The organism is Pseudoalteromonas sp. S408 (assembly GCF_005886645.1).
In the GTDB taxonomy this organism is placed as follows: Bacteria; Pseudomonadota; Gammaproteobacteria; order Enterobacterales; family Alteromonadaceae; genus Pseudoalteromonas.
Map to the genome: position 1 here is coordinate 173,015 of NZ_PNDY01000001.1, position 115,343 is coordinate 288,357.

Genomic DNA, 115,343 nt, shown 5'->3' on the forward strand with positions numbered 1-115,343 from the left:
TTTGATTATCACGGCCACTATCATTCGTAGGGTCGCCATCTGTCATTAATATCAAATTTATTGAGTTGTCACACCTTAAAGGATCGCCTGAATTTTTTTTAAAGGGCGACTTATAGTTCCCGCTTGCATCTGCGCTTTTATCCCGATTATTTATACCATTTGCAAAATCGAGACTTGCACCTGTTATATAACGGTATGCCTCCCAGAGAGTCTCTGTTATTGGCGTTGAACCGCTTGCTGGCAAGTCATCAATTTCTTTTAATATATTTGATTTGCTAGCACCAGACCTTGCAAGTACATAACCTCCAGAGTTTCCGTTAAAACGCATTAAACCAAAATCAATATCATCGTTATCATTAACTAGTTGTGTGATCGCATTTTTAGCGACTAAAAGTCGGCTATCTTCACAAATAGCTTGAGCAAATCCGTTAACCGATTTGTAGCACTGCTGTGTGTAATTAAAATAAGGCTGACTTTTAAAACAATCTGATTGATAAAATTGTCCATTTTGGTAGCGACGATAACACTGCCCACCATCAGTCACATCCCAAGCCATACTGCCTGACGTATCAAATATCATTAATACTCTTGGGTTTTCATCAGTTTCTACATTGTGGTTTACATATAACTCAATGTCTTCTGCACTTGCTGTTGCACTGACCGCCAAGCCAAGTAATGCCGCTAGCACTTTATTTAATTTAAAACTCATCTTAAATTCCCTTACTCATACTAGCCATTTCTTGTGCTACACCCGTCACAATTGTGAGTGAGTGCTTCGCTTTAGAACCATATTCAACAGTTGTAGCAACCTGTAACATGTTGCACGATATACCCGCGGTAAAGTTAAAACGCCTTGGGCACTCTAAATCAAGCGCTCCTTTGTTTAGGTTAATCATTTTACTTTGCATATCGCCATGTGTTGCAATCGTCATACCTTCGCCATTATCACCTGAGTGATGTGATACTTCATCCGGCGTTAAAAAAAACTGGTTTGCAGCTCCTTTATTAGCCTCATCAGAAATCATTCTTTGCACTTCACCAATCAGTTCATTTTCAGCGACTTCTCGCTCTTGCGCTGCATTTGTAATTTTAACGTCAATACTACTGCTGCTCATAAGTGTTACAGCAATACCGGTAACGGCTATAACCATGATCAATGCTGTAATAAGCACAACACCCTGCTGCTTGTTAGGTGAGTTTTTTAAATACGCCATAAGTTTGATCCAACGTTGTTTAATCGAATAGTGGTAGTAAATACGGTGCGTCTGTAACTGTCGTTAAATGTTAATTGACGCTTATTATCGTCTTCGCCCAAGGTATACGTTTGGTTTTTTATTTTAAGCCCCGGATCTTCTTGTAAAGCTCTTATCAATAAGAATACTTGAACAGTTAAAATACCCTTTCGGTCTTCCCAGTCTGAATGTTCCATATCGCTGATACTTTTATAGGTATCAATGCGGCTGTCACTATTTGTGTCGAGACCAAAAACAAAACGCATATTTTCTACGCCTTCCATGATTGTCTCTGTAGAAATATTGCCGCCCACCAAGCGTTTTCTCATCAATGCGGGAACGGTAATATTTTTATTATTAACTTTATAGGTTTGCTCAGAAACATAATAAACATGGTGGCTATAGGGCCAAACAGTTGCATTAATATTTAGCGCACCAGCATTAACCACGCCGCGCACAAATTGCGCTCTTTCTTGCTCAGCAACAAAGTAATTTTGACCCGCTTGGGTTTCGTTTCCTGCAGCTCCTACTGTTAAACGATTTCCCTGTAAAAACTTAAGCTGTAAAATATCTGTACTTTTTACAGGGTTACTCACACAGTTAAGTTCTTTAGACTCTTCAGCAACCTTTGCATAAATAGTTCTAAAGTTAGTGGTAGACGCTAAATCAGGAAAACTCCCATTATTAGCCCCTTCAAAACAATCTGGTGCAGGGGTTGTTGCTGAAGCCCTTGTGGTGTTACCTGCGACAAATGAGTCATCGTAGTATGTGCCCCAAAACCCAATTTGTTCTATATCTCGCTGCATAATATTAATAGCAAGACGCGCAGACTCTTGGATCTCACCGATGGTCATGGTGTCTTTTGTGGTTACTTTCATACCAATGTAGGTAAACATAACGCCACCAAGAACTAAACCACCTATAAAAAGCGAGATCATCATTTCTACAAGGGTAAACCCTTTTTGCTTCATGCTTAGCTCCTTAAGTAAATGTAACTAGTTAAAACAACTAAACGACGCTTTTTGTCTGATTCGCCACACTCAATCGCAGCTGTTGTATCATTAGCTGTAAACTCTTGCCTACCTTGCCATGAAATAATCACTTCTAAGTTAAACGCTTTACCACCTGACCCACCAACTGCCGTTGGCGTAATACACACAGTTGCATCATCTAAGGCACCTGTGTTCTCTCGCGCTCTGATTGCTCTTTTCCATTGTTCTAAATCTAAAGCCGCCACTTGCGCTGCACTACAGCTTGCACTGAAACAAGTTTGAGACGTTGATGTGGAGGTTTCACTGTTAAATGTTTTAGCATAAAGCCCAGCTAATTGCGGTGTATCATTTGCACGAATGCGCTGAATAATGTCGTTTCCAAGCGCAACAGCTGCAGCTCGCTGCATAGAATCAAAGCTTGCTTGCTTAGCCTTAGCTTGCAAAGCGACGGCCCCCAATAAGCCAAAGCTTAAAATAATAAATGCAATGAGTACTTCAATTAGTGTGAAGCCTTTTTGAAATTTTGTTTGAGACGATTGCATACCAAAACCAAATAAAAATTATCTGATTATAAGTTTATGACATTAAAATTTAGATTCAATACTTACTAGGATGAGCGGTAGGATTTGTTGATAAACGGTTAACAACTAGACTTTTAATATATTTTTAACTGCTTTTAGTTCCCGTCGACTTACGGCCAACGGCTCTGTGCAACCAGCAAGTTCAATAGTATGTAAACCAGCACGTTGTGTTTTTAAACACAGCAGTTTATTTTTATTTACTAGGGTGTTTCTATGAATTCTTAACAATTGAGCGGGATAAAGTAGCTCTAACTGTTTTAAACTTTGTTCAACAAAGGCTTCTCCACCTTCAAAAACCATATTCGTGTATTTTTCCTGCGCATTAAAATAGAAAATATTTTCAAGATCTACACTTTTTATCACCCCTGCTACCTGATAACTAATTTTAGGTGATTGCTGCTTTTGTACATGCGCTTTATTTATACGCCCTAGTTGTTCTAGTACTTTAGCTAAAGACTGCTCGGTAACCGGTTTAACTAAATACCCTGCAGCACTTAACTGCAGTGCATCCAATGCATGTTCAGGGTGAGCTGTTATAAATACTATTGCTGGCGGCAAAGCCAAGCTGTTAAGCTCATACGCAACTTGCAGGCCATTAATACCGGGCATATCAACGTCTAAGAAAATTAAATCGGGATTATACTTGTTAGCAAGCTTCAACGCTTCATTACCATTTGCCGCTTCTGCTTTTATCGTTATGCTGTTTTCATTTGCTAAGAGCCGTTTTAAGCGCATTCTAGCTAATGGTTCGTCATCAACAATTAGTACATTCATAAGCTATTCTCCATGTGCTTAGGGATAACGACTTTTACTCTGTATACGTTGTCCCTATTGGTAATAGTAAGCTGCGCTTTATTTTTATAGTAAATATTTAAACGCTGACGAATATTTTCAAGCGCCATGCCGTTATTAGGCCTAGTCTGCACTTTTGATGCTGTGATTGGGTTTGAAACAATCATAGTAATATAACCCGTGGTTATGTGCAGCTCTACATTAATGGTTGCGCCGTCTTCACTTGTTTCAACACCATGGCATACTGCGTTTTCAAGCAATGGCTGGAGTGATAGACACGGTATATTCAATGCTGGTAATTCTTCTGGAATGAGCCAATTAACTTTTAATCGCTCACCAAAGCGCCATGTTTCTAAAGCAATATATTGCTTACTCAGTGTTACCTCATCGTTTAGTAGCACGCTTTTACCAGAACGCATTGCTGCTTGAGATAATGCAGCTAATGCTAAGATAGCTTGCTCTGCGGCCGCGGCATCGTGATGCGTTAATTCTGCTGCGGTATTTAAGCTGTTATATAAAAAATGTGGACGAATTCGTGCCTGTAAAGCATCTAATTCTGCACGTGAAAGTGCCTTAGTTTGCTTCTCTTTTTCAGCATGAATAAGTAAAAACTGCACAAACAACGCAACCAAAAAAGCGACAATAATAATATTCTGCATTACAAAATAAATAAGGTGTTTAGTTGTATTTATGTCAAACGCAAAGTGCGAAAATAAAACACTAAATAAGCTGGTAAATAATAAAAAAGAAACAAAAAAAAGTGAAAGTTGCAAAACATGAGAACGATTTTGCAATAAAGGTCTGGCTATATATAACGAGGACGTACTTGATAAAACGATTAAGTGTAGAAATAAGCTAATTATCCCAAGCCTAAGCCATATATCCCCCTGAGCGTGCGGAGCAAATGCTAAAACGACCGCTATAACTTGAGTGACAACAAGCGAGGCAAGTACACCTCGCTCATTAAAAAGAGCCGAAAAAAGCAGTGCATCCGATTGAAGCGACTTGCTCATGACAGCTCTCCTTGTAATCTAAATAGTTAATTTATATAGATTAACGCAGCTCCACAGGAACAGCAAATACGATATTTTCTTCTTCGCCTGGATTTTCGACAACTTGCTTACCGCCAAGTTCTTTCAAACGACTGATTACTTGTTGAACAAGCACTTCAGGCGCAGATGCACCGGCAGTCACTCCCACTGAATTAGCACTTGAAACCCATTGCTCTTGTACGTCAGTCGCATCATCAATTAAATAAGCGGTTGTGCCCATTTTATCCGCAAGTTCGCGCAATCGATTTGAGTTTGAGCTGTTTTTTGCACCGACAACTAAAAGCACATCAACTTTATCAGCTAAATCACGCACAGCATCTTGGCGATTTTGTGTTGCATAACAAATATCATCCTTGCGCGGGCCGTCAATTGCTGGAAACTTTTCTCGTAATGCGTCAATGACATCTGCGGTGTCATCAACAGAGAGTGTTGTTTGACTACAATAAAATAAATTTTCTGCATCTTTAACATTAAGCGCAATAACATCGTCAACGGTTTCAACTAAATATATACCGCCAGCATTGTTGTCGTATTGCCCCATGGTGCCTTCAACTTCAGGGTGACCGTGATGACCAATAAGAATACATTCAGTCCCCTTGCGGCTTGCGCGGGTTACTTCCATATGTACTTTGGTAACAAGTGGACATGTTGCATCAAACACTTTTAGTTCTCTGCGCTTGGCTTCAGAACGAACGGCTTGCGAAACGCCATGAGCACTAAATATAACAATGCTATCGTCTGGTACTTGGTGCAATTCTTCGACAAACACAGCACCACGATTTTTTAAGCCATCTACAACATATTTGTTATGAACAACTTCATGACGCACGTAAATTGGCTTTTCAAAAATATCTAAAGCGCGCTCTACTATACTAATTGCTCTGTCAACGCCAGCACAAAAACCACGTGGGTTAGCTAATAAAATATCCATTAGCCCTCTACCTCAATAATATCCACTTCAAATGTTAAGCGCTGCCCAGATAACGGGTGATTAAAATCAATCGTAACCGACTCACCTTGCACTTCACGCACTAACCCAGGAAGTTCTGTTCCATCAGGTTGTGTAAACGCAATAATGGCACCTACTTTAGCAGGTGTCTCTGCGCCAAATTTACTACGATCAACGTAATAAATATTATCTGGATTTGGCTGACCAAATGCATCTTCAGGCTCTAGTTCAAACGTTTTACTTTCGCCTGCACTTAAACCCAATAGGCACTTCTCAAAATTTGCTGTTAAGCTACCATCGCCCATTGTTAATTTTGCAGGTTTGTTATGCACTTTAGTTGAATCAGCGGCAGAGCCATCTTCAAGTTTTATAGAAAAATGAAAAATAACTTGCGAGTTCTCACCAATTACAGCTTGGCTCATGCTTTGTGCTCCTTCGGACTCTCGCCTGTAAAGGCGTCAAATAATAACAATGCCGCGCCAACGCAAATAGCACAATCAGCAAAGTTAAATACAGGAAAATGTGAGTCTTCATAAAATACGTGAATAAAGTCAATTACATAACCGTAAGCAATACGGTCGTATAAATTACCAATAGCGCCAGCAAGCACTAACGAGTAAGCACCACATAACACTTTATTAGTAGCAGGTAATCTTTTTAGCCACCACACTAATAAGGCACTTATCGCAATTGCAATTGCGCTTAAAAACCAACGTTGCCAACCACCGGCATCACTTAAAAAACTATAAGCAGCACCGTAATTATGCACATAGGTAATACTAAAAACAGGTAGTAAATTGATAGACTCGCTATAAGCCATCGTATTTACAACAAGTGTTTTGCTGGCAAAGTCTATTGCTAAAAGCAATAGACTCAACCACAACCACACTAAACCACTTTTTTGGGCTAGTTTGCTCACTAACAATATCCCCTAAGCGAATTGACGCTTTTCGCCTTCGCCATCAACATTACTGACACAACGACCACAGATTTCAGGGTGAGTAGGTTCAACACCTACATCGTCGCTGTAATGCCAGCAACGCTCACATTTAGCGGCATCTGTTGCTGCAACACTAATGTACAAACCTTCAATTTCTGTTTCTTGCGTATCTGCAGGTTGGCTATCAACGCGAGTAACGTTAACAGCTGATGTTAACAGTACAAAACGCAGCTCATCACCCAATGCTGTTAATTTATTTGCCAGCTCTTCTCCCGCAAATAAATTAACCGTTGCTTGAAGTGCAGCACCAATAACTTCTTCTTTACGTGCCGCTTCTAATAAACGGTTCACTTCGTCACGTACATTTAAAATTGCTTGCCAGTCATCATTACTAAACTGGGTATTTGTTGGTGCTTGTAAACCTTCATACCACACTGATGTGAATACGTAATCACTGCGTTCACCTGGCAATGCTTCCCAAATTTCTTGCGCTGTAAAGCTCATAATTGGTGCCATCCAACGCGTCATTGCTTCAGCAATATGATAGAGCGCTGTTTGACAAGAACGTCGTGCATGGCTGTCGCTCTTTGCAGTGTACTGACGGTCTTTAATCACATCTAAATAGAACGAACCAAGCTCACCCGTACAGAAGTTCATCAGCTTTTGTGTAACTAATAGCATTTGGTAGCTATCGTAAGCTGCTAAAATTTCGTCCTGCAGCTGAGCTGCACGTCCAACAATCCACTTATCAAGCTCAACCATATCATCAACAGCCACTTGATCTGTTTTAGGATCAAAACCATTTAAGTTAGCTAATAAGTAACGGCTCGTATTACGAATACGGCGGTAGCGATCTGCTGAGCGTTTAAATATTTCGTCCGATACAGTCATTTCTGCCGTGTAATCAGTAGAGGCAACCCATAAACGTAAAATATCTGCACCTAGCTTATTCATAACGTTTTGTGGAGAGATAACGTTACCTAACGATTTAGACATTTTTCTGCCGTTTTCATCAACGGTAAAACCATGCGTAAGCACTTGTTTATAAGGAGCATGACCATTAATTGCGACCGATGTCATCATCGACGACATAAACCAACCACGGTGTTGATCAGACCCTTCAAGGTATAAGTCGGCTGGGCCGACTAATTCTTCACGCGCATCAACAACACACGCATGCGACACGCCTGAGTCAAACCATACATCGAGTGTATCTTGCACTTTCATGTATTGTTTAGCGTCTTCTTCGCCTAATAGTGTTTCTGGCTCTAAGTCATACCATGCTTGTATGCCTGATTTTTCTACTAGTTCTGCGGCTTGCTCAATAAGCGCTTGGGTATTTGGATGTAATGCACCGGTGTCTTTATCAACAAATAAAGCAATCGGCACACCCCATGTACGCTGGCGAGAAATACACCAATCTGGACGGCCTTCAACCATGTTTGCAATACGGCTTTCGCCCCACTCAGGGAGCCACTGTGTATTTTTGATTTCAGCAAGTGAATCATTACGTAAATTAGCTTGATCCATACTAACAAACCATTGCGGCGTAGCACGGAAAATAATAGGGGTTTTATGGCGCCAGCAATGCGGATAACTGTGAGTAAGCGCATGGTGATGCACTAAAGCGCCACGCTCTTTTAATACTTCAATTACGCTCGCGTTAGCTTTAAATACATGCTGACCTGCGAATAATTCTGTATCAGGCAAGTACACACCGTTTGCGCCAACTGGGTTAGCAACTTCAAGGTTGTAGTTTAAGCCTGCCACGAAATCTTCTTGACCATGACCCGGTGCTGTATGCACCACGCCAGTACCTGAGTCCGTAGTTACGTGTTCTGCAACAATCACCGGTACACTAAAATCATAAAAAGGATGTGCTACTTGCAAGTTTTCAAGTGCAGCACCTTTTACATAGCCTAAAACGTGGTAATGGTTAAAACCAAAACGATCCATAGCATCTTTTACAAGCTCTGAGCCTAAAATCAAACGTTGCTCAGCACCTTCATCTTCAACTTGAACCAATGCATATTCTAGGTCAGCATGGACAGCGACTGCACGGTTGGCCGGAAGCGTCCATGGTGTTGTAGTCCATATTACAGTGCCAACATCACCTTTACCTTTATGCCCTTGTGCCATATCAAATGCATTAACTACAGCGTCTTGATCATCAAAAATAAAACGCACATCAATTGCTGGCGATTGTTTATCTTGATACTCAACTTCAGCTTCAGCTAATGCAGAACCACAATCTGTACACCAGTGCACAGGTTTTGCGCCTTTGTGTAGGTGACCATTTTTAATAATACGACCAAGCACACGAATTGCATTCGCCTCAAAGTCAAAGTTCATTGTTAAATAAGGCTTGTCCCAATCGGCAAACACACCTAAACGTTTAAAATCAACTTTTTGACCTTCAACTTGCTTTTTAGCATATGCGCGGCATTTTTCACGAAACTCGCTCGCAGTTACTTTAACGCCAGGCTTACCTACTTTTTTCTCAACCATTAACTCAATTGGTAAACCGTGACAGTCCCAACCTGGAATATACGGCGAGTCGAAATCTGATAAGGTTTTAGACTTAACAATAATGTCTTTTAAAATTTTATTGACTGAGTGACCTAAGTGGATGTCGCCATTTGCATACGGAGGGCCGTCGTGCAAAATAAAGGTTTTTTTACCTTTTTTAGCGCTGCGGATTTGACCGTAAAGGTCGTCTTCATACCATGCTTTTAGCATTTTTGGTTCACGTTGTGCCAAATTGCCACGCATTGGAAACGGTGTTTCCGGTAAGTTCAAAGTATGTTTATAGTCGCTCATTTATCCTACATTCCGTCTCTATCGGCTACCTGATTTAAACCAAAACACTGTTTAGCGGCGGCAACATCTGTTGCTATTTGCGCCGTTAATTGTGTTAATGTCTCGAATTTTTTTTCATCGCGGAGTTTTTGTATCAACTCAACGTGCATAAATTGTCCGTAAATGTCTTGTGCAAAGTCAAAAAGATGAACTTCTAGAAGTGCACGTGTCCCATTAAATGTGGGTTTATTGCCTATATTAGCAACTCCAAAAACCCGTTTCCCTGCAATGGTCGCTTGCACAGCAAACACTCCATTTACGGGGCAAACTTGGCGTTTGAGCGCTATATTTGCGGTTCTAAAGCCAAGTTCACGGCCTCGTTTCCAACCATGTATAACACGCCCAGAAATCGCATAATTATGACCAAGCATTACTTTGGCATCAGCTAAGTTGCCACATGCCAATGCTTCACGTATTAACGTGCTGCTTACTCTAGCATTTAACTGGTGAAAACTCGCAGTGCTTTGTACATCCATGCCCGCTTGTTTACCCATATTAACAAGTAAATTAAAATTACCTTTACGTTGTTGGCCAAACCTAAAGTCGTCACCCACCGTTAGCGCTTTAACACCGAGTTTTTTTATTAGTATCTCGTTTACAAACTGTTCTGCGTGCATATTTGCAAACTGCTGGTTAAAGCTAATGCAAATAACTCGCTCAATGCCTAAATCGCTCAATAAACGCAGCTTATCACGTAACCGAGTAAGCCTTGCTGGGGCATTGTTTTTTGCAAAAAACTCTTGAGGCTGAGGCTCAAACAACAACACCGTACTAGGTAAGTTATGTGCTTTAGCGTCGGCTAACAAGCCTTTTAACACTTGCGCATGACCTAAGTGAACGCCGTCAAAATTACCAATAGTTAACACACACCCAAAATGCTGTGGGCGAATATTGTGTATACCTCTAATTAACTCCATGCCACCTAAAGCCTTTTTTCAGCAAGTATTATCACGACTTATACCAAGGAAAAGCCACAAGGCTGCCGATTATAATCTTTTTTTTAGTTTGATTCAGTAATTGCTACACTTTTTATCGTATTTAGTCTTACGCCCATTAAAAAGAGCATTGTAAAGTAGCTAACTCCTGCTAGTGCAACAAGGGCAATTAATAATATAACTTGCTGTACGAACGCCCACGAGGCCCAGTAATAGTAACTACTTACATACCATGTAACACACCCCATAACTATACTTGCAACAATACACTTTATAGTGAAACGCAAACTCATAGAAGAAAACTGATAAACGTTTTCTTTTTTAAGCTGCCTGTAAAGTAAAAATGCATTACAACTGGCTGACATTGATGTCGCGAGTGCTAACCCTAAGTAACCAATAAAGGGTGCCAACATAATGTTAAATACCATATTTAACACTAGGGTTATAATCCCAATTCGTACCGGGGTTTTAGTATCTTGACGGGAATAAAAACCAGGCGCGAGCACTTTAATCAACATAAAGCTAACTAACCCTACAGAGTAAGCAACAACACCTAAACTTACCGCTTTTACATGATCAACACTGTCCTCTTTAAAAGCACCATGATCGAATAACACCGTAATTATAAGTGGGCTAATTATCATTAAGCCAACCATTGCTGGTATACCTAAAAATATTACAAAGCGAACCCCCCAATCTAACGTATGCTGAAAATCACTGAGTTTTTTACTGCTGTGCAATTTAGAGAGTGCGGGTAAAATGACCGTTGCTATACCAATTCCAAATAAGCCAAGCGGAAACTCTATTAGCCTATCTGAGTAATAAAGCCATGCTATAGAGCCTGTCATCAGTAATGAGGCTATAATGGTATCTAGTAATAAATTAATTTGGCTTATCGATACGCCAAACAATGCAGGCAACATCAGCTTACGCACTTTTTTTACGTTCTCGTCTTGCCAAGCCCAACGCGGACGAGCCAACATTTTAGCGCGGTATAAAAAAGGTAATTGAAACAACAACTGAACAATACCACCGACAAATACACCAACGGCCAACGCATAGGCGCCTACACTAAATTTATCATGTAAAAAGATTGCACAGGTAATAATTGATATATTCAGCAACACGGGGGTAAATGCTGCAACGGCAAAACGATTGTAAACGTTCATTACCGCACCGCTCAGCGCGACTAAACTTACAAAAAACAAATATGGAAAAGTAAACTTTAATAACGAACTGGCCAGTTCAAACTTTTCTGCATTAGGGCCGCCCTGCCACCAATCAATAAACCACCCTGTACCAAATAAAGCGGCGATAACTGGCGAAGCCACCACACCAAAAATAGTGACTAACAGTAAAATAGTACCCAGCGTACCTGCTGCTTGGGCAACAAAGAGCCTTACTTTATCATCACCTTCCTGCTCCTTTATTTCACTTAAAACGGGTACAAATGCCTGTGCAAAAGCGCCTTCTGCAAATAAGCGACGTAAAAAATTAGGAATTCGGTTAGCAAATAAAAAAACATCAGCTGCAGCACTTGCTCCTAATAAATTAGCAACAACAGCATCTCTTACGAGTCCTAAAATGCGCGATATCATAGTCATACAACTAACAATCATACCGGAGCGAAATAAACCTTTTGACACCTTAAACCTACTTAAAAATCCCTAAGACACACGATTATGCCACAGTCTTTTTTATAAATCGCTTTAAAGCACTAGGCTGAGGGTCTGTGCTTTGTTACAATAGCGTCATTAACTGCTAAAGCGGCAAATTGATGCTCGTTATAAGGAGCAGTTTTTCTTGGATTGTTAAATTTAAATTGACATTCATGATAGAAACAGGCATATTCCACGGCCTTTAATTTAAGCTTTATTTTAAGATTGTTAGGAGCAAACCTTGGCTAACATCAAGTCTGCAAAAAAACGCGCTATCACAAGCGAAAAGAACCGTCAGCACAACGCAAGCCGTCGCTCAATGATGCGCACTTACTTCAAAAAAGTAGTTGTTGCTATTGAAGCTGGCGATAAAGAAGCTGCACAGCAAGCTTTCTCTGTTGCTACACCTATCCTAGACCGTTACGCAACTAAGGGTCTAATTCACAAAAACAAAGCAGCTCGTCATAAGAGCCGTTTAGCAGCTAAGATTAAAGCGCTATAATTTGTTTTTGCTTGAATATAAAAAACCGGCTTTTGCCGGTTTTTTTTTACTTTAAATATTGTGATTTACATTATTTCTAAATCAGGATAAAACTTTTTAAGCATGGCGGCTATTTTCTTTGGCGTAAATGGTTTTACAATAAACCCTTTAGCCCCTTTATCTATAGCATCCTTCACGTTATCAACACCTGAATGAGCAGAGACCATCACCACATTTGTTTCGGGGCTCATTTCGTTAATTTGTGCGATTAATTCTTTACCATCTCCATCTGGCAATTCAATATCTAAAAAAATCATACTGTATTTTGCAGCTTGGCATTCACTAATACACTGTGAGGCGGTAGATGCTTCCTTTACATTGTCTATCCCTAGATGCATGAGCGTTTGACTCAAAAAACTACGCACCGTGCTAACGTCATCCACAATTAAAATTGATAGCTGCGTGTCCATCTTCATTCCTCATAGGCTATAAGCTAACTTTACGTTATTATAATAATTAGCTTAGTATATAAATTTACTATTTGAATTATAAAGACCTATGTAAAAAAGGCCAGATCTGCTTTATGTCAAAAACACCAAAAAAACAATCCTTGCTAGGTAAAACACCAGCAAGAAAAAAAACAACACAAAAAAACAAAACTCAGGCAACTTCTCAAAGGCAGGCTCAAACAAATCAACACAATATTGATGCTGCGTTAAATAGCCAAGAACCTAAAGCCAAAAAAGGACTGTTAATAACGCTCGCTATTATTGCAGTAATAATTGTCGCTTTTCCAAAACCAACTTTACTCACCTATAAAAAATTAGGGATGGTTAGCGAAAGTATTTATTGGCCTGGTGTATTTGGATACGGTGCAACCCTTATAGACTCTAATTTACACCCTAAGTTTGACGATAAGCGCAAATCTCTTTATTTATGCAGTGATTTACAGAACCCGCAGAGCTGTCAAAAGTATCAAGTTATTGCTGACGACGGTCTAATTTCAGCGATTAAAAGTTACTTTTAGCATAAATAAAACTAATCTGAAAATATAAAATTACTTGGTTGAAAGGTGCGCAAAAGATCACCATAATGGCGCTCCTTTTTTCAACAACTGAACTATTGAAACGACCATGCTATACGAGCTAGATTGGCTTTTAAACACGATACTACTTGCACTAGGTTTAGGTGCATTCTTTATTAACCACATAACATTACTGCGCGTAGCTGCGATAAGTGCATGTGGCCTGCTATTTTTATCATTTAGCTTAGATCTTATGTCGTCGAGTGTTATTTCAAATATGAGTTTGGTATTGATCAATACATTTTACCTGTTTAAGGTTTATACATTTGGGCAACTAAATGTAACTCAGAGCTAACAACTTCTCTTAGAATTTTTTATAGCCCAGCATTGCTGGGCTTTTTTTATTGTATAAATCAAAATGGTTGGGAAATTGGGTGAACTGAGATAATATTTACCTCGTATTACATTATTTTGAGATTTCGGTATGACTTTATCTGATTTTGATTTATTTTTATCTTCTATGGAAGATGTGACCCCTATTAGCAGTGATACCATTAAGCCATTATCAAATACCCCTCACTCTTCACTTGCGCAGCAACAAAAGCGACAAGCGGCTGAAAACACTTTATCGGTAGATGAAAACTACTTAAGTTCAGAGTCTGTAGAGTTTGTTGAGCCATTTGCTATATTAAGCTTTAAAAAAGACGGTGTGCAAAGCCCTGTATTTAAAAACTTACGTTTAGCAAAGTATCAAGTTGACGCGACCTTAGACCTTCATGGCCAGCTACTTAACAATGCACGCAATACGCTCTTTAATTTTATTAATGACTGTCAGCAGCAAAATGTACGTGTGGTGCTTATTAGGCATGGTGTAGGAATCAAAAATAAAACTAAACCGGGAATACTCAAAAGTTTTGTAAATAAATGGTTACCTGAGATGCCCGCAGTATTAGCATATCACACTGCACAGAGACATCATGGTGGGAGTGGCGCAACGTATGTTTTGCTTAAAAAAAGTGCCGATAAAAAACACGAAAATAGAGAAATTCACAGCAAGCGGTAAACCTGCTGTGTCAATTTTTTATAAAACAGTTGGCTGATTAAACCATGCAGATACGCCTAATATTATTATTGAAATTATAATTAAGCTTAACCTAGCACCGCCCTGATTTGTTTTCATTTCACCCTCTTTATATTTTTATTGTTGAGAACACATACAACATTAATAAAAATTACATATGTTAACAAGCTGTTTCTTTAAATATTTATCAATATCCTTTCGTTCTATCTATTCGATTATTTAAAGTAATACCTTGCTGCAAGCGTTCAACGTTTTCTGCTATTTGTGCTGTAACACTGTTTATATCTGATAATGCAGCACAATGCGGTGTAAGGGTTATTTTATCATGCTGCCAATAAGGGTGTTCTTTACCAAGAGGTTCGTGTTCAAAAACGTCAATAACTGCAGCTCGAAGTGAATTTTCCTCTAAGGCATTAAGTAAATCAGCTTCTATAACATGCTCACCTCGCGCAACATTTATAATAACAGCATGATTAGGAAGCATACTAATTGTACTTTTATTAATAATACCTTTCGTTTTTTTGGTTAATGGCAACAAACATATTAGATAATCAATATTGCTAAGCATTTTTTGAAGCCCTTGTTCGCCATAAAATAAATTAACTGTATTACTCGTTTTATGTGTATGAGCCCAAGCATTTACACTAAAGTTATTGGCAATAAGTTGTTTCGCACATGCTTTGCCTAGCTCCCCAAAACCCAAAATCCCTACCTTATTTTGTTCATAAGCGCGTTTAGGTTTCCATTGCTGCTGTGTTTGCTTAATAAAGTATTCTTTTAATCGTAATTTTTGCGCTAAAACGTGAGTTAAGACATATTCGGCCATGTCTTGCGCTAACTTTTCGTCAACTATACGTACTACATCTATATTGTCGCCAAGCAAACTTAAATCAATGCTGTCTACACCGGCACCGAATGACGATACCGCTTTAAGGTTTGGTAACTTTGCCCACATATCTTGTGGTGCTTTCCATGCTAATACAAAATCAATACTTTCTAGATTATTACAATCTGGCCATTGCTGTATTTGTGTAGAGGGTAATCGGGCTTGTAATTGCTCTATTAACTTTGTGTTATCTCGCCCTGTAATTGCTACTAATACCGACATAGTTACTTCCAAAATAAGTTTATATAAAAATCAATGCTGACCAATCACTAAGCAGCCTTCTTTACACTTTAAAAGGTCACACAACTGCAAAATAACTGTCACACCCTTTTTTTACTCTATATACATGGCAACCAAGCTAAATTGCAAAGAGGTTTGTATGATCAGTGTCGATAAAGTAATTGCAGCAAATTTACCACAATTAGAAAGCTCACCAAAAGTAAAAAGCCTAGTAAAAAAGGGGTTAGGCTATTTATTGCATGAACAAGAGTTTGTTGCCTTTGCCGACACCTACCCTCATTTACAAGGGCTAGAATTTGTTGAACAAGTACTCGATGAGCTAAATTTTGATACACGTTATAAGCCAAAGCAAATAGAGCATATTCCTAGCGAAGGTAAATTAATTATTGTTGCAAACCATCCTATAGGCTCTTTAGATGCGCTTGCATTAATTAAAGTGATCTCAAGCGTAAGAAAAGATTTAAAAGTTGTCGCAAACCGTATGCTTATGTCGGTAACCCCTATGCATGATTTGCTTTTACCTGTAAATAATTTATCAGGCACAAGTAAAAAACAAGAGCTTTATAATATTCACCAGCATTTAAAGAATGAGGGGGTATTATTGATATTTCCCGCCGGCGAAGTTTCACGATTAAGCCCAACAGGTATCAAAGATTGTAAATGGAACAGCGGATTTTTACGTATGGCAAAAAAAGCGAATTGTCCTATATTACCCATTTATATTAAAGCTAAGAACAGCCCGTTATTTTATGGTACTTCAATAATTTATAAACCATTAGCTAGCTTATTATTAGTAAAAGAAATGTTTAAACAACGCCAAAAATCGTTAGAATTTGAAATTGGTGCGTCTATCCCTCCTGCGTCATACCTAATAGAAAACTTGAAAGACAAAGAGGTTGTTAACTTAATTAGAAAACAACTGTACCGCCTCACAAGCAAAAAGCCGTTACCACTAAAAACACAAACACCGATTGCTGTTCCAGAATGCAGAAAAGAGCTGAAAAAAGCGTTAGAGGCGTGCCAGCTTCTGGGGAAAACACAAGATGGAATGCATATTCATCTATATCAATATACAGGTAGCTCACCTATTTTTAGAGAACTGGGTAGGTTGAGAGAAATAGCATTTAGAGCCGTCGGTGAAGGCAGCGGTAAACGCCGCGATATAGATAAATACGATATGGATTATCAACACCTCGTGCTTTGGGATCCAACACAGTTAGAGTTAGCTGGTGCCTATAGATTAGCATGTGCTAAAGAAATAATTGATAAGCATGGTCGTAAAGGGCTATATACCGATAGCCTGTTTACATACACCGATGCCATGGAACCCTATTTGGAGCAAGGAATCGAGCTTGGCCGTAGTTTTATTCAGCCAAAGTATTGGGGCCGTAAAAGTCTAGATTATTTGTGGTACGGTATTGGTGCTTTTATTAAAAGCTACCCTCAATATCGCTATTTATTTGGTGCTGTTAGCGTACCTAACACTCTAGCTGATCCAGCAAAAGCCATGCTAGTGCATTACTACCAACATTATTATAAAGCAGATGAGATACTTGCCACTCCTAATAACGAATTTAAACCCAATGAACAACAGCTCGCACAATGTGACATCATTTTTTGCAAAAACGATGTAAAAGAGGACTTTGTAGAACTCAAACATGTACTTGCTAATATGGGCGCGCAAGTACCTACGCTTTTTAAACAATACACTGAGCTATGCAAACCTGGCGGAGTGAAATTTTTAAGTTTTAGCATAGATCCCGACTTTAACAATTGTATTGACGGTTTAGTCTTAGTTGACTTACACAGTGTAAAAGAAAATAAAGCCAAACGATATTTAAGCTAATCAAGGCGAGGTGCCCCTCGGTGCTACCTACCTGCTGTTAAAAAGCGAGCTCATTTAAAATTAGTGTCATTTATAAAAATACGTGAAAGTAAATCATAATAAATAGCCTCAACTTTAATTAAGTCATCAATAGATACATGCTCATTAATTTGATGAATTGTTTTGTTTTTTAACCCAAACTCAATCACTTGAGTATGACTGTTAGCAAAAAAACGACCATCAGATGTCCCTCCGCTGGTGCTTAGAAGAGGGTAGTTTCCGGTTTGACTATGTATGGCTTGTTCCACACAAGAAATTAAACTCCAAGTACTCTCAGTGCGGGTATAATATGGCTCACATGGACGTTCCCAGTTAATCGTTATGTAACGTGAAAATTCATCCAACGAATTAATCAATATCGATTTGATTTCGTTACTGTTGTACCGATGGCTATAACGAATATTAAATGTGATTTCGCAGTGACTGGGGACTAAATTATCGACCACATTATTAGTATTTATGCCTGTGACTTGCAGTGTGGTTTTTGAGCCTGCATCATCTAAATGCCACACTTGCTCACTCAATTTGCTGACTATTTTTGCACTGATATGTGCGGCATTAATGGTATTTTGAGGATAAGCTACATGCCCTGCTTTGCCCTTTACCAAAATACGAGCCGAAAGCGCACCACGACGGCCATTTTTAATTGTATCACCAACATATGTGGAACTTGTAGGCTCGCCTACAATACACCCATCTAAAACAATCCCATTTGAAGAAAGCTTATTAGCTATTTGCGCAGAACCAAACTCAGCTTCTCCCTCTTCATCAGAGGTAATGAGCCAATAAAAAGTCCCCGCTTTTGATGATGTGTTATTTATTATTTTTTTTGTGGCACTTAGCATCGCTGCCACGCCTCCTTTCATATCAGCAGCACCTCTTCCGTAAATTACGCCATTAATTATTTTTCCGTCAAACGGAGGGCTTAGCCAATCATCATTGTCTGCGGGCACCACATCAATGTGCCCTGAAAAAGCGATACAAGGTCCTTCTTTAAATTTAACACGCGCAATTAAGTTAGTGACACCATTACTCGTAAACTTCTCACAAAAAAAACCTAGCTCGCATAACTGCTCAACTAACCAATCTATTGCGCCGGCTTGATTTGGCGTCACTGATTTAAACTGGATAAGCGTTTGTAGTTGTTTTATTAATTCGGCGTTTAACCTATGAGATATGATTGCTTGTTGTGAAGCCACTAAAGACATTTTTAACACCTTTATTACTAAGTAAGGCATTATTAAATAGTGAGAGTATGACTAAGAGATGTCAGCATTTATACATTCTGATGATTATTAATTACAAAAATTGTCAATCATTGCAGTTACAAAACAGCGTTAAAATTAATCTAAATCAATAAAACACTTTTCAATGTTCAATCATTTCTGAAACTTTGATCTAGCACAGGTTTTTCATATTTGTTAAACGCAATAATAGCGCCAATCAAAAAGTAGTTCTTGGAGAACAACATGAAAACTAAAATTAGCATTGCAATATTCACCTCTTTATTAGCACTTTCTCCGGCTGCAAACGCAGACTTCAGCGTTAATGTAGGTGCTATTAATGTAAACCCAGACAATAGCGGATCAGCAATTAACGAAGCTCCTTCATTGGGCCTAAAAGGTGACTCAAATACCCAATTGGGTATTACCTTAGATTATGCTTTTAATGATACATGGGTATTAGAATTGATTGCTGCAACACCGTTTTCTCACGATGTGAATGGAACAGGTGGCTTAGCTGGTAATAAAATTGCCAATATTAAACACCTTCCACCTTCACTGGTAGCACAATACCACTTTTTAGATACAAGCTATCAGCTTAGACCATTCATAGGTGTTGGCGTAAACTATACAACCTTTTTCGACGAACAACCTTCACAAGCACTTAAAGCAACACTTGGTACGGACGATGTAGAAGTTGAGCTTGATGATTCTTTTGGCTTGTTAGTACAAGTAGGCGCTAATTACAAAATTGATGATAATTGGGGACTACACGCTATGGTTTCTATGATGGATATCGATACAGATGCAACAGTATATGCTAATGGTTCAAAGGCATTAACATCAACTGTAGAACTTGATCCTGTGGTTGCTATGTTTGGTGTAAAGTATAGCTTTTAATATTAAAGTGTTGTGTTATGTGTGCAAAAAAGGCGCTAAGCGCCTTTTTTTTTGTGTAATGAAAACAGTAATTCAGCTTCCGCTCTGGGTAACTCGCACTCGCGTATCACCTCGTCTAAGTCAGCTCCCAATTCAACCATTTTTACAGCACGAGAATAAATTTTAGCATCAGGATCATCGTACTTTTGAGCTGACTGCTGCTGTATCAAATCTTGGTTTTGTTGTTCAACTTCAAGAACTCGCTTACCTATACTAAGTAAACCTGTTCTTAGCTCTGCAGCTTCGCTTCTGAGAATATGAATCTGCTCTGCACACTCTTTAAGCTTTTGATGCAAATCACCTGCATCACTGGTGTGTTTATTTTTAAGTGCCATAATAAGCGTTAACGATATTAATCCTATCGCTAACGCGCTTATAGCAATACTAAGTAACAGCATAGTTTATCTGGTAAAGCTTATAAATCGCTTAACTCATCCCATTCATCATCACTAAGTAATTTATTTAGATCAACCAATATAAGAAGCTCGTTATCTCGATTACACACACCTTGTATAAATTTAGCACTTTCTTCAGTACCTACATTTGGTGCACTGTCAATCTCAGAGCTACGCAGATAAACAACTTCAGATACGCTATCGGCTAAAATACCAATAACCTGCTCTTCTGCTTCAATAATTAAAATACGCGAGTTATCAGTAGCATCGGCTGCCGACAAACCAAATCGAGCGCGTGTATCAATAACGGTTACCACGTTACCACGCAAGTTAATAATGCCTATTACATAAGAAGGTGCACCGGGTACAGGAGCAATTTCAGTGTAACGCAGTATTTCTTGCACCTGCATTACGTTTACACCGTAGGTTTCCTCTTCTAACTTGAATGTAACCCATTGTAATATTTCATCATTATTATCCGCATTTTTATTTGCTGACAGTAATTTCTCTTGGTTCATGCTGTTACCCCATAATGGTCATTACTACTGACGGCTATCTAAGCCTTCTTCTAATAATGTATTTAAATTATCTACATCAATTAAAGCACACATTTTTTCTTTAATAACCCCAGCAAGCCATGGGCGCTTACTTTGATCGGTACGCCATTTTACATCTTCTTTTGTCAATGTAATGTTATTTATTAACTTTTCTGCTAATAATCCCCACTGGCTATCACCCAAGGTGATTAAATATTGATAGTCTAATGAAGCTTCAAGTTTTTCGTCGTATTTTTCTGGCATTACCCATCGCGCAGTATCGACAACATTTAATTTTTCATCTCGGTTTAGCATAACGCCTTTAAACCATTTTGGCTTACCAAATAGGTGATTTACTTCACCTAATTGGTGTATACCGCCTAAAGCTTTGAGTGGCACAGCCAACGTAAGCCCTGCAACTTCGAAAAATAATGCTTGAAATTCGCCATCAAAGTAATCTGATTCACTGTTATTTGAGAGCTTTGGCTTTGCCTCTTCGGCTAAATCAACACTTGTACTTGTTACCTCTTTTGGCGAATCTATATTTTCTTCACCAACCGTTTTTGTCTCTGTAACGTCTTGCTTATTTTTTACTACTGGTAATTGAGTGCTTAATTCTGTTTTTACTTCAACATCCGGTTTTTTAAGTCTAGGGTCCGCAGTTACATTATGTGAATCATCCGGTATATTTTCTAAAAGCTTTGCAACGGGCTCTAGATCACTCGCAAGCTCCTCTTCACAAAGCAAGGCACCTAAATACTGAGTCATTACTTTTTCATTAGCAAATAGTTGCTTACTCATTCATTAACCTTGTTCAATTAAATATTCTAATAATGCTTTATAAGCAAATACACCACGAGAACGAGGGCAAAACTCTATTGGTACCTTTTGAGCCAAACTTGCGTCTCTTAATTTTGTATCAACGGGAATAACACCAGGCCAAACTTTATCACCGTACGTTTCTTGTAAAGTTTTATAAGCCTCAAGCGATGCCTTTGTACGTTTATCGTACATTGTAGGTATTATAGTATATTCATAACTTTTCGCCTGTGAGCTCTGCATCAATTCCATTGTGCGCATCATCCTATCAAGGCCTTTAAGTGCAAGAAACTCTGTTTGTACAGGCACTAAAATTCGCTCACTGGCAGCTAATGCATTAACCATCAATACACCTAAAACAGGTGGACAATCTAAAATAGCATAGTCGTAATGTTCGCTTATTTTTGCAAGCGACTTTTTCAATATTAACCCCATGCCTGTTTTATTGCCCATACTTCTATCAAGCGTAGCAATAGCCATGGTAGCCGGCAAAATATCCAAGTTTTCAAGTGTAGAAGGGCACAGTGCTTGAAGTATTTCCTCGCTCTGCATACTGGTTCCGCGAGCAAAAATATCGTAAACACTGACTTCTAAATCTTCTGAATCAATACCAAAGTAATAGGTCAAAGAAGCATGCGGGTCAGTATCAATAAGTAAAACTCGCTTACCTTGTAATGCTAAAATTCCAGCAAGACTGACCGCAGTAGTTGTTTTACCAACCCCCCCTTTTTGGTTTGCTACAGTCCAAATCTTCACATTACATCCCAGTTACTTTTCATTACGTGTAGTAATACGTATGCCACCATGTGGTAAACGAATAATTTTTATTGTGTCATCGTCTGACGGCAACTCTACTTCTGGCTCTGGCTCTTTAATCTCAGCTGCTTGTTCTTCAGCCAGTGTATTTACTTCATTAGGCAATCCATATTTAGATAAAGCTATAACCACTTTGCGATTTTCAGCGCGCCCCTCTTCTGTATTATTTTCAGCAAAAGGTGAATATTGTCCATACCCTTCAATGGCCATTCTGGCTGAATTTATTCCTAATGATTCAAGCTCAACTAAAACAGAAGTCGCCCGAGCTACAGATAATTCCCAATTAGAGCGAAATATTTCATTTCGAATAGTTTCATCATCTGTATAACCGCGAACCCGTATATAGTTATCTACCGGTTCAATAATATCTTTAACTATTTTAACGACTTGTTTTGCTCGAGAATGTGCAACAGCACTACCGCTAGAAAACAACATACCTGAACTTAGCTCGATAATCAGCCAATCTTGATGTAATTCTAGGTTAGCCTCACCATCACGAATCTCGTCAATAAGCGCAGATTGAAGCTTTGTTAATAAACTATCGAGCGGTTTTCCTAAATATTTTTGCTGGATATTGCTCGTATCACTTTGGCCATCGAGTAACTCGGGGCCTTGCTCTTCTTTGTTTATACTTTCACCATAGAGTAATTCTTTCTCAGGCGTGACTCTATCGGTGAGTATTCCGGTACCCTCTACCCCCGTCCCTTGCTGAGAATAAACACGTGCTGATTTATCAAACACTTGCTCTAAAGAATCCGATAGAATTTGAAAGTTTTCCTCTTTGTTTATTGCAATAGCGTACATTACAACAAAAAAAGCAAACATGATGGTCATGTAGTCAGCATACGACACCAACCAGCGTTCTGTGTGCTGACTTTTTTGGGCCGAGCGACCCAAACGTCGACGCATCATTTTATGCGTCCACTAGGTTTGGCCGCTCAACACGGTAAGCTTCAAGCTTTAACTCTATATTCATAGGGCTTTGGCCATCGCTAATTGCAATGATACCTTCAGCAAGCATTTCGTGGTAAAGCATCTTTTCTTCTACACGTTGCTTAAGCTTATTTGCCATGGGTAAAAATAATAAATTAGCCAACCCCACGCCGTATATCGTCGCAATAAAAGCAGTAGCAACTCCAGCACCTAGTAATTGGGGGTCAGTAATAAAAGACATTGCTTGAATAAGTCCAAGCACGGCCCCTAAAATACCTATGGTAGGACTATAGCCGCCCATTGCTTCGTAAACCCGAGCCGCTTCAAGTAAGCGTTCGCGTTCTAATAATAAGTCTATCTCAAGTGTATCTCTGAGTTTTTGTTCTGAACCACCATCAACTAATAGGCTGAGCCCCTTTGCGGCATAAACATCTGAATGCGTTAATGCCTCATCTTCTAGTGCTAAATAGCCCTCTTGTCTCGCTTTATGCGACCAACGTTTAACCTGTTCAATCGCATCATCAATATCATAGCTTGGCGTAACAAATACCCAGTGACTCATTCTAAGCATTTTTTTAAAAGTACTGGCAGATGTTTGAAGCATGACAGCACCTAAAGTACCACCTAGTACAATAATGAGTGCCGGACCATTAAAAAGCGCTGCAATCACACCACCTTCTAGATGATAGCCTATTGCTATAGCACTTAGTGCAACTATTAACCCAAGTACGGAGAGCTTATCCACAACCGGTTTCACTTTTTATCCGCGTTGCAATATCATCCAGCGCTAAACTCTCACTTGAAAGTCCCGCATTAGCAACAGCTTGTGGCATACCATAAACAACACAGCTTTTTTCGTCTTGTGCCCAAATAGTAGCCCCAGTTTGTTTTAACATTCTCGCACCATCTCGACCATCGGCGCCCATGCCAGTTAAAATAATTGCTAATACATCGCCTTGAAAAGCTTTAGCTACACTTGCAAACGTTACATCGACGCTAGGCTTATAAGTAATTCGCTCGCTATTATCTTCAAAAACACGCAATATTTTTGAACCACCTCGTCCTTCAACCATCATTTGTTGACCGCCCGGCGCTAAATAAGCAGTTCCTGGGTCTAACCGATCACCTTGTTGTGCCTCTTTTACTTTTATTTTGCACAAACCATTTAAGCGAGCTGCAAATGCCGGTGTAAAAGCAGCGGGCATATGCTGAATGAGTAAAATAGGATGCGGGAAATTAGCTGGTAATTGCGTTAGCACATTTTGTAAAGCAACTGGGCCACCCGTAGACGTACCAATTGCGACTAATCTATATTGCTTTCCACTGGCACGAGAAGGAAGTGAGCTCTGTGTTTTGGTTAATGATGGTTCAGGGGTTGAACGCTGAAAACTTCTATCCGGTTGCCTGATGGAAGATGTGCTACTTCTTTGAGGTACCGCACGTGTTGCGGGTTTAGAATACGACACTGGCTTAAAAGTTCTGGGAATGCGTCTATTGCCAATTTCTTTAACTTTAGCTTGGAGAAGCTTTATGGCATCTTCATTATTACGTGCTATGTCTTCAAACTTTTTAGGCAGAAAGTCCATCGCCCCCGCATCAAGAGCATCGAGTGTGGCTGTTGCGCCAGCACGGGTCAAAGAAGAAAACATTAAAATTGGTGTAGGATTGCTGGCCATTATTTCTTTAACCGCGCTAATACCATCAAGCACTGGCATTTCTACATCCATTGTGATCATATCAGGACGCAGTTGGGCCGTTTTTTCAACAGCTTCTCTGCCATTTATGGCAAATCCAATTACTTGTATGTCGCTGTCTTGCTCAAGAATTTCGCTTACTCTGCGACGAAAAAAGCTTGAATCGTCAACAACTAAAACTTTTACGGCCATTTAACTCTCTTATTAAATTTCTATGCAGGCACACTTAATTGTGTGCCTGCTTTATGATTTAGCCTGCGTAGTGTTTTAACATATTGGGAACATCTAAAATAAGTGCAATTCCACCATCTGACGTAATAGTTGCACCTGCCATACCAGGAGTGCCTTGAAGAAGTGCATCAAGGGGCTTTATTACAACTTCTTCTTGCCCTATTAAGGAGTCAACGACAAAACCAACCTGCTGAGTACCTATTTGAACAATAACAACATGGCCTTGAGCTTTGCGCTGAGTACGATCTGCTCCTTTAACTAACCAATGCTCAAGATAAAACAGCGGTATTGCTTTTTTACGTACAATGATCGTTAGTTGACCATCAACTACATTTGTTTTGGTTAAATCTAAGTGAAATATTTCACTAACACCAGCCAATGGTAGTGCAAATGTTTGTTCACCAACTACAACCATTAAGGTAGGTAATATGGCAAGTGTTAGCGGTACTTTAATTTCTAAAATTGTACCAACACCTAGCTCTGACTGAATACTCACTGAGCCATTAAGTTGAGTGATTTTAGTTTTTACAACATCCATACCCACACCACGCCCTGAAATATCAGAGATCTCTTCCTTAGTAGAAAATCCTGGTGCAAATATTAAATTGTACGCTTCGGTATCTGATAAACGGCTCGCTTGATCGTGATCTAAAACGCCTTTACTGATTGCAATTTTTTTGAGCTTCTCAGCATCCATACCCGCACCATCATCTTTGATAGTTAACAAGATATGGTCGCCTTCTTGCGAAGCTGAAAGCGTGACATTACCCGTTCTAGGTTTGCCAGCTGCTTCACGAGCTGCTGGCATCTCTATTCCGTGGTCAACTGAGTTTCTAACTAAGTGAACAAGTGGATCTGCAAGTGCCTCAACCAAGTTTTTATCTAAATCAGTTTCTTCACCAACAAGCTGTAAACTAATATCTTTATTTAAGCTTCGTGCTAAGTCACGAACAACGCGAGGGAAGCGGCCAAATACCTTTTTAATTGGCTGCATTCGCGTTTGCATTACTGCGCCTTGGATATCAGCCGTCACAACATCTAAGTTAGAAATGGCTTTACCCATTGCTTCACTTTCTGAGTTTGTTGCTAAACTTACCAACCTGTTACGAACAAGTACAAGCTCACCCACCATATTCATTATTTGGTCTAGGCGTTTTGTGTCAACTCGGACTGTTGTTTCTGCTTGAGGAGGAGCTGGTTTTTTCACAGCTGCAGGCGCTGGAGCAGGCGCTGCTTTTGCTGCTGGTTTTTCTGCAGGCTTTTGCACTGGTTTTGGCGCAGCAGCTTTTACAGGTTCAGGCTTTTTAACAGGCTCACTTACCTTAGCCGCGGGTTTTGGCGCTGGCTTAGACTCTGAAGCTGCAGGACTCTCTATTGATTTAGGGGCGCCGCTGCCATGAAGTTCATCTAGTAAAGCCTCAAATTCATCATCACTAATTTCATCATCGCTAGTATTACTTGCCGATGTATTTGTTGATGCCGTTGCAGTATTTTCTACTGGATTATTACTTGCTGGTTGCTCTTTTGCAGGCTCACTAGCGGCAACAGCGCCAAAGCTTCCAACGCCATGGAGTTCATCAAGTAGATTATCAAACTCATCATCTGTAATGTCTCCACTGACATCACTGCTACTTGGCGAACTTTCAGCTATTGGGCTTTGACCTTTCCCGTGTAGCTCGTCAAGTAGGTTTTCGAATTCATCTTCTGTTATTTCATCTATCTGAGTTTCTTCATCGCTTTGCGCAGCTGAACCGCCGCTAAATAACTCATCAAAGGCAAATGGGTCTTCTTCATCTGCTGATGAAGTTTCTTCTGCCGCAGGCGTTTCTAAAGCTTCATGTTGAGGCTCATCTGCCGTGTCAAATGGAGATTCACCAGCAAGCTCTTCCTCTGTTGGAGGCAAGCCCAGTTTGTGAAGAACTTCAAGTAGTTCGGGATCGGCAGGCTCAGGTTTATCGCGGTTTTGAATGGTAGCAAACATCTCGTTAATAGTGTCGAGTGCCTGCAAAATCACATCCATTAACTCAGAGTTAACTGTTCGTACACCCTGTCTGAGTAAATCGAATACATTTTCTGCACCATGACATGCGTCAACTAACTCCGTCATGGCTAAAAACCCAGCACCACCTTTTACAGTGTGAAACCCTCTAAATATGGCATTGAGTAATTCGGTGTCTTCTGGATTGTTTTCCAGCTCAACTAACTGTTCAGATAAAAGCTCTAGGATTTCTCCTGCCTCTACAAGAAAGTCTTGTAAAATATCTTCATCGACTTCAAACATGCAGTTACTCTCCTCTTAGAAGCCCAAACTTGATAAAAGATCATCGACTTCATCTTGATCAGATACAACATCATTACGTGATTCTTTATCAATAATAGGGCCTTCTGGACCTGCTAAAGTTTGTTCGTCTAATGGTTCATTTGTTTTTTGTTGTTCTATTTTTTCGACTTTACCGTCGTTTTGATCAGCAAAGGCAGTCAAAAGATGGATCAAGCTTTCTTCAACTTCTCTAACAAGCTCAATAACCCGGCGAATAACTTGCCCGGTTAAATCTTGATAGTCTTGCGCCATAAGTACATTTGTCATCAAACTTTGCAGCTCATCGGTTTTATGATGAGAATTGTTCATAAACTTATCAATGCTGTGGCATAACGATTTAAACTCTCCTAACTCAATCTCTCGATTCATTAGGCGATCCCATGTCGGTTTGATATGAGATATCTCATCCGCCAACTGCTGAGCAATTGGTAGGCTAGCCTCAACAGCATCCATTGTTTTATTTGCGGCATTTTCTGTCATTTCTATAACGTAATTAAGCCGTTTTTTTGCATCTGGAATCGCATCGGTAGTTAAGTCAGTTAAGCGAGTGTCTAGCTCGAAGCTTTTTAAAGCTTCATGCAATTGACGGGTTAACTTTCCAACTTCAGCAAATATTTCAGATTGCTCCTTAGAAGCAGTATCTAAAATTAACTGATTGGCTTTGTCTTGCTCACCGTTTTCTAGATAAACAACGAGCTGACGAGCTTGTTCTAAAGTTATTTGAGGCGCAGCAAGTGCTGACATAAGCCTCTCCCCCTATCATTAGCCTAAACGTTCAAATACTTTTTCTAATTTAGTTTTGAGTGTTCCAGCAGTAAATGGCTTAACAATATAACCATTAACACCTGCCTGTGCTGCCGCTATAATTTGTTCTTTTTTAGCTTCAGCCGTTACCATCAATACCGGAATGTGTTTAAGCTTATCATCCGCACGTATTGCTCTTAGCAGGTCTATACCCTGCATTCCTGGCATATTCCAATCGGTAACAACAAAATCAAATACTTGATTTTGTAGCATTGGCAAAGCGGTTGACCCATCGTCTGCTTCTTGAACATTAGTGAAACCTAAGTCACGCAACAGATTTTTAATAATACGTCTCATTGTTGAAAAATCGTCAACAACCAGAATTTTCATGTTTTTATCCAAAACATCCCCCAGTGAGGTCTTAACCTTGTTTACTTACTACTAATTTATCCAGTCATTGATTTTAGCTTTGAGCTTAATCATCGCCTGACCATGTATTTGACTTACACGCGATTCGCTTACATCGAGTATATGCCCTATTTCTTTTAAATTCATTTCATCGTTATAGTACAAAGACAGCACCATTGCATCTCGCTCTGGCAAAGATTTTATCGCACCTAATAAAGACTCATTAAACCGCTCATTTTTAACGTTATTAAACGGTTTGTCTAGCGCTAAATCTTGATCAACTGGACTGATGACATCCTCGTCGACACCAAGGTCTTCTATACCTAGTACTTTACTTGCATTTACATCGTTTAAGATATGATGGTACTCATTTAACGAAATTTCAAGTTTTTCAGCAACTTCTATATATGTAGGCTCACGGCTTAAGCTTTTTTCTAAAAAAGCAATTGTTTCAGCCACCAAACGGCTTTTGCGATGCACCGAACGGGGTGCCCAATCGCCGCGTCGCATTTCGTCAAGCATTGCGCCACGAATACGAATCCCTGCAAACGTTTCAAAGCTGGCGCCTTTGGTTGCATCAAAGCTCTTAGATGCTTCAATCAGGCCAATCATGCCTGATTGTATTAAATCGTCCAGCTGAACGCTGGCAGGTAAACGCGCTATAAGGTGACATGCCACTTTTTTGACGAGTGATGCATGTTTTTCAACAATCACATTTAAATTTTGTGCTGATTGATATCCCATAACTTTATTCACCAATGTTGTCATAATTAGCCGTTTACTAGTTTCTCTATGAAAAACTCCAGATGACCCGATGGTTGGTTAGGTATTGGCCATTTAACTGCTTTTGTTGCTAGCGCTTGAAACGCCAGTGCCGCAGGCGAATTTGGAAAAAGTTCTACAATAACTTTTTGACGGCGTGTTGCCTTACGCATATTTTCGTCGTAGGGAACCGTTGCAACCAAGTCCATTGATACATCTAAAAAACGATCGGTTACTTTGGAAAGTTTAGCAAATAACTCTTGCCCTTCACGCATGCTGCGGACCATATTTGCAACAATTTTAAATTTATATACACCATGCTCACGGCTCAATACTTTTATCAGCGCGTAGGCATCTGTTATTGATGTGGGCTCGTCGCATACAACAACCATTACATCTTGTGCTGCGCGGGAAAAACTCAGCACCATGTCAGAAATACCTGCTGCAGTATCTACAATTAAAATATCAAATTCTGTATTTAATTCGCTAAAAGCTCTGATGAGTCCCGCATGCTCTGAAGGCGACAATTCAACCATGCTTTGAGAACCCGACGTCGCGGGTACAATTTTAATACCTGCGGGGCCTTCAACTAGAATTTCATCAAGTTCGCATTCACCAGATAAAACATGTGATAAGTTACGTTCAACACGCAGCCCTAGCATAACGTCACAGTTTGCTAAGCCTAAATCGGCATCAAGAACCAATACTCTGTTACCTTGCTGGCCTAATGCAATTGCAGTATTAAGAGAAACATTTGTTTTTCCTACTCCACCTTTACCGCCAGTGACAGCGATAACTTTTACGCCGTTGTTATTGTTTTGACTCATTTTGCGCAGGCCACTTGCTTGATCTAATACTGTGTTAATCATACATCCCTACTGTGCTTGGCGCCACTGCTTGGTGCCTTGAATGTTGTGCTTTTGCTCTTTTTAAATAGAGTTGCTCAGCCTTTTTAACTAGTTTTTCAGCATTTGCAACTCGAATATCTTCTGGTACTCGTTGACCGTTAGTAAGATACCCTATTGGAAGGCGATTTTGAATCGCAATACTAATAATCTCACCTAAACTTAAAGATTCGTCTAATTTGGTGAATATACAACCACTTAACTGCACTTTCTTAAAGTGTCTAACGGTTTCTTGCAACACGTGTATTTGCGATGTTGCACTGAGCACTAAATAACTACGAATATCAACGCGCTGGTTGCGCATAAGAGTATTAAGCTGCTCAGTTAAACGTAAGTCGCGTTGGCTCATACCCGCAGTATCAATTAATACTAGTCGTTTATTTCGTAAATGATATAAAACTTCAGCTAATTCATTAGCATCTTTAACTTGCTTAACGCCACAACCTATAATTCGACCATACGTAGCAAGTTGCTCATAAGCACCAATTCTGTATGTGTCGGTTGTGATTAAAGCGACTTTGTCTGCACCGTACTTTTGTGCACCAAGTGCAGCTAATTTAGCAACTGTGGTTGTTTTACCAACCCCAGTTGGGCCAACCAAAGCGTATACGCCGCCTTGACGTAAAATTTCGTTATTGGTTGTCTGCATCTGATCTTCAACCATTGTTAAAAGTGCTTTCCAACCTTGCTGACGAGACACATCGTCAGGTACAAAGCACGCCATTTGCTCTGCAACATCTTTATCTATACCCATACCAACTAAACGATCAATCATGCATGCACGAGTAGGGTCGCGTCTTGCCATGTCTTGTTGCATGAGCCCTGATACTTGATGCTCTAACAACTGACGAATGGCATTCATTTCGTCACGCATTGACGAAATTTGCTCACTTTCATTATGTTTAGTTTCTTGACGGTTTGTCACTGGGGTATCAAGGTCATCAAAATCACTTTCTAGGTCATCAAACCCTAGGCTGTCTGCTTGTGTTTGCGGACGAGCTGAAGCTTGACGTTCATTGGTAAATATAGGTCGAGGACGCTGTTCTTGCACTGGCTCTTGGTAGTTGTCTGTAGTATCAATACCTGATTGCGAAAACATAGAAGCCAGTTCTGCAGAGCGAGGACGTGGAGCTTGACGCTCTAATAATGCTTGAAGACTATCAGCTACTTTCGCTTGTGGCTCTGGCTTAGCGCGAAGTGGCTCTGGTTTTACAAAATTATGCACTTGCTGTGACTTTGCAAAACTTTTTGCTGGCGCACTTTGCGGTTGCTCTTTTTTAGGGGCTGCTTTGTCATAATCAACTGCTGCTACAATTTCGACACCGTTAGCTAGCTTTTTATTCGACATAATAACCGCATCAACACCTAATTCGTCTTTAACTTCTTTAAGTACTGTGCGCATATCTTTAGCAAAAAAACGTTTTATTTTCATGATTCAACCCCTTTAAAATCTTATTGTTGGCCTACAGAGCTGACTATCTTGATCTGTCTTTCATCTGGTACCTCTTGATAAGACATCACCCTTAAACCCGGGATGGTGTACTTAACAAAACGAGATAACACAGTGCGTAACATTCCCGACGTTAGCAATATTGAAGGTTCACCGGACATTTCTTGGTTTTGATGCGCTTCGTTTAGTGACACTTGAAGCCGCTCTGCAAGTCCTGGTTCTATACCGGCACCTTCGTCGCCTGCATTTTGTAGTGACTGATGCAACATCTGTTCCAACTCAGGCGCCAAGGTTATGACAGGGATTTCTGACGACATACCTACAGCATCTTGAACTATTAATCGGCGTAATGAAATACGCACTGCAGCCGTTAATACATCGGGGTCTTGACTACGCGGGCCATACTCAACAAGCGTTTGTACAATTGAACGCATGTCGCGAATTGCAACCCCTTCATTAAGTAAGTTTTGTAGTACTTTTACAATCACAGTTAACGGTAATACGTCAGGAACTAAACCTTCAACTAAGCGAGGGTGACTTTTACCTAACATGTCTAATAAGTTTTGTACTTCCTCGTGGCCTAACAGTAGTGCTGCGCTGTTTGTGAGTAACTGGCTAATATGTGTAGCCACAACCGTGGCTGAATCTACCACGGTATAACCTAGCGATTGTGCCTCGTCTTTTTGATCTGGTTTTATCCATACCGCATCAAGTCCAAAAGCAGGGTCTTTAGTTTCAATCCCTTTAATTGGCCCAAATACTTGACCAGGGTTTATTGCCAGTTCATCACCATGCTTAAGTTCACCTTCACCTGTAGATACCCCCATAAGCGTAATTCTGTATGCATTAGGGTCAAGCTCTAAGTTATCGCGAATATGTACGGGTGGAACTAAAAAACCCAGCTCTTGAGAAAGCTTTTTACGTACTCCCTTAATACGATTTAGTAGTTCTCCGCCTTGAGATTGGTCAACCAAAGGAATTAACCTGTAGCCTACCTCTAATCCAATTACATCTACTTGCTGAACATCATCCCAACCCAGTTCTTTTTGTTCTTGTTTATTAGCAACGCCCGTACCAGCAGCTCCATTTGCAGCAGCTTCAGCCTCTGCTGCAGCCACTTTTAGTTTACTTTGTTGAGTGTAGTAAGCTAAATAACCTAATAATGCGCCTAGGCTTAAAAATGCTAAATGAGGCATGCCCGGTACTAAGCCCATGGTAATTAAGATACCAGAAGCTATAAATAATGACTTCTCGTTGCCAAGTTGTTTCTTAAACTGGTCGCCCATATTGAGTGACTCGTTTTGACGTGTTACTACAATCGCTGTACCAATCGATAGTAACAGTGAGGGAAGCTGAGCCACTAGGCCATCACCAATCGTAAGCAGTGTGTAAACTTCCATCGCTTGGCCAAAACTTAAATCGTGCTGGATCATGCCAACAAATAAACCACCAACAATGTTGATAATTAAAATGACAATACCAGCAATAGCATCACCTTTTACAAACTTACTTGCACCATCCATTGAACCATAGAAGTCAGCTTCGCGAGTAACCTCTTCGCGGCGATCACGCGCTTGCTCTGCACTAATGAATCCTGCGTTTAAATCGGCGTCAATTGCCATTTGTTTACCTGGCATTGCATCAAGTGTAAAACGTGCTGATACTTCAGAAATACGCCCTGCACCTTTGGTAATTACAACAAAGTTAATAATGATAAGAATTAAAAATACCACTAGGCCAACAGCATAGTTACCGCCAATAACAACAGACCCAAAGGCTTCTATCACTTTCCCCGCGGCATCTCCACCATTATGTCCTTCAAGTAGTACAACACGCGTACTTGCTACGTTAAGTGCTAAACGCATAATTGTGGCGATAAGTAACACGGCCGGAAACATACCAAACTCAACCGGTTTCATGGTGTAAACCGTTACGAGTAGTACCACCAACGCCAAAGCAATATTGAATGAAAAAAGGATATCAAGTAAAAATGGCGGTAACGGTAAAATGACCATTCCCAAAGCTGCAAGCACAAGCAAAGGTGTACCTACGCCTTTTGCATATTCTTTTTTGTCTGCGTTAAGTTGTTGTAATACCGCTTTAAAACTCATAATTCTACAATTTCAAAAAATTGACACTACGTAGAATTAGCAATAACTATTCCAAGTTAATAAAGGAGTAATATTAATACCTGTAAGCATCTGGGATGGGGAGCTTTTTATTAAGCTTTGTCGGGCGTTTTCCGCGACCTTTATTGAAGCGTTTCAGCTGAAAAACATAAGCTAACACCTGTGCAACGGCAGTGAAGAGTTGATCAGGAATTTGTTCACCCACTTCTGCGGTATGATAAAGCGCTCTCGTAAGCATGGGCGACTCAACAATTGGTACATCGTTACCATTTGCCACCTTTCGTATTTGCATAGCAAGTTCATCTACGCCTTTTGCAAGCACTATAGGAGCACCTGCTCGCTCTGTATCGTATTTTAACGCTACAGAATAATGCGTTGGGTTAGTAACCACAACATCGGCATCAGGCACGTCTTGCATCATTCTTTTTTGAGACATTTGCCTTTGAGTTTGCCTAATACGCGCTTTTATTTGAGGATCACCTTCAGAGTTTTTGTACTCGTCTTTTACCTCTTGCAGTGTCATTTTTAACTGCTTATGGTGAGTATGACTTTGATACGGCGCATCAATTGCCGCAATAATTACCAATGTGCATGATAATGCCAAAAACATCCACGAAAGTATTTCGAGCGCATGAATAATATTGTTAGGCGCAGACTCAATGCTTAAGTGTAAAATTTCGTCGAAAAAAGTATTAATTAGAAAAAAAGCAAAGCTTGCAACGACTAAGAATTTTAAAATAGCTTTAGTGAGCTCTACCGCTGCTTGCGGACCAAACATACGTTTAAAGCCTTTAAACGGAGACATTTTGCTTGCTTTGGGAGCGGCTGCTTGCCAACTAAAATTAAAGCCACCCAATAAAGTGTTGCCTATAATGCCTGCAAACAAAATAATGAATACAAACATAGCCATAGGAAAAATAAGCGCATCAGCCACACTAGACCAAACCGCAAACATTTTAGTAGTGTCGTAGGTTTCATTTCGATTAAGGCTAAGCATTCTGCCCATAATATTGTATAAACCCTTACCAATTTCAGGGCCGTACATTAACAGTGAAATAGCTGAAAAAATAAGTACAAACATAGTACCTAGTTCTTTAGAACGAGCAACCTGCCCTTTCTTTTTAGACTCTTCTATTTTTTTCCCTGTGGGTTCTTCTGTTTTTTCTTGACCTGAATCTTCAGCCATAACGCACTCCTAAGGCGAGCAACCAACTAAGGTACACATTAGTTCGATCATTTTAAGCCACTGAAATTCAAACTGCAGAATAAAGTTGCCTAATGTTGCCCAAATAATGACAAGCCCTGCTACAAGCGTGAATGGAAAACCAATCGCAAAAATATTTAGCTGCGGCGCCGCACGTGTCATAATGCCAAATGAAATATTAATAACCAGCATTGCTGTCAATGGGGCAAGTGAGAGCACTAAAGCTGTTGTAAACATCCAGCCGCCCCAAGTTACAATATCCCAATAGTGGTCTACCGACCACCAATTACCATCAATTGGCAGCACTTCAAAACTATGCACAACCATTTGTATCATCATTAAATGGCCATTAAATACAAAAAATAATAGTGTTGCTAAAATAAGAAAAAACTGGCCAACCGCCGGAACGCTAGCACCATTAGAGGGATCAATAACAGAAGCAAAACCCAAACCGGTTTGCATAGCAAGTATTTGACCTGCCAATACAAAGGTATTGAGGAGTAAGGTAGATGCAAAGCCAATCGCGATTCCAATAAGCATTTGCTGTATCACTACTAAAATCATTTCGAACGAAAACAGGTTAGTAAATGTAGCAGGAGGAAGCACTGGAACAACCAACAGAGTCACGACGACTGATAAACCCAGCTTTATACGTGTTGGCACATTTTTAGCGCCAAGACCCGCCATTATCATAATCATGGAGCTAATTCTTACCAAAGGGAGTAAAAAATCGCTCAACCATTGAATGACAACTGAAAACGGGTACTCCACTTGTTAACCTGCAATTTCGGGGATAAGCAGCACTAACCGAGTAAAAAAATCCATTAGCTCCTGAGTGAACCAGTGGCCACCAACAATTAACGCGCTAATAGTGATCAATAAGCGAGGCAAAAAACTCAACGTTTGCTCATTGATAGACGTAGCCGCTTGAAACACCGCAACCACTAGGCCAATAATTAAACCTGGAACAACAATAGCTGATACTAATTTAATAACTAAGAACAGTGCATCGCTAAGAATATCAACAAAAATTTCCGGTTCCATGCTGTAATCCTATCTTTTAGTTACATTCAAACAATACATACTATGTGCCTAAACCAAAGCTTTTTGCTAGGGTTCCCATCACTAAGCTCCAACCGTCTACAAGTACAAACAGCATTATTTTAAAGGGTAAGGAGACAATCATGGGGGAGAGCATCATCATACCCATAGCCATGAGTACGGATGCAACAACCAGATCAACAATTAAAAAAGGTATAAAAAACATAAACCCGATAATAAATGCAGTTTGTAATTCGCTTGTTACAAATGCGGGTATAAGTACAATTAACGGGGTCTCTTCTGGTGATTCTAGCTTGTCGTAACCAGCTATCTTAGCAAATGTTTCTAAGTCTTTTAAACGAACCTGCGAGAGCATAAATGCTTTCATTGGCTCTTTTGCGAGCTCCAATGCTTGAACTGAAGTCACTTGCTCACTCAAATAAGGTTCTATGGCTACGTCATTTACCTTTTGGTAAATAGGCGCCATGATAAAAATACTTAAGAATAAAGACATGCCCAACAGTACCTGATTTGATGGCGTTTGCTGCAAACCAATTGCCTGGCGTAGTATAGCCAACACAACAATAATACGTGTAAAAGACGTCATCATTATAATGGCGGCTGGTATAAAGCTCAGCGCCGTCATAATGGCTAAAACTTGCAACGTCACTGAGTAATCTTGTGTGCCATCTGCGTTTGTAGTAATGGTAAGCGCATCGATACCTTCAGCGCTTGCGCTTGGAACAAACATAATGGCGAAAATAATTAGCAGCCACTTAATCATAGGTTCAGTTCTTTTTATTTTGTTTTGATTTGGGATTTAACAATTTGCTAAATTGTTTAGCAAGTTCTGGAATTTCTTTTTCACTCAGTGGTGATTCTAATTTATGAAGGTAGTTAATGCTGTGCGGCGTGACGCCTAATAAATGCTGCGCATTATCAATCTCTACCACCATTAAGCGTTCGCGGGAGCCTAAGGGAAGACTTCGAACCACTTTAAATTCATCACTGTTTGCCAAATTAGGATTAAGCTTTTTTACAAAAACAGCCAGAACAACAATGAGCACTAGCACTGCAATAAGCGAAAGCACCATGGAGATTAAATCGCCCGTAGGTGTAACCGACTCTGTTTTTGTAAATACAGAAGCTGTTAGCGCAAAAAAGGCACTCATCGTAGCTTTTTGATCCGCTCTACTTGGCTGATAACATCCGTTAAACGAATACCAAACTTGTCATTTACCACAACCACTTCACCATGGGCAATCAAGGTACCATTAACCAATACATCTAATGGCTCACCAGCAACACGATCTAGCTCTACTACTGAACCTTGGTTAAGTTGTAGTAAATTACGAATATTAATTTTTGAGCGCCCAACTTCCATCGATATTGTCACTGGGATGTCTAAAATTGTATCGAGCTTGCGCTTTTCTTCGCCCGTTATTTCGCTTTTTTCATCACTTAATTCATCAAGTTCGGCAACTTGCGCTTCGCCAGCATCATCGCCGCCTTCAGCCTCAGCAAGTGCGGCTGCCCATTCGTCCATTGTATCTTGATCATCGCTCATACGTTTAACCTTTTAATCAATTACCAGTCTAAGTCTACACCGTCTGAAAGGTGTAAATCTTCTTCTAATTCTGCTAACTCTGCATCTGAGTCAATTTTCTTGCCGCCTTTAGTAAATACATGCAGCTCAGATTTAACTGAATCAGGTCGTTTAATTTTTTCACTAATTTGTAGGGCGACATTATCACGAGAACGACCCATTTTAGCTCTGAATGTGGGCAGCTCTTCTACAAATACAGTAATATGCTCTGGCATTTCAACAGGAATAATATCACCTGCTTTAAGCTCCATTATTTGTTGAAGTGTTAAGTCGACCTCTAGAAGCTGAGTCGACATATCAACTTCAACATCCATTATTTCATCTCGTAATGCTTTACTCCAACGTAAGTCGGTATCCTCGGTGTCTGATTGAACACCTGCATCCAAAAGTTCTCTTATTGGTTCGAGCATTGAGTACGGCAAAGCAATGTGAAAATCACCGCCACCGCCATCAAGTTCAATATGAAAAGAGCTAATAACCACAACTTCAGTCGGGCTTACAATATTAGCCATAGCAGGATTTACTTCTGAATCGAGGTACTCAAACGACACATCCATGACCGGTGCCCATGCCTCTTTATAATCTTCAAAGATTATTTTTAGTAGCATTTGCACAATTCGGCGCTCTGTCGGGGTAAATTCACGGCCTTCAATTTTTGCGTGGTAGCGACCATCACCGCCAAAAAAGTTATCCACCAAAATAAACACTAAACGTGCTTCCATGGTGATCAAACCGGTTCCTTTTAACGGTCTAAAACGCACCATATTTAAGCTGGTTGGTACAAACAAGGTATGTACGTACTCACCAAATTTTATCATTTGAACGCCATTAATGGATACTTCCGCTGTACGGCGCATCATATTAAATAGGCTAATTCGCATATGGCGAGCAAAGCGCTCATTAACAATTTCCAGCGTCGGCATGCGACCACGTACGATTCGATCTTGCGAAGAAAAATCGTACTGTAGCGTACTTCCCCCGCCATCTTCGCCATCGTTTATATCTTCCTCTTCAACGTCATCAACACCGTGTAATAGCGCATCAATTTCGTCTTGGGATAATAAGTCGCTCACGCTAACCCCTTATTGCATTACAAAGCCGGTAAACAATACCCGCTCAATTACTTTACTGCCTTCAACGTCATTTAAGGCGGTTTGCACTGTCTCTAGTGCAGAAAAACGCAGTGTTTCTTTGCCTGCACTGGTACTTAACTCATCTGCAGTAGTCGTTGAAAATACGCTGAGTAACTTACCTTCGATAAGCGGGATATGCTTTTTAGCGGTTTCTTCATTAACTTCGCCACGAACCAAAAGCTGCACTTTAATTTGTACAATTCTATCTCTGCTAGAGCCCGGTACGTTAAATACAAATGGTCTAGGCATCGCAACGTAAAGAGCACTGCCTATCTCTGCAGATGAACCAGAAGCCTCTGGCGCTTCTTCTGAAAGAGTTGTTTCTTCATCTAACGTCTCAACTGGCTCATCCGAGCCCGACATTAAAAAGAAACCCGCAGCACCACCTACAACTAGCAATGCTGCTGCAATAATAATTATCAGCTTTTTTTTACTTTTAGGCGCTTCTTCTATTTCTAAACTTGTTTCTTCAGCCATCATCATTCCTTATATCGCAAAGGTATTTGCTTGTTTTAGTTATTATAATAGCAGTAGTTAGGCATAGTAATCTATTGATGATGATGTTTGTAGCGCAGAAGTTTGTTCTGGGCTATTTGCTGGCTCATCACTTTCACTATTTACTACTCCATTTTGGGCCAATTGTTCCCCCGAACCCGATTCATTTTGCTCAGCATTTTCGCCACCTGACTGGCCATATGAAATAGTGCTCTCACCCAGCTCCAAACCTTGCTGTGCTAGCATTTCGCGTAAACGAGGCATAGATTGTTCAAGTGCCTCTTTGGCCTGCTGGTTCTGTACCACAAAGTTAATTTGTGCTTGTTCTGCATCGCTACGAACGCGTATTTGCATGCTGCCCATTTCAGGTGGGTCAAGACGAATTTCAGCCTCTTTGTTATTAATGCTTAACATTGAACTAACGCGCTCTTGTAACAACTTGGCCGCGTCACTTTTAACTATGTTAATCGCCTGCATCATACCAGGGTCAATACTCACCTGCTTTGTCTGTGCTGTACTTTGTAACTGCTGATTTTGCGTAACCTGTTGATCCAATATCCCCATTTCATAATCAATCGAATCATAATAGCTTTGGGTACTGGTTTGGGTTGTATTTAATGCATTAGTTATAGTGTTAAACAACTGCGTAACTTTAGCCGGTGACTGCTCAGCCGTGGTATTTTTTAGCCCCTCTTTTTGCAGTTGGTCAAGCGCTTTTGTTAGATCTTCATCACTAGTAGGCTGTGCAGCTAATTTAGTTGGATCTGCGCTACTTTCAGAACCTGATTTCACACTCACTTTTTGTGGCTTATTCACCGTATTTGGTGTTTGTGAAGCTATAAAAGTAACTGGCTTTGTTGTCTCTTCACCTTTTACCGCTAAAGTAACTGCTTTGTCTATTTGCGATTCATTTGCTTGCGGCAGTTTCTGTGAATCGTTTACAGCTTTTTGAGATATTGTAAATTTAGTATCTGCCGCAATCGAGACTTTTAGCTCACCTATCGCTTGCTTAATAACCGCTAACTGTTCACCTTTTGGTTGCTCGGTTTTAATAAAAGTATTTAATTGAGTCAGTAGTCCCTGCTTTTCAGTCCCAGAAAGTGTATTAAACTGCCCGCTAGGCGACGACTTAACTTCAGTGCTTTGTGTCTGCTCGTTATCCGTTATAAATTGAGTGAGCATTTGCTTTAAAGCCGTCAACTTTTCAACGCTATTTGATGAAGAAAGCGAATCTGCTTTAATCTGATCATTTAATTTTGAAAGTTGTTCAGGCGTTAAACTTGCTAATACCTTATCTGTTTTTATTGCATTCGCATCTTTAACCGTTAGCGCATCTATCGCGTCTGCTTTTTCGGTTTCAGTGATACTTGAGTTAGCTGAAATTGCTCTTGACGTATTTTCTGCTGGTTCCGTAACTGTATTTTGAGCTACAGCATTTTGAGCTACGGTATTGGCATTAATTTTATTACTGTTCTCTGGTGTGCTTTGGGTAGTCGCAATTTTATCAACATCCGTTTTTAAAACAGTGTTATCAGAATTTATACTCGCTTCAGAAAGTACTGAGCTTTGTGAAGCGGCTCGTTTATCTGCAAAAGTGCCTTTGTTAGCCTCTGCCCCGCCGTCTTTTGCATCAGTTCCCTGAGTTATACTTTGCGTTTCTGCAGTGTGTTTAACTGTATCCGATTTTATATTTAGCTGTGTTTCAACAGCCTGTGCGATAGACGTTTTATTTTGTTTTTCTGAATTTAACGAGCTACTAATATCAGCATCATCGACTAATTTTGCCACACCACTTTTACTGCTGTCAGCAATTGGCGAATGAGGTCTAATTATTTTACCTACCTCATCTTTAACAGGTAAATCTTTTGCTGGCACAGCAACATAACCTTTAACAGGCAGCTTCTCGTTTAAATCAGCAATACCGAGCGGAGTTTTTATTGTAGATGTATCTGTTAGGTGTGTATCTTCCGCATTTTCGCTTGGTTTTGTGACTTCAGTATTTATTGATTGGGATGAATTAATTTGTTCGAAAATGTCATTGCCAGACTCTGCATCGAATTTGGCAGCATTTTTGTCATCAATGTGGCTCACTGAGCTTTTTTCAACATCTGAAGCTGATGAAGCAGCAAACTGCCCGTCAGCCTGAGTCTGTTCAAACTCTTTTTTTATAGGCTCAAATGCATTGTGCGCATCTTGTAGCTGAGTAAAAAACTCCGCACCTGATTCATCACCGGAAGTAGCTAAGCCGCTGTCTTTAAATGCTAAAAAAGACTCTTTATCAGCCGCAATTGAAACAGACATATCATTCATCGCCATAAATCACCTAATACGGTTACGGCAACATGTCACCGCACATTGCCCAAAATTAAATACCACCCATTAATAAAGCAATAAACGTGCCTAACTTAAGAGAGTTTTCGACGCTGAAAAAATTGATTAGATGTAAACTCGTCTAACATTTTCTGTTCGTTTTTAGCAACTATAGCTGCAGCTTTCACTTTTTGATTTTCAATCAACTTAGCAACCGCTTTCGCTTTTATTTGTTGTTTTAGCCACAGCGTTTTTCGCTGTGAAACAACTTGCTTTGCTGTATTAACCGTACTTGCTTGTTGGCGAATAGCTTCTTCAATTTTTGCAATAAACGCATGATACTGCCCAAAACCTGCACTTGATAAACCCGACTGCCCTTTTAAATGTAATTGCTGGGAGTACTCAAGTCGAAAATCGTTTAAGCCTTGAAGTTTTTGCTGATTTGCGAGCAAGTTTTGATTTGCTTGCAGGTAACTCATACGCAAGTTTTCTTCTTTTTCGCTTTCAAGCTTTAGTAATAATTCGAATTTACTTTTAGCCATTATCCTTGGCCTAATAATTGAGCAAGACCTTGTAGCCCATCGTCATAACTTATTACATCACGCATACCTTGCTGTAAAAAACCGTTAACCCTAGGCATCATGTTTATTGCTTGATCGAGCATAGGATCGGTTCCCTTTTGATACGCACCTAACGTGATCATGTCTTTATTTTGTTGGTACATCGAATACACCTGCTTGAGCACTCGCGCTTGCTGCATATGAGGTTCAGAAACTACTTGAGGCATAACTCGAGATATTGATTTTTCGATATCTATTGCGGGGTAATGTCCGCTATCGGCCAACTCACGAGAAAGTACAATATGACCGTCGAGTATGGCGCGAGCGGCATCAGCTATTGGGTCTTGCATATCGTCACCTTCACTCAATACAGTAAAAAAGGCCGTAATTGCACCTTGCCCTTCTCCCCCATTACCCGCTCGCTCAACCAAGGCGGGTAACTTTGCAAAAACCGACGGTGGATAACCTTTTGTAGCGGGTGGCTCTCCAACTGCTAAAGCTATTTCTCGCTGAGCCATGGCATAACGAGTTACTGAATCGAGTAGCAGTAATACATTTAAGCCTTGGTCTCTAAAATACTCAGCAATAGTAACTGCGCTTTCACAGCCTTTTAGTCGCATTAGCGGTGATGAATCAGCCGGTGCAGCAACAACAACCGAACGTTTACGCCCTTCTACACCAAGTATTTCTTCAATGAACTCTTTTACCTCACGGCCACGCTCACCTACCAAACCCACTACAATGACATCGGCTTCACTGCCCCGTGTCATCATGCCTAATAATACAGATTTACCTACACCAGAGCCTGCGAACAATCCCATTCGTTGACCTTGCCCTACGGTGATCACTGAGTTTATAGCACGTACACCTACATCCATGGGTTGGCTGATGGGTCGTCTTGCTAATGGGTTTATTGTATTTTGGGCAAACTTTAAGTAATGCTCAGCATTAATTTTGCCCAAACCGTCGAGTGGTCTGCCTAACCCATCAACAACACGCCCTAATAAGCTCATGCCTACAGGTAAACCCAAATTATTTATTTGAGGAATTACACGCGCACCAGGTAGCACACCAGAAATATGATCGTTGGGCATTAAATATAAGGTTTGATCGTTAAAGCCAACGATTTCGGCGTCAACAAAACCATTCATGGTTTCTATTTTACATTGACTACCAACTGGTGCTCGTAATCCCTTAGCCTCTAGAGTAAGGCCAACTACACGCGTTAATATCCCCGCTACAGCAGGTGTATGGGGCTTAATATTTTGTTGATATTGCGATAAGCGTTCGCTTAAAGAGGCACTTTGAGCAGACATAGTACGCCTAAAAAATACTTAGATATTGCTATTATGCAAAAAGCTATCCAACGTTTCTTTGACACGTGTTTTTAGAGTCATATCAAGAGAGGATTGCGCGGTTTTCACCTCACATCCACCTCTATCAAGCGTGGGTTCGGGAACCAATTGCCAGTTGTTTTGTGCAATAGTTTGTTCGCCATAGCTTTCTTTGATTATATCGAGGTCGGTCGGGTTTAGGTGAATTTTCACTGTTTCTTGCTGCGCATTTAACGAATCAATACTGTGTTTTAATGTATGTAAAATAACCTCTGACGATGTTTGTACCTCTTGGTAAATCACAGCCTCAGCAAGCATGCTAGCCAATTGAACAAGCTGCAATTCGGCTTGTTCGTCCACCTTTTTTAGCGGTGAATTAAGCGCCTCTAAAATGCTTTTTAAGCTAATTAGCTGCTCTTCAACAATCGGTTTAATATCTTCTTGCCCTTGAGTTTTTCCAAGCTCTAACCCTTCTTTGTAACCGGCCTCTTTTCCCTCACTAACGCCTTTTTCAAAGCCGTCAATGTAGCCTTGTTCATGGCCTTGCTTTAGACCTTCTTCGTAAGCATCTTGCCTAATGCGTTCAAGCTCAACCATAGTAAGCTTAGGCATCTCGGGTTCTTGTGGTTCATCAGCGGGCATTTCTTCGGCAAGCTCTTTTTTATAAAGCTCACTAAGGGGCGTACCATAGGCTGTTGAGCGGTTACCAAAGCTTTTTTCGTTAGGTGCTACATCTGGGATAGCCCAGTTTTTTAATAATTCATCGGCTTCTTCAGCTCGAAGTGGACGCCCTTTGAGTTTGCTCATGGCTTACAAGAACTCCTCACCACCACCACCACCTAACTGAATTTCACCCGAATCAGATAAACGTCGTGCTGTTGATAAAATCTCTTTTTGTGCTGCTTCTACTTCACTAATACGCACAGGCGCCATAGCTTCTAGATCATCGGCAAGCATATCCGCGGCACGTTTAGACATATTACCAAGTATCTTATCTTTTAGACCGTCGTCAGCACCTTTGATTGCTTTCATTAGCACGTCCTGTTGTACTTCTCGTAATATAGCTTGAATACCACGGTCATCCACATCCATTAAGTTTTCAAATACAAACATTAGATCTTGAATTTGCTGAGACATCTCTTCGTCATGCTCACGAATAGAATCCATTAACTGACCTTCAACATTTGTATCTAGGTAGTTCATTATGTCTGCCGCTGCTTTTAAGCCACCCATTTTCGCAGCTTGTGCACCCGCTTGACCGGCAAATTGTTTTTCCATTATTTCATTAAGTTCTTGTAGTGCAGCTGGTTGAACTTCTTCAAGGTTGGCTATACGCATGGTCAAATCAAGGCGAACTTTTTCAGGGAACTGCGCGATAATCTCTGCAGACTGCTCAGGCTCTAAATAAGACAACACAATAGTTTGTATTTGCGGGTGCTCATTACGAATAATGTTTGCCACTTGCTTAGAGTCCATCCACTTAAGCGAATCAAGGCCTTTAGCACCCGATCCCATAACAATTTGATCAATAAGGCTAGCGGCTTTATCTTCACCCAATGCAGCGGTAAGCGCCTTTTTAATAAAGTCTTCTGACTGAAATCCGATAGTGCTGAAGCTTTGAATCTGTTCAATAAACAAATTATGAACTGCACTAATCTTAGCCTGCGAAAGGTCATCTAACGCCGCCATTGCCATACCCACTTTTTGCACCTGCTTAGGCTCTAAGTGTTTTAGTATTTGCGCTGCATCTTCTTCTGATAGGCTCAACAGTAATATTGCGGCTTTATCTACGCCATCGAGCTTATCAACATCAAACGCTGGCGGTAATTGTTTTTGTTCTTGATCAGTCATCTTCTGTTAACCACGCTTTCACTACTTGTGATGAGAGTTCTGGTTCATTGGCTACAAGGGCACGAATTGCTTTTAGTAAGTCTTCGTCGCCATGTAGGTCTGGTAACTGAAGTGTACCATCGCTTGAGAAACCAATTGAAGCAGAATCAAAGTCTTTGTTTAGCATATCTAACGTGCTATCGCCAATATCTACACCAGCACTTAAGGCATCTTCGTCATACTCTTCAAGTGTATCGTCTGGGTAAATTAAGCGTTTAAGCATCGGTTTAACTACCGCCATTATCAGTACAATAATAACGAGGGCACCCAGTACTAAGCGGATTATTTTCATAAACCAGTCTTGTTCCCAAAGCGGCACACTAATGTCAAAATCAGTTGCTTCACGCACAAACGGAACCGTTACCACTTCAAGTGCATCACCACGTTGCATATCAAAACCAACACCACCTTGTAATAAACGGCGAATATTTGACAGTTCTTCCACTGAGCGCGGTGTCATGGTTGTTTCACCGTTTTCACCTACTTTTGGAGTGTAATCAACAGCCACCGACACGCTTATTCTACGTATTACACCTGTTTGCTGGCGCTTATGTGAAATAGTTGTATCTAGCTCATAATTACGCGTAGCTTCTTTATGTGTTCTTGATGGTGAAGTTGCACTACCTGCTCCACCTTGGCCAGCTACTTCAGGAATGTTTGAGTTTACTGGCGGCTGATTCGTCAACGCACCAGGTATACCTACCGCTAAACCGCCTATATTATTTTCTTCAAACGTTGTTTCGCTTCTTACTGCAGGCAGATCTGGGTTGTAGCGCTTTTGCGTTTCTTCAATGGCACTAAAATCCATGCTTAAATCAACTTGTGCAGTGTAGTTTGCAAGCCCTACGACGGGAATTAGAATGCTATCAATTTTTTCAAGATACTCTTGTTCACGCTTGCGCTCTATGTCGTACTCTTTGCGCGAACGTGCCGCAAGAGACGTTTGTGAGCCAGAATTTAATAAGCGACCATTTTGATCCGTTACCGTTACACGAGCTGGCTCTAAACCTTGTACAGCCGATGCAACCATATCAACAACAGAGTCTACTTCTTCGCTGTCAAGTGAACGCCCTCGCTTAAGAGTCAATACAACGGTAGCTGAAGGTTTTTTCTCTCTGCGCGCAAATACATTTTCTTTTGGGATGGCAAGTAATACACGTGCGCGAGTAATGTTGTTAAGCTCTTCAATTGTACGTGCGAGTTGTTGCTCACGACCATGCTTTAAGCGTTCGCGCTCTAAGCGTTGACTTACACCAAAGCCCATGTCTTGCATGATGATATCTGAACCCGATGTAGGCCCTTGCTCTAACCCTTCACGAGTCATTAACAGCTTAATGTTTTGATATTCGGTTTCAGGGACAAGTACCACATTACCATCAACTTGATATTCGATTTTTTGTGCATCTAAAAAGTCGAGCGTTTGTATTAGCTCTTCTGTTTGCATTTTACCAAGCGGGCGCATATCTGGCTGGCGAGCCCAAATAATGATGAATATAGCAATTGCTAAACAAATGCCTAAAGCAATAACAAGCGTTACTTGGCGCAATAAATCAACACCGTTTAACGAACTTAAATAGCCAGATTTTTGTTCTTGTTGATCGTCGCTATCGCTTTGGTCAATATCACCAGTAGCAAGTGCAAGATCGGTTGATTGATTGGATTGCGCCACAATAATTCTCCACTACCTAGTTAAACAGGCATGTTCATGATTTCTTTGTAAGCTTCAACAAGTTTATTACGAACTTGTACTGTCGCTTCAAATGCCACTGACGATTTTTGAGATGCAATCATCGCTTCAGCCAAAGAGACGCTTCTGTCGCCGGTCTCTACTGCAACCACTTTTTGCTTAGCATCTTGCTGTAAACCGTGCACAGTATTAATTGCATCTGACAGCATGTCGCCAAATTGAGCCGTTGATGAGGCTTGTGTTTTTACTGGCAGTCGTTCAACTTGATTACTAAGACCAGCCTCTAAAGCCATTGATTGCATTTCTTGAAATACAGCGCTATTTTGAATTTTCATAATTTTTCTCTGACAGTGCAGTTAACTCTTAATATAGATAAAGCACAAACCATGCCAAATAATAATTGTTAACTTTCAATAACTTAAAGTTTGATTTTGTGAGTCAGAGTTTTGACAGCCCTTAAATTCAATAACTGAATCAAGGGCTAAATGTGAGGCTACGCAGGAAGTGAAATACCTAAGTCGCGCATTTGCGCTAGTTTATAACGCAGAGTCCGAGGGCTAATACCGAGGGTTTCAGCAACATCTTTTCGTTTACCTTGGCATCTTGCTAACGTTTCTAAAATGATACGGTGTTCTTTATCTTTGAGCTCATCTTTATAACTGCCCGTATCAACAGCTAATAAGTCTTGTTTTGGCAGCTCTACTAATGATGACTTTTCATCATAATAAGCCGAGCTAGTAGGGCCATGCTCAATACTTTTATCAGAAGTGTTCGCCTGAGACTGATTAGCACTTTGTGTGCTAATCGATGTAGGCGTCATTACAAAATCTGTTGCGGCTATGTTTTCAATGAAAATAGCATGCTCATTAATAGTATTACCAGTCCTAAGTATAAGCGCACGTTGTATAACGTTATCAAGCTCACGCACATTACCTGGCCAAGAGTGAGCAAGTAATTTTTTCTCTGCGCCACTATCGAGGTAAGCCATAGGCTCTTTGCTTTTGCTTAAATGGCGTTCAATTAAATGTTTAGCCAATACAATAATATCCCCTGGGCGCTGATTGAGCGGTCGCCACATTAATGGAAACACGTTAAGTCTGTAATATAAATCTTCTCTAAATTGATTCTCGCTTACCGCTTCTTTTAGGTCACGGTTACTTGTTGCAAGTATGCGTACATCTAACTGAATTGTCTTGCGTCCACCCAAGCGCTCCACTTCGCGCTCTTGCAAAACGCGTAATAATTTAGCTTGTAATCCAAGATCCATCTCAGTTATTTCGTCGAGCAAGATAGTTCCGCCTTGCGCTTGCTCAAACTTACCAGGGCATGCTTGAATTGCACCTGTAAACGCGCCTTTCTCATACCCAAATAAAGTTGCTTCTAACATGTTTTCAGGAATTGCTGCACAGTTAATTGCAACAAACGGCTCATCGCATCGATTCGATTTATCATGTATGTAGCGAGCTAACACTTCTTTACCAGAACCACTAGGACCAAGCACCATCACACTTGCATCGGAACGTGCCACTCTACTTGCCAATTCTAATAACTGAATACTACTTGGATCGGCAACAATAGGACCGTCTGTCTCTTTTGCTTTTTCAGGTAAGTAGCGGCTTACCATATTGAGCAAAACTTCAGGTGCAAACGGCTTTGCCATGTAATCAATCGCACCTAAGCGCATAGCTTCAACGGCATCATCTATGGTGGCGTACGCCGTCATCATTAAAACAGGTAGCTCAGGGTGGTTAAGCTTAATACTTCGTAGTAAATCTAAACCACTCATAGTCCCCATTTGTACATCACTCACCACCAGCGAAAATTGCTCTTTTTTAAGCAAAAGCATGGCTTGCTCTGCACAATTAGCCGCAATGCATTCAATCCCCGACATTTCGAGTGTATCAATTAAGGCTTCACGAAGCCCTGCATCATCTTCTACAACTAAAATAGTGTTACTCATAATGATTCCTCTAATTTAGATGCGGTGCGAATAGGTAAAAGCAAACTAAAACATGCTCCACCGCCTTTATTATTGGTCACTTCAACACGTCCTTGATGTGCGTTTGCAACTGAACTCACAACAGCAAGCCCTAATCCCGTACCTTGACTTTTAGTGGTATAAAACGGTTCAAATATTTTTTCTGCTAAGCTTAAATCAACACCGGGCCCATTATCAGCAACGCTAATGCGCACATAGTCTGAATCTAGCTCATCGGTAACTGCACTTAAATGCACTTCTGCGCCAGCACCAGTGATCTGGATACTGTTATGAATCAAGTTTTGAATTGCACTGGCTATGGCGGATTTATTACCTATTATTTGAATATCTGGTTCTGGGAGACCGACAGCTAAGTGGCTATCGTTTAGTGTCACCATCGCATCGGCGCCCGCCTTTACTTCGCTGAGTAATTGCTGCATAGACACTTGCTCAACAACCTGCTGATCGCCGCTTTTGGCAAAAAGTAGCATGTCGTTTACTTGAGTTTCTAAATCTTTTAAGCGAGACATTAACTTGGTTTGAAAATTATCGCGAGATGCCTCAGGTAAGCGCTTAGAGCCTAAATTAGCAGCATAAAGCATAGCCGCTGAAAGCGGCGTTCGAACCTGATGCGCAAGAGACGCCACCATTTTACCCAACGCACTAAGGCGCTGCATATGGGCAACACGCTTTTGCAAACGGCGTGTTTCACTTAAATCGGTCATTAAAATAAGTTGCCCCGGCTCGGGAGCTAACGCTGTTATATCAAGCTTTATTAACCGTCCATCTTTTAGTGACACTTCGTGGCCATCGTCCTGGTGGGGTCTAAAAGAGCGCTGAATTACATTAAACCACTTCTCGCCCTCTAAAGGCTCACCCAACATATCAATCGCTATTTGATTGGCCTTTGCAATCATTCCTTTACCATCAAGCACAACTACACCTGCTGGCATAGTATCAACTAAATGAGAAAGCCAACTTGCTTGCTGACGCAGATCGCTTAATTCACCTATGTACTCCTCTTGAAGTAAACATGGGTTATACTGATTTGCAGAAATAAACTGTGGTTTTAGCACGCTAGCAAGGGCCATAATCAAATCTCGAATTTGTATAGATACAAAGCTTAATGCACAATACGTACCAAAATTAAATTGCTATATTTTCATAATCTTACAATAATAATAACGCGACATAAAAATGACGCGAATAAAAAGGAATACAGATGAGTGAGCAAAATAAGTACCGCTGCCCGTGGCTCGATACCACTAAGCCCGATTATGTTTTGTACCATGATTTAGAATGGGGTGTGCCTGTTTACGATGACCAAACCCTGTTTGAATTTATCACACTTGAGTCAGCTCAGGCGGGATTGAGTTGGTATACCATTTTAAAAAAACGACAAGGCTATAAAAACGCATTTGCTAACTTTAATGTAAACAAAGTGGCCTTGTTTACAGCTGATGATGTTGAGCGACTCATGCTTGATAAAACAATCGTTCGCAACCGTTTAAAAATTACAGCAACAATAAATAACGCGCAGCGATTTTTAAACATTCAAAAAGAGTTTGGCAGTTTTAGCGCGTATCAATGGCAGTTTGTAAATAACACCCCCATAGTCAGCAATTTTAATAATACCGAGGACTACCCCGCAATCACTGAGGCATCAACAGCTTTTGCAAAAGATTTAAAAAAGCGAGGTTTTAAATTTTTAGGCCCTACAACAGTATATGCCTACATGCAGGCTTGCGGTATGGTTAACGACCATAGTAATGATTGTTTTAGAAAAGAAGAAATTATTAAGGCTTTTGCTGAATAAGGACTTATAACCATAAAAGTGATCTGTTCACAAAGAGGCTAAAAGACGCTTCGCTTTAAAGAAGTAACGTGTAAGTTAACTATGGTTTCTCACTTGCCTTCGTTTTTAAGATGCGTGTTTAAGTAATTAAAAGCTACGCTTTTCACGCGAGCAAGCTAAGCGTCTACCGCCAAGGTCAAGTTTGCGTTTATCTTTTAGACGCGAAGATTGCTTGCGTAACGGGCAAAGCCCGTAAAGTGATAGCTTACAATGAGTATAAAAAGTAGTTTATCTTTTAGGCATTATTAGTCTCGCGACAGGTTATACTTTTTCATTTTTTCGACGAGCGTTGTTCGCCTTACACCTAATATTTCCGCGGCGCGTGCCACAACATAATCAAAGCGTTCAAGTGCTTGGGTAATTAAGCTAATTTCAAGCTCAGCTAAATACTCTTTAAGCTCAATGCCATCATCTGGAAGTAAGCCACCGGCGTTACTATTAAACTCTGCCTCGGGTTCGTTTTCATAGTCACTAAACCCAGTACTGAATATATCGTTAAACGCATCTTTCTCCATTAGTTCTTCAGGATACTCAGGCTCATAGGCATCAACTTCAATATAACGGTATTTATTAGGTAGGTCAGGTATGTCTACTACCTTTTCGGGGAACATTATAACCATGCGCTCAACCAAATTCGCAAGTTCACGAATATTACCCGGCCACGCATGCTCTTTTAAGCTTTCAATTGCACGCTCAGTAAACTTAGCGGTAGTACCCGTTTGCTCATTTACACGACGCATTAACTCTTTGAGTAATAAAGGAATGTCATCAGCACGCTCACTTAGCGACGGGTTCTCTATAGGGAATACATTTAGCCGATAATACAAATCTTCACGAAAGCTACCGGCTTCTATCATGGTTTCAAGGTTACGGTGAGTCGCAGCAATAACACGTACATCGGCTTGAATTGCTTTAGTGCCACCTACACGCTCATAGCTTCGTTCTTGTAATACGCGTAAAAGTTTAACCTGCATTTGTAGCGGCATATCACCAATTTCATCTAAAAACAGCGTACCGCCTTGCGCTAACTCAAAACGACCTTTACGAGCAGAGATAGCCCCTGTAAACGCCCCTTTTTCATGACCAAAAAGCTCACTTTCTAGTAACTCTGCCGGAATGGCCCCACAGTTTACTGGTACAAAGGGCCCTGTACTTCGCTTAGATAGCAAATGAACGTTACGCGCAACCACTTCTTTACCTGTACCTGACTCACCTAAAATTAAAACGTTTGCATCTGTTTTTGCAACTTGCTCAATTAAAAAGCGGACCTCTTTAACTGCTTGTGTTTCACCAACAAGGCCATCAAAAGACTTATGCGGCTGACTATTTTTGTGCTCCCCCGGCAACATACGATGATACTGCTGGCAATCATGAAGTAACTGTGTGGTAACTTCGTGATTAAATGGCTCGCAAATAAGCCCAACTACGTTAGCAATGCTAAGTAACGGTCTTAACGTTTCACCAATTAATAAAAATGGAAGTGTTGGGTAGCGCTTGATTAAGCTTTCATGATCGAGTGACTGTAAAGCCCCCAAAATAACCATGCACTCGTGCTGCTTATATTTTGCACACTCTTGTTCAAAGTTATCTTCATCTAAGCGATGAGTAACCTCACCGATAAAACCAAGTGATGCGTTTAACCCAATAGAGCGATTGTTATTATTATCTAAAATCAGGATCATAGTTAGCGAGCCGTGCTTCACTCTTTGATATAATTAGCTAAATTGTAAGCCAGTTAAGCACGGATGCAAGTGATAGCGGCAGTTTTTTGACATAAACGCCAAAAAACAGACGCACTAGTAAGATCAATAATACTTAAGAATTAACTATTAAGTATTAAAATTTAAAGTAAACCTAAAATAGACTCAGCAGATTGGTTAGCCTGACCACGAAGTGCAACTGATGATTGCGCTAAAATGTCATTAGACACTTGTTGCGAAATTGCCTGCGCATAATCAGTATCTTGAATTCGGCTTTGACTAGCTGCAATATTTTCTTGCTGCACCCCTAATCCTTTAATTGTACTTGCCAACGTATTTTGAAATGCACCTAACTCAGCGCGTTGCGCATTTATTTCATCATTTGCTTGCTTGGTTATATCGATAGCTGCTTGTGCTCCAGCCTGAGTCGAAATATCAATAGTAGATAGCGTCGGGGCAAGACTTCCATCAGATTGGTTTAGTGTTGCATCAGAGCCTACCTGAAATGATACAGGCTCACCATTAAACAACGGTTTCCCTGCAAAATTAGCGTTTTCAAACGTGTCGTTAATTTGACCTTGCAGCTGCACGACTTCTTCTTGTAGCGAAGCACGATCATTATCAGTCAGTGCACCATTACCCGCTTGAACAGATAACTCTTGAATGCGCGTGACAGCATCATTTACACCACTCAAGCTAGCTTCGCTTACTTGGGTATATGAAATTCCGTTATACGCATTACTTACAGCTTGGCTAAAACCATTTTGCTGTGAAGTAAGCCTATCAATAATTTGTAACGCTGCGGCATCATCTGCTGCACTATTTACTTTTTTACCGGTTGCTAGTTGCTCTACAAGTTTGTTATTTGTTTGCTGATTTTGGTTTAAAAAGTTAGCTGATGGTGATTGAATTTTCATAACGGCCTCCGTGGTGCTGACTGATTAAATTATAGCTTAATTTGCGAAATTTTGTGCTTTGTACCATGGTTAGACTAAATTAACTTGGCACTTTGCTTGCTTAGTGGTTAAAGTATTGAGATGCGTATTAAAAAATCACGTTTGCGTGTCATATAACGCCAATAATAAATAATTTGGGTAGCACTATGTTCGATAACAAAACAATTTTAATCACCGGTGGTACCGGTTCATTCGGGAAAAAATACGTCAAAACGCTACTTGAGCGTTACAATCCAAAAAAGATCATTATTTTTTCACGCGATGAACTTAAGCAATTTGAAATGCAACAAGAGTTTGACCAACCTTGTATGCGTTATTTTATTGGCGATGTGAGAGATAAAGACAGATTAATACGTGCCATGCGCGGTGTAAACTATGTTATTCACGCAGCTGCTTTGAAGCAGGTTCCGGCCGCTGAATACAACCCGATGGAATGTATTAAAACAAATATTAATGGCGCTGAAAACGTGATTGATGCAGCTCTTGATAACGATGTCGAAAAAGTAATTGCGCTGTCTACTGATAAGGCTGCAAACCCAATTAACTTGTATGGTGCCACTAAATTGGCATCAGATAAACTTTTTGTAGCCGCTAATAATATTGCAGGTGGCAACCGCACTACCTTTTCTGTTGTACGCTACGGTAATGTGGTTTGCTCTCGCGGCTCTGTTGTGCCTGTTTTTCAAAAGTTTATTGATGAGGGGCGCGACCATATTCCAATCACACACGATGAAATGACTCGTTTTTGGATAAACCTTCAACAAGGCGTCGATTTTGTACTGACTAACTTTGAACGTATGTTAGGCGGTGAAATTTTCGTTCCTAAAATTCCTTCAATCCGTATTACCGATCTTGCCAAAGCGATGGCTCCTGACTTACCACTAAAAATAATTGGCATTCGCCCTGGTGAGAAACTTCATGAAGTAATGTGCCCAGCAGACTTGTGTTTTGAAACCTACGAGTACAACGACCACTTTGTTATTGCGCCTGGTATTAAGTTCAGTAGTCGCAGTAATGACTTTACCGTTAACGCGATTGGTGAGAAGGGTAAAAAGGTAGATCAAGGATTTGAATATAACTCTCTGCATAACTCGCATTACATGACGATTGATGAGATTAAAGAATTTAACACTCAGGCATTAAGTTAAAGCTGAATAAAATAAATGATTCCATATGGTAAACAACTAATAAGCCAAGCAGATATTGATAGCGTTGTAGCTGTTTTAGAGTCTGATTGGCTAACTCAAGGACCAAAAGTACCCGCTTTTGAGGCTGCTATTGCAAAATACTGTAACGCTCAATATGGTATTGCTGTTAATAGCGCGACTTCTGCTCTACATATTGCATGTTTAGCATTAAATGTAAGCGAAGGTGATACTGTTTGGACGTCGCCAATTTCATTCGTAGCCTCAGCCAATTGTGCGCTTTACTGTGGGGCTGCTGTGGACTTTGTAGATATTGATTTGGCGACTGGCAATATGTCAGTGCCAGCCCTTGCTGATAAGCTTATTAGCGCAAAAAAAAATAATTGCTTACCTAAAGTCGTTATCCCTGTTCACTTTGCAGGTCAATCGTGTGATATGGAAGCTATTTACGATTTATCAAAGCAGTATGGTTTTAAAATCATTGAAGATGCATCACATGCTATTGGCGCACAATATAATGGCAATAAAGTAGGTTGCTGTGAATTTTCAGATATCACTGTATTTAGTTTTCACCCGGTAAAGATAATTACCTCTGCCGAAGGCGGTATGGCAGTTAGTAATAATCAACAGCTTGCAAAAAAATTACAGCGCTTAAGAAGTCATGGGATCACTAATGATCCAAATGAAATGACTGAGCAAAGCCATGGCCCTTGGTATTACCAGCAAGTAGAGCTTGGCTTTAATTACCGAATGACAGAACTACAAGCAGCACTTGGTCTCAGCCAACTTGATAAACTTGATGAATTTGTTACAACCAGAAACGCACTCGCTATTTCATATTCTAATGCGTTTGAAACTATGCCACTCTCGCATTTAACACAACTTACAAAATGCTATTCGAGCTACCATTTATACGTAGTTAAACTTGCTGATGGCCACTGCCACCTTCATAGGCATATTATTGAGCAATTGAGGAGTAAAGGCATTATTAGTCATCTTCACTATATTCCAATACACACTCAACCTTTTTATAAAGAAATGGGCTTTAAAGATAGCGACTTCCCCAACGCAATGAAATACTATAAAACAGCATTCACTATCCCTTTGCATCCTCAACTTACAGAGCAAGAGCAGAACTATATTATTGATGAAATTGGTAAATTACTGTGAAGCTCGCACTAGGTACTGTTCAGTTTGGTGTTGACTACGGAATAAGTAATACACGTGGCAAAACACATCAGAAAGAAATAAAAAAAATACTGAACCTTGCCAAAAGCGAAAATATAACGACCATTGATACTGCATCAGCTTATGGTAATGCTGAAAAAGAATTAGGCCAGTGCCTAGTAAATTCATTCAATATAGTAAGTAAAGTTCCTCCTATATCTAATTTAATCAATGTTGATGATTTTATAACAAAAACGGTTAAACAGTCTCTTTGCGACTTAAATTGTGACGCTTTATATGGATTACTACTTCATCGCTTTGAAGATTTTAGTCAATTCCCTGTTGCACTTGATTGCTTAAAGCAAATTAAAGCAGATAATAAAGTAAAAAAAGTGGGAGTATCTTTATATTCCCCCGAGCAGCTTAATAATGATGTATTAGCATTTGCAGATCTAATTCAGTTACCTCTTAATATTCTTGATCAACGCTTCGTTCAATCAAATTCATTAAAACAACTAAAAGCTGCAGATATAGAAATTCATACTCGTTCAGCCTTTCTTCAGGGGTTATTGCTAATGGAAAGTGACACTTTCCCAGATTATTTTAAACCTATTGCTCCTTTACTAGAAAAGCTTACCACGCTGAGTAATTACTTAAATGTCTCAACGTTATCACTAGCATTAAATTATGTGGTTAGTATTGATGAAGTAGACAAAGTGGTTGTAGGCGTAAACAACGAACAACAGCTTAATGAAATTTTAAGCTGCTTAACTTCAAGCTTATCCAATATTGATTTATCTGAGTTTAGCCTACCTGATGAGCGTTTTATTAACCCAGCACTTTGGCAATTAAACTGATAGAGATTGATAGTGAGTATGTGCTCTCGTGCATGTATTAATTAATTTAGCTGTTTCAACAGGCCCAACGTTAAATAAGCAGTCAATCACACTTAAATGAGAGATAAACTCACCCTTAATTTGTGGGTATTTAGGATGAATAAAGTTTTGATAAAAAACATCAATACCATTTTTAACTAATGCCCCGCCTGGGGTCTCTTGTTCAATGTAAGCCTGCGCGCCTACTGGTGATAAATAAGTATTACATTCTAACTCATGACAAATAGATACTAGCCGAGCATCTTTAACACCAGACACGCCTTTAAGCTGAGAAGCAGTAAATGTTGGTGTGGTTATATTCATATACCCCATCAATACTCTAATGATTTTAATATTCATTTGAGCCAGGCAAGTAATGCTCTCGTCTTTATAAATGGGAGCTAATAGTGGAAACAAGGAACTAAAAAACGGTGCTTTTGCGTAGCTTTCAGCAATGCTTTTAAGATGCTTTCTTCGCCAAGGATTTGCACTGACAAATTGAGTGTTTTCAATTGTTGCTGTCATTCTTCCTTTAGGGGTACTTACCGGACAAGTCAGCATAAGCTCTTGCTTACCCGATTTAATTTTATTTCTAACATGCCAATCACTTTTTTCAAGCTTTACGTTGTCTAAAAATACGAATTTATCGGCGCTGTTAATTAACCCAAAATAACCTAACCAGGGTAAGTAAGTAGGCTGCATTATACTCAGTAACATGTTATTTCGCTTTTACTTAATTGCATTGTAAATTCATAAGGGTAACCACCTGGCTTAGTAACGTAGTCATGCTTTAAGGAAACAAAAGGTGTCATTGTTGTTTTGCATAATTCAAATAATTCTAAGGGTGAGACATAAAAAAGAGCCTCATTTTTAAATTCCACAAATGTCGATAACGCATTAAAAATAACCGACTGCTCACACTGCTGAATACTTTTTTGTAAGGTAAGTGTTAAAAAGCCCATGTTATCAGTCATTTTATTATTGAACACACCGCTAATAAGCACATGGTCATAGCCTTGTGCTATCTCATCCTCATAGATATCAAACACTTTGAATTGAGCTTTTGTATCTGAGGTAAACTTGGCATTTGCGGCGTCTATAAACTCTGGTACAAAGTCATAACCTAAATACTCACCGGTAAAACCGTTTTTTCTTAGATATGAAAGCATATCACCCAGCCCACAGCCTAAATCAATAACTCGGCTACTTGATGAAATCATATTCAGAAATATCGCAAATCTTATATTTTGTGATTCTTTTGATACATGCTGTACTGATTTGTGGCTGTCACCATACTCTTTATACAGAGACTGATAATACGACTTTAAAGTATTACTTGTCTTGGTAGTCATTTATAAACATTACCATATTGGTTAATTGCTCTTGAGGTGTTTCGGGACGGACAAATAAATTTATAATTTGATCATCAATCAGTGACGCATTTGGATAATGTCCATTGGTTTGTAATTCACCTAACGATTTATAATGCTTAGTAAAAATAATGCCACTCTCTTTTGCCTTAGCTAAAAAGTGACTTCTATTTTTTATAAGTAAAGGGTAGCGCCAATACGTTACTTCAGCATCAAAACTTGCTTTTACAAAAAGCGAATTAGTAATATTATTTTGCAGATAATCTACATTCTCTTTTCGCACTTGCATTTGCTTATTTAAATTTAAAAAGCGGCCATTTAATACTTCTAACGGTTTTACGTCACTAAATTGAGCCATTTTATTCTCGTTTAAAAACTCCTTAGCGCATTCAAATAGCCGCTCAGAGTTAGTTAAAATAGCTCCGCCATATTGATTATCAATAGGTTTATCATACCCAAAACTTAAAATAGAGAAGTCGCCAAAGCTACCTAACGGTTTGCCTTTGTATTTACTGCCATACACCAAACATGCATCTTCTATTAGTGTAATGTTATTGTGTTTTGCAAACTTTTCTATTTCATCAATTTTACAATAGTGTCCGTAACCATGAACGGCCACTATTACTGATACAGAATCATTAAAAACAGCTTCTATATTAGTGACCTCCATAGACAAAGAGCACAACGAAACATCAGCCAAAATAACGTTGTAACCTGCCATTTGAATAGCAAACAAAACAATCGGGCAACAGCTTGCTGGCATTATTACTGAGCTACCCTTTGGAGCCTGTGAGGCATTGAGTGCAGTTATAAGCGCAAAGCTTCCAGAGCTAGTCAATAATGCATGCTGGCGGTCAAATGCAGTAGCAATAAGGCTCTGTAATCGAGTTAAACCCATAACCTCAAATCCTTGCGATAACGAGATAAAGGAAAACCTTCTGGTTGAGTCAGTATTTCTACTTTCTTAACACAATGCTGTAAATCAGTTTTCAATTGCTCAAAAGAAAAAAAGCGCCACTGAGAATAACGATGTATCAACGGAATCGTTTTTTCATATTCCAGATCACTTGCACTTTTTATATCGTGCTCAAAGTGTTTATCGAGTATATCGCCAATCAAAATTATACCTCCGGGCTTGCATACTCGTATCATTTCTTTAATCGCATCAAGTGCATATTGATAGCTTGGGAAGTAATGAAAGATACTGTAACTGAGTACTCTCTCAAACTCATTGTTTTCAAATTGAAGAACACTCGCTTGTGATTGATAAAAAACGCCTTGAGGGAGTAATTTTTTTGCTTCATCTATCATTGCTTGAGAGTAGTCAACACCTGCATACTGTGAGCACTTGTGTAATTTTGATAATAGTAAGCCGTTACCACACCCTACATCTAAAATACTATTACCTTGCGCTGAGAACATGAGTTTTTGCTCAACATCATCGATGAGCGCCTGCCAAAGTGTATCGTCAAAGGGTCGCCCAACCTGTGCTTTAAAATCACTGTTTATACGCGCAATTTCATCCCACTCTGCTTGTTTAGAATTAAACTCACTCATTTGATACCTTTAAAATTTCTTTTGCGAATTGCTCGGTCGAATCGAGATAATATGATGATAACATTGCGTCTCTTTGCGCCAGAACACCGGTGTGTAAAAACCCCTCAATGTTTAATGTTAAGCTTTCTATCGTTGCATCTTCAGCAAGACCCAAATCAAAGGTTAAATGTGCTCTGGCAAGTTCTAAAGTATCGGTATGTTGTTCTCTCGTTTGTGAAATGGCGCAGTTAGGTATAAGGCAAAAACCTGCTTCATACTTTGTTAATCCCCCGCCATTAATGATTAAATCGGCTTGTTTGTATACAGCAGACATATCATCAACAAACTCTAATGCTTGGTAAGTGTTATTTTTTAAACTAATAGAAGGGGCTTTTTGATCTAATAAAATAATTTTCTTACCTACCACTAGCTTATCTAAGGCATTTACAACATGCGTAGCCACATCAAATCGATCATTACCGCCAATAAAAACCAAAATAGTATTAATACTATTTTGAAAGTGACCTTGTGAGCGGCTTCGCCTTAATGATAATAATTCTTGGGCAAATGAAAAGTAACGTACCCCTAACCTATGTTTATTGGTTGAACGACAAAACGCCTCAGCGTTAAATCTAAAATTCACAATAAGATCTATAAAAGTGTAATTATATTGATCAAAGTCGTCGATGATGCATAGCTTCAACCCTATTTTTTTTAACTCAAATAATTGCTCAAAAGTGAACTGATAGCTATCGGCAAGCACCGTCATATCTGGCTCAAAAGTAAAGTCACTGCCTGCTACGGTGAAACCAAAATTATTAATACGCTGGGTAGAAAATTGATCAAAGTCGCCAAAAAAAACAATATTACTAAAAGGCTGTAATGCAAAGGTCGCCCTTGCAACATTTAAACACCTTGATAAATGCCCAAAGCCTGTTTTCATAGTTCCATTACAATAGAATATAAAATTAGCCAACAGTGCAATACTCTTTTAATTCTTTATGAGCAAGAATTAGCACATCAGATAACAACCAGCAACGACCACTAAACCTACCCGATACAATAATATTTTTAAACGAATTTGTTAATGTTTCATAATTAATCTGTGTTGTAGTACAAAAATCATGCGTAGGTACAGGAAAAGTATTATCAATTATTTGTACACAACCACTTTTTATTTTGGTGTCAGCCGTTAAAACTCCCATATTTTTTAGATCAATAACACCCTGCTCTAATGTGTATGTAGGATCTGCTTTGTACCTTAATACCTCTGCCGATACTTGATACTTATCACTTTGCCTTAAATTGTTATACAGTGTAACCCTGAAAATATCCGAACATGGGTCCCAGTTCCAAAGGTAATGCGATTCTTTATTTAAAGGCTGCTTATCAAACGTAAAATGTAAGATATTTGCGGTCCTAAATATGGGTTTATAATTTGCGATCGGTAAATTAGCGGCCTTTAGTGCAAATACAGGCGGCGCACTCCAAAATAACAAGTCGCACTTAATACGTGAGCCATCGTTAAGGCTAAACGCAGTAACTAAATCATCTTGATATTCAATATCTACCACTTGACTACTACAGCGAATTTCAACTCCTAAAGATTCAGCTTTTGCCTGTAATTGATCGATCCAAGTCTGCGCGCCTTTACCGCTATTTGGGTAGTAATAATTAGGAAGGTATGAACCTTGCTCTGCAAGTAATGTTTCAAATTCAGCAGCACTATGATAGCCAAGCTTTTTATCAAACTCTGGATGTTGCTTTAACACTCGTGACAACGATGCATTGAATGCTTTTATTCTTGTAGCGCCAAAATAATTAATGCTGGTATTTTTAGCTAAATAAGTAAATGCTACGTCGTCACCATAAAGCTTATTAATAACCGGTTTTGCAAGGTACTGATAAAACACTACACCTAAAGTTTCACATAAATATTGCTCAATGTTATTAGCCTCAGACCCTGATGTGAGTGACATAAACTCACCAATACCTTGTTTATAAAGTGCTGTATCTAATTTTCTTGCATCAATTGTTTGTGTTTCTAAATCCCACTTACCTGCAAAGTAATTTCCTGTTTTGAGGTGTTTAAATGTACGCCAATTCTTAGAAAATTGAGGGTGGTTGAATAGTATCTCGTCTATTTCAGCAACACCGGTGCTAGCTGGAATGTGTGTACCTTGGTCGTAAAAATTACCAGCATCGTCAGTGACTGAATTCAACAAGCCACCTAACGATTCAGACTGCTCAATTAATACAACGCGATCGTAATGCTTGCGCAACAAAATGCTTGCCGTTATTCCACAAATCCCACCACCGACCACTGCACATGTTTTCATAGCTAGCCTCTTAACTTATTCGTTAACGCAAAACTAACTCTATCACCCAGCTCTACATCGCTTGTTAAACACAGCCCTATTACATCATCAAAATGCTTAGTGTGTAAGCCAAAGCCTGGCCTAACCGATTTGATATCGTGTTTTGTAATAACATGGCCCTTAGGTAAATCCTTAGCAAAATAGAGTGAGCGCCTAGCTAACATATTTTTTTTCGCTGAATCTGTTATGTCATAGCCCACAGTACCTATTGCTTTTTCGGCGTCTCTTACTGACCTAACCAGTGATGAAAATTCGTCTCTATCTAATGAGAAAAAGGCATCTACTGAATCGTCAGATTTATCAATAATAAAATGTTTTTCAATTATTTTTGCACCCAATGTAACACTTACTATCGGTGAAATAATCCCTTGTGTATGATCAGATAAACCAGCAATACAATTAAATCGTTTAGCTATATCGGAAATTGTTGCTAAGTTGCATTCTTCTAATGGGGTTGGATAAGCTGTTGTACACTTTAAAATTGCAATGCTATCACACCCGTTATTGCGCAATGTACTAACCGCAAGTTCAATGTCAGCTAACTCAGCAATTCCTGTTGAAAGAATCACAGGCTTGCCTGTTGCCGCAACATATTTCAAAAGGGGAATATCTGTTATTTCCGGAGAGGCAATTTTATATACCGGTGTATTTAATGATTCAAGTAAATCAACGGAAGATTCATCAAATGGGGAAGAGAATATATCAATTTCGCAACGCTTGGCCTCTTCGAACAGCGCCTGATGCCATTCCCAAGGTGTAAACGCTTTTTGATAAAGTGAGTGCAAAGACACATGTTCTTGCCAAGGGTTGTCGCTAGGCAAACAAAAATCTGGCTTCGAACAATTTAGTGTGATTGTATCTGCCGTGTAAGTTTGTAGCTTTACAGCATCTGCCCCGGCTAACTTAGCCTCAGCGATTAATTTTTTCGCTTTATTTATATCTCCACCATGGTTTGCAGACATTTCAGCTATAATGTAACACGGACTATTTTCATCGATTATTTTATTGTTAATTTTCATAATAAGTCCAAAGCTAATTAATGTTGTTCATTTTGTAATGAAATAGCTAACCCTTCGTTACGAATAACTTGGCTATTAATCTGTTTAATGTGAGGATAAGCATCAAGTATATTTTTTATATTTTGATAATTAATGTTAACAGTATCGTTAGTAAAACGTGCTAATTCTTTAATAACCTGCCAATCTTCAGGTGTATCTAATGTAAACCGATAGCTGCTGTCATCTGTTGTGTTTTGCATTTCATAGGTAGAAAATTGATTTAGTTTATTTTCGTAAAAATGTAACGTCACGTGTTCACGTTCAGACTCTCTGAGTGCAGCCGTATCTAAAGAAGACAGTACGCTCGTTTTAAAAACCTCACAATCAACGCCTTCGGCAAATTGTTCACTCAAAAAGGCATAATCAACCTGTTTTTCAAAGTACGTCTGCAATAATAAATCACACACGCCAACATCTACAAAAGGTGAATCGCCTGTTATTCTCACAATATGGTCTGATGGATATGCTTGGCTTGCTTGCTGGAAACGCGCTAAAACATTATCCTCTGAACCTCTAAACACGTTGATATTATGGCGTTTGGCTAACTTAACCAACTTATCATTTTCTTCGTTAAAAGAAGTAAGAAGAACAATATTATCAATGTACCTAGATTGCTTTAAACGCATTACAATGTGCAAAATAACGGGGATCCCATTTAATTCTTTTAACACCTTGCCTGGTAATCTTGACGACCCCATTCTTGCTTGAATAAATGCAGCAACTGATTTCATTAATTTAACCTTTGAAAGCCACTGTGGCATACCGGCCCATTGATTAGGCTTTCTATATCTGCATTACTGTCTAGCGACTGCTGAAGAAAATAAAAAACATCTCTCATTGCATCAATATATTTATCGCAAAGCTCATCGGTATGGGCAATCGAAAGGTAAATAACATTACTCGCTAAAAATCCTCTTTTAAGCATTTCTTGGGTAAATAGTGTTTTTAATGCCAAAGCATGATCACCTGGAAATATAAATATAGGGACACTATCAATACCTATAATTTTTAGGTTAAAGCCTGTTTGAGTGACGACTTCTTCAATTCGAGATTTTAGTCTTGCGCCAGTTTCATTTAAGCGTTTGGGAATATTATCTCTTTGAAATACTTCTAATGTTTTTAACGCAGCTGTAAAGCCAACTCGTTCGGTCCAATAAGAACTACTAATGAAAGATTGTTGCGCTGCATCCATCACTTCAGAACGACCTATTATAGCCCCTATTGGATGGCCGTTACCCAGTGCCTTTCCTAGTACACAAATATCTGGCTCTATCGATGTTAAAAGATGAGAAGCCCCTGTGTTGAGTCTAAACCCTGAGGATATTTCATCAAAAATTACAACAATGTTATGTTCAACAGCTAAATCTTTCACAGCTTGAAGAAAGGCAACATCCGGCAACCCATGACGAAAAACTTCCATCATAACAACGCCAAGGTTATCACCGTGAGCATCTATGATTGCCTTAAAGCCATCAATATCACCTTCTTTAAATGGCACCACAGTATTTTGTAATTGCTTAGGTACACCAGCAGGCCTTAAACCAGGTAATAATTGCTCATCTAAATTTTCAGCGTCAGTTATATTTGTTGCTAAGTACCAATCATGCCAACCATGGTAGCCGCAAAAGGCAACAACATCTTTTTTACTATAGGCACGGGCAATTCGCACTGCTAACGCACACGATTCCCCACCAGTACGAGTAAAGCGGACAGCTCCCGCCCAAGGGTGTATTTCAATAAGTTTTTCTGCTAATTCAACTTCTTCATGGCAATTCAAACTACTCATACTTCCGTTAGAAATCGAACTTATCACCGCATCGTTAATTTCATCATTAGCGTAACCTAAAGAACTAGTACCAATTCCCATAATAGAGAAGTCATAGTAATGGTTATCATCTAAATCCCAAACTTCACAGCCTTTAGACTTTTTATAATAGGCAGGCCATTGATCGGGTAAAAACATTTCGGCACGCTTTGAAAGTAATTGATTCCCACCTGGAATAATTTTTTTGGCTTTTTGCCACAGCTCAGCACCCGAATTGCTTTTTGATGACATGTTTTTTCCTTAGAAATAATAAGTTTAAATTATTTATCAACCATTATAATGAAATTTCGCTTACGCTCTAATAACTTATCGGCTATTTTAAGAAAAGGCTTAGGAAGAATAGATATTTTTTATAGAAGTGATTTTTTCATAAACAAACCATGGTCAGTTTGCTCGCTAATTTCAAAACCCAATTTATTATAAGCAGATATTGCAGGTATATTACCCTTATCAACACCCAGTATAATTGTTTCTATATGAAAGTTTTTAGCTAAGTAATCTGCACTTGCAGAAATAACCTCAGCTGCAACACCTTTACCACGCCATCTAGCCTCACCCAACAAAATCCCCATTGTCGCGGTTTTATTAACTAAGTCGATAGGCTCATACTTTATATTGCCAATATGCTCACCATCAGCAAAAATACCCAGCAAAATAGCTGCGGGGTCTTCATTTTTAGTTTTAATATAAGCCTTCAATTCGTTTAAAGATGACGATGTATAGCTAATAAACTCTTTAGCTTTATTATCTTCAAACCAGCTGAGGTATCGATTTGAAGCATGGGCCTCAGTTAAGAGCGTAAGAACAAATCGTTTACTCTTAATCTGCATATTTACTAGCTCACAGAAGGTTTTGAGTAATCAAAGCTGTAATCACTTAACTCATTCCAACGGTCTCTATATTGCTGTGGAGCATCCGCAATGAAATCTCGCCAAAGTGTTTTTGCTTTCTCATAATAAGGTACTATCGATGTCTCATCACCAAAGTTATAAAGTAACGAGATAAGCACCGAGGTAACGTAAAGCGACTCACCTTCAAGTAACAAATAAAGATGTGTGTATCTTGGATGATTTTTAAATGAGAACAAATACCTTAAACTTTCAAGTAGCTGCTTGAGCGCTTCAGCTCGATTTAAAATTGGACCATCAAGTATCTCAACCATTGTGTTACATAGCTGCTCAAACTCATCAAAATCCAAATAATCTGTTAAACACACACTTTCATCTACACTAGAGAATGGCTGCGTTTTTATATGATCAATAACTTCATTTTTAGAAAAAATAAATTCTTCTAGTAAAATATCATCTGACCTTAAAGGCATGCTCCCCTTAACAGCGGCCCCATCACTGCAATTAAAACAATTTATCCCTGAATCAAGTTTAGACTCTAAAAAACGTTCCATTTGCACTTTTCCTGTGTGCATGAAGTGATCGGTAATTATATCGCCGCCAAAATTGCCAGGTATAATGAGCTCGCCCCCCATTTTTAAAGGCGCATGTATCGTTTCACCCTCACCTGAGTAATAATAGCTACCTTTTGAATGATGATGGTTAGGATCTTTATAACCATTATCAGCACCGAAAAGATAAATATTTTTAAATTCCATACTACCAAAAAAACTAAGTGCTGTGTTCCCAACCAAGGGGTTGCTGAACCCTATAGTTGATGTGATTCTGCCATTATTTAAAAACTCCGAAATATGAAATAATGATGTACCTGCTTCGTTACTTTTTAGTGCAACGCCACACCAGCCAAACAAATCGAGTACGTTTGGGTACATTACATTTAGCACAAGTAGATTTATTTTTTGGCGGGTATTTTCAGGAATAAATGCTGTTAAAAAATCTTCTGTTGCCTTCGTTCTTTCAAGTGCAACATGAAAATCAGGTGTAATACCTTGCTTTAATAATGCTGTTGTAGCAGAGTTACATGCAACGACAATGACCTTGTCTTGTAACTTTTTAATTCTTTCAATATCGTTATCCAATGAAGGTCCATTTGCAACAATAAATATAGGATAATGATTATACTTTTCGGAAACCTTTTTCGCAGGCTGTAGCAAATTAATAGGTTTTAAAGAGTTTTCGACTGAATGAGCAACGCTTAAGAGCGCATCATCAAAAAAACCCCACCCCATAAAAAACTGATGATAATTGCCTTTAAACTCATTAATTAATTTATTTACAGATTCAGAAGGGTAATGTTGAAAAAATAGTGCACTTGCAACACTAAACGCACCAATTTCTCCAGCTCTTAAATGCAAAGCTTCATACATTTCTTGCTCAGGCACACCAATCGAGAAATATAAATAACTTCCAGCTTCATCTACTTTGCTAAGAAAATTAGCCCAGTCAAATGTAAATAAACTTGCAAAAAAATAATCTTCATTGGGTTCAAAGATGCTTATATAAGCTGCATTAAAAGAGTCAAAAAAATGATCTAAATGATATCCTAAGCCAACGCCAAAAATAATTGCACTGGGTACATATTCAGCAACATCTTTTGTCGAAGGAAGATCCTGTTGCGTTTCATTGTAGATAGCGCCAATTTCAGCCATTAAATCAATATGGATAAAACCCGTCTCATTTTTTAAGAATTCCAATTGGCTATGGTCAACTTTACCCATTATAGGGTTTTCAAGCATATTCTTTATTTGCTCACTAGACTGCTTATGCGGGTCTTCACTATAAATAGGAACCCCTGTGTCGTAGTCAACAAAATTAGCTGTACCATTGTGGTTAAGAAATAAATTAAATTTACTGCTTGGCTGATGCGAACTAAATTTCTCGGCAATATCAGGAAAATACTTTTTAAACGCTACGATATTATTGTCGAAAGTCGTATTCGCTTTATCTACAAAAGCATCTTCGTTTTTTTGTTTTTGCGAAATTGAATTAAGGGTCTCTTCAATCTCATTTATTGACTGTTGAGCACTTTGCAGATCATTTTTAGACATTTTGATATTTCTTAATATTCTTTTGGTTTTTATTAAACTGAGTAATATTTTTAAAAGACTGTTTTTTTAAGTCGTCGACTTTATTTATTATATTTTGATGCTTTGCGGCGACTGATAGAAAATAAGTAGCATTTTCATGTAGGGATATTTCATCGGTCGCTTTTATTTCATCAAGTAACTTGCGGTCTAAATTGAGTGCTTTTTCGAGGTTTGGCTCATCAATCGCAGCTTCGAGCTGCGAAATCAAAGAGTCAATTTTATCCAACATGAGCATCGATACCATTTTCAGATAACGTTTGTTCTCTTACTTCATGAGGGATTGCATCCCACGCTGATTTTATCTCTTTTAATAGGTTCGACACTTCAGTAATTATTTCAGGATCGTTTTTGATACTCGCATCCAATAGACGCTCATCCATGTAAGTATAAAGTGAATAAAGATTTGTTGACACATCACCACCAGCGTCAAAATCTAAACAACCGCGCAATGCATTGATAATCGCTGATGCTCTTGAGATATGTTCGCTTTTAGCTTCCAAGTGTTTTTTTTCAATCGCTACTTTTGCTAAGACCATTTTCTCAATTGCGCCCGCCATTAGCATTTGAATAATTTCATACCTATCGGCCCCTGCAACTCGCGTTTTTAGGGCCTCTTTTTGATAATTTTTTACTTTAGCGTTGTACATAACTCACCTATATATTTTATTGCTAAATCAATTACTTATACTTAACCATCTGAACGTGTAAAGCCCGGAAGACTTGCCAATTGTGCACTCAAGTAGGTTTGCGTTGACTGCATTTGTGCAAGCAGTACATCTAACCCTGCATATTGTTCGCGAAGTCTAGCTTCCAAAGATTCCATTCTGAATTGATGATTTTCAACATCATCTTCTAAATCAGAAATTTGTCCATTTAAACTGTCCTCTCGCTGCTTCATAATGCCGTTCGTATCGACATAGTTATCCAATAACGTTTCAAACTTTGAAGCTATACCGTTTTCACCTGCAAAAGCCTTGCCAATATCATCAAAATTATTATCTAACGCATCATTCAAGCTTCTCACTAGAGTCGATTTTTCTAAGTAACCTTCTTTATTAACTCCAAGCCCGATATCAAAAATACTCTCAAAAGGACCTGCATCTGATAAGCTAGTTGATAGAGCATTCACTAATTGCGAACTAAGAGAGCGGATAGTAGAGTCACCATTTAAAGGCTTACCGATGCGTGACTGAAACCCTAGTTGACCTATAACATTGTTATAATTTGTGATTAATTCATCAACTAACGTTGTTGCACTTTCTCGGTCAAAATCAACTGAAAGCTTGGCTGTCTCATTGTCGACACTTTCACGTTTTGCTGTTATCGTCATATCTTGTACAGCATCTTTAAAGGTGTTTGTATCGTTTGTTATGGTAATACCATCAACTTTAATAATTGCATCTTTTGCGGAGTTTTCTGCTGCTATTCCAATGCCGCCTGCACCACCTGCATTTGCTATAGTAGATACGTTATCAAGTTCAGCGTTATCGTTTGTGATAACAAGATCGTTTCCGGTCCCTGTTACAGTAGAAGTCAAAACAAGCTTCGCTTCAGTACCCGTGTTAATAATATTTGCCGTAACACCAAAATTACTGTCAGAGTCGTTTATAGCATCACGTAAGTCAGAGAGAGTAGCACCGGCGTCTAAGGTTAAATCAAAAGTTTTATCAGGGCCTGCAGAAAACGATAATGTGCCACCTGAAGCACTCACAACGTCTTCATTAGTAGCAAATAACCCATCTTCAGATAAAGCTCTACTCCCTTGAGCAATTGCAACCACTTCTATCTTGAAGTCACCTGGAGTTATATCAGAGGTAGGTGTAACAGAGATCAAGTCTCCGTCATCACTTGTTGGCTGGGTTATATTAGCAACTCGTTTATTGAAGTTATCTGGGTCTGCTAATTTTTCAATTGTATCTTGTAACTGCGATAAAGCAGATTTAACTTCACCTATCGCTGATAACTCGACTTGAAGCGCCTCATCCTTCGCTGCAAAGGCATTCATTTTAGGTACATTTTCAGCATCAACTGACGCCGAAATAATACTTTCCAAATCGAGACCTGAACCAATACCCGCAGATGTAATAAGAGGCATAATATAATCCTAAATAGCTGGAATGGCCTAAACTGTTTTGTTAAACAGTAAACCTTTATTAGTTAATTTATCGGCAAATTCATCTAAAGCTTTAGCTATTTCCCTAAACTCTTCGGTAGGTATCTCTCTAATTACTTCATCGTTACTTTTATCAAGCACTTTAATGATAGGAAGATCTCCACTATCATCAAACTCAAATTTTAAGTTAGTTGATGTTACCGGGATATACTCATTTAACTTCTCTAGATTATCTTTTACCTCGACAAACAAATCTTTATCTTGTTTGCCTTCTTGTTCCTCAATATTTTGAGCATTCTTCAAATCAACAGCTTCTCTTGCTGTTAAAGAGGTGCCCTTTTCAAGCTTTTCCTCTTTTACCGCATCTTTACTAATAGATGAACTTACAATACTAAGCCCGTCTATTGTTTTTTGTGTAGAATTTAAATCAATCATCTCGGCTATCCTCGAAACATATAATAAGACTATAAGCCACATTTGAACTATTTGCTTAGTCTAAAGTGGCTCATAGTTCAAATCAATTAGCCTAAAAGCGATAACGCTGCTTGTGGACGTTGATTTGCTTGGCTTAAGATTGTTTGGCTAGCCTGTTGTAAAATCTGCATCTTAGTTAGGTTAGCTGTTTCTTGCGCAAAATCGGTATCTTGAATACGTGATTTTGCAGCCGATAAGTTTTCTGAGATATTTGACTGATTTCGAATAGTTGATTGAAAACGGTTTTGAACAGCACCAAGCTCAGCACGCTTCTTATCAACAACAGCAATCATCGAGTCCATACCAGCTAAAACAAACTGAGCATTACCCTGCGTTGATACACTAATTGTATCTGCTCTAAATTTAGTATCAAAGTCATCTGTTGCACCAACTGCTGCGCCAGAAACATCAGAAACACCAGCAGCTAAAGTTGTTAAACCTTTACCTGTTAGGTTACTAGCAACACCTGCGATTCCTGATAACGTGAATCCACCATTTGCAGAAATAGAGTTAGGACCACTTGCCGTAGTACCCACATCTTGCATACTAAAACCAATAGTTTGCACAGCATCTGCACCTACTTGGAATTTGGCGTCATAACTACCATCTAATAAATTTTGACCACCGAATGTAGTGTCTTCTGCAACACGGTTTACTTCTGAAGACAATGAACGAATTTCTTCTTGAATCGCTAGGCGATCTTCATCTGTGTTTGAACCATTTGATGCTTGTTGTGCCAGTGTACGAATACGTTGGAACATCGATGTTACTTCATCAAGTGCCCCTTCAGCTGTTTGTGCAAGTGAAATACCATCATTTGCGTTTCGGTTACCCTGATTTAAACCATTAACTTGTGATGATAAACGGTTTGAAATCTGCATACCTGCAGCATCGTCTTTTGCACTGTTGATACGCATACCTGAAGATAGACGTTGGAATGAAGTATCCAATGCATTACTTGATTTGCTCAGTTGTCTTTGTGCGTTCAAAGAACTCACATTACTATTTACATATAAAGCCATGATAGCCTCCGCTTCAAAGTTCGATAGATAGTAACGGGATACCCCTACCCTGTTATTATCCGTGATTTAGAGTCCTGGATTTTTAGTCCTCTAAATCATTTATCGTCCGATAAAGCGAAAGCTTTAGCTTTATTTGTATTTAATTTCTACTTACTTTAATTTTATTAACCTTGAAGTAGACTAAGTGCGGCCTGTGGACGCTGATTAGCTTGCCCTAAAATAGTTTGACTTGCTTGTTGTAATATCTGATTTTTAGTTAAGTTAGCCGTCTCCATTGCAAAGTCAGCGTCTTTGATACGCGATTTCGCAGCAGATAAATTTTCAGAAATATTAGCTTGGTTTCGAATTGTTGATTGGAAACGGTTCTGTACCGCACCTAATTCAGCACGCTTTTTATCAACTACAGCAATCATTGCATCCATACCTGCAAACACTTGCTGTGCATTAGCCTGAGTAGATACACTTATCTCTGCAGCAACCATACTTGTGAAGCTAGCAGTTGCAGCTGTAATACTACCACTACCAATTTCGCTAATTCCGGCCGCAAAAGTAGACATACTTTTACCTGCAACTGCAGATGCAATCCCTGCTATACCAGACATTGTAAAACCACCGTTTGCAGAAATTGTATTAGCACTGCCACCTACATCCTGCATGCTAAACCCGATTGTTTGAACCGCATCAGCACCAATTTGAAAACTTGCAGAGTAAGTACCATCAAGCAGATTTTGACCGCCAAAAGTAGTATCGGTAGCTATACGGTTAACTTCATCAGATAATTGACGGATTTCTTCTTGGATAGCTAATCTGTCTTCATCTGTATTTGAGCCGTTTGAAGCTTGTTGTGCAAGCGTGCGAATACGCTGAAAAGTAGAGGTAATTTCATCCATAGCACCTTCAGCAGTTTGCGCTAAAGAAATACCATCATTCGCATTTCGGTTACCTTGGTTAAGACCTAATATTTGCGACTGTAAACGATCTGAAATTTGTAAACCTGCGGCATCATCTGCTGCGCTGTTAATACGAAGGCCAGAGGATAAGCGTTTGAAAGACGTATCTAAGTCACCGCCGCTTCTCTCAAGCTGCCTTTGTGCATTAATCGCACTCACATTGGTATTTACATATAAAGCCATAATAAACTCTCTTCTTATCTGTCAAAGTTAGGTCACTATCTCGTTCAAAGAAAGTGGGAATTTGACAAAGTAGCTAGATATATAGGCGTTATACTCTGCCTAGGGGCAACTATCTGCCACTTTGTAAGTTAATAATAAACTTACAAAGACAAAAGCAAGCATTAGGCCAACTTTATTTTAAGGACTGTTAAAGATTGAGAATACGTTGTCTGGTGTGTCTTGATTTAAGTTTGGGCAGTTTGAGATTGAAGGAGTATAATTAATGAATAAGGCCCGTTAAGGGCCTTATTATTTGATAAGTTTGAGAGTGGGTGACTAAAATAAACTAATGGCATAGTTTATGCTAGTACATATATGTTCTACAAATGTTAGAACAACTTGGATTAAAGCCTCCGCTGGCAAAATCCTATAGCGCCTTTGTTAATACCCCATTAAGCAAGGGCGCTTTCATTTTTTCTTCGTCAATAAATTGACTAACATCATTTCTAAAATTTTAATTAACCTAGTAGGCTAAGTGCAGCCTGTGGACGCTGATTAGCTTGTCCTAAAATTGTTTGGCTTGCTTGTTGTAAAATCTGCATTTTAGTTAAGTTTGCAGTCTCTGATGCGAAATCGGTATCTTTGATACGTGAACGCGCAGCTGATAAGTTTTCAGAAATATTTGACTGATTACGAATTGTTGATTGGAAACGGTTTTGAACCGCACCAAGCTCTGCACGTTTTTTATCAACAACAGCAATCAACGAATCCATACCTGCTAAAACAAATTGTGCATTACCTTGAGTAGATACACTGATTGTGTCAGCTCTAAATTTAGCATCAAAGTCATCCGTGCCTGCTACGGCTGCACCAGAAATATCAGAAACACCTGCGGCTAAAGTTGTCAAACCTTTACCCGTTAAGTTACTAGCAACACCTGCAATTCCTGATAATGTAAAACCGCCGTTTGCAGAAATTGAGTTTGGACCACTTGCCGTGTTGCCCACATCTTTCATGCTGAAACCGATAGTTTGTACTGCATCAGCACCAACTTGGAAGCTTGCTTTGTAAGAACCATCAAGAAGGTTTTGACCACCGAATGTTGTATCTTCAGCAACACGGTTTACTTCTGATGATAACGAGCGAATTTCCTCTTGGATAGCTAAACGGTCTTCATCAGTATTTGAACCATTTGATGCTTGCTGAGCAAGTGTACGAATACGTTGGAACATTGATGTTACTTCGTCAAGTGCACCCTCAGCAGTTTGTGCTAGAGAAATACCGTCATTCGCGTTACGGTTACCTTGATTCAAACCATTTACTTGTGATGTAAGACGGTCAGAAATTTGTAGGCCTGCCGCATCATCTTTTGCACTATTGATACGCATACCAGATGATAAACGTTGGAATGATGTATCAAGTGCATTACCTGAGTTGTTTAATTGTCTTTGTGCGTTTAACGCGCTAACATTTGTATTTACATATAAAGCCATGATGTCTCTCCTAAAGTAAACTTATCATTTACTCTCAAACTTACTAGATTAAGCAGTGGTTGTAATTTCAACGCTGTGCTTGGTTAATTAAGTTATCGGTCTAGAAAAAAAATCCTTTAGCTTTTTTTTTAAAAAATCAGACTTATTTTTTAACTTACTGAATTTATTAAATTAAAATATACAAAATTTAAATTCATCGATAAATGCAAACACCATTAAAAATGTTTATAAAGTGCTTTTATTTATGAGATAAGCGGTTAATTTAAATAAAGTATTTATTAAAAGCGAAGAGTTTTAAAGAGTAAGGCAAAGTATTGCCTTACTCTGAGTTTAATTACAAGTAATCAAACAATGAAAGGTTTGCTAAACGGCCAAAGGTTGCCTGTGATGCCTGAAGTGCAGTTTCTTGTTTGGTTAACTCAGTTATTGCTTCTGTTATATCTATATCTACTAAGTCAGATCGTGCTGATTTGTTATTAATATCTAAATCTGTATTTGATTGCAGTACTTTTTCTGCTGTATTTATTCTCCCACCCAGCCCAGCTTGTGTTAGAGACACATTATTTTTAGCGTTCATAATTTGAACAAGCGAGTCTGCAATAACTTGCTCAAACTCCTCTTCTGTTAACGCAGGGTTAGTCAGGCCTGCAATAAGTTCACTCATTGAGTTGAGCACATTTTCTTTTTTAGGTGCTTCAAGCGTAATATCAATTTGACCTGTCGCAACTGGAGTAACACTTATCTCCATACCAGCAAACTTAATAGTAGAGTCGTCAATATTGCCGGTTGCTAGTATTGTACCTGCTTGCTCAATTTGATAAGTGTTGGGTGTTCCTGCCGTTGTGATCACATTTAGTGTATTGGCACCCGCTGCCGCTGCCGGATCAGGGTTATAATTAGTTTTATGAAACGTATCAAATTGACCTTGCTCGGTCACATACACCTTAGAGCTTGTAATCCCGCCCGATACAATTCCATCGCTAGAAACAACATCTAAACGCGCATCCACTTTTTCAAATGCATCAAACCCATTATCACTTGATTTAATATTAACCCCTTCGGCTATCTTAATCATATGCTGACCTTGGTCGCCACCATACACATACAAGCCAGTAGATGAATCGAGCGAGTAAGTCTGTGTATTGTCCTGATAACCAGAAAAAATGTATTTTCCGTCTTCCGTTTTAGAGTTCATTAAATCAAGGACTGTACTTTGAAGCGCTTTGATTTCTTCGGCAAGCCCTTCTCTGTCAGCAGCACTGTAAGCACCGTTACCTGATTGAATGGTTAAAGTATGCGCTCTCTCTAAGGCGCCTTTTATGTTTTCAAGGGCACCTTCTTCTATATTCAAACGGCTATTAAGCATGGTTATATTTTTACTGTACTGCTCATTACTCTGAATTCTATCGGTATATTGAAGTGCGCGAGAAGCTGCAGCAGGATCATCCGACGCCGTTAATACACGCTTTTGAGTATTTACTTGCTCTTGAGCCTTACTAACATTTTGTTGATTGTTCAAAATTGAATTTAAACTACTTTGGTACATCAAGTTATTTGATAAGCGCATAATTACCTCGCAGCACTTAATATAGTGTCAAAAATAGTACGAGCGGTTGCAAGCACCTGCGCAGAAGCGGCGTAAGACTGTTGAAAACGTAATAAATTGGCAGCCTCTTCATCTAGGTTTACACCAGAAAGCGATTCGTACCAGGCTTCAGATTGCTGAGCAAGCGCTTCAAACGCGTCGCCATTTGTTTTTGCTTGATTAGTTACCACGCCAATATCGCTAACCAACCCAGCATAAGCCTGATTAAATGTTTTGTGGTTGTCTGAGTTTGCACCGGTAACAATATTTTGGCGCACTAGTTCACCTTGTTGTAACCCCGCTAACTTTTGACCGTTACGATTATCATCAAAACCACCTTCGTTAAACTCAAGCGTAAATGTGTCGCCGGTTTCAGGGCTGCCTTCAATATCAAAGTCAAAACCATATAATTCAAAGCCACCACCAGCCTGTTGCAACATGTCTTTTGCTGGCGAAGTTGCTGTAAAAGTACTGCTATTCACACCATCGCTTATTGTGTATTCATTTAGATTAGCGGTTTTAACAACAGTAATAGGCCCGTTTGTAAGGCCTGCTGGTGATGTTGTAAAGCTACCTGTAGTAACATCACTTACTTCACCAACCGTAATTGTGGCATTACCTATGTTGTTAATGTCGTTTGCTGTTCTTATTGGTGCTGCAAGGGCTAGATCTTCACCACGGTTGGTTGCTAAAGACATATTTGCCGCCGACTCAGAGTTAAGCTTTATTTGAAACTGATCACCTGTATTTGCAGCGCCCGCAACATTAATTTCTAAACCAAACGATTCGCCACTCGTGATTGTAGATGAATCAATGACGCCAGCGGTTATATTTGCTGTTGATGCGGTGCCTAGCGGCTCACCTTTATTATCTATGGGCTGAATCTCTACCGTTGTCGCACTGGTATAAGTGACTATAAAATCACTTGCCGGCAATTCACCGCCTTTGCCTGCTTCAAGCGTTGCAGTCATACTTGAGCTACCCGTATTCGCTGCATAAGCATAGCCACCAACCGTAGGAATATTAAAAATGTTTCCCCCAAGCTCTCCATTAGCGTCCATACCTAGCTTGTTTTGTTCATTAAAAGAATCAGCTATTGCTAAACCCATTTGGCCAATTTGATTTTGAGCCGGGACTAGCACATCGTCTCTAAATGCCAGTAATCCGCCGATTTTTCCTTTTAATTTAGATACATCAACTTCAAGCGGCACTGCCTTGCCACCATTTACATCTAGCCTAAGCTCTTTAAAATTTGGATCAGGATCGCCACGCATAGAAAACAAATTAAACGAGCCATTTTGCATTACAACTGCTTCACCTGTGCCCATAAATACAAGTTTTTCACCGTTTGGACCATCCAGTGTTTCTATGTCTATTAGCTCAGATAAATCACGGATAGCCTTATCGCGTTCATTATAAGTAGAGCTCGCATCTGCTTGGTTATTAGTGCCGTTTACAGCGGCAATATCCTGATTTAATGTGCCAATTTTTTGAATTAAGCCATTCGCCTCTTCTGTAAATACGTCTAGCTGTTCATTGACAATATTTTTCTGATCAAAAACAATGCCTGAGAGTCTGTCCATTTGATTCACTAAGTTTTCAGCATCGGTCATCACAAGCGAGCGAGCAACAGTAGATGAGGGTTGATTTAGCGACTCTTGAACATTATTAAACAATGAGTTTATACTAGTAGATAAACTATTAGAGTCTTCTGAAAACAAACTATCAACACGATTTGCTTCTGTAACAAACTGATCAAAAAACGTTTTATTAGAGGTATCTCTATTTAATTGCTCTTGCGCAAACTGATTTAACAAGCGATAGGTTTCTCCTTTTCCTACCTGGTTATCGATCATAGTTGTATGCTCAGTGCGCTCTCGCACGTAGCCTTCGGTATTTACATTCGCAATATTTTTACTTGTCGTTTGCAGTAGTTCAGAGTTAGCTCTAACCCCTGAACTGGCAATATTTAATAAGTTAAACGACATTTACTTTACTCCTTGGCGAATTACGCTTGTTGCAACATCTTTTAATTGAGCACTGTTAAGTACTTTTTTTATCTTGTCCGCGTAATTAGGATCCGTTGCATAGCCAGCTCTTTGTAAAGAATCTAAAAAATCGCTTGGCTTAGCAGTATTTTGTAATGCTTCTTGATAACGAGGATTTTGAGTTAAAAAATCAACAAAGTCGTTAACACTCTCTTTTATCGAGTCATAAGCTCTGAAACTAGCCTGCTTTTTAACAGGTGTTCCTTCTTCAAATTCTAGGGTTACTTTACTTGCCTTTTCGCCATCCCAGCTTTTATCTGATTTGATATTAAATAAGTTATTTGAACTATTGCCGTCGCTCTTATTAATAATGTGCTTACCCCAACCAGTCTCAAGTGCCGCTTGTGCAACCATTACAGCAGGGTTTAAGCCAATTTTTTGTGCTGCAGTTTTAGCGTGTTCCCACACTGTAGTAACAAACTCTTCTGTGCTTTCGAATGGCGCTGAAGATGCTTTAGGCACTTTAGAATCGGCTTTATTGTTATGCACATTAATCGCTGCATTTTCTTCGTTTTGAGTATGAGGAAGCGACGAGCCAGCACGCATATCACTTAAAAAGTCATTGGTGGTTCTCAATACAGAGCCCGGCATAAAAGTTTTGCCGTCTGGCGATAACTGCTGAACAATTAAATCAGCAAGGCCTAAAGAGCCATTTGATGAAAGCTCAGTAGATAGCTGTTGATCGTGCATGTCTTCAAAAAACTTAACACTACTTGAGTTAAGCGGACTTTCTTTATCTTCAAACGCTTCGTTAGCTTTACGCATACTTTTAAGTAACATTTGAGTGAAAATAGCTTCAAATTGCGCAGCTGCTTTTTTTAGAGCGGCTTTAGACGCATCAGTCGATGCATCACCACTGCTTAAGGCTTCTTTACGAAGTGAATCTAAATTGCCTAAATCAAAAAAGTTTTGTTTGTCTAGATGATTCGTTTCCATCAGCTTTTTGACACAATAGTGAATAATATAAATTAAAATGCAAAATTTAAGCCAGATTGGAAATGTGAATGAGGGAGTAAAAGGGAAGCTTTAGCAAAGCATTTGCTAAAGCTTAATAAATATTAAATAACAACAAGTTGACCGTTAATAGCTCCAGCTTCTTTTAGGGCTTCTAAAATAGCCATTAAGTCGCCTGGTGCAGCGCCTACCTCGTTAATAGCGCGTACTAAATCGTCTAAGCTAACACCCGGGTTAAAAACAAATGCACGAGAATCATCTTGGTTAACATCAATGATTGATTGCTGTGTCACTACCGTTTCCCCCTCAGCCAACGCATTAGGTTGAGTCACGTTTTGCTGCTCTGTAATAGTCACTGTTAACCCACCATGCGTTATTGCAGCAGGCTGCAACTTAACATTTTTGCCTATTACAATAGTACCAGTACGGGAGTTAACTATAATTTTGGCAGACATATCTGCAGGTTTAAACTCAAGGTTTTCAAGTGTTGATAAATAAGATACGCGTTGAGAGGCATCTCTAGGAGCAATCACACGAACAGAGACTGAATCGATTGCTTTTGCACTGTTAGGCCCGACTAAATCGTTAATTGTTTTTTCAAGGCGCTTTGCTGTTGTAAAATCAGGGCGATTTAAATTAAAAGTTATAAAGTCACCTTGCATAAACGGGCTTTTAACTTCACGCTCTACTGTTGCGCCACTTGGAATGCGCCCCACCGTCGGGGTATTAATAACAACACGGCTGCCGTCAGCACCTTGTGCGCCGAGGCCTCCAACAATTAAACTGCCTTGAGCTACAGCATATACATTGCCATCAGCCCCTTTTAAAAACGTTTGCAACAAAGTACCGCCACGCAAGCTACCCGCACTGCCGATAGATGAAACGGTGACGTCAATTGTTTGACCTGGCTTTCTAAAAGCAGGTAATTCAGCATGTACAGCAACGGCAGCAACGTTTTTAATTTTAGGACTTAAGCTTGCAGGTAGCGAAATTCCAAAATTGCTCAACATGCCTTTAAAGCTTTGTTGAGTAAACCGGCTTTGCTCACCAGTACCCGGTAAACCGACTACTAAGCCATAACCTACCAACTGGTTCGATCTAACCCCTTCGACCATAGAAATATCTTTAATACGCTCTGCATTTGCCGAAAAATGGCAACCTATTAGCGTGATTAAACAAATTAACTTTAATACATTCATAATGAATGCCCTCTAAAAAGGAAAAATCGAACTGCTGAAAAAACGTGTTAACCAACCTGCACTTTGCGCTTCTTGTGTTTGCCCTTTGCCAGAGTACTGAATACGTGCATTGGCTATTCGGTTTGACTCAACTGTATTATCAGAACTCACATCTTGCGGGCGTACCAAACCTTCCAAACGGATAAATTCTTCGCCAGTGTTTAAGGTTAACCACTTTTCGCCGCGAATCACTAAGTTACCGTTAGGTAGAACACGCATAACATTGACCGAAATATTGCCAAATAAGCTGTTGGATTGATTTGATTTAGAATCACCCGTAAAAGAGGCATCGCTACCAATACCAAACTGAATACTATCGCCACCAATGTTAACGGGTAAACCTCCAAGCCCTATTACAGGGTCTAGGCTTGCATCAGATTGCTTATCAGTTTCTGTTTTAGCAGCTTTCGTTGCTTGAGTAGACTCTTGTAGATTAACAGTAATAATATCGCCAGTACGCAGTGCTTTTCTGTCTGCGTATAAGTCGTTTGATACATTAGTATTAAATAACGAACCCGTTGCAACTACCGGCTCCATACTTGGTTCAGGATACATTGGCGCATAATAGGGGTCATCTTGAACAACATCACTATTTTGTGTTGAGACACAGCCACTTAAAAATAATGTACCTACCGCAAATAACATATAATGACGCATAATTCCCCCTACACCTTATAATTGCTGATTAATGTAACTCATCATTTCATCAACAGCCGAAATAACTTTTGAGTTCATTTCATAGATTCGCTGCGTTTCAATCAGGTTAACCAACTCTTCTGTTACATTTACATTTGATGTTTCAAGTGAACCCTGAATAATTGTGCCTAAGCCTTCTACACCCGGGTTACCTTGCACAGGCGCGCCACTTACAGCCGTTTCGGTGTAAAGGTTTTGCCCTACAGGCTCAAGACCCGATGGATTAATAAAATCACTAATTGTAAGCTGGCCAATAACAACGTTGTCGGCTTGGCCTGAAATACGCACAGATACTTCACCATCTTGTGAAATAGTGATTGATTGCGCATCATCAGGAACGTTCATCTCTGGTTGCACAACATAGCCAGAACCAGACGTTACAATTCGACCATCGCCATCGGTAGTAAACTGCCCATTACGAGAATAAGCAATATTGCCATCGGGTTGTAATACTTCAAAAAAGCCAGGCCCTGAGATCATCCAATCCAATGAATTCTCAGTAGTTAGCATATTACCTTGAGAAAAGTTTTTTTGGTTAGCCACTACTTTTGCACCGGCACCTAACATTAAACCAGATGGCATTTCGGTGTCTTGTGACGAGCGGCCTCCGGGCTGGTTAATATTTTGATAGAGTAAATCTTCAAAAATAGCGCGGCTTTTTTTATAACCGACCGTACTGGCATTCGCTAAATTGTTTGATATAACCGAAATATCGGTTTGTTGAGCGTCTAGCCCCGTTTTACTGATCCACAATGCTGGATTCATAATCGTGTCCTCATTTAAAGTTAAACTATGCGCATCAGCTGATCTTGTGATCTATCAAGATCTTCAGCTGTTTTCATCAGTTTTACTTGTAACTCAAATTGACGTTGATGGCTGATCATATCGACCATTTCGTGAACAGGGTTCACATTAGACATTTCTAAGGTTCCGCTTAATACTTTGACATTGGCAGAAGTATCAACAACCTCTCCTGCCTTAGGCCTAAATAAACCATCGTTCCCTTTTTCTAGTTGAAAACTATTAGCTTCAACCACCTTCAAACGGTCAACTTCTTCTAAAAACGTAGCAGGCGCCCCCTGCGGACGAACTTGAATTGCACCGTCTTCACTAAATTCAATTTTTTCGATCGGTACTGGTAAAATAACAGGCCCGCCTTCGCCAATTACTTGACGACCATGGCTGGTCATTAACCTACCTTCAGCGGTAATATTTAATGTACCCACCTTGGTGTAAGCTTCATTGCCTGAGGCATCTTGCACGCTTAACCACGCGTTATCGCTCATTGCAATATCTAGGTCTCTGCCTGTTTCGACTATGCCGCCAGAGGTCATATTAGAACCCGGACGCTCTTGCATAGAAAAAACACGCGACGGCAACCCTTCGCCAAAAGCCTGCATAGAGCGAGCTTGTGCAAAGTCTGACTTAAATCCAGTGGTATTCGCATTCGCCAAATTATTGGCTTTGAGGGCCAGCCCTTGTAGGCTTTGTTTAGCGCCTGAGGCCGCAATGTAAACCATTTTGTCCATAGCATCGACTCATTTCAAAAATCTCTATACACAGGAAATGCAAAATAGATGCCACAATAGGAAATGATGTAAAATGGTTATAAAACAAACTAAATGAAGTAAAAATAAAAAGGGCCACTTTAAAAAGCAGCCCTTAACATGGTGTTAAGTATTAAATTAACGAATCTGTAAAATTGCCTGTTGCAGTGTTGAGTTAACCTCAAGCGCACGAGAGTTAGCCTGGAAGTTACGCTGAGCACTAATTAGGTCAACCAACTCATTCGTTAAGTTCACATTAGATTGCTCTAGTGCTGATGAATTTATTGAACCTAATGTACCCGAACCTGGTTCACCTGCAATTGGCTCTCCTGACGTTAAGCTCTTTTTCCAAGAGGTATCACCAACTTGCGATAAACCCTGTGAATTAGAAAAACGAACCATCGCTACCTGACCTAAGAAAGATGTGTCGCCATTACTGTATGAAGCCACTATTTTTCCGTCGGTACCAATATCAATACCCGCTAAACGACCAACCGTAGCGCCATCTTGGTCTAGCGCTTTAACTTCAAATCGACTTGCGTACTGAGTTGGCTGCTTATTTGTAGTTGCAGCCTCATCTCGCCAATTAAGCTCTACGCCCGTATCAGGAAATGACGCGCCGTTGGTCAGTAACGAAGATAAACCAGTCCCAGCACCCGCAGGTAAAACTAACTCATCGAAACTGCTTGGGTTTGCATTAGCAACCCCATTTGTTGTTTCAGGTAAACCGCTTGAGCTAAAACCTAGGGTAGTTAAAGGTGTGTATGGCGCAGTAGTTTGCTCAGCGCCCGTTGCTGGATCAACAACTAAACCATCGAGCGTTGCATGTATATCCCACTCATTAGGGTTTGTCGTCGGATCATTTTTTACAAAAAAGTATTGTAAAACATGTGCCTCACCCAGTGAATCGTAAACAGTGGTTGAAGTTGATGAGTTATACGAAGCACTTTCTGTTGGATCAAATGGCAACGAAGGCGCATCTGCACGTGAATCTAAATTAAATGAGCTGTATACCGTTGCCGTTGCACGAGGTGATCCAGACGAATCAGGGATTTGCAGTGCCGACGAAGTACTTAAACTAACAGAGGTCGTATCGCCGGTAGCCTCATCTACAGGGAAACCTTGTAAAAAGTTACCTTTAGCATCAACGATAAAGTTATCTTTATCTAACTTAAAAGCCCCTGCTCTTGTAAAGGTAAAATCTTGCGCACCCAGGTCTTGGCTCATTGCAAAGTAGCCTTCACCTGTAATGGCTAAATCCAATGAGTTATTAGTAAATTGCAGCGAACCTTGGTGAAATTGCTGGGCAACCATAGTAGTTTGAACACCGTCACCATTTTTAGTTCTACCAGAACTAAAGACTGAAGAGGCATATACATCTGCAAACTCAGCACGTGACTCTTTAAAACCGGTTGTATTAACGTTCGCAATATTATTTGCGGTAACGTCTAAATCTTTTTGTGCGGCAGCTATGCCTGTTAATGCAATATTGAAGCTCATAATTGACCTCTAACCTATTAAATACAGCCTGCAAACAGGCGAAATATTATTAAACTCTATTACGCGATCTCTGCGACATCAGTCAGCCTAACCGCACCTTCTTTAGTGTTAATAATGATGCCATTAGCACCATTTATATTTACACTTTCAATATTTTTAAACGTAGCAATAGGAAGGCTTGAAAATTCACCGTTGGTGCTGCCTTCAGCCACTATATTGTATTCACCCTCTGGTAAACGTTCACCCGCTTCGTTTTTACCATCCCAAGCAAAACGTACTGCACCAGCCGATTGCGATCCTAGTTCAATACTTCTTACAAGTTGTCCAGATTCATCCGTAATACGAAGCGTTAAACTCTCTACTGGGCTTTCTGCAACCACTGATCCTTTGGCGTCACCCGTTGCATTTAAATCTAAAGAATCTGACTCTAATAACGCTTGCTTTCCAACTAATGTTGACGCTTGTAAAGCGGAGTTAGATGTCATCGAAGCTGCAAGTGACTCAAAATTACTATTAAGGTTTGAGATACCTTCAGCCATAGTGAAGTTGGTCATTTGCGCAATCATTTGATCGTTATCCGCAGGCTTGCTCGGATCTTGAAACGATAATTGCTGAGTTAACAACGAGAAGAAATCTTCTTGAGTTAACGCATCGCTTTGCTCTTCGGTTGTAGTTGGTGTTGTATCCTGCCACCTTAAAGAGTCTAAATAGGATGAAGATGTACTAATATCGTTACTCATAACCTACCCTCGGTTAACGCTGACCTAGCAGCAGAGTTTTACTTAACATTTGCTTAGCTGCATCTGCAACTTGCACGTTTGTTTCATAAGAGCGAGAGGCAGAAATCATGTTAGCCATCTCCTCTACAACATTAACGTTGGGTTTGTAAATATAACCATTTTCATCCGCACTCGGGTGATTAGGGTTGTATTCAATTTGTAATGGTGCACTGCTTTCAACAATGCCCAGCACCTTAACACCAACAGAGGAGCCCTGATTGTTACTTGCCGACTCAGAAGCTTTGGTAAGCTCTGCAGCAAATACAGGTTGTCGCGCCCGGTACGTTTTGTCTTGAGAAGAGCTAATTGTATTGGCATTCGAAATATTACTCGCAGTGGTATTTAAACGCACATTTTGTGCGCTCATACCAGAACCAGCAATATCAAAAACGTTATATAAACTCATAATTATTATCCTTGACTACCGAGGGCTTTATTCAGGCCTTTAAACTTGCCGCTTAAAAATTGTAAGCTGGCCTGATACTCCATAGCATTCTGTGTATACAAGTTCCGTTCCACTTGCACATCTACTGAGTTACCATCACCTGTATCTGTTTGATTTGGCGTACGAAATAATTCATCACCACCCACACTTCGGGTACCACCACCAATGTGTTTTTCATTAGTAGTTACCATTGTATTGCCGCTTTGCTGGTGTGATTTTGCCGCTTTTAATGCTGAGGCAAAATTAATATCTTTTGCTTTGTAGCCCGGCGTATCAGCATTAGCAATATTACTCGCTAGCACTTCTGCTCGTTGTGAACGGATCAACATAGTATGCTGATGCACACCTAAAGCTTTATCAAAACTGATAGCCATAACCATCTCCAAAAAATTGACTTAGTTTGAATAAAGCAATAAATAAGCCATTTATAATTGAGTGATTATATTTTTTGTAATCGAATGATTTAAAATGAAAAACGACACATAGTGTGTCGTTTTAAAGGAAAGAAAGAGGGTTTACTTCTTTTGGTAAATAATGCCAGGGTTGCATCTAACCATATCAAATTCGTCACTTAATCCGGCCATTGACTCCGAAGCCCCTAAAAATAAATAACCTTTAGGGTTAAGTGCTTGCGCAAATTGTTTAATAATTTTAGCTTTTACTTCAGGAGAAAAATAAATAAGTACATTACGGCAAAAAATAATATCGAATTTACCCATCAACGCATACGAATCGAGTAAATTTAAGTGCCTAAAGCTCACTTGCTTTTTCAATGTATCGTTTACTTTTGCCATGCCATTGCCGCTGTCTGTAAAAAACTTTTTACGGCGCTCAGCCGATAGGCCTCGTGCCAAAGCTAGCGCGTCGTACTCGCCATTTTTGCACATATCTAGCATGGTATTAGAAATATCAGTACCAATTATTTGAGCACCCATTTTTAATACACCAGGCTGTTTAGCCTGAAACTCCGCAACCGACATAGAAATAGAGTAAGGCTCTTGCCCAGACGAGCTGGCCGCAGACCAAATTTTTACCGGTCGCCTTAACTCTTTAAACTCAGGAAACAAGCGGTTTTGTAGAAGCTCAAACGGGTATTGATCTCTAAACCACAAAGTTTCGTTGGTGGTCATCGCATCAACAACAGCCGCTCGTAATTGCCTTTCATGTGGCCCTAGTGTTTTGCTAACAAGTTCAGATAACGACCCTACATCAAAACGAGCCATTAATGGTGCAAGCCTGCTTTTAACCAAGTATTGCTTATTTTCACCAAGAACAATACCACATTGCTGTTCTAAAAATGAACGAAATTGATCGTATTCATTTTGCTGCAAGTCTTTGTTATTCAAATTAGTAGCACCTGTTTTGATTATTCACAATGAACCCATTTTTTAACCGCAGTGGCTAATTCATCTGGGTTAAATTTAGCAATAAAATCGTCTGCCCCTACCTTTTCAATCATTGCTTGGTTAAATACACCACTGAGTGACGTATGCAAAATAACATGTAAAGGTGCAAGTTTAGGGTCTGCTTTTATTTCTGCCGTTAGTGTATAGCCATCCATTTCAGGCATTTCAACATCAGATATAAGCAGCGCCACACGTTCTGTAATATCGGTTTGGCAATCAAGCTCGGCAATTTCTTTGAGTCTTACGAGTGCTTCTTTACCATTTTTGGCAAGTTCCGTTTGCACACCAAGCGGCTCTAGCGCACGTTTTACCTGATTACGTGCAACCGCACTATCATCAGCTATAAATACTATTCGCTCACCCAAGTCTTTCTGAATATCGCCACTTTCAGCAACTTCTGCGCTTACTTCGGTGTTAACAGGGCAAATTTCATTTAGGATTTTTTCAACGTCGAGTATTTCAACAAGTTCGTTTTCAATTTCTGTAACAGCAGTCAAGTAAGAATAACGACCCGCACCCGATGGCGGCGGCATTATTTTTTCCCAGTTCATATTAACAATACGTTCTACACCACCAACTAAAAAGCCCTGCACAGAGCGATTGTATTCGGCGATAATAATAAAGCTGTCTTGAATATTGTCTATTGGGCGTCCACCTACAGCCATTGATAAATCAATAACCGAAATAGTTTGTCCACGAATATGTGCAACACCACGAATGTAAGTGTTCGACTTTGGCATACTAGTAAGCGGAGGACATTGAAGAACTTCTCTTACCTTAAATACATTGATCCCAAAACGCTGGCGCCCTCTGAGTTTAAATAATAGTAATTCTAGGCGGTTCTGGCCAACCAGCTGAGTACGCTGGTTTACTGAGTCTAAAATGCCTGCCATTAAAATCTCCTTTAGAAAACAAATAATACGGAACGATAATTGCTTCCTATATATACAAAGCTACACAACATCGTGGGTGCGTCTTAATTTTGACGCAAAATATTTATACCCTGTTTGAAACCATAAGCATAGTCGAAACATTATGAGTTTGTTAAAAAAAATCAAAAGATACAGTGTTTTTTATTTTGTTGCTAGCCTAGGTTTTGCATTCCCTGTATCTGCTCAGGTATTTAGTAAAGCATTACTACAAGAAATGGCTGTAAATTACATCGCTGAACAAATTGGAGAACGCGACAGTAAGCAAATACAACTTAGTGCATTACCGTTGGACAGCCGCATACCCGATCGTGCTTGTTCAACAACACCTACTATTATTTCATCGAGTGAACCCCCGTTTAACAGGCAAATTACAATACAAATTAAATGCGACGATCTGCAAAGCTGGGCGCAATACGTTCATATTAAGGTGCAAAAAATGGCGCCAGTTGTTGTTACTACTGATAATATTGCGCGGGGTGAAGTAATAACCAGCGATCATCTAACCATTGAAATGAAACCAACACACTTTGTAAGAGTACAATATCTAGACGAACCAAAAGTACTTATTGGAAGCAGAAGTAAACGCAACATTCGCGAAGGTATGCCAATATTGCTGAATCAGATATGCATGGTGTGCAAAGGTGATGCAATTAACATTTATGCAAGTATCAAAGGGTTACGAATAAAAACAACTGGCGTTGCGCTTGAAGATGGTACATTGGGCGATCAAATACGTGTAGAGAACAAAAAAACAGGTAAAGTTTTAAATGCGCGTGTAGATGGTGTAGAGTCTGTACAAGTAAATATTTAATTAAAAATAATATTAAAGTTTACTAAAGATATGCCGATATACTGGTATTAGTTGGGTAAATTATGGATTTTTATTATGGTTAATCAAGTCAATTCAGGTAATCAACAACCAAGCGCTTTAGCTAACGCTAAACAACAAAAGGTTGATTTGCAAAGAGATAATGCAAATACACAAGCGGCTCAATCGGCTACACCTAAAGCTGCCAGCGATTCTGTGAGCTTAACACCACAAGCACAGCAGTTAAAAACTTTGCAAGAAAAAGCACAACAGTCGTCTGGGTTTGATAGTGACAAAGTTGCTGAGCTTAAAAAAGCAATCACTGAAGGTAAGTATCAAATTGACAGTGAAAAGCTTGCAAAAAATCTAGCTGACTTTGAGTTTGATGTATATGGCTGATCATAATAGCTTAATTATTGTTAAGCTAAACGAGCAAGATAAGTGTTTAGACTCTCTCGATGTTTTATTAAACGACGAGCTAACAGCTATTGCCTCAAGAAGAGGTGAAGGTTTAAAAGAAATTACCCAACAAAAAATGTCTTTATTAACCAAGCTAAATACCCTCGACCAAGAGCTTAATAAGTTACTTGCTAAAAACGACGAACAATCAGAAGAGCTCCCAGAGCTTATTTCTCAAGTTCGTAGTAAGTTAGAGAAATGCCAAAAACAAAATGAAGTAAACGCACATGCAGCGCATCAAGCTCAGCTAAGCGTTAAACAATTAAAAAGTATTTTAATTGGAGCCCCGTCATCCACTACATACAACCAGTCTGGCGGTGAAGTTAACACTAACGGCCAACTGGTGCGAAACTTAAAAGCTTAAATCAGAAACTATTCAGCTTAATAGCGCCGCCTTTAAAACATTACCTACCTGTTGTTTAATATATAGAATCTCAAAATTACTTAGCAAATGTAAATCAACTACATTAGTGCGTGTTGTACTCTGGTGGGTTAATTTTCAGCAGCTTGTTTGGGTTTTATGTAAGGCGGAGCCCACATAGTGTGGGACTCCCAATAAATTGACGATAACGCAGCATTAATAGTCAGCAGTCGCTGCTCGAAGGGGTATATCTAGAGGTTATTTACTCTTTATTGCCTACATGGATGTAATACCAATCCTCAATAATACTTAATCATTTTGCGGGGCAAAACGCGTTAATAGCTTTAAAATAGATGACTTAATTAAGCTAATTGATATAGCCAGTAGAATAACGCAGGAGCAGTTATCCTACTAGCTTACATATCTCGTGCAGTGGCTAAATAACCTCTAGTTTGAAAAGTTTTAATCCGCAAAAATCAACAGGTCTTAGTAATAAGTCACTTTTTTAACTTCACGTGGTTTTATTTCACCAATATATAGGTCGTGCACACGCTTCATATTGAGTTCAAGCTCCGTAACATAAGTATCGTCTACCGCATAAGTTTTAATAATTTGCGCACCTTTAATTACGCCTTGCACTTTGCTTTGTAAGTAATCGTCTTTTGCTACTGCGTTTTCAACACTCATACCTGCGGTCACCTTTTGCCCATAAACTTGTTCAGTGAGCTCTCGGTAGGCTTCTAGCTTAGAGGCTTTGATAGCCATAAGCTGTTTTTGAGAAGCACTCGCTCCTTTTTGTAAACTAATAGGCGCGTAACCTACCGCTTTTAACACGGGGTAATTATTAGGTTCAACGTATTTGTATTCTACGTGCTTATCAAACACGCTGCTGCATCCACTTAAAGTTAAACACCCTAATGTGATCAGTAATGAAATTGCTCGCATAGTTTTATGCCCTAATATATTAATTATTTTGATTTATGCACATTTAATGCCATTAATAGTGTTATCTTCGTCGATAAACAACATTGGTACAGTCCTTGCTGCTTTGATAATAAAGCTAACGTATATTTGGAGTAAAAGTATGAAATCGTTTTTATTAAAGGCATTTGCAGGACTAAGCGCAACTGCGTTATTTACGTTTTCGGCTTTTACAAATGCGCAGTGGTATGAATCTACCGGGCATGCACTTATTCAAAACGACGACATAAGCACGGCCAAATCAGCAGCTATAAAAGATGCCATCACTCAAGCGCTGGTTTTTTCTGGGGCACGTGTCAGCTCTGTACAAACCTTGGTAGACGGCGTGTTAATGCAAGATCAGTTAAAAATTAGTAGCCATGGCGAAATTCAAAAAATTGAGCTTGTAAGTGAAAATAAATACGACGATAAATTTGCCATTACCCTGCGTTTAGATATATTTGCGCAAACAGAGCAATGCCCGCAAAGCAGCTTTAACAAATTTGTTGCCGTAACACAAAGTCAGCTAGCTCATCGAGAGCAAGCCAGAATGGGTCAAATATTTGACGTAAACAAAGCAATTAGCAAGCGAATATTCACCACCTTACAAAAATCAAAAATGAGCGCCCTACCCGTTGCTTATTACAACATGCCTGTAAATGTAGATAATTACTTTTCACAACAGTACGACTATTCAAAAATACAGTTAGAAGAAATAGCATCCCGTACTAACGCTCAGTACGTGTTACTTAGCCAAATTACAGACCTATCAACAAGCGATAAACTCAATAGCGATTATGCTTTTTGGCAGGACGACAGCTACCAACGCAATTACAAAATAGAGTTTAGCCTTTTTAATGGCACAACCTACGAGCAACTTTGGACTAATAGCTATCAAGGCCAAGGTATTTGGCCGTTTGAAAAAACCGCTATTATTGATGTAAACAGTGATAGATTTTGGCAATCGCCTTACGGCCAAAGCATACAAGATATAAATCAAACCTTGAGTTATGATTTACAAGCTGTGCTAGCCTGTTTTCCAACACAAGGTAAAATAATGCATATGGAAAACAGCAAAATAGTGATTAACTTAGGTAAAGCACATGGCCTAAAAAAAGGACAAATGCTAAGTATTGCACACCATAACTACCTAACTGATGCTGCAGGTAATGTAATGCCTCATACCACTACAACACTTAATAAAATACGCGTAGAGCAGTTATATCAACAAACTGCGGTTGCAGTTAGCATTGACGACCAACCTTTGCCCGGCGTACAAATCAACGATGTAGTTGAAGTAATAAGCCAAGAACTCTAAAGTTTTTTATCAAGCTGTGTTTTTAAATTAGGGTGAGCCGACAACCACTCACCTAATTGCTCAACCCCTGCCAAATGCGGATAATGCTTTCTGCATGCAAATACAACATTACGCTGTTGGTTGGGAAATATAGGCATATAATCAATGCCTGTTCGCTTTGTACAAGCTAACTTTGGCACAAAAGTAACCCCATCATCCATCGCCACTAATGCAAGTAACGTTTCTAGGCTATTGCCTTTATATTGATTAGACACATCAACCCCTGCTGAAAAACAAAACTTTTGGGCTTGATCTTTAAAACAATGACCATCACTTAACATTAATAAGCTGCATCCTTGAAGATCGCTTAGCGCTACTTTTTTATGCTTAGCCAACGCGTTGTCTTGTGAAACAGCAACTAAAAAGTCTTCTTTATAAAGTGGGATAGTATGGTAGTGCTTAAGTTCTGGTACGTCGGCTAAAATTGCAAAATCAAGCTCACCATTATTAAGCGCATCTAATATGGTCGCTGTTTGCATTTCGATAAACGAAAATTGGCTGTCTACAAACGCCTCTTTCATCGAAGTTAACAACGTAGGCAATAAATACGGTGCGATAGTTGGAATAATACCAATTGTTAACTTACCTTGTAATGGGTCGTTAGAGGTAGAAGCAAGCTCTTTGAGTATTTGGGTTTGCTCTAAAATAACCTCTATTTGCGCTAGTAAACGTGCTCCTTTAGCCGTTAGGGTAACTTGTTTAGTTGAGCGGTCAAATAAAGAAACACCCAAGGTTTGCTCAAGCTTTTTAACCTGCCCACTCAGTGTTGGCTGGCTAACAAAGCACGCATCGGCTGCTTTACGAAAATGTTTATGTTGCGCTATAGCTTTAACGTATTCAAAATCTTTTAAGTTCATGTTCAGCTCCAACCTGATAGCTTTTGACTATCAGTTTAATACAAACAAACGATTAGAACTATATTTAAATTTTCTCCATAATGGCTTCAACAAATCAAGAGGAACTAAACCATGTTAAAGAATATTGAAGGTCAAACAATCCCTAACGTTACATTTGCAACACGTCAAAACGACGAATGGAAATCGGTAACAACAGACGAAATTTTTAAAGGCAGAACAGTCGCTGTATTTTCACTGCCAGGCGCATTTACCCCAACATGTTCATCTACTCACCTTCCTCGCTACAACGAGTTAGCTGGCGTATTTAAACAAAATGGCGTAGACGAAATTGTGTGTTTATCAGTAAACGATACATTCGTAATGAATGCATGGGCTGAACACCAAGAAGCGCAAAACATTACTTTACTACCAGACGGCAACGGCGAGTTTACAGACGGCATGGGCATGTTAGTAGACAAAAACGATTTAGGCTTTGGTAAGCGCAGCTGGAGATACTCTATGCTGGTAAAAGATGGCGTAATTGAAAAAATGTTCATCGAACCAGATCTACCAGGCGACCCGTTTGAAGTGTCTGACGCTGACACAATGCTTGATTACATCAACCCTAAACAAGCTAAACCAGAGCCAGTGAGCGTTTTCACTAAACCTGGTTGTCCATTCTGTAAAAAAGCAAAAGAGCTTCTTACAGAAAAAGGATTTGCCTATGAAGAGATTGTTATGGGTGCAGGTGCATCATTAACAAGCCTCAAAGCAATCTCTGGCCGCGACACCGTTCCACAAGTATTTATTGGTGGAAAACACATTGGTGGCTCAGACGACCTAGAAAAATACTTTGCTTAATAAGTAATTTTAAATAGGGGCCAAGCGCCCCTATTTACTAAAGGAAAAAGACGATGAAACAATTGCAAACCGACGTAGTAGTTATTGGCGCAGGTACCGCAGGACTCAGTGCATACCGAAACGCCAAACAGTTTACCCCTAACGTACTTATGATCGAATCAGGTCCCTATGGCACAACCTGCGCACGCGTTGGCTGCATGCCGAGTAAATTATTGATAGCTGCAGCAGAAGCTGCGCACTCTATCGAAATGGCATCTGCATTTGGTGTGCATAGCTCAAAGCCTGTAATAGACGGCAAAGCAGTTATGTCACGCGTTAAAAGTGAACGCGATCGTTTTGCAGGATTCGTAGTTGAAGCCGTAGATGAACTTCCAGACGAAGACAAAATTAAAGGTTACGCTAAATTTTTAGATGCCAACCGTGTACAAATTGATGACCATACTATTATTACAGCCAAGCGTTTTGTTATAGCCACAGGCTCTCGCCCTTCATATCCTGGTGTATTTAATAATTTTGGTGACAAATTAATCATTAACGACGACGTATTCGATTGGGACGACCTACCAGAATCTGTTGCCGTATTTGGCCCGGGCGTAATTGGCCTTGAAATAGGTCAAGCACTTAGTCGCTTAGGCGTTAATGTAAAATTATTTGGCGTTGGTGGTGCTATTGGCCCCCTCACCGACCCCGTAGTAAAAGACTATGCAAATACTGTTTTTGCAAAAGAATTTTTTGTTGATACCGACTCAAACGTATCAGACATGATGCAAGTGGGCGACAAAGCACAGCTTACATACACCGACAAACAAGGTGAAAAACACACTGAACAGTTTGACTATGTACTTGCTGCAACAGGCCGAGTCCCCAATGTTGACAAACTAGGCCTCGAAAATACAGGCATAGAGCTTGACGAGCGCGGTGTACCGCATGCCGATCCGCATACTATGCAATGTGGCGAATCAAACATATTCATAGCCGGCGATGCCAGCAACATGATCCCGCTACTTCACGAGGCGTCTGATCAGGGAACCATTGCAGGGCAAAATGCAGGGCGTTTTCCAGATGTACGCATTGGCCTACGCAGGGCCAAAATTGCCGCAGTATTCAGCGACCCACAAATAGCCATGGTAGGTGAAAGCTTTACCCAAATAACAGACCGTTTAGGTTCATGTGGCTGTTTTGAAGTAGGCGAAGTAAGCTTTGAAAATCAAGGCAGGAGCCGTGTAATGCTAAAAAATAAGGGCCACATGCGTGTATACGCAGAGCAAGGCACCGGCTTATTTTTAGGCGCAGAATTTATTGGCCCACAAGCAGAGCACATAGCACACCTACTTGCATGGGCAGTACAAAACAAAATGACCGTACCACAAATGCTTAATATGCCTTATTACCACCCGGTTATAGAAGAGGGTTTACGCACCGCACTTCGCGATTTAAACGCCAAGCTTAAGTTTGGCCCAGATATCATTAACCACTGTATGGAATGTGGCCCAGGCGCATAACTTACAAAAAATAAACACTTGCTATCAAAAAGCCAAAACGTCTGTTTTGGCTTTTTTATTTATATAATTTTTAAGCACTGGTATCTCAAAAAATAGTTTAGCTGTTACACTCAATACGTAATTTAATTAAAAAGATGGAATAGCTATGCCCAATAATAAATTTAGACTAGTCACCCGTAGCGATTTTGATGGCCTTGTATGTGCCGTACTACTTAAAGATTTAGATCTAATTGACGATATTTTGTTTGTTCACCCAAAAGACATGCAAGATGGAAAAATAGACATTACCGCTAACGATATTACTACTAACCTCCCCTATGTAGCGGGTTGTCACATAGCATTTGACCACCACCTAAGTGAAACCGTTCGTAACGCAAGCGACATTAAAAATCACGTTATTGATCCTAAAGCGCCTTCTGCTGCGCGTGTAGTATACGACTACTACGGTGGCGCTGAAAAATTTCCTAATATTTCAATAGACATGATGGACGCTGTAGACAAAGGCGATGCGGCACAGTTTTCAAAAGACGAAATACTCAATCCAACCGACTGGGTGTTAATGAACTTTATAATGGATGCCCGCACAGGCTTGGGCCGCTTCCGCGAATTTAAAATTTCAAACTACCAACTAATGATGAAGCTAATTGATGCCTGTAAAGATCAAAGCATTGACGACATATTAAAAATGGAAGATGTAGCCGAGCGAGTAGCGCTGTATAACGAACACAACGAAAAAGCAAAAGCACAAATAACACAATGTGCAACAGTACATAAAAACCTAGTAGTGCTAGATCTAACCCAAGAAGAAACCATTTACGCCACCAACCGCTTTGTAATTTACGCCATGTACCCCGACTGCAATATTTCAATTCATAAAATGTGGGGGCTTAAAAAGCAAAACGTAGTGTATGCAATTGGTAAGTCAATTACTAACCGCAGCTCAAATACAAACGTAGGTGAGTTATGCCTTAAATACGGAGGCGGCGGACACTTAAATGCAGGCACCTGCCAAGTAGAAACCAGCCAAGCTGAAACAGTACTAAGTGAATTAATTGATAAAATTACCAATGATGGTTAATTACTAATTATCAGCTATTAAATTGTAAAGCGAGTAAGTTTATATTTACTCGCTTTTTTATGTGTAGTTATAAATTTTTAGCTATAAAAATAACTGCTTTACTAAAGCTTCAACTCAATAGTTATTATTATTTTAGGTTTTTAAGAGCAAGTTTGAGAGAAACTGTCAGTCAAAAGTTCTGATGTCTGAAGTCAAGATTTGACCCTCGGCTCCTAAAACAGCGATTGGAAAAGCTACCTACTCGCTATGGGCGGTTTACACACAAAACAAAAAGATCGACCTATCAAATTACACACCGATTTAAACATCGTTGAAGAAACGGGCGAGTGCTTACAAAGCTATTATGATGGTGAACTCATACTCAAAGTAAAAGGCTTGTGGTTCGCTGGTAAAGCTATTATCACAAGGCATTATTCATGGAAGGTAGAAAAGGCATAACCTAAAGCTGAAACGAGTTAGCTAAAGCTCCCTATTATCTAAAAAGAGCTAAAGCTATCTCTTTTAAATGGAATTGCAGTTAAATACCATCTCACATCTATAAACAGCCTTTAGCTTACCATTTGCCAGAATGGCAAAAAGGGTCTTACTTGGAGTTCTGTAAATAACTGTACTGAAAGTATTTTTGTATTTATCCTAAGAATAACTTTAAAGATTAAGTTATTGTATAAATAGATGTCTCCTGACATTATTCGTTTCAGTACATACTATTAAATATTCAAGGGAAGAAAAAATGAACGATTATAAACAATCGAAATTATGGAAAAAAACTTTAGGTAAAACTGGCGATACAAACCAAGAATCAATTGATAAACTCAGAGAAGTTTTTTACAGCTTTAGAAGTAAGGTTGAGCTACTAGCCTCTGAAATTTCACGAAGCCTACCTGAATTCACAGTTCATGATATTACCCATATAGATGCATTATGGGAAATGGCTGATTGTATATGCGGTGACTCGTACGAACTAAATCCTGCAGAAGGATTTATTCTAGGAGGAGCTTTTTTATTGCACGATGTAGCGATGTCATTTAGTGCATACCCTGATGGTTTTAAGGAATTAGAGAAAACAGAAATATGGAAAGATACAGTTCATCTTTGGTATAAACAAAGAGGTAAAATAACTCCAGAATCTGCAACTAGAGAAGCTATTGATAATGATGCAAAGGAATTCGCTTTAGCGACTGTTTTAAGGAAAAAACACGCGAGTACCGCTGAGAAGTTAATAACTACAAAATGGCTACAAAAGTCTACAGGTGAAGAAGTATTTCTCATCGATGACTCAGAAATTCGGATGAGTGTAGGTCGCACAATTGGAAAAATTGCACATAGTCATTGGTGGGATTTGGCGAAAGTAGAATCTGAGTTTTCCCGCCCATTAGGTGCATTAGGGTGGTGCCCTAGAGAATGGACTATAGACCCTTTAAAAATAGCATGTATTTTAAGAGTTTCAGATGCATCTCATATTGACTCAAGAAGAGCCCCATCATTTTTAAGATCTTTAAGAAACTTAAATCCAACATCAGATGCCCATTGGAGCTTCCAAGAAAAACTTCAAAAGCCATACTTAACAGAGGATAGCCTAAATTATTCCAGTGGATATTCGTTTCCTGCCTCAGAAGCTTCTGCTTGGTGGCTATGTTATGACGCATTAAAAATGATAGACAAAGAGTTACGCCAAACTGATGCCTTGTTAGCTGACAAACATCTACCTCGATTCAAAGCAAAGAGAGTTTTTGCCGTTGAATCCCCAGAAAGGCTAGCTTCTTATATTCAGACAGAAGATTGGTCACCTATTGATGCATTTATTCATATTGGTGATTTACCAAAAATAATTAGATCTTTAGGTGGAGAGGAGTTATACGGAAGAAAGCTACATGTTCCAATCAGAGAGTTAATACAAAATTCTTCTGATGCTATAAGAGCACGTAGGCTAGTGGAATCAAGAGATCATGAATGGGGTCTCATAACAATCAAGCAATCCGAAAGTGAAGAAAACTCTTCTCTAGAGGTAGAAGATAATGGGCTTGGTATGTCATTAGATGTAATCAAAAATTATCTTTTTGAATTTGGTAGCAGCTATTGGGACTCAGAGTTAATGCAAGAGGAACATCCTGGATTAGTTGCATCTAATGTAAACCACACAGGAAAGTATGGTATTGGTTTTTTTTCTATATTCATGTTGGGTGACGCTGTCACTATAACTACTAGAAAATTTTCTGACGCACAAGACAAAACATATGTAATAGAGTTTAAAAATGGACTTCAAACTAGGCCTATAATCAGAAAGGCAGCCAGAGACGAATTTTTAATTGATGGAGGGACTAGAATAAAAATAGAATTTGATACTAAAACAGTCAATGAATCCCTATTTAAAACTCATGATGAAATGGAAATAACTATTGAAGACGTTTGTATGGGAGTCGCTCCCGCGCTAGATGTCCAATTAAAGATAATTGATAAAAATAAAAACACTAAAGAAGTACCTGCCAATAACTGGCTAAAATGTAACAACAATGATTTTATCGATTTAGTTTTGCAAGTCAGTAAAAAAGAACAATTATCTACTTCAGAGCAACTATTAACCCATAAGAATAAAATTGCGGCAAATGTTAGAGTTTTAAAAAATTCTAACAAAGAAACCCTTGGTCGGATTTTTTTATCAAAGGATCATTGGTTTAGAAAGGATGAAAATATCCCTGTCTTCAGAGGCTGTATCGTAGTAAATGGTTTGACTGAATATCACACATCTAATATTTGTGGATTTTTAGTTGGTAAAAATACAAACGCAGCTAGGGATAAAGGAAATACATTAGCTACTGAAGATGACTTCAAGGATTGGGTCACAGAACAAGCGGAGTTGTTACCTTCAATTTTTGATGAGAGTTCTCAATTTGAACTTTCTCATGTAGTAAGGATACTGAAGGGTTCACCAAAGAACTTACCAATAGCCAGAACACCTACTAGTTACTTAAATTACGATGATTTAGGCGTTATAGTTGAAAAAACCAATAAATTAATCGTATGTACTGGATCATTTCTTCGTCATGATGCTGATAATTTTATATCTATAAATTATGAAGAAGACTTAATTTTTATAGATTTTTTGAGGATTCCTGAGCTACTAGGTCATGAAAAGTTTTTTCTTAAAAGTATTAAAAGAAAAAGATTCGCGTATGAACTTACAAATATAGGATTTGTATGCGATATAATTGCAGAAAAGTGGGACGTGCCAATTGAGAAAATTTTGGATTTTTTAAGTAATGAACTTAATAACCCATATGGAAATAAAGTTAAAATTGCTACGACATCTGAGGACAAAGAGTTACGAGACACTGCTTATATTTTCGAAAGAGAATCATTAACTAAATAGTAATGCCATTAAATTACAAGTATAAGTAGAACTTAATCATTACATATTTTGATAAAGTTCTACGCAACTTGTGCAAATAACAAATAAGCACTGGCGCTTCATATGTGCTACACAGAAATTGAAAAGCAGACGTGATAAAGCATAACTCATTGATTTTATTGGTAGCCCCTGCAAGAATCGAACTTGCAACTGCCCCTTAGGAGGGGGCCGTTATATCCATTTAACTAAGAGGCCACAGCGGTGTGCTAGGGTTAAATTATAACGGCATCTGATTTTTAATATCAAGGTTTAAATCAATGGGAGTTTGAGTTAATTACTTGATAAATATATGTCTTCTTTACTTAGTACATAATGCGGAATAAGCTCTCGGCTGCTGGCCACAATCTGTTTGGTGTTAACATTTATAACGCGTGTATTTATCACTACGCCATTTTGTCTGTAAATTAAAGTGCCTGCTAATACATGGCTTGCCATGTGCTCTTCACTTAGCTTTTTAATATTTCGCGAAAACACAAAGTCACCACGTCTGTTTACGTCTATTGTGTTGGTGGTTTTAAAATCAACCACACTGTAACCAAACTTTTGTAGTTGATGAATAAGTGTTTCTGATATTTGGTTACCCAACTGGTTACTTTTATTGAGTGAAGAGTCAAGGTTTACCAATGTGCTTACAGCAATATTAACCTGTGTATCGGCCTCTGCGTCGTACTCGAGTGTGTCAACTAAGTCTAATGCCATTTGCTCTACGTAATTAACAAGCGTTTTATGATGCTTTAGTGGCTTAAAAGGTTTTGACGCATCGTAATCATTATCTAGCTGCACAGTTTGGTTGTGTGTTTGTTCATCGTAATCACCATTTAGCATGTAGTCGTTATTTGCTTGCGTTGCTGTGTGTGTATTTGAATCATGCACATGCTGGTGTGTTAGTGAGCAACCAGATAGAGCAACGACTACCCCTGCTAGCAAAAGCGTGTGTAAATTGGTGTTTAATGTAAAGCGCATACTCACCTCACTTACTCGCTTGTTTTAGCATAATGCCATCGGTACGGTAGTTGCCATTTAACGCATCAATCACTGATTGCGGTAAAAACCCTTGCGCCGAACCAACAACAGCCTTACTGGTTAAGCCAACAATTCGTGCATTTACTAAAACTCCGCCTTGATGGCTTACTAATGTGCCAGCCAATACGTATTGAAAGTTTTGCTCTGGGTCGAGCTCTAGGTAGTCGCGGCTAAATACAAAGTCGCCGGTTTGCGTTACACGAACATAATCGGTGGTTTTAAAATCAATGACCGGTACACCAAAATTATGGAGCTCGTGCATAAAGCTTTCTGCAATTTGATTCCCTAATAAACTGCCATTACTGTAATCGTCGTCTAAAAATACAAAGCTTGATACCGCTAGCGGTGTTTTGTCATTAACGTATTGTAAGTTTTCGACCATGTCTTGCATTATTCCGCGCACATAGTGATTTATATTTTTATGCATTGGCGGCGTCGATTTAGTGTAGCTGGTTTGCTGAGCTAACCCCGACTGAAACACATTATCATGATTAACCGGAGCACTTACTTTACGTTGGCTTGAAGCCAGCAGCGGTGCTTGGTTACTTTGCGCAACCGCTGAGTCGGTGCTAGTTGTGTTCGTTATTTGCGAACAGCCAAACCCTAATGGCAAACATAGCGTGATTAATAAGTTTCTCATTGTGTGCTCCTCGTTAATATTCACTGCGATAAAGTAAACCATCGCGCTGCTGAATTTTTTCATTACCCCACATTACATTTATTGGGATCTCGGTAGTGCCAGCAGATAAAACTTGTTTGTTGCTAATGTTAACCATGCGCGCATTGACAATGTATGCATGCTGTTGGCGTGTGACGGTGCCTGTAATTATAAGGTCAATATTTTGGCGTTCTCGTAGCTGTTCTAAATTACGCGTTAAAGCACTATCGGCGTTATGAGATAAGTGTAGATTATTAGCTAAGCGGTATTCGACCGTGTGATAACCCATTTGCGTCATTTTAGTGAGTATACTTTCTTGTATTTGTTGGCTTAAGCCCGACGCTTGTTGCGTCATTAGCTTAGAATCGAGCGCATCTGCAAAGTAAAAGCTACTAACCCCTATGCGAGTATTGTTGCTTAATGGGCCCTTTAAATGACTTAATTGCACAGTTAAGTTGTGCACGTAGTCACTTACTGTAAAAGGCGCCATCGCTGCTTTTGGGGCATACGTGCTCACACTCGGCTCGGGTTCAGGAATTAAACTGCACCCGGCCAAGTTAATTAGTAATAAGGGTAGTAAAAGGCGCATAGTTGCCATCCTCTTGTGATCATACAAGAGACTAAGCAATTATTATGCCTAGAGGGTTGGTTGTGGTTTTTGCTGGGTGTAATAGGTAACAAAACAACTCACTTTTTGCTGTTTTAATGCTTTGCAATCGGTTATTGCCTGTTTACTTGTTTTGTATGCGCCTAACTTTAAACGATAAAATGTATTGGTTTTTATTACTTTAGTTTCAATATTGACCGCTAAATTAGTGTTAAAAAACGCGGGTATTTTACGTTTTAAATTAGCCAGTTCGGTATTTAATTTAGCTTCACTATTAAATGCTGCTACCTGAATAGCAAAAAAAGCCTGATCACTTTTTAAAATACTTTCTGTAGCAAGAGGGGTTAAAGCTGTGTTTTCCTGAGCCACATTGGTTTCGTCAATGGCTTTTAAGCGAGTAGTCAGCTTTGAAAGCTGGCCTTCTAATTCAAGCAAATCGTTAACTTTGGGCTCAACTGTTTTCCACTCTTTAGCCGATTGCTTAAGTGCTTGTAAGTCAGTATTTGAAATAAGAACGGTATTTGATGTCGCTAAATTTGGTTGTACTTTTTTTGGTGAACTGCACGCAGTTAGGTACAACAAAAACCCAATACAAAATAATGTATTAATAAATTCCTTTTTAATAACCATACTTTTTACCTACCACCCTTTTGACTATGGTGAGGTATTTTATGGATAAATAATTTTTTAGCAAGTTTCTATTTTAACTACAGCTTTACTGGTTTATCTGTGTAGTTACTGACTATGCAGTCGAGCTTGTATACTTTAAATACTTCACAGTCTGCTTTGGCATTTTTTAGATTTTGGTACGACCCTAGTTTAAGCCTATAAAACGTTTTTTTATTTATTTTTGCGGTTTCAACATTGGTTAGTATTTTTTTTCTGAATAGAGGTGCTGCTTTGGTATTTAGCTCTTTCCACGCTTTTGCTATGTCTTTTTCTGAATCAACCGATGCTACTTGCAAAGCAAAAATATGCCTTGGTGTATTAAGCTTAACTGTCTGCTTTTTGTTTCTGTATTGGTTAACACTTTGGCTACGTGACCTTGCAGCTTGCTGATTGTGAATTGTTCGCGTGCTGTACGAGTTGCTTGTAGGCTGATTAGACTGAGCTATTGCTTTACTGTTAATAATATCTATGTGATTAACAAGGTAGGTAATTTCTTTTTCTAGCTTTAAAATACGCTCTATACCTGCTCTGGCTTGCTGCCATTGCAATGCTGCATCTTTTAACTGAGCAAGCTCTAATGCAGTAATAGGTACATACTCGGGCGAATTGGTTTGCTTTTCAGGTGTGGGGACTGATTTTACTTCAGGTGTAATCGAGCATGCTGTACCAAATAGCAGTATCAGCAGGCTTAAAAGTAATCCTGTTATGTTTTTATTATTTATTAACATTTATTCGCTGTCCTGAAAGCAGTGTAATCACACTTACATTTCAGTTAAACATCCTCTTTAGAAAGCGTTTAACCTTACTTTAAGTTTTCGAGCCATACCCTAGCCCTTTATGTACATAAACGTATTTAATTCAATAGGCTTATGTTTTTTTGACTCCTCCATGAGAACACTTTTCAATACAATTTTAATGCCACTTAAAATAAACATTACAACATAAATTACATTATGTCTGTAAAGTAATCAAAACTATTCTAATTTTTACATTAAAAAAACAAATTATGCAAAAAACAATAAAAAAGGCGCCTAATTAGGCGCCTTTTGCTGATTTAATGTAAACGGTTATATGAGTGTTTTAATAAATGTTTTTAGCTCATCGGCAAATTCATCACGACGAAGTGCAAACTCAATGGTTGCTTTTAAATAACCAATTTTACTACCACAATCGTGGCTTCGGCCTTTCATTGCGTACGCATCTACTTTTTCACTTTGCATAAGCATGGCGATAGCATCGGTAAGCTGAATTTCATCGCCAGCACCCTGTGGAGTTTTTGCAAGTAGCGGCCAAATATTTTCACTCAACACATAACGCCCAACCACGGCTAGGTTTGAAGGTGCCTCGTCAACCGGTGGCTTTTCTACCATGTTAACAATAGGTGAGCTTTCACCTTGCGCTATTTCGGTACCACCTAAATCCACTACTCCAAACTTATCAACTTCCTGCATTGGTACAGGCTCTACCATAATTTGGCTGTGTTTTGTTTGTTCAAAATGAGCGATCATCTCGGCGAGGTTGTCTTTTTTAAGATCGCTTTCAACGTCGTCTATGATCACATCGGGTAAAATAACCACAAATGGTTCGTTACCAATAATTGGGGCTGCACAGTTAATGGCATGACCTAGCCCTTTTGCTTCACCTTGGCGTACGTGAATTATTGTTACGTCTTTAGGGCAAATGGCTTGTACTTCGGCAAGTAATTGCCGCTTAACACGCTTTTCAAGCGTTGCCTCTAATTCAAAGCTGGTATCAAAATGGTTTTCGATAGAGTTTTTACTTGAGTGCGTTACAAGTACAATTTCTTTTATGCCTGCACATACCGCTTCGTTAACTACATATTGTATTAAAGGACGGTCTACTACAGGAAGCATCTCTTTAGGAATTGCTTTAGTGGCTGGTAGCATGCGTGTACCAAGGCCCGCTACTGGGATCACTGCTTTCATGTTGTTTTCCTTAATCGGTTATTATACTGAAAATGGATATTGAATTGCGTCGTGACATTGATAGCCAGTTACTTCAAAGTCGTCTCGGGTAACCCAGGTTTCTATGTCTTCTAGTGACTTAATCTTTGGATTAATTGTAAGCTTAGGCGATTCAAATGGTTCGCGTTTAAGCTGTACGTCGCGCATTAACTCAAGCTGATTTTCGTAAATATGAGCATTAGCTATTTTATGATATGCCTTACCCGGTTTATGACCGGTAATTTGAGCGACCAAAGCAAGCAACACAAAGCATTGAATTTGATTAAAATTCAACCCTAGAGGTACATCACAACTACGCTGATAAGATGTTAAGTAAAGCGTATCACCTAATAGTGAAAACGTATGTGTATGCATACAAGGTCTTAGACAACCCAGTTCAAATTCACCTGGGTTATAAAACGTAATTATTTCACCGCGATCATCAATGCCATTTTTTAAATTGTTAATTACTTTTGCCAGCTGATCGAGTGTTGAACCATCAGGGCGTTGCCAACCTCGCCCTTGAACGCCGTAAACGCGCCCCATGTCATCTTCACCTTTACGGTTTGGATTATTAAGCCAGGCTTGGTTATCGTTGGCATTAGCATCCCAGGTTTTACAGCCAATATTACGAAACTGCTCTGCACTATCGTAGCCTCGTAAATAACCAAGCAACTCTGCAATGGCCGCTTTATAGTAACTTTTACGCGTGGTGATCATAGGAAACTGATTGTTTGCTACATCGTACTCTAAATCGGCGTTTATAACCGTTAAGCAACGTGTGCCTGTGCGTTTGTTTTCTACCCATTGACCTTCGTCAACGATACGCTGACATAATTTTAAATATTGTTTCATGCTTTTATTATGCCTTTGCTGCTTTTATTTGCTGCGGGTTTTTATACGCCCAAATTAATAAACCTAAACCACCTATAATCATAGGGAGTGACAGTATTTGACCCATAGAGATAAAGTCGGCAAATAAGCCTAGTTGCGCGTCTGGTTGGCGGAAGTATTCAATACCAAACCTAAACACCCCGTAACCTAGTAAAAATACGCCGCCAACACTGCCAGCTGGGCGTGGTCTTTTAATAAACCATAGCATAATTAAAAATAAAACAAGCCCTTCAAAAAAGGCTTCGTATAACTGCGACGGGTGGCGAGCAAGCGGCCCACCGGTTGGAAATACCATAGCCCAAGGAACGTCTGATACACGCCCCCATAGTTCGCCATTTATAAAGTTACCTATGCGCCCTGCTAATAATCCCACTGGCACTAGTGGCGCTACAAAATCGCCAACTTGTAGAAGTGATTTTTTACGTGTCCACGAAAAAATGGCAACGGATGCAATTACACCTAGCGTACCACCATGAAACGACATGCCGCCCTGATCGATGCGGAATAAATACAGCGGATTTTCTAAAAAATAACTAAATTGGTAAAACAATACATAGCCGATACGACCACCAAGTATTACCCCTAGCATGCCATAAAATAATAGATCGCTTACCTGCTCTTTGGTCCAGCCAGAATTAGGCTTTGCCGCTTGACGATTTGCAAACCACATCGCAAATGCAAAACCAATTAAATACATCAATCCGTACCAACGTACGCTCAGTGGTCCAATCGAAAAAATAATTGGATCGATTTGAGGAAACTCAAGTGCCATAAAAATAAACCTTTAGCTAAAAACCATTTTAATTGCGATAACAACAAGCAGTACCGCGAAAACTTTCTTTATTGTATTAACAGGTAAATAATGAGTTGCTTTAGCCCCGTAAGGCGCCACAAACCACGATGTAATAACAATACCAAATAAAGCAGGTAAATATACAAACCCTGCAAAACCATGTGCTAAGTCGGTCACCTTCCAACCCGCACTAATGTAGCCAATAGAGCCAAATAAAGCGATTACAATGCCCGAGACGGCAGCACACCCAATGGCTTTTCTTATATCAATGGAGAAGTAATTGAGCATAGGTACAATTAACGCTCCACCACCAATCCCAATCAACCCTGATAAACCGCCCATAATAGCGGAAATACACCCTAAAATAGGCCCTGGTGGGAGCGACTTAGTTGATGAGGGTTTATTACGTGATGATAGCGCCATTCTGGCTGCAATAAATACAACACTCACTGCAAATACACTGCGTAGTAACTGCTCTGGTATTAAGCTTGCTGCAAACCCACTAATTAAAGCCCCTATTGCTACACCTGTCATAACCCAAGGTGCAACATGCCAAGGCACATTATCATTTTTATGATGAGCCAATGCTGAAGACGTAGAAGTAAATAAAATAGAGGCCAAAGAGGTCGCAATCGAAATAACCACAACATGTTCTGCAGATGTAACATTGAATAAAATCAGCAATGTGCTCAGTGCAGGCACAATTATTAACCCACCGCCAATACCTAATAATCCTGCTAAAAAACCGACAATACAGCCTAGTAGTGCGCAACATGCGACCAACAAACCTAAGTCATACATAGTTATCTCAAATGCCTTTTGAAGGCTTATATGGTAAAGGATTATAAAACGAATAGCATCTGCGTATTAAAATTAATTAAGTAAGCACCTTTTACTTTGGGGTATAAAATAGGTCACCTAAATTGTGCTCTAGCATAAAATTACGCGTTAAACGCAAAACTTGTTTAGCTGTTGACTGTGCTAAGCACTCGATCAATAACTGTTCCATGTCGGCAACGCTTAAACGCCTAAGCACCCATTTCACTTTATTTAAAGACGATAAGTTCATACTCAGTCGTCTATATCCCATAGCTATTAGCAATATGGCTCCCTCTGGGTCCCCCCCTAATTCACCACATAAACTAAAGGGTAATTCATAATTTTCACACTCATCGGCTATTTTACTTAAAACCCTAAGCACCCCGGGGTGGTAAGGATTAAAAAGCTCAGCAACACGCGCGTTGGCTCTATCTACCGCCAATAAATATTGTGTTAAGTCGTTACTGCCTACTGAACAAAAATCTACCTTTTTAGACCATTCAGGTAACATAAACACACTGGAAGGCACCTCAAGCATAATACCAATATCGGGGCGATCTATTTGCTGCTCAGGAAAGTGTTCGTTTAGTTCAAAGTAAGCTTGTTCAAATAACCCCAATGCTTCATCTACTTCTTCTGTGCCGCTGATCATCGGCAGCATTATTTTTAAATTGCCTAAACCGATATTTGCCTTAAGCATTGCTTTGAGTTGGTCTAAAAATAACTCGGGATGATCAAGGCTAATACGTATACCACGCCAACCTAAAAATGGGTTTTCTTCGGTTATATTAAAGTAGTCGAGCACTTTATCGCCGCCAATGTCGAGCGTACGCATTACAACTGGGTTTGGGTAATAACTGGTGAGCACTTCTCGATACCAATTTTCTTGCTCTAACTGAGAAGGAAACTGGCCTTTTTGCATAAACCACGCTTCAGTACGGTATAAACCGACGCCGTCGCACACATGTGCGTTGTTTTGATCTGTTTTTAATTCTAGCCCTGCATTTAACAATAAACTGACGTGTTCGCCATCTAAGGTAATAGACTCGTACTCTTGCTCTGCTAAAAAACGATTATTTAACAGGTTATCTTGATGTTGTAAGTCTGCGTACTCGTCTAATAACATTTGCGAGGGTGAGATATACAAGCGCCCTGCAAACGCATCCAATATCATTGGTTTACCATCAAATTGAAGTAATGGTAAATCTTCTATCCCCCAAATAGCGGGGATCCCCATTGCGCGAGTCAAAATAGATGCATGACTATTGGCAGAACCATTAACACTAACAACGCCTGCTAAATGCCCTTTTGGTACTTCAGCAAGCATCGCGGGGGTTAATGTATTTGCAATTAATATGGTATCTGCTGGGTAATCTTTTACTGCGTGTTCGGTGTTAACTAAGTGATGTAGTACGCGTAAACCAATGTCTTTCACATCAACAGCACGCTCTTTTATGTATGGGTCTTGCATCGCATTAAATTGCGAAATTAGACGCTCAATCACAATTTTAAGTGCGCTTTTTGCACACCATCCCTCGAGTAACTGAACCTCAACATTGTGACCTAAACTTTTAGCATCTAATAACTGTTGATACACATCAAATACGGCTAATGCCTCTTGAGGAATAGAGTCACTCAACGTCATCGAAAGCGTATTAAACTCTTTACGTGTAGCCGCCACTGCTTGCGTAAATAGGCGGCGCTGCTCAGTCACATCACTATTTTTTTGGAGCTCAATTGATTTAAAGTCAAGTTTTGGTAAAAGTACAAATGCGGTACCTATACCTATACCCGGCGCACTAGATACACCTTTTAAAACAGATGTTTGATGAGATGACTCGTCTTGACGAAGTACTTCTTTAATTTCGGCATGAGCCAATTGTGAAGCAAGTTGAGCAGAAAGCGTTATTAAAAACGACTCTTCATCTTGGCTAAATACACGGGCCATTTTTTGTTGAACAACAATAACGCCCAGTACTTTTTTTTGATGAACCACAGGTACCGATAAAAAAGCATTATAGCCTTCTTCGTTTACCTCAGGAGAGAGCTTAAAGCGCGGATGCGATTTAGCAAAGGCTATATTAATGGGTTCTTCGCGTTGAGCAACTAACCCCACTAAACCTTCTGTAAAACCAATTCTAAACTTGCCTACCGCATCAGGGTTTAACCCTTCGGTAGCCATTAATACAAAATTGTCTTGGCTGTAGTCGGCAAAATAAATAGAGCAGCACTGGGTTTTCATGGCGTCTTTCACCATTTGCACAAAGCACACTAAAGCAGTGTCTAAATTCGCTTGTTGCGATACAGACTCAGCAATAGATCTTAGTGTTGCCAGCATGTCCTGCTCCTTTATTTTATTATAAAGTTATTACCTTTTACTTCGCCAATGGTCTTTATGGTGTTCTCTTTTATTAAAGGGCATAGCAAAAGGAGCAAACTCCTTCATTACACGTCGGTAAACATCCCGTTTAAACGACACAACCTGCCTAACAGGGTACCAGTAACTCACCCAACGCCAATCATCAAACTCTGGGTGATGAGTTTTAAGTAAGTTTACATCTTCATCTTTACAACGAAGTTTCAGTAAAAACCATTTTTGTTTTTGCCCAATACACACCGGACTTGAGTCGCGACGAATTAATCGTTTGGGTAGTTTATAGCGTAACCAATGTTTTGAACTTGCGACAATTTCTACATCTTCTGGTCGCAGTCCGACCTCTTCGTGTAATTCACGGTACATAGTTTGTTCTGGTGTTTCACCATCATCAACACCGCCTTGGGGAAATTGCCAAGAGTGCTGACCGTAGCGTCTGGCCCAAAATACTTGTCCCTGATTATTGCAAATTACAATTCCGACATTGGCACGAAAACCTTCGGCATCAATCACCTTAGTGCCTCATTTGTAAGTCGATTTTTAATGATTGTTCCACATTAGTCGCAATACGGCAAACACTATTATAGACAAGCCTACGGGTGAATGACGTTTATGCTTTAACCCAGTAGATAAAACATACAGATGAGAGTAATAAATTTTAAAAAAATGTGCAAAAGCTATTGCAGTTATTGTTTTACTCTAGTTACTCACAGTTTGTGCATAACTTTTAAAAAACACGTTCATTTTGCAAACAAATCCACAATATAAGATCTAAAACGTGTTGTTCTCCACAGATTCTGTGGATAAACATGTTCATATAGTTGTATTTATCCCATTAACTTTTAAAACGACCAATACGAACAAAACTTACAAACTAAAAAAAACCAAGTTAGTCAGTAACTTAACGAGTTATCCATAATTTTAACTATGTATAAAATTAACACACCACAACAGCGAACAAAAAACACACAAACCTAAAGATATCCACGGCTTAGCTGTTTTGCTATCATGGCAGTGGTATTTGTTCAACTAAAATTAATATTATGCGCCCAACTAAACCACTTTCAATTAATGATCTTACTCAACGTGTAAACAGTATTGCTGGCCTTACGCTTGGGCAGCTTGCTGAACAATATAACTTTAAAACCCCTGACGACTTATTAAGAGAAAAAGGCTGGACGGGTCAATTAATTGAATACGTATTAGGTGCAACCGCGGGTTCTAAACCCCTCCCCGACTTTGAAGATTTGGGTATTGAACTTAAAACGCTGCCTATTTCCTATAAGGGCAAACCTCTTGAAACCACCTTCGTATCTGTAACGCCACTAATAAATGTAACCGGCATGACATGGCACACTAGTGCGGTTCGTAAAAAGCTTAACCATGTTTTATGGCTTCCAGTTTTAAGCGAGCGTGATATCGCACCGATTAATAGAACCATAGGCAGCGGCTTTTTATGGCAACCCACGCCCGAGCAAGATGCAAAACTACAGCGTGATTGGGAAGAACAAATGGAGTTGATTGCGCTTGGTAGGATTGATGAAATATCAGGCCATTTAGGCGATGCAATGCAAATTCGTCCAAAAGCCGCTAATAGCAAAATTGTGACCGATGCCATTGGCCCAAACGGGCAAATAATAAAAACCCTGCCACGTGGTTTTTACTTAAAAACCTGTTTTACAGGTGACATTTTAAAACAGCAATTCACTTTGTGAGCGTTTTATTATCAGGGACTTCGTTGAGCACTTTGTTAATAACGTAAAAAAAATGAAATAGACCTAAAAGAATATTCACAAACGTCAAAACCAAACTTATACCTATACTACCTTTAGTATTAGAGTTTTTATTTAGAAAAAAAATAAAGCCTGAAAAAATAAGCAAAAATGGTAAAACGAGAATGTAATAAAAAGATGAGTGAAAATACATTATTTAAAACTCCTAAAAAGGGGAGTTACCCCCTCAATTCGAATTATTGAGCGTTGCGATCCCGCTTTTTTATTGATGTATAAATACACCAAATAAAATGTACAAACCCTGCAGGAAAAAATAACATCGTTAAAATAAAATTAAGCATAACATCATGCTTAATGTTTGTTTTTGATGTCGCTTTTTTTAATAAATAAGCCATTGTTAACGCTATAGGCAATATTACTATTAAGTAACTGTAATCATTGACTGAAATATTCATTTTAATTATAGCCATTAAGTTGTATATGCATTGATGAGGAAAGCGCTGCAGAAAAAATGAAACGTTTTAGCACTACAATTCCCTGTAAATTGAAGCTCATACTAACAAAAAAAAACTACAAGCAACATAAAAAATCCCCGCATTGGCGAGGATTTTATAGCTTAAAATTTAAAATCAGTTTCTAAAAAAGAATTACTGACCTTTAACTTCTTTTAAACCGTTGTACGGTGCTTTAGCGCCTAATTGCTCTTCAATACGAAGCAATTGGTTGTACTTAGCTACACGGTCAGAACGACTTAATGAACCCGTTTTGATTTGGCCCGCAGCAGTACCTACTGCTAAATCAGCAATTGTTGCATCTTCTGTTTCACCTGAACGGTGAGAGATAACAACAGTAAAACCTGCGTCTTTCGCCATTTTAATAGCCGCTAACGTTTCAGTTAGTGAACCGATTTGGTTAAACTTAATTAAGATTGAGTTAGCAATACCGTTGTCGATACCACGCTTTAAAATCTTAGTGTTAGTTACAAATAAGTCATCACCTACTAATTGGATTTTATCGCCCATTAATTTAGTTTGGTGAGCAAAGCCATCCCAATCTGACTCATCTAAGCCATCTTCAATAGAAACAATTGGGTATTGCTGAGTAAGCTCTTGCAAGAAGAAGTTAAATTCTTCAGACGTGAATTTTTTGCCTTCACCTTTAAGGTCGTAAATGTTTGCTTCTTTGTCGTAAAACTCAGAGGCTGCACAATCCATCGCTAAAGTAATATCTTTACCTAGCTCGTAACCTGCGTTTGCTACCGCAACTTTAATTGCTGCAAGTGCCGCTTCGTTAGATGCAAGGTTTGGCGCAAAGCCACCTTCATCGCCAACAGCTGTTGAGTGGCCGTCTGCTTTAAGTACTTTTGCAAGGCTGTGGAAAACCTCTGCGCCCATACGTAGGCCTTCGCGGAAGTTTGCAGCGCCAACAGGTTGGATCATAAACTCTTGAATATCTACAGAGTTATCTGCGTGTTCACCACCATTGATGATGTTCATCATTGGCAGTGGCATAGAATAAACACCCGGTGTGCCATTTAAATCAGCAATGTGCTCGTATAGTTCTACTTTTTTAGACTGAGCTGCGGCTTTAGCTGTTGCTAGTGATACTGCTAAGATTGCATTTGCACCTAATTTTTCTTTGTTTTCAGTGCCGTCTAAATCTAGCATTACTTTATCAACTGCACTTTGGTTAAGTGCATCTTGGCCAGCTAACGCATCAGCAATTTCTTTATTGATGTAACCAACCGCGTTTAATACGCCTTTACCTAAGTAACGTGCTTTATCACCATCACGTAACTCTAATGCTTCGCGAGTACCAGTAGATGCGCCTGAAGGTGCTGCCGCACGACCCCAAGAACCATCAGCTAAATGTACGTCTGCTTCAACAGTTGGGTTACCACGCGAGTCCATGATTTCGCGACCAATTACTTTTACGATATTTGACATCTTGTTTCCTCTATATTCCCAAAATGGTGAGTTTTGTTAACTTTACTATGTTTGATATAGCTTAGTCAGTCTTAAAAACAAAAAAGCCGTACAATACATGCACGGCTTTTTATAAGTTACGATGACGCTTTTTGGTGGATATGCGCTGCTGCTACAAACCCTTCAAATAGCGGATGACCATCACGTGGTGTTGACGTGAATTCCGGGTGGAACTGCGCGGCAATAAACCAAGGGTGATCTTTGTTTTCAATAATTTCTACCAGTTTTTTATCTTCAGATAAACCAGAGAATGTTAAACCCGCTTTTTCTAGCTGGTCTACAAAGTTGTTATTTACTTCGTAACGATGGCGGTGGCGTTCTACAATTTCGTCGCTTCCGTAAACTTCGTGCACTTTAGAGCCTGGTGTTAAGTAACATTTTTGTGCGCCTAGACGCATTGTGCCACCAAGATCCGATTTTTCGTCACGAACTTCTACTTTGCCTTCGGCGTCTAACCACTCGGTGATTAAGCCAACAACCGGCGCTGCAGATTTGGCATTAAACTCAGTAGAGTTTGCATCAGCTAAGCCTGCTACATTACGTGCATACTCAATAAGCGCTACTTGCATACCTAAACAAATGCCTAAGTAAGGCACTTTATTTTCACGAGCGTATTTAGCTGCTAAAATTTTACCTTCAACACCACGACCACCAAAACCGCCTGGAACTAAAATAGCATCAAGGTGAGAAAGTAATTCTACGCCTTTACTTTCTAGGTCTTGTGAATCTACATATTCGATGTTGATTGTTAAACGGTTTTTAAGACCCGCATGTTTTAATGCTTCGTTAACCGACTTATACGCATCGGGTAATTCAATGTATTTACCAACCATACCAATGGTCACTTCGCCCGTAGGGTTAGACTCTTGGTATAATACTTGTTCCCACTCAACTAAGTCAGCTTCAGGCGCGTCTAAGTGAAAACGACGACATACAAAATTGTCTAGCTCTTGTGATTTTAACAATGCTGGAATTTTGTAAATACTGTCTACATCGGGTAGTGAAATTACCGCTTTTTCTTCAACATTGGTAAACAATGCAATTTTTGCACGCTCGTTATTAGGTAACTTACGATCTGAGCGACAAATAAGAATATCTGGCTGAATACCAACAGAACGAAGCTCTTTAACTGAGTGCTGTGTTGGTTTTGTTTTCACTTCGCCCGCAGGGCCTAAGAAAGGCACTAACGTTAGGTGAATAAAGAGTGCGCGTTCGCGACCGATCTCTGTGCCCATTTGACGAATTGCTTCAATAAACGGTTGTGATTCAATATCACCTACCGTGCCACCAATTTCAACAATGGCAATATCGTGCCCCTCAGCGCCTTCGTAAACACGCTGTTTAATATCGTTAGTGATATGAGGAATAACCTGAATAGTGGCGCCTAGGTATTCACCACGACGCTCGCGACGTAATACGTCTTCATATACGCGGCCTTGCGTGAAGTTATTTCGGCTAGTCATTTTGGTGCGAATAAAACGTTCGTAGTGACCTAAATCAAGATCAGTCTCTGCGCCGTCTTCTGTAACGTATACTTCACCGTGTTGAATTGGGCTCATTGTGCCTGGGTCAACGTTGATGTAAGGATCCAGCTTTAAAATAGTAACATTTAAGCCACGGGCTTCTAAAATAGCCGCCAACGATGCTGCTGCAATACCTTTACCCAACGAAGAAACAACCCCGCCAGTAACGAAGATAAATTTTGTACTCATGCGAACCCTAGAATATCAGGAATTAAAAGGAATATAACACCCAAAAAAGTGGCTATGGGCATATCATCAAGACGGGGCGAAATTATACCAAAACACGCTTTAGCAATCCAGCTAAAATTAGCGAATGGGCGATTAAAAAACGTGCGCTATTTTATTTATGTTTTTTAATTGCTTCCCACGCATTATCCATTTCTTCAAGGCTTGCTGTCTCTAGGCTTTTACCTTGCGCTTGCAAGTATGCTTGTACCTTTTCAAATCGGGCAGAAAACTTATCGTTTGCATTTCTGAGGAGCTGCTCTGGGTCACGTTTGACGTGGCGAGCCACATTAACGGTGGCAAATAGTAAATCGCCAAGCTCTTCCGCTGTGTGATCTGATAAGGGGTCGTGCGTTATTGCTTCTTTAACCTCAAGTACTTCTTCGTTTACTTTATCAAGCGCACCATGATAAGTCGGCCAGTCAAAACCCATTGAAGCCACTCGCTGTTGAATTTTTTTAGCCTTACTAAGACTTGGCATATTTGCAGGAATATCTTGCCACAACAATGATGTATTGGTTAATGCTTTTTCGCTTCGCTCTTGGGCTTTGATAGCTTGCCACTGCAATGATAACTGCTCATCATTGAGCGCTTTTTTGTCGCCAAAAACATGCGGATGACGACGTGTTAACTTTGCATTTAATTGTTCTATTACATCGTTAAAATCAAACAAGCTTTGTTCTTGCGCTAATTGGGCATAAAACACAATTTGAAACAGTAAGTCACCAAGCTCATTTTTAAGCTCATTTAAATTACCCGATTCGATGCAGTCGGCAACTTCATAGGCTTCTTCAAGTGTATGCGGCACAATTGATTTAAAGTCTTGTTTAAGATCCCACGGGCAGCCGCCATTGGGATCTCTGAGTGTTTGCATAATACTCAAAAGTTCTGTTAATGCTGAATGGTTAGCCAAAGCTACTGCCCTCGCTTAGCGTGGTGAACACCTTCAATTTGGTGCAATTTAGAGAGCACTCGGTTTGTACCCGATAAATCGTGTACTTCTATTTGCATGGTAAATACCGCTAACTGGTCAGCACCCACAGTATTAACGTTCATATTAATTACGTTTACTTTTTCGTTAGCAAGTACAGAACTTATATCGCGAATGAGTCCAG

Annotated in this window: 116 protein-coding genes and 1 tRNA gene (2 of these 117 running past the window's edge); 20 read left to right on the forward strand and 97 right to left on the reverse strand. The window is 39.5% G+C overall.

The annotated features are described in order from the left end of the window. The 12 genes from CWB62_RS00880 to murJ form a co-directional block, all read right to left on the reverse strand. Positions 1 to 709, reverse strand: the beginning of a protein-coding gene (locus CWB62_RS00880; RefSeq protein ID WP_138528704.1) for a pilus assembly protein. It extends 2,477 nt beyond the left edge of the window; the window shows 709 of its 3,186 coding nt (coding positions 1-709); the start codon lies at positions 707 to 709; the stop codon falls past the left edge of the window. A 1-nt stretch (position 710) separates the two neighbouring features. Then, complete coding sequence (locus CWB62_RS00885; protein WP_058403470.1) at positions 711 to 1,214, reverse strand: hypothetical protein; 504 nt, start codon at positions 1,212 to 1,214, stop codon at positions 711 to 713. Beyond that, entirely contained in the window at positions 1,202 to 2,203 is a 1,002-nt protein-coding gene (locus CWB62_RS00890; protein WP_058403471.1) for a PilW family protein, read from the reverse strand. Before CWB62_RS00890 ends, CWB62_RS00885 begins: the two co-directional genes overlap by 13 nt. 2 nt (positions 2,204 to 2,205) lie before the next feature. Continuing rightward, positions 2,206 to 2,766 carry a type IV pilus modification protein PilV gene (gene pilV / locus CWB62_RS00895; protein ID WP_138528706.1) on the reverse strand — a complete coding sequence of 187 codons (561 nt, stop codon included), beginning with the start codon at positions 2,764 to 2,766 and terminating at the stop codon, positions 2,206 to 2,208. Between the two features lie 105 nt (positions 2,767 to 2,871). Next, positions 2,872 to 3,579 carry a LytR/AlgR family response regulator transcription factor gene (locus tag CWB62_RS00900; RefSeq protein WP_138528708.1) on the reverse strand — a complete coding sequence of 236 codons (708 nt, stop codon included), beginning with the start codon at positions 3,577 to 3,579 and terminating at the stop codon, positions 2,872 to 2,874. Continuing rightward, positions 3,576 to 4,610 (reverse strand): sensor histidine kinase, encoded by a 1,035-nt coding sequence (locus CWB62_RS00905; protein WP_138528710.1) that lies wholly within the window; start codon positions 4,608 to 4,610, stop codon positions 3,576 to 3,578. The genes CWB62_RS00900 and CWB62_RS00905 overlap by 4 nt, the downstream gene beginning before the upstream one ends. Before the next feature lie 40 nt (positions 4,611 to 4,650). Continuing rightward, positions 4,651 to 5,580 carry a 4-hydroxy-3-methylbut-2-enyl diphosphate reductase gene (gene ispH, locus CWB62_RS00910; RefSeq protein ID WP_058551006.1) on the reverse strand — a complete coding sequence of 310 codons (930 nt, stop codon included), beginning with the start codon at positions 5,578 to 5,580 and terminating at the stop codon, positions 4,651 to 4,653. Then, entirely contained in the window at positions 5,580 to 6,020 is a 441-nt protein-coding gene (gene fkpB / locus CWB62_RS00915) for an FKBP-type peptidyl-prolyl cis-trans isomerase (protein ID WP_006792779.1), read from the reverse strand. The genes ispH and fkpB overlap by 1 nt, the downstream gene beginning before the upstream one ends. Beyond that, entirely contained in the window at positions 6,017 to 6,517 is a 501-nt protein-coding gene (gene lspA / locus CWB62_RS00920) for a signal peptidase II (RefSeq protein WP_010555931.1), read from the reverse strand. Before lspA ends, fkpB begins: the two co-directional genes overlap by 4 nt. 12 nt (positions 6,518 to 6,529) lie before the next feature. Then, entirely contained in the window at positions 6,530 to 9,358 is a 2,829-nt protein-coding gene (ileS, locus tag CWB62_RS00925) for an isoleucine--tRNA ligase (RefSeq protein WP_138528712.1), read from the reverse strand. Between the two features lie 5 nt (positions 9,359 to 9,363). Beyond that, a complete protein-coding gene (gene ribF / locus CWB62_RS00930; protein ID WP_058403477.1) occupies positions 9,364 to 10,314 on the reverse strand; it encodes a bifunctional riboflavin kinase/FAD synthetase in 951 nt (316 codons plus the stop codon). Between the two features lie 83 nt (positions 10,315 to 10,397). Continuing rightward, the gene (gene murJ, locus CWB62_RS00935) at positions 10,398 to 11,936 is read right to left on the reverse strand and encodes a murein biosynthesis integral membrane protein MurJ (RefSeq protein WP_502704946.1); all 1,539 of its coding nucleotides are present in this window, start codon (positions 11,934 to 11,936) and stop codon (positions 10,398 to 10,400) included. Positions 11,937 to 12,231: 295 nt separating this feature from the next. Between murJ and rpsT the strand changes: the two genes are divergently transcribed. Beyond that, positions 12,232 to 12,492, forward strand: coding sequence for a 30S ribosomal protein S20 (rpsT, locus tag CWB62_RS00940; RefSeq protein ID WP_006792774.1), 261 nt, complete (start codon positions 12,232 to 12,234; stop codon positions 12,490 to 12,492). A gap of 65 nt (positions 12,493 to 12,557) precedes the next feature. Here the strand turns inward: rpsT and CWB62_RS00945 are convergent, their stop codons facing one another. Next, positions 12,558 to 12,941, reverse strand: a complete 384-nt coding sequence (locus CWB62_RS00945) for a response regulator (RefSeq protein WP_058403479.1) — start codon at positions 12,939 to 12,941, stop codon at positions 12,558 to 12,560. Between the two features lie 113 nt (positions 12,942 to 13,054). Between CWB62_RS00945 and CWB62_RS00950 the strand changes: the two genes are divergently transcribed. The 3 genes from CWB62_RS00950 to smrA all read left to right on the forward strand — a co-directional run bounded on the left by CWB62_RS00950 (position 13,055) and on the right by smrA (position 14,558). After that, positions 13,055 to 13,498, forward strand: coding sequence for a hypothetical protein (locus CWB62_RS00950; RefSeq protein ID WP_138528714.1), 444 nt, complete (start codon positions 13,055 to 13,057; stop codon positions 13,496 to 13,498). A 106-nt stretch (positions 13,499 to 13,604) separates the two neighbouring features. Next, on the forward strand, positions 13,605 to 13,850 hold the full coding sequence (locus CWB62_RS00955) for a hypothetical protein (protein WP_138528716.1): 246 nt from the start codon (positions 13,605 to 13,607) through the stop codon (positions 13,848 to 13,850). Positions 13,851 to 13,979: 129 nt separating this feature from the next. Further along, entirely contained in the window at positions 13,980 to 14,558 is a 579-nt protein-coding gene (gene smrA / locus CWB62_RS00960) for a DNA endonuclease SmrA (protein ID WP_138528718.1), read from the forward strand. A gap of 205 nt (positions 14,559 to 14,763) precedes the next feature. On the opposite strand, the gene CWB62_RS00965 is transcribed toward smrA, so the two are convergent. After that, positions 14,764 to 15,684 (reverse strand): 2-hydroxyacid dehydrogenase, encoded by a 921-nt coding sequence (locus CWB62_RS00965; RefSeq protein ID WP_058403482.1) that lies wholly within the window; start codon positions 15,682 to 15,684, stop codon positions 14,764 to 14,766. A gap of 157 nt (positions 15,685 to 15,841) precedes the next feature. Between CWB62_RS00965 and olsF the strand changes: the two genes are divergently transcribed. Further along, entirely contained in the window at positions 15,842 to 17,548 is a 1,707-nt protein-coding gene (olsF, locus tag CWB62_RS00970; protein WP_138528720.1) for a bifunctional ornithine lipid synthase OlsF, read from the forward strand. Between the two features lie 50 nt (positions 17,549 to 17,598). Here the strand turns inward: olsF and dapE are convergent, their stop codons facing one another. Next, the gene (dapE, locus tag CWB62_RS00975) at positions 17,599 to 18,795 is read right to left on the reverse strand and encodes a succinyl-diaminopimelate desuccinylase (RefSeq protein WP_138528722.1); all 1,197 of its coding nucleotides are present in this window, start codon (positions 18,793 to 18,795) and stop codon (positions 17,599 to 17,601) included. A gap of 261 nt (positions 18,796 to 19,056) precedes the next feature. Here dapE and CWB62_RS00980 point away from each other — a divergent pair, with 261 nt between their 5' ends. Then, complete coding sequence (locus tag CWB62_RS00980) at positions 19,057 to 19,710, forward strand: OmpW/AlkL family protein (RefSeq protein ID WP_138528725.1); 654 nt, start codon at positions 19,057 to 19,059, stop codon at positions 19,708 to 19,710. 35 nt (positions 19,711 to 19,745) lie between these two features. Here CWB62_RS00980 and CWB62_RS00985 read toward each other — a convergent pair whose 3' ends face one another. The 31 genes from CWB62_RS00985 to CWB62_RS01135 all read right to left on the reverse strand — a co-directional run bounded on the left by CWB62_RS00985 (position 19,746) and on the right by CWB62_RS01135 (position 50,220). After that, entirely contained in the window at positions 19,746 to 20,147 is a 402-nt protein-coding gene (locus CWB62_RS00985; RefSeq protein WP_058403486.1) for a DUF2802 domain-containing protein, read from the reverse strand. Positions 20,148 to 20,164: 17 nt separating this feature from the next. Then, positions 20,165 to 20,662 carry a chemotaxis protein CheW gene (locus CWB62_RS00990; protein WP_058403487.1) on the reverse strand — a complete coding sequence of 166 codons (498 nt, stop codon included), beginning with the start codon at positions 20,660 to 20,662 and terminating at the stop codon, positions 20,165 to 20,167. A 24-nt stretch (positions 20,663 to 20,686) separates the two neighbouring features. Further along, the gene (locus tag CWB62_RS00995) at positions 20,687 to 21,481 is read right to left on the reverse strand and encodes a chemotaxis protein CheW (protein ID WP_138528727.1); all 795 of its coding nucleotides are present in this window, start codon (positions 21,479 to 21,481) and stop codon (positions 20,687 to 20,689) included. A 3-nt stretch (positions 21,482 to 21,484) separates the two neighbouring features. Then, positions 21,485 to 22,255: a ParA family protein gene (locus CWB62_RS01000; RefSeq protein WP_058403489.1), complete on the reverse strand. Its 771-nt coding sequence runs from the start codon at positions 22,253 to 22,255 to the stop codon at positions 21,485 to 21,487. A 12-nt stretch (positions 22,256 to 22,267) separates the two neighbouring features. Next, complete coding sequence (locus CWB62_RS01005) at positions 22,268 to 23,227, reverse strand: flagellar motor protein MotB (RefSeq protein ID WP_138528729.1); 960 nt, start codon at positions 23,225 to 23,227, stop codon at positions 22,268 to 22,270. Between the two features lies 1 nt (position 23,228). Next, complete coding sequence (locus CWB62_RS01010) at positions 23,229 to 23,993, reverse strand: flagellar motor protein (protein ID WP_058403491.1); 765 nt, start codon at positions 23,991 to 23,993, stop codon at positions 23,229 to 23,231. After that, positions 23,986 to 25,134, reverse strand: a complete 1,149-nt coding sequence (locus tag CWB62_RS01015; protein WP_138528731.1) for a protein-glutamate methylesterase/protein-glutamine glutaminase — start codon at positions 25,132 to 25,134, stop codon at positions 23,986 to 23,988. The genes CWB62_RS01010 and CWB62_RS01015 overlap by 8 nt, the downstream gene beginning before the upstream one ends. Positions 25,135 to 25,192: 58 nt before the next feature. Beyond that, entirely contained in the window at positions 25,193 to 27,454 is a 2,262-nt protein-coding gene (locus tag CWB62_RS01020; RefSeq protein WP_138528733.1) for a chemotaxis protein CheA, read from the reverse strand. A gap of 15 nt (positions 27,455 to 27,469) precedes the next feature. Beyond that, positions 27,470 to 28,237: a protein phosphatase CheZ gene (locus CWB62_RS01025; RefSeq protein WP_058403494.1), complete on the reverse strand. Its 768-nt coding sequence runs from the start codon at positions 28,235 to 28,237 to the stop codon at positions 27,470 to 27,472. 18 nt (positions 28,238 to 28,255) lie between these two features. Next, a complete protein-coding gene (cheY, locus tag CWB62_RS01030; protein WP_008132609.1) occupies positions 28,256 to 28,639 on the reverse strand; it encodes a chemotaxis response regulator CheY in 384 nt (127 codons plus the stop codon). Between the two features lie 39 nt (positions 28,640 to 28,678). Beyond that, entirely contained in the window at positions 28,679 to 29,389 is a 711-nt protein-coding gene (locus CWB62_RS01035; protein WP_138528907.1) for an RNA polymerase sigma factor FliA, read from the reverse strand. Positions 29,390 to 29,415: 26 nt separating this feature from the next. Then, entirely contained in the window at positions 29,416 to 30,276 is an 861-nt protein-coding gene (locus CWB62_RS01040; protein ID WP_006792753.1) for a MinD/ParA family ATP-binding protein, read from the reverse strand. After that, positions 30,269 to 31,744, reverse strand: a complete 1,476-nt coding sequence (gene flhF / locus CWB62_RS01045; protein WP_138528735.1) for a flagellar biosynthesis GTPase FlhF — start codon at positions 31,742 to 31,744, stop codon at positions 30,269 to 30,271. The genes CWB62_RS01040 and flhF overlap by 8 nt, the downstream gene beginning before the upstream one ends. 20 nt (positions 31,745 to 31,764) lie before the next feature. After that, positions 31,765 to 33,873 (reverse strand): flagellar biosynthesis protein FlhA, encoded by a 2,109-nt coding sequence (flhA, locus tag CWB62_RS01050; RefSeq protein ID WP_058403496.1) that lies wholly within the window; start codon positions 33,871 to 33,873, stop codon positions 31,765 to 31,767. A 73-nt stretch (positions 33,874 to 33,946) separates the two neighbouring features. Continuing rightward, positions 33,947 to 35,077, reverse strand: a complete 1,131-nt coding sequence (gene flhB / locus CWB62_RS01055; RefSeq protein ID WP_010555918.1) for a flagellar biosynthesis protein FlhB — start codon at positions 35,075 to 35,077, stop codon at positions 33,947 to 33,949. A gap of 9 nt (positions 35,078 to 35,086) precedes the next feature. Next, a complete protein-coding gene (fliR, locus tag CWB62_RS01060; RefSeq protein ID WP_006792749.1) occupies positions 35,087 to 35,866 on the reverse strand; it encodes a flagellar biosynthetic protein FliR in 780 nt (259 codons plus the stop codon). Between the two features lie 3 nt (positions 35,867 to 35,869). Beyond that, entirely contained in the window at positions 35,870 to 36,139 is a 270-nt protein-coding gene (locus CWB62_RS01065; protein WP_006792748.1) for a flagellar biosynthetic protein FliQ, read from the reverse strand. Between the two features lie 40 nt (positions 36,140 to 36,179). After that, positions 36,180 to 36,920 carry a flagellar type III secretion system pore protein FliP gene (gene fliP, locus CWB62_RS01070; RefSeq protein ID WP_058550992.1) on the reverse strand — a complete coding sequence of 247 codons (741 nt, stop codon included), beginning with the start codon at positions 36,918 to 36,920 and terminating at the stop codon, positions 36,180 to 36,182. 4 nt (positions 36,921 to 36,924) lie between these two features. Then, positions 36,925 to 37,308 carry a flagellar biosynthetic protein FliO gene (gene fliO / locus CWB62_RS01075; RefSeq protein WP_138528737.1) on the reverse strand — a complete coding sequence of 128 codons (384 nt, stop codon included), beginning with the start codon at positions 37,306 to 37,308 and terminating at the stop codon, positions 36,925 to 36,927. Continuing rightward, entirely contained in the window at positions 37,305 to 37,703 is a 399-nt protein-coding gene (gene fliN / locus CWB62_RS01080; protein ID WP_006792745.1) for a flagellar motor switch protein FliN, read from the reverse strand. The genes fliO and fliN overlap by 4 nt, the downstream gene beginning before the upstream one ends. Positions 37,704 to 37,723: 20 nt before the next feature. Beyond that, complete coding sequence (gene fliM / locus CWB62_RS01085) at positions 37,724 to 38,815, reverse strand: flagellar motor switch protein FliM (RefSeq protein WP_010555915.1); 1,092 nt, start codon at positions 38,813 to 38,815, stop codon at positions 37,724 to 37,726. Positions 38,816 to 38,824: 9 nt separating this feature from the next. Continuing rightward, positions 38,825 to 39,352 (reverse strand): flagellar basal body-associated protein FliL, encoded by a 528-nt coding sequence (fliL, locus tag CWB62_RS01090; protein WP_058403499.1) that lies wholly within the window; start codon positions 39,350 to 39,352, stop codon positions 38,825 to 38,827. Between the two features lie 57 nt (positions 39,353 to 39,409). Next, positions 39,410 to 41,680: a flagellar hook-length control protein FliK gene (locus CWB62_RS01095; protein ID WP_138528909.1), complete on the reverse strand. Its 2,271-nt coding sequence runs from the start codon at positions 41,678 to 41,680 to the stop codon at positions 39,410 to 39,412. 95 nt (positions 41,681 to 41,775) lie between these two features. Beyond that, entirely contained in the window at positions 41,776 to 42,222 is a 447-nt protein-coding gene (gene fliJ / locus CWB62_RS01100; protein ID WP_058403500.1) for a flagellar export protein FliJ, read from the reverse strand. Beyond that, positions 42,222 to 43,556, reverse strand: coding sequence for a flagellar protein export ATPase FliI (fliI, locus tag CWB62_RS01105; protein WP_058403501.1), 1,335 nt, complete (start codon positions 43,554 to 43,556; stop codon positions 42,222 to 42,224). Before fliI ends, fliJ begins: the two co-directional genes overlap by 1 nt. Before the next feature lie 18 nt (positions 43,557 to 43,574). Beyond that, entirely contained in the window at positions 43,575 to 44,381 is an 807-nt protein-coding gene (gene fliH / locus CWB62_RS01110; protein WP_138528739.1) for a flagellar assembly protein FliH, read from the reverse strand. A 3-nt stretch (positions 44,382 to 44,384) separates the two neighbouring features. After that, positions 44,385 to 45,425 carry a flagellar motor switch protein FliG gene (gene fliG / locus CWB62_RS01115; protein WP_058403503.1) on the reverse strand — a complete coding sequence of 347 codons (1,041 nt, stop codon included), beginning with the start codon at positions 45,423 to 45,425 and terminating at the stop codon, positions 44,385 to 44,387. Next, a complete protein-coding gene (gene fliF, locus CWB62_RS01120) occupies positions 45,418 to 47,133 on the reverse strand; it encodes a flagellar basal-body MS-ring/collar protein FliF (RefSeq protein WP_058550989.1) in 1,716 nt (571 codons plus the stop codon). The genes fliG and fliF overlap by 8 nt, the downstream gene beginning before the upstream one ends. Positions 47,134 to 47,153: 20 nt before the next feature. Next, entirely contained in the window at positions 47,154 to 47,486 is a 333-nt protein-coding gene (gene fliE, locus CWB62_RS01125; RefSeq protein WP_138528741.1) for a flagellar hook-basal body complex protein FliE, read from the reverse strand. A gap of 158 nt (positions 47,487 to 47,644) precedes the next feature. Beyond that, a complete protein-coding gene (locus CWB62_RS01130) occupies positions 47,645 to 49,111 on the reverse strand; it encodes a sigma-54-dependent transcriptional regulator (RefSeq protein WP_138528743.1) in 1,467 nt (488 codons plus the stop codon). Further along, positions 49,108 to 50,220: a sensor histidine kinase gene (locus CWB62_RS01135; RefSeq protein WP_138528745.1), complete on the reverse strand. Its 1,113-nt coding sequence runs from the start codon at positions 50,218 to 50,220 to the stop codon at positions 49,108 to 49,110. Before CWB62_RS01135 ends, CWB62_RS01130 begins: the two co-directional genes overlap by 4 nt. A 131-nt stretch (positions 50,221 to 50,351) precedes the next feature. Between CWB62_RS01135 and CWB62_RS01140 the strand changes: the two genes are divergently transcribed. Continuing rightward, positions 50,352 to 50,945: a DNA-3-methyladenine glycosylase I gene (locus CWB62_RS01140; RefSeq protein ID WP_138528747.1), complete on the forward strand. Its 594-nt coding sequence runs from the start codon at positions 50,352 to 50,354 to the stop codon at positions 50,943 to 50,945. Between the two features lie 284 nt (positions 50,946 to 51,229). Here CWB62_RS01140 and CWB62_RS01145 read toward each other — a convergent pair whose 3' ends face one another. Continuing rightward, on the reverse strand, positions 51,230 to 52,666 hold the full coding sequence (locus CWB62_RS01145) for a sigma-54 dependent transcriptional regulator (protein ID WP_138528749.1): 1,437 nt from the start codon (positions 52,664 to 52,666) through the stop codon (positions 51,230 to 51,232). Positions 52,667 to 52,827: 161 nt separating this feature from the next. After that, positions 52,828 to 53,601 carry a flagellin N-terminal helical domain-containing protein gene (locus CWB62_RS01150; RefSeq protein WP_138528751.1) on the reverse strand — a complete coding sequence of 258 codons (774 nt, stop codon included), beginning with the start codon at positions 53,599 to 53,601 and terminating at the stop codon, positions 52,828 to 52,830. Positions 53,602 to 53,786: 185 nt separating this feature from the next. Here CWB62_RS01150 and pseB point away from each other — a divergent pair, with 185 nt between their 5' ends. Genes pseB through CWB62_RS01165 form a run of 3 tightly spaced genes read left to right on the forward strand, consistent with a single transcriptional unit; the run spans position 53,787 to position 56,809 of the window. Then, positions 53,787 to 54,788: a UDP-N-acetylglucosamine 4,6-dehydratase (inverting) gene (gene pseB, locus CWB62_RS01155; RefSeq protein ID WP_058403511.1), complete on the forward strand. Its 1,002-nt coding sequence runs from the start codon at positions 53,787 to 53,789 to the stop codon at positions 54,786 to 54,788. Between the two features lie 15 nt (positions 54,789 to 54,803). Further along, positions 54,804 to 55,955: a UDP-4-amino-4,6-dideoxy-N-acetyl-beta-L-altrosamine transaminase gene (gene pseC / locus CWB62_RS01160; RefSeq protein ID WP_138528753.1), complete on the forward strand. Its 1,152-nt coding sequence runs from the start codon at positions 54,804 to 54,806 to the stop codon at positions 55,953 to 55,955. Further along, positions 55,952 to 56,809 carry an aldo/keto reductase gene (locus tag CWB62_RS01165; RefSeq protein WP_058403513.1) on the forward strand — a complete coding sequence of 286 codons (858 nt, stop codon included), beginning with the start codon at positions 55,952 to 55,954 and terminating at the stop codon, positions 56,807 to 56,809. The genes pseC and CWB62_RS01165 overlap by 4 nt, the downstream gene beginning before the upstream one ends. Here CWB62_RS01165 and CWB62_RS01170 read toward each other — a convergent pair. From CWB62_RS01170 to CWB62_RS01320, 31 genes are all read right to left on the reverse strand, one after another. Continuing rightward, positions 56,801 to 57,544, reverse strand: coding sequence for a WbqC family protein (locus CWB62_RS01170; RefSeq protein WP_138528756.1), 744 nt, complete (start codon positions 57,542 to 57,544; stop codon positions 56,801 to 56,803). The two genes, CWB62_RS01165 and CWB62_RS01170, sit on opposite strands and share 9 nt — an antisense overlap. Continuing rightward, on the reverse strand, positions 57,535 to 58,179 hold the full coding sequence (locus CWB62_RS01175; protein WP_138528758.1) for a class I SAM-dependent methyltransferase: 645 nt from the start codon (positions 58,177 to 58,179) through the stop codon (positions 57,535 to 57,537). Before CWB62_RS01175 ends, CWB62_RS01170 begins: the two co-directional genes overlap by 10 nt. Next, a complete protein-coding gene (locus CWB62_RS01180) occupies positions 58,160 to 59,095 on the reverse strand; it encodes a DegT/DnrJ/EryC1/StrS family aminotransferase (RefSeq protein WP_058403515.1) in 936 nt (311 codons plus the stop codon). The genes CWB62_RS01175 and CWB62_RS01180 overlap by 20 nt, the downstream gene beginning before the upstream one ends. Further along, the gene (locus CWB62_RS01185; protein ID WP_058403516.1) at positions 59,086 to 59,754 is read right to left on the reverse strand and encodes a class I SAM-dependent methyltransferase; all 669 of its coding nucleotides are present in this window, start codon (positions 59,752 to 59,754) and stop codon (positions 59,086 to 59,088) included. The genes CWB62_RS01180 and CWB62_RS01185 overlap by 10 nt, the downstream gene beginning before the upstream one ends. Then, on the reverse strand, positions 59,747 to 60,676 hold the full coding sequence (locus tag CWB62_RS01190) for a glycosyl transferase (protein WP_235591403.1): 930 nt from the start codon (positions 60,674 to 60,676) through the stop codon (positions 59,747 to 59,749). Before CWB62_RS01190 ends, CWB62_RS01185 begins: the two co-directional genes overlap by 8 nt. Positions 60,677 to 60,701: 25 nt before the next feature. After that, the gene (locus CWB62_RS01195; RefSeq protein ID WP_138528760.1) at positions 60,702 to 62,072 is read right to left on the reverse strand and encodes an FAD-dependent oxidoreductase; all 1,371 of its coding nucleotides are present in this window, start codon (positions 62,070 to 62,072) and stop codon (positions 60,702 to 60,704) included. A 2-nt stretch (positions 62,073 to 62,074) separates the two neighbouring features. Next, the gene (pseI, locus tag CWB62_RS01200) at positions 62,075 to 63,130 is read right to left on the reverse strand and encodes a pseudaminic acid synthase (protein ID WP_138528762.1); all 1,056 of its coding nucleotides are present in this window, start codon (positions 63,128 to 63,130) and stop codon (positions 62,075 to 62,077) included. Positions 63,131 to 63,147: 17 nt separating this feature from the next. Further along, positions 63,148 to 63,900 carry a cytidylyltransferase domain-containing protein gene (locus CWB62_RS01205; RefSeq protein ID WP_058403520.1) on the reverse strand — a complete coding sequence of 251 codons (753 nt, stop codon included), beginning with the start codon at positions 63,898 to 63,900 and terminating at the stop codon, positions 63,148 to 63,150. Beyond that, entirely contained in the window at positions 63,900 to 65,225 is a 1,326-nt protein-coding gene (locus CWB62_RS01210) for an aminotransferase class III-fold pyridoxal phosphate-dependent enzyme (RefSeq protein ID WP_058403521.1), read from the reverse strand. Before CWB62_RS01210 ends, CWB62_RS01205 begins: the two co-directional genes overlap by 1 nt. Before the next feature lie 119 nt (positions 65,226 to 65,344). After that, positions 65,345 to 65,824 (reverse strand): GNAT family N-acetyltransferase, encoded by a 480-nt coding sequence (locus tag CWB62_RS01215; protein ID WP_058403522.1) that lies wholly within the window; start codon positions 65,822 to 65,824, stop codon positions 65,345 to 65,347. A gap of 5 nt (positions 65,825 to 65,829) precedes the next feature. After that, a complete protein-coding gene (locus CWB62_RS01220) occupies positions 65,830 to 67,950 on the reverse strand; it encodes a motility associated factor glycosyltransferase family protein (protein ID WP_058403523.1) in 2,121 nt (706 codons plus the stop codon). Next, positions 67,943 to 68,218 (reverse strand): hypothetical protein, encoded by a 276-nt coding sequence (locus CWB62_RS01225; protein ID WP_058403524.1) that lies wholly within the window; start codon positions 68,216 to 68,218, stop codon positions 67,943 to 67,945. The genes CWB62_RS01220 and CWB62_RS01225 overlap by 8 nt, the downstream gene beginning before the upstream one ends. After that, positions 68,208 to 68,636: a flagellar export chaperone FliS gene (gene fliS / locus CWB62_RS01230; RefSeq protein ID WP_058403525.1), complete on the reverse strand. Its 429-nt coding sequence runs from the start codon at positions 68,634 to 68,636 to the stop codon at positions 68,208 to 68,210. The genes CWB62_RS01225 and fliS overlap by 11 nt, the downstream gene beginning before the upstream one ends. Before the next feature lie 41 nt (positions 68,637 to 68,677). Beyond that, the gene (gene fliD / locus CWB62_RS01235; RefSeq protein WP_138528764.1) at positions 68,678 to 70,084 is read right to left on the reverse strand and encodes a flagellar filament capping protein FliD; all 1,407 of its coding nucleotides are present in this window, start codon (positions 70,082 to 70,084) and stop codon (positions 68,678 to 68,680) included. Positions 70,085 to 70,111: 27 nt separating this feature from the next. After that, positions 70,112 to 70,537 (reverse strand): flagellar protein FlaG, encoded by a 426-nt coding sequence (locus CWB62_RS01240; protein ID WP_058403527.1) that lies wholly within the window; start codon positions 70,535 to 70,537, stop codon positions 70,112 to 70,114. Positions 70,538 to 70,623: 86 nt separating this feature from the next. Then, positions 70,624 to 71,598 carry a flagellin N-terminal helical domain-containing protein gene (locus CWB62_RS01245; RefSeq protein WP_058403528.1) on the reverse strand — a complete coding sequence of 325 codons (975 nt, stop codon included), beginning with the start codon at positions 71,596 to 71,598 and terminating at the stop codon, positions 70,624 to 70,626. A gap of 164 nt (positions 71,599 to 71,762) precedes the next feature. Continuing rightward, complete coding sequence (locus CWB62_RS01250) at positions 71,763 to 72,731, reverse strand: flagellin N-terminal helical domain-containing protein (protein WP_010555890.1); 969 nt, start codon at positions 72,729 to 72,731, stop codon at positions 71,763 to 71,765. 497 nt (positions 72,732 to 73,228) lie between these two features. After that, the gene (locus CWB62_RS01255; RefSeq protein WP_058403529.1) at positions 73,229 to 74,203 is read right to left on the reverse strand and encodes a flagellin N-terminal helical domain-containing protein; all 975 of its coding nucleotides are present in this window, start codon (positions 74,201 to 74,203) and stop codon (positions 73,229 to 73,231) included. Between the two features lie 334 nt (positions 74,204 to 74,537). Next, complete coding sequence (gene flgL, locus CWB62_RS01260; protein ID WP_058403530.1) at positions 74,538 to 75,770, reverse strand: flagellar hook-associated protein FlgL; 1,233 nt, start codon at positions 75,768 to 75,770, stop codon at positions 74,538 to 74,540. Positions 75,771 to 75,772: 2 nt separating this feature from the next. Beyond that, positions 75,773 to 77,776 carry a flagellar hook-associated protein FlgK gene (flgK, locus tag CWB62_RS01265; protein WP_138528766.1) on the reverse strand — a complete coding sequence of 668 codons (2,004 nt, stop codon included), beginning with the start codon at positions 77,774 to 77,776 and terminating at the stop codon, positions 75,773 to 75,775. Continuing rightward, positions 77,777 to 78,772, reverse strand: coding sequence for a flagellar assembly peptidoglycan hydrolase FlgJ (gene flgJ, locus CWB62_RS01270; protein WP_058403532.1), 996 nt, complete (start codon positions 78,770 to 78,772; stop codon positions 77,777 to 77,779). Between the two features lie 122 nt (positions 78,773 to 78,894). Next, positions 78,895 to 79,989, reverse strand: coding sequence for a flagellar basal body P-ring protein FlgI (locus CWB62_RS01275; protein ID WP_058403533.1), 1,095 nt, complete (start codon positions 79,987 to 79,989; stop codon positions 78,895 to 78,897). Positions 79,990 to 80,001: 12 nt separating this feature from the next. Beyond that, on the reverse strand, positions 80,002 to 80,685 hold the full coding sequence (flgH, locus tag CWB62_RS01280) for a flagellar basal body L-ring protein FlgH (protein ID WP_006792704.1): 684 nt from the start codon (positions 80,683 to 80,685) through the stop codon (positions 80,002 to 80,004). 15 nt (positions 80,686 to 80,700) lie between these two features. Beyond that, on the reverse strand, positions 80,701 to 81,489 hold the full coding sequence (gene flgG / locus CWB62_RS01285; protein WP_006792703.1) for a flagellar basal-body rod protein FlgG: 789 nt from the start codon (positions 81,487 to 81,489) through the stop codon (positions 80,701 to 80,703). Positions 81,490 to 81,509: 20 nt separating this feature from the next. Beyond that, entirely contained in the window at positions 81,510 to 82,253 is a 744-nt protein-coding gene (locus tag CWB62_RS01290; RefSeq protein WP_138528768.1) for a flagellar basal body rod protein FlgF, read from the reverse strand. Between the two features lie 156 nt (positions 82,254 to 82,409). Next, the gene (gene flgE, locus CWB62_RS01295; RefSeq protein WP_058403535.1) at positions 82,410 to 83,771 is read right to left on the reverse strand and encodes a flagellar hook protein FlgE; all 1,362 of its coding nucleotides are present in this window, start codon (positions 83,769 to 83,771) and stop codon (positions 82,410 to 82,412) included. A 59-nt stretch (positions 83,772 to 83,830) separates the two neighbouring features. Continuing rightward, entirely contained in the window at positions 83,831 to 84,511 is a 681-nt protein-coding gene (locus CWB62_RS01300; RefSeq protein WP_058403536.1) for a flagellar hook assembly protein FlgD, read from the reverse strand. A 13-nt stretch (positions 84,512 to 84,524) separates the two neighbouring features. Next, complete coding sequence (gene flgC, locus CWB62_RS01305; RefSeq protein WP_058403537.1) at positions 84,525 to 84,956, reverse strand: flagellar basal body rod protein FlgC; 432 nt, start codon at positions 84,954 to 84,956, stop codon at positions 84,525 to 84,527. 5 nt (positions 84,957 to 84,961) lie between these two features. Next, positions 84,962 to 85,369 (reverse strand): flagellar basal body rod protein FlgB, encoded by a 408-nt coding sequence (gene flgB, locus CWB62_RS01310; RefSeq protein ID WP_006792698.1) that lies wholly within the window; start codon positions 85,367 to 85,369, stop codon positions 84,962 to 84,964. 141 nt (positions 85,370 to 85,510) lie between these two features. After that, on the reverse strand, positions 85,511 to 86,341 hold the full coding sequence (locus CWB62_RS01315; protein ID WP_058403538.1) for a CheR family methyltransferase: 831 nt from the start codon (positions 86,339 to 86,341) through the stop codon (positions 85,511 to 85,513). A gap of 20 nt (positions 86,342 to 86,361) precedes the next feature. Further along, entirely contained in the window at positions 86,362 to 87,294 is a 933-nt protein-coding gene (locus CWB62_RS01320; RefSeq protein WP_058403539.1) for a chemotaxis protein CheV, read from the reverse strand. A 142-nt stretch (positions 87,295 to 87,436) separates the two neighbouring features. On the opposite strand from CWB62_RS01320, the gene flgA reads away from it, so the two are divergent. The 3 genes from flgA (at position 87,437) to flgN (ending at position 88,964) form a co-directional block, all read left to right on the forward strand. Further along, complete coding sequence (gene flgA, locus CWB62_RS01325; protein WP_138528770.1) at positions 87,437 to 88,144, forward strand: flagellar basal body P-ring formation chaperone FlgA; 708 nt, start codon at positions 87,437 to 87,439, stop codon at positions 88,142 to 88,144. Between the two features lie 75 nt (positions 88,145 to 88,219). Next, positions 88,220 to 88,540, forward strand: a complete 321-nt coding sequence (gene flgM, locus CWB62_RS01330; RefSeq protein WP_058403541.1) for a flagellar biosynthesis anti-sigma factor FlgM — start codon at positions 88,220 to 88,222, stop codon at positions 88,538 to 88,540. Continuing rightward, positions 88,533 to 88,964 carry a flagellar protein FlgN gene (flgN, locus tag CWB62_RS01335; RefSeq protein WP_058403566.1) on the forward strand — a complete coding sequence of 144 codons (432 nt, stop codon included), beginning with the start codon at positions 88,533 to 88,535 and terminating at the stop codon, positions 88,962 to 88,964. The genes flgM and flgN overlap by 8 nt, the downstream gene beginning before the upstream one ends. Before the next feature lie 483 nt (positions 88,965 to 89,447). On the opposite strand, the gene CWB62_RS01340 is transcribed toward flgN, so the two are convergent. Next, complete coding sequence (locus CWB62_RS01340; protein ID WP_058550958.1) at positions 89,448 to 89,906, reverse strand: LPP20 family lipoprotein; 459 nt, start codon at positions 89,904 to 89,906, stop codon at positions 89,448 to 89,450. A gap of 139 nt (positions 89,907 to 90,045) precedes the next feature. On the opposite strand from CWB62_RS01340, the gene CWB62_RS01345 reads away from it, so the two are divergent. Further along, positions 90,046 to 91,239: a flagellar assembly protein FlgT gene (locus tag CWB62_RS01345; RefSeq protein ID WP_058403543.1), complete on the forward strand. Its 1,194-nt coding sequence runs from the start codon at positions 90,046 to 90,048 to the stop codon at positions 91,237 to 91,239. Here CWB62_RS01345 and CWB62_RS01350 read toward each other — a convergent pair. Further along, a complete protein-coding gene (locus tag CWB62_RS01350) occupies positions 91,236 to 92,135 on the reverse strand; it encodes a LysR substrate-binding domain-containing protein (RefSeq protein WP_138528772.1) in 900 nt (299 codons plus the stop codon). The genes CWB62_RS01345 and CWB62_RS01350 overlap by 4 nt on opposite strands. A gap of 111 nt (positions 92,136 to 92,246) precedes the next feature. Here CWB62_RS01350 and CWB62_RS01355 point away from each other — a divergent pair, with 111 nt between their 5' ends. From CWB62_RS01355 to CWB62_RS01375, 5 genes are all read left to right on the forward strand, one after another. Further along, the gene (locus CWB62_RS01355) at positions 92,247 to 92,975 is read left to right on the forward strand and encodes a glutathione peroxidase (protein WP_010555882.1); all 729 of its coding nucleotides are present in this window, start codon (positions 92,247 to 92,249) and stop codon (positions 92,973 to 92,975) included. 53 nt (positions 92,976 to 93,028) lie between these two features. Further along, positions 93,029 to 94,477: a dihydrolipoyl dehydrogenase gene (locus CWB62_RS01360; RefSeq protein ID WP_138528774.1), complete on the forward strand. Its 1,449-nt coding sequence runs from the start codon at positions 93,029 to 93,031 to the stop codon at positions 94,475 to 94,477. A gap of 145 nt (positions 94,478 to 94,622) precedes the next feature. After that, positions 94,623 to 95,555 carry a DHH family phosphoesterase gene (locus tag CWB62_RS01365; RefSeq protein WP_138528776.1) on the forward strand — a complete coding sequence of 311 codons (933 nt, stop codon included), beginning with the start codon at positions 94,623 to 94,625 and terminating at the stop codon, positions 95,553 to 95,555. Between the two features lie 246 nt (positions 95,556 to 95,801). After that, positions 95,802 to 95,993, forward strand: coding sequence for a hypothetical protein (locus CWB62_RS01370; protein ID WP_138528778.1), 192 nt, complete (start codon positions 95,802 to 95,804; stop codon positions 95,991 to 95,993). 292 nt (positions 95,994 to 96,285) lie between these two features. Further along, a complete protein-coding gene (locus CWB62_RS01375; protein ID WP_138528780.1) occupies positions 96,286 to 98,922 on the forward strand; it encodes an HD domain-containing protein in 2,637 nt (878 codons plus the stop codon). 159 nt (positions 98,923 to 99,081) lie between these two features. Here CWB62_RS01375 and CWB62_RS01380 read toward each other — a convergent pair. From CWB62_RS01380 to rppH, 12 genes are all read right to left on the reverse strand, one after another. After that, positions 99,082 to 99,156 (reverse strand) — tRNA-Arg (locus tag CWB62_RS01380). Positions 99,157 to 99,231: 75 nt separating this feature from the next. Next, positions 99,232 to 99,924 (reverse strand): FlgO family outer membrane protein, encoded by a 693-nt coding sequence (locus tag CWB62_RS01385; protein ID WP_138528782.1) that lies wholly within the window; start codon positions 99,922 to 99,924, stop codon positions 99,232 to 99,234. A 7-nt stretch (positions 99,925 to 99,931) separates the two neighbouring features. Further along, entirely contained in the window at positions 99,932 to 100,624 is a 693-nt protein-coding gene (locus CWB62_RS01390) for a FlgO family outer membrane protein (protein ID WP_138528784.1), read from the reverse strand. Positions 100,625 to 100,637: 13 nt separating this feature from the next. Further along, positions 100,638 to 101,231 carry a FlgO family outer membrane protein gene (locus CWB62_RS01395; protein WP_138528786.1) on the reverse strand — a complete coding sequence of 198 codons (594 nt, stop codon included), beginning with the start codon at positions 101,229 to 101,231 and terminating at the stop codon, positions 100,638 to 100,640. Positions 101,232 to 101,279: 48 nt separating this feature from the next. Further along, positions 101,280 to 101,879, reverse strand: a complete 600-nt coding sequence (locus CWB62_RS01400) for an SPOR domain-containing protein (RefSeq protein ID WP_138528788.1) — start codon at positions 101,877 to 101,879, stop codon at positions 101,280 to 101,282. Between the two features lie 77 nt (positions 101,880 to 101,956). Further along, positions 101,957 to 102,646, reverse strand: coding sequence for an SPOR domain-containing protein (locus CWB62_RS01405; RefSeq protein ID WP_138528790.1), 690 nt, complete (start codon positions 102,644 to 102,646; stop codon positions 101,957 to 101,959). A 339-nt stretch (positions 102,647 to 102,985) separates the two neighbouring features. Continuing rightward, positions 102,986 to 103,864, reverse strand: a complete 879-nt coding sequence (gene galU, locus CWB62_RS01410) for a UTP--glucose-1-phosphate uridylyltransferase GalU (RefSeq protein ID WP_138528792.1) — start codon at positions 103,862 to 103,864, stop codon at positions 102,986 to 102,988. Positions 103,865 to 103,885: 21 nt separating this feature from the next. Further along, on the reverse strand, positions 103,886 to 104,737 hold the full coding sequence (locus CWB62_RS01415; protein WP_138528794.1) for a thymidylate synthase: 852 nt from the start codon (positions 104,735 to 104,737) through the stop codon (positions 103,886 to 103,888). A 7-nt stretch (positions 104,738 to 104,744) separates the two neighbouring features. Then, positions 104,745 to 105,548, reverse strand: coding sequence for a prolipoprotein diacylglyceryl transferase (gene lgt / locus CWB62_RS01420; RefSeq protein WP_138528797.1), 804 nt, complete (start codon positions 105,546 to 105,548; stop codon positions 104,745 to 104,747). 12 nt (positions 105,549 to 105,560) lie between these two features. Continuing rightward, positions 105,561 to 106,370, reverse strand: a complete 810-nt coding sequence (locus CWB62_RS01425) for a sulfite exporter TauE/SafE family protein (RefSeq protein WP_058550923.1) — start codon at positions 106,368 to 106,370, stop codon at positions 105,561 to 105,563. 91 nt (positions 106,371 to 106,461) lie between these two features. Then, positions 106,462 to 108,726, reverse strand: coding sequence for a phosphoenolpyruvate--protein phosphotransferase (ptsP, locus tag CWB62_RS01430; protein WP_138528799.1), 2,265 nt, complete (start codon positions 108,724 to 108,726; stop codon positions 106,462 to 106,464). A gap of 30 nt (positions 108,727 to 108,756) precedes the next feature. Then, positions 108,757 to 109,275: an RNA pyrophosphohydrolase gene (rppH, locus tag CWB62_RS01435; protein ID WP_058402976.1), complete on the reverse strand. Its 519-nt coding sequence runs from the start codon at positions 109,273 to 109,275 to the stop codon at positions 108,757 to 108,759. Positions 109,276 to 109,805: 530 nt separating this feature from the next. On the opposite strand from rppH, the gene mutH reads away from it, so the two are divergent. After that, positions 109,806 to 110,477, forward strand: a complete 672-nt coding sequence (gene mutH / locus CWB62_RS01440) for a DNA mismatch repair endonuclease MutH (RefSeq protein WP_138528801.1) — start codon at positions 109,806 to 109,808, stop codon at positions 110,475 to 110,477. 665 nt (positions 110,478 to 111,142) lie between these two features. Here mutH and eno read toward each other — a convergent pair. The 4 genes from eno to relA all read right to left on the reverse strand — a co-directional run. Continuing rightward, positions 111,143 to 112,441 (reverse strand): phosphopyruvate hydratase, encoded by a 1,299-nt coding sequence (gene eno, locus CWB62_RS01445; protein WP_138528803.1) that lies wholly within the window; start codon positions 112,439 to 112,441, stop codon positions 111,143 to 111,145. 116 nt (positions 112,442 to 112,557) lie between these two features. After that, positions 112,558 to 114,192 (reverse strand): CTP synthase, encoded by a 1,635-nt coding sequence (pyrG, locus tag CWB62_RS01450; protein ID WP_058402981.1) that lies wholly within the window; start codon positions 114,190 to 114,192, stop codon positions 112,558 to 112,560. Between the two features lie 151 nt (positions 114,193 to 114,343). After that, positions 114,344 to 115,141, reverse strand: a complete 798-nt coding sequence (mazG, locus tag CWB62_RS01455; RefSeq protein ID WP_138528806.1) for a nucleoside triphosphate pyrophosphohydrolase — start codon at positions 115,139 to 115,141, stop codon at positions 114,344 to 114,346. A gap of 2 nt (positions 115,142 to 115,143) precedes the next feature. Next, positions 115,144 to 115,343, reverse strand: the end of a protein-coding gene (gene relA / locus CWB62_RS01460) for a GTP diphosphokinase (protein WP_138528808.1). Its footprint extends 1,957 nt past the window's final position; 200 of the gene's 2,157 nt are visible here — the last part of the coding sequence; the start codon falls outside the window, past its right edge; the stop codon is at positions 115,144 to 115,146.

What these genes read in the sequence shown, in the direction of transcription:
- CWB62_RS00885 (WP_058403470.1), bottom strand. Translation starts at nt 1,214, where the DNA reads ATGGCGTATTTAAAAAACTCACCTAACAAGCAGCAGGGTGTTGTGCTT.
- CWB62_RS00890 (WP_058403471.1), bottom strand. Translation starts at nt 2,203, where the DNA reads ATGAAGCAAAAAGGGTTTACCCTTGTAGAAATGATGATCTCGCTTTTT.
- pilV (WP_138528706.1), bottom strand. Translation starts at nt 2,766, where the DNA reads ATGCAATCGTCTCAAACAAAATTTCAAAAAGGCTTCACACTAATTGAA.
- CWB62_RS00900 (WP_138528708.1), bottom strand. Translation starts at nt 3,579, where the DNA reads ATGAATGTACTAATTGTTGATGACGAACCATTAGCTAGAATGCGCTTA.
- CWB62_RS00905 (WP_138528710.1), bottom strand. Translation starts at nt 4,610, where the DNA reads ATGAGCAAGTCGCTTCAATCGGATGCACTGCTTTTTTCGGCTCTTTTT.
- ispH (WP_058551006.1), bottom strand. Translation starts at nt 5,580, where the DNA reads ATGGATATTTTATTAGCTAACCCACGTGGTTTTTGTGCTGGCGTTGAC.
- fkpB (WP_006792779.1), bottom strand. Translation starts at nt 6,020, where the DNA reads ATGAGCCAAGCTGTAATTGGTGAGAACTCGCAAGTTATTTTTCATTTT.
- ileS (WP_138528712.1), bottom strand. Translation starts at nt 9,358, where the DNA reads ATGAGCGACTATAAACATACTTTGAACTTACCGGAAACACCGTTTCCA.
- ribF (WP_058403477.1), bottom strand. Translation starts at nt 10,314, where the DNA reads ATGGAGTTAATTAGAGGTATACACAATATTCGCCCACAGCATTTTGGG.
- murJ (WP_502704946.1), bottom strand. Translation starts at nt 11,936, where the DNA reads ATGACTATGATATCGCGCATTTTAGGACTCGTAAGAGATGCTGTTGTT.
- CWB62_RS00945 (WP_058403479.1), bottom strand. Translation starts at nt 12,941, where the DNA reads ATGGACACGCAGCTATCAATTTTAATTGTGGATGACGTTAGCACGGTG.
- CWB62_RS00950 (WP_138528714.1), top strand. Translation starts at nt 13,055, where the DNA reads ATGTCAAAAACACCAAAAAAACAATCCTTGCTAGGTAAAACACCAGCA.
- CWB62_RS00955 (WP_138528716.1), top strand. Translation starts at nt 13,605, where the DNA reads ATGCTATACGAGCTAGATTGGCTTTTAAACACGATACTACTTGCACTA.
- smrA (WP_138528718.1), top strand. Translation starts at nt 13,980, where the DNA reads ATGACTTTATCTGATTTTGATTTATTTTTATCTTCTATGGAAGATGTG.
- CWB62_RS00965 (WP_058403482.1), bottom strand. Translation starts at nt 15,684, where the DNA reads ATGTCGGTATTAGTAGCAATTACAGGGCGAGATAACACAAAGTTAATA.
- olsF (WP_138528720.1), top strand. Translation starts at nt 15,842, where the DNA reads ATGATCAGTGTCGATAAAGTAATTGCAGCAAATTTACCACAATTAGAA.
- dapE (WP_138528722.1), bottom strand. Translation starts at nt 18,795, where the DNA reads ATGTCTTTAGTGGCTTCACAACAAGCAATCATATCTCATAGGTTAAAC.
- CWB62_RS00980 (WP_138528725.1), top strand. Translation starts at nt 19,057, where the DNA reads ATGAAAACTAAAATTAGCATTGCAATATTCACCTCTTTATTAGCACTT.
- CWB62_RS00985 (WP_058403486.1), bottom strand. Translation starts at nt 20,147, where the DNA reads ATGCTGTTACTTAGTATTGCTATAAGCGCGTTAGCGATAGGATTAATA.
- CWB62_RS00990 (WP_058403487.1), bottom strand. Translation starts at nt 20,662, where the DNA reads ATGAACCAAGAGAAATTACTGTCAGCAAATAAAAATGCGGATAATAAT.
- CWB62_RS00995 (WP_138528727.1), bottom strand. Translation starts at nt 21,481, where the DNA reads ATGAGTAAGCAACTATTTGCTAATGAAAAAGTAATGACTCAGTATTTA.
- CWB62_RS01005 (WP_138528729.1), bottom strand. Translation starts at nt 23,227, where the DNA reads ATGATGCGTCGACGTTTGGGTCGCTCGGCCCAAAAAAGTCAGCACACA.
- CWB62_RS01015 (WP_138528731.1), bottom strand. Translation starts at nt 25,134, where the DNA reads ATGGCCGTAAAAGTTTTAGTTGTTGACGATTCAAGCTTTTTTCGTCGC.
- CWB62_RS01020 (WP_138528733.1), bottom strand. Translation starts at nt 27,454, where the DNA reads ATGTTTGAAGTCGATGAAGATATTTTACAAGACTTTCTTGTAGAGGCA.
- CWB62_RS01025 (WP_058403494.1), bottom strand. Translation starts at nt 28,237, where the DNA reads ATGTCAGCACTTGCTGCGCCTCAAATAACTTTAGAACAAGCTCGTCAG.
- CWB62_RS01035 (WP_138528907.1), bottom strand. Translation starts at nt 29,389, where the DNA reads ATGGGATATCAATCAGCACAAAATTTAAATGTGATTGTTGAAAAACAT.
- CWB62_RS01040 (WP_006792753.1), bottom strand. Translation starts at nt 30,276, where the DNA reads ATGATTAACACAGTATTAGATCAAGCAAGTGGCCTGCGCAAAATGAGT.
- flhF (WP_138528735.1), bottom strand. Translation starts at nt 31,744, where the DNA reads ATGAAAATAAAACGTTTTTTTGCTAAAGATATGCGCACAGTACTTAAA.
- flhA (WP_058403496.1), bottom strand. Translation starts at nt 33,873, where the DNA reads ATGAGTTTTAAAGCGGTATTACAACAACTTAACGCAGACAAAAAAGAA.
- flhB (WP_010555918.1), bottom strand. Translation starts at nt 35,077, where the DNA reads ATGGCTGAAGATTCAGGTCAAGAAAAAACAGAAGAACCCACAGGGAAA.
- CWB62_RS01065 (WP_006792748.1), bottom strand. Translation starts at nt 36,139, where the DNA reads ATGGAACCGGAAATTTTTGTTGATATTCTTAGCGATGCACTGTTCTTA.
- fliP (WP_058550992.1), bottom strand. Translation starts at nt 36,920, where the DNA reads ATGATTAAGTGGCTGCTAATTATTTTCGCCATTATGTTTGTTCCAAGC.
- fliO (WP_138528737.1), bottom strand. Translation starts at nt 37,308, where the DNA reads ATGAGTGCCTTTTTTGCGCTAACAGCTTCTGTATTTACAAAAACAGAG.
- fliN (WP_006792745.1), bottom strand. Translation starts at nt 37,703, where the DNA reads ATGAGCGATGATCAAGATACAATGGACGAATGGGCAGCCGCACTTGCT.
- fliL (WP_058403499.1), bottom strand. Translation starts at nt 39,352, where the DNA reads ATGGCTGAAGAAACAAGTTTAGAAATAGAAGAAGCGCCTAAAAGTAAA.
- CWB62_RS01095 (WP_138528909.1), bottom strand. Translation starts at nt 41,680, where the DNA reads ATGAATGATATGTCTGTTTCAATTGCGGCTGATAAAGAGTCTTTTTTA.
- fliJ (WP_058403500.1), bottom strand. Translation starts at nt 42,222, where the DNA reads ATGGCTAAAAGTAAATTCGAATTATTACTAAAGCTTGAAAGCGAAAAA.
- fliI (WP_058403501.1), bottom strand. Translation starts at nt 43,556, where the DNA reads ATGTCTGCTCAAAGTGCCTCTTTAAGCGAACGCTTATCGCAATATCAA.
- fliH (WP_138528739.1), bottom strand. Translation starts at nt 44,381, where the DNA reads ATGAGCAAACTCAAAGGGCGTCCACTTCGAGCTGAAGAAGCCGATGAA.
- fliG (WP_058403503.1), bottom strand. Translation starts at nt 45,425, where the DNA reads ATGACTGATCAAGAACAAAAACAATTACCGCCAGCGTTTGATGTTGAT.
- fliE (WP_138528741.1), bottom strand. Translation starts at nt 47,486, where the DNA reads ATGAAAATTCAAAATAGCGCTGTATTTCAAGAAATGCAATCAATGGCT.
- CWB62_RS01130 (WP_138528743.1), bottom strand. Translation starts at nt 49,111, where the DNA reads ATGAGTAACACTATTTTAGTTGTAGAAGATGATGCAGGGCTTCGTGAA.
- CWB62_RS01135 (WP_138528745.1), bottom strand. Translation starts at nt 50,220, where the DNA reads ATGGCCCTTGCTAGCGTGCTAAAACCACAGTTTATTTCTGCAAATCAG.
- CWB62_RS01140 (WP_138528747.1), top strand. Translation starts at nt 50,352, where the DNA reads ATGAGTGAGCAAAATAAGTACCGCTGCCCGTGGCTCGATACCACTAAG.
- CWB62_RS01145 (WP_138528749.1), bottom strand. Translation starts at nt 52,666, where the DNA reads ATGATCCTGATTTTAGATAATAATAACAATCGCTCTATTGGGTTAAAC.
- CWB62_RS01150 (WP_138528751.1), bottom strand. Translation starts at nt 53,601, where the DNA reads ATGAAAATTCAATCACCATCAGCTAACTTTTTAAACCAAAATCAGCAA.
- pseB (WP_058403511.1), top strand. Translation starts at nt 53,787, where the DNA reads ATGTTCGATAACAAAACAATTTTAATCACCGGTGGTACCGGTTCATTC.
- pseC (WP_138528753.1), top strand. Translation starts at nt 54,804, where the DNA reads ATGATTCCATATGGTAAACAACTAATAAGCCAAGCAGATATTGATAGC.
- CWB62_RS01170 (WP_138528756.1), bottom strand. Translation starts at nt 57,544, where the DNA reads ATGTTACTGAGTATAATGCAGCCTACTTACTTACCCTGGTTAGGTTAT.
- CWB62_RS01175 (WP_138528758.1), bottom strand. Translation starts at nt 58,179, where the DNA reads ATGACTACCAAGACAAGTAATACTTTAAAGTCGTATTATCAGTCTCTG.
- CWB62_RS01180 (WP_058403515.1), bottom strand. Translation starts at nt 59,095, where the DNA reads ATGGGTTTAACTCGATTACAGAGCCTTATTGCTACTGCATTTGACCGC.
- CWB62_RS01185 (WP_058403516.1), bottom strand. Translation starts at nt 59,754, where the DNA reads ATGAGTGAGTTTAATTCTAAACAAGCAGAGTGGGATGAAATTGCGCGT.
- CWB62_RS01190 (WP_235591403.1), bottom strand. Translation starts at nt 60,676, where the DNA reads ATGAAAACAGGCTTTGGGCATTTATCAAGGTGTTTAAATGTTGCAAGG.
- CWB62_RS01195 (WP_138528760.1), bottom strand. Translation starts at nt 62,072, where the DNA reads ATGAAAACATGTGCAGTGGTCGGTGGTGGGATTTGTGGAATAACGGCA.
- pseI (WP_138528762.1), bottom strand. Translation starts at nt 63,130, where the DNA reads ATGAAAATTAACAATAAAATAATCGATGAAAATAGTCCGTGTTACATT.
- CWB62_RS01205 (WP_058403520.1), bottom strand. Translation starts at nt 63,900, where the DNA reads ATGAAATCAGTTGCTGCATTTATTCAAGCAAGAATGGGGTCGTCAAGA.
- CWB62_RS01210 (WP_058403521.1), bottom strand. Translation starts at nt 65,225, where the DNA reads ATGTCATCAAAAAGCAATTCGGGTGCTGAGCTGTGGCAAAAAGCCAAA.
- CWB62_RS01215 (WP_058403522.1), bottom strand. Translation starts at nt 65,824, where the DNA reads ATGCAGATTAAGAGTAAACGATTTGTTCTTACGCTCTTAACTGAGGCC.
- CWB62_RS01220 (WP_058403523.1), bottom strand. Translation starts at nt 67,950, where the DNA reads ATGTCTAAAAATGATCTGCAAAGTGCTCAACAGTCAATAAATGAGATT.
- CWB62_RS01225 (WP_058403524.1), bottom strand. Translation starts at nt 68,218, where the DNA reads ATGTTGGATAAAATTGACTCTTTGATTTCGCAGCTCGAAGCTGCGATT.
- fliS (WP_058403525.1), bottom strand. Translation starts at nt 68,636, where the DNA reads ATGTACAACGCTAAAGTAAAAAATTATCAAAAAGAGGCCCTAAAAACG.
- fliD (WP_138528764.1), bottom strand. Translation starts at nt 70,084, where the DNA reads ATGCCTCTTATTACATCTGCGGGTATTGGTTCAGGTCTCGATTTGGAA.
- CWB62_RS01240 (WP_058403527.1), bottom strand. Translation starts at nt 70,537, where the DNA reads ATGATTGATTTAAATTCTACACAAAAAACAATAGACGGGCTTAGTATT.
- CWB62_RS01245 (WP_058403528.1), bottom strand. Translation starts at nt 71,598, where the DNA reads ATGGCTTTATATGTAAATAGTAATGTGAGTTCTTTGAACGCACAAAGA.
- CWB62_RS01250 (WP_010555890.1), bottom strand. Translation starts at nt 72,731, where the DNA reads ATGGCTTTATATGTAAATACCAATGTGAGTGCGATTAATGCACAAAGG.
- CWB62_RS01255 (WP_058403529.1), bottom strand. Translation starts at nt 74,203, where the DNA reads ATGGCTTTATATGTAAATACAAATGTTAGCGCGTTAAACGCACAAAGA.
- flgL (WP_058403530.1), bottom strand. Translation starts at nt 75,770, where the DNA reads ATGCGCTTATCAAATAACTTGATGTACCAAAGTAGTTTAAATTCAATT.
- flgK (WP_138528766.1), bottom strand. Translation starts at nt 77,776, where the DNA reads ATGTCGTTTAACTTATTAAATATTGCCAGTTCAGGGGTTAGAGCTAAC.
- flgJ (WP_058403532.1), bottom strand. Translation starts at nt 78,772, where the DNA reads ATGGAAACGAATCATCTAGACAAACAAAACTTTTTTGATTTAGGCAAT.
- CWB62_RS01275 (WP_058403533.1), bottom strand. Translation starts at nt 79,989, where the DNA reads ATGAATGTATTAAAGTTAATTTGTTTAATCACGCTAATAGGTTGCCAT.
- flgH (WP_006792704.1), bottom strand. Translation starts at nt 80,685, where the DNA reads ATGCGTCATTATATGTTATTTGCGGTAGGTACATTATTTTTAAGTGGC.
- flgG (WP_006792703.1), bottom strand. Translation starts at nt 81,489, where the DNA reads ATGAATCCAGCATTGTGGATCAGTAAAACGGGGCTAGACGCTCAACAA.
- CWB62_RS01290 (WP_138528768.1), bottom strand. Translation starts at nt 82,253, where the DNA reads ATGGACAAAATGGTTTACATTGCGGCCTCAGGCGCTAAACAAAGCCTA.
- flgE (WP_058403535.1), bottom strand. Translation starts at nt 83,771, where the DNA reads ATGAGCTTCAATATTGCATTAACAGGCATAGCTGCCGCACAAAAAGAT.
- CWB62_RS01300 (WP_058403536.1), bottom strand. Translation starts at nt 84,511, where the DNA reads ATGAGTAACGATATTAGTACATCTTCATCCTATTTAGACTCTTTAAGG.
- flgC (WP_058403537.1), bottom strand. Translation starts at nt 84,956, where the DNA reads ATGAGTTTATATAACGTTTTTGATATTGCTGGTTCTGGTATGAGCGCA.
- flgB (WP_006792698.1), bottom strand. Translation starts at nt 85,369, where the DNA reads ATGGCTATCAGTTTTGATAAAGCTTTAGGTGTGCATCAGCATACTATG.
- CWB62_RS01320 (WP_058403539.1), bottom strand. Translation starts at nt 87,294, where the DNA reads ATGGCAGGCATTTTAGACTCAGTAAACCAGCGTACTCAGCTGGTTGGC.
- flgA (WP_138528770.1), top strand. Translation starts at nt 87,437, where the DNA reads ATGAGTTTGTTAAAAAAAATCAAAAGATACAGTGTTTTTTATTTTGTT.
- flgM (WP_058403541.1), top strand. Translation starts at nt 88,220, where the DNA reads ATGGTTAATCAAGTCAATTCAGGTAATCAACAACCAAGCGCTTTAGCT.
- flgN (WP_058403566.1), top strand. Translation starts at nt 88,533, where the DNA reads ATGGCTGATCATAATAGCTTAATTATTGTTAAGCTAAACGAGCAAGAT.
- CWB62_RS01340 (WP_058550958.1), bottom strand. Translation starts at nt 89,906, where the DNA reads ATGCGAGCAATTTCATTACTGATCACATTAGGGTGTTTAACTTTAAGT.
- CWB62_RS01345 (WP_058403543.1), top strand. Translation starts at nt 90,046, where the DNA reads ATGAAATCGTTTTTATTAAAGGCATTTGCAGGACTAAGCGCAACTGCG.
- CWB62_RS01350 (WP_138528772.1), bottom strand. Translation starts at nt 92,135, where the DNA reads ATGAACTTAAAAGATTTTGAATACGTTAAAGCTATAGCGCAACATAAA.
- CWB62_RS01355 (WP_010555882.1), top strand. Translation starts at nt 92,247, where the DNA reads ATGTTAAAGAATATTGAAGGTCAAACAATCCCTAACGTTACATTTGCA.
- CWB62_RS01360 (WP_138528774.1), top strand. Translation starts at nt 93,029, where the DNA reads ATGAAACAATTGCAAACCGACGTAGTAGTTATTGGCGCAGGTACCGCA.
- CWB62_RS01365 (WP_138528776.1), top strand. Translation starts at nt 94,623, where the DNA reads ATGCCCAATAATAAATTTAGACTAGTCACCCGTAGCGATTTTGATGGC.
- CWB62_RS01370 (WP_138528778.1), top strand. Translation starts at nt 95,802, where the DNA reads ATGGGCGGTTTACACACAAAACAAAAAGATCGACCTATCAAATTACAC.
- CWB62_RS01375 (WP_138528780.1), top strand. Translation starts at nt 96,286, where the DNA reads ATGAACGATTATAAACAATCGAAATTATGGAAAAAAACTTTAGGTAAA.
- CWB62_RS01385 (WP_138528782.1), bottom strand. Translation starts at nt 99,924, where the DNA reads ATGCGCTTTACATTAAACACCAATTTACACACGCTTTTGCTAGCAGGG.
- CWB62_RS01390 (WP_138528784.1), bottom strand. Translation starts at nt 100,624, where the DNA reads ATGAGAAACTTATTAATCACGCTATGTTTGCCATTAGGGTTTGGCTGT.
- CWB62_RS01395 (WP_138528786.1), bottom strand. Translation starts at nt 101,231, where the DNA reads ATGCGCCTTTTACTACCCTTATTACTAATTAACTTGGCCGGGTGCAGT.
- CWB62_RS01400 (WP_138528788.1), bottom strand. Translation starts at nt 101,879, where the DNA reads ATGGTTATTAAAAAGGAATTTATTAATACATTATTTTGTATTGGGTTT.
- CWB62_RS01405 (WP_138528790.1), bottom strand. Translation starts at nt 102,646, where the DNA reads ATGTTAATAAATAATAAAAACATAACAGGATTACTTTTAAGCCTGCTG.
- galU (WP_138528792.1), bottom strand. Translation starts at nt 103,864, where the DNA reads ATGAAAGCAGTGATCCCAGTAGCGGGCCTTGGTACACGCATGCTACCA.
- CWB62_RS01415 (WP_138528794.1), bottom strand. Translation starts at nt 104,737, where the DNA reads ATGAAACAATATTTAAAATTATGTCAGCGTATCGTTGACGAAGGTCAA.
- lgt (WP_138528797.1), bottom strand. Translation starts at nt 105,548, where the DNA reads ATGGCACTTGAGTTTCCTCAAATCGATCCAATTATTTTTTCGATTGGA.
- CWB62_RS01425 (WP_058550923.1), bottom strand. Translation starts at nt 106,370, where the DNA reads ATGTATGACTTAGGTTTGTTGGTCGCATGTTGCGCACTACTAGGCTGT.
- ptsP (WP_138528799.1), bottom strand. Translation starts at nt 108,726, where the DNA reads ATGCTGGCAACACTAAGATCTATTGCTGAGTCTGTATCGCAACAAGCG.
- mutH (WP_138528801.1), top strand. Translation starts at nt 109,806, where the DNA reads ATGCGCCCAACTAAACCACTTTCAATTAATGATCTTACTCAACGTGTA.
- eno (WP_138528803.1), bottom strand. Translation starts at nt 112,441, where the DNA reads ATGTCAAATATCGTAAAAGTAATTGGTCGCGAAATCATGGACTCGCGT.
- pyrG (WP_058402981.1), bottom strand. Translation starts at nt 114,192, where the DNA reads ATGAGTACAAAATTTATCTTCGTTACTGGCGGGGTTGTTTCTTCGTTG.